General features: G+C 71.6%; 88 protein-coding genes, 2 tRNA genes, 1 other RNA gene and 5 pseudogenes (1 of these 96 running past the window's edge). 57 read left to right on the top strand and 39 right to left on the bottom strand.

All coding sequences use genetic code 11. The features are described 5' to 3' along the window. Nucleotides 1-423: 423 nt before the first annotated feature. The 4 genes from KBZ10_RS29390 to KBZ10_RS13315 all read left to right on the top strand — a co-directional run bounded on the left by KBZ10_RS29390 (nt 424) and on the right by KBZ10_RS13315 (nt 2951). Complete coding sequence (locus KBZ10_RS29390) at nt 424-564, top strand: hypothetical protein (protein WP_247702288.1); 141 nt, start codon at nt 424-426, stop codon at nt 562-564. Between the two features lie 146 nt (nt 565-710). After that, on the top strand, nt 711-878 hold the full coding sequence (locus tag KBZ10_RS13325; protein WP_210987786.1) for a hypothetical protein: 168 nt from the start codon (nt 711-713) through the stop codon (nt 876-878). Between the two features lie 85 nt (nt 879-963). Then, complete coding sequence (locus KBZ10_RS13320) at nt 964-2160, top strand: JmjC domain-containing protein (RefSeq protein WP_210987785.1); 1197 nt, start codon at nt 964-966, stop codon at nt 2158-2160. After that, nucleotides 2094-2951: an aldo/keto reductase gene (locus tag KBZ10_RS13315; protein ID WP_210987784.1), complete on the top strand. Its 858-nt coding sequence runs from the start codon at nt 2094-2096 to the stop codon at nt 2949-2951. The genes KBZ10_RS13320 and KBZ10_RS13315 overlap by 67 nt, the downstream gene beginning before the upstream one ends. On the opposite strand, the gene KBZ10_RS13310 is transcribed toward KBZ10_RS13315, so the two are convergent. The 4 genes and pseudogenes from KBZ10_RS13310 to KBZ10_RS13295 form a co-directional block, all read right to left on the bottom strand. Next, complete coding sequence (locus KBZ10_RS13310; protein ID WP_210987783.1) at nt 2939-3796, bottom strand: hypothetical protein; 858 nt, start codon at nt 3794-3796, stop codon at nt 2939-2941. The two genes, KBZ10_RS13315 and KBZ10_RS13310, sit on opposite strands and share 13 nt — an antisense overlap. 464 nt (nt 3797-4260) lie before the next feature. After that, on the bottom strand, nt 4261-4677 hold the full coding sequence (locus KBZ10_RS30555) for a hypothetical protein (protein WP_374223345.1): 417 nt from the start codon (nt 4675-4677) through the stop codon (nt 4261-4263). A gap of 59 nt (nt 4678-4736) precedes the next feature. Beyond that, a pseudogene (locus tag KBZ10_RS30550) lies at nt 4737-5438 on the bottom strand (IS3 family transposase); the annotation flags it as partial. A 44-nt stretch (nt 5439-5482) separates the two neighbouring features. Next, complete coding sequence (locus tag KBZ10_RS13295; RefSeq protein WP_247702287.1) at nt 5483-6019, bottom strand: transposase; 537 nt, start codon at nt 6017-6019, stop codon at nt 5483-5485. 198 nt (nt 6020-6217) lie between these two features. On the opposite strand from KBZ10_RS13295, the pseudogene KBZ10_RS30545 reads away from it, so the two are divergent. The 3 genes and pseudogenes from KBZ10_RS30545 to KBZ10_RS13280 form a co-directional block, all read left to right on the top strand. Continuing rightward, a pseudogene (locus KBZ10_RS30545) lies at nt 6218-6442 on the top strand (hypothetical protein); the annotation flags it as partial. Beyond that, complete coding sequence (locus KBZ10_RS13285) at nt 6442-6657, top strand: excisionase family DNA-binding protein (protein WP_210987782.1); 216 nt, start codon at nt 6442-6444, stop codon at nt 6655-6657. The pseudogene KBZ10_RS30545 and the gene KBZ10_RS13285, both read left to right, overlap by 1 nt. Nucleotides 6658-6668: 11 nt before the next feature. After that, nucleotides 6669-7919 (top strand): site-specific integrase, encoded by a 1251-nt coding sequence (locus KBZ10_RS13280; protein ID WP_210987781.1) that lies wholly within the window; start codon nt 6669-6671, stop codon nt 7917-7919. A gap of 78 nt (nt 7920-7997) precedes the next feature. Here KBZ10_RS13280 and KBZ10_RS13275 read toward each other — a convergent pair. Further along, a tRNA-Ser gene (locus KBZ10_RS13275) sits at nt 7998-8082 on the bottom strand. A 142-nt stretch (nt 8083-8224) separates the two neighbouring features. Here KBZ10_RS13275 and ffs point away from each other — a divergent pair. The 13 genes from ffs to KBZ10_RS13210 all read left to right on the top strand — a co-directional run bounded on the left by ffs (nt 8225) and on the right by KBZ10_RS13210 (nt 23260). Continuing rightward, nucleotides 8225-8323: signal recognition particle sRNA small type (ffs, locus tag KBZ10_RS13270), an RNA gene on the top strand. Between the two features lie 128 nt (nt 8324-8451). Continuing rightward, complete coding sequence (locus KBZ10_RS13265) at nt 8452-10965, top strand: DNA polymerase III subunit gamma and tau (RefSeq protein ID WP_210987780.1); 2514 nt, start codon at nt 8452-8454, stop codon at nt 10963-10965. Between the two features lie 395 nt (nt 10966-11360). Beyond that, the gene (locus tag KBZ10_RS13260) at nt 11361-11696 is read left to right on the top strand and encodes a YbaB/EbfC family nucleoid-associated protein (RefSeq protein ID WP_210987779.1); all 336 of its coding nucleotides are present in this window, start codon (nt 11361-11363) and stop codon (nt 11694-11696) included. Nucleotides 11697-11947: 251 nt separating this feature from the next. Continuing rightward, nucleotides 11948-12547: a recombination mediator RecR gene (recR, locus tag KBZ10_RS13255; RefSeq protein ID WP_210987778.1), complete on the top strand. Its 600-nt coding sequence runs from the start codon at nt 11948-11950 to the stop codon at nt 12545-12547. Further along, nucleotides 12540-13211: a DUF5063 domain-containing protein gene (locus tag KBZ10_RS13250; protein WP_210987777.1), complete on the top strand. Its 672-nt coding sequence runs from the start codon at nt 12540-12542 to the stop codon at nt 13209-13211. Before recR ends, KBZ10_RS13250 begins: the two co-directional genes overlap by 8 nt. Before the next feature lie 348 nt (nt 13212-13559). After that, nucleotides 13560-14636, top strand: a complete 1077-nt coding sequence (locus tag KBZ10_RS13245; protein WP_210987776.1) for a glutathione S-transferase family protein — start codon at nt 13560-13562, stop codon at nt 14634-14636. 334 nt (nt 14637-14970) lie between these two features. Continuing rightward, entirely contained in the window at nt 14971-16353 is a 1383-nt protein-coding gene (locus tag KBZ10_RS13240; RefSeq protein ID WP_307847385.1) for a TrkH family potassium uptake protein, read from the top strand. Beyond that, nucleotides 16346-17008: a TrkA family potassium uptake protein gene (locus KBZ10_RS13235; RefSeq protein ID WP_247702284.1), complete on the top strand. Its 663-nt coding sequence runs from the start codon at nt 16346-16348 to the stop codon at nt 17006-17008. Before KBZ10_RS13240 ends, KBZ10_RS13235 begins: the two co-directional genes overlap by 8 nt. Before the next feature lie 282 nt (nt 17009-17290). Further along, nucleotides 17291-18562: an aspartate kinase gene (locus KBZ10_RS13230; protein WP_210987774.1), complete on the top strand. Its 1272-nt coding sequence runs from the start codon at nt 17291-17293 to the stop codon at nt 18560-18562. Beyond that, on the top strand, nt 18559-19662 hold the full coding sequence (locus KBZ10_RS13225; protein ID WP_210987773.1) for an aspartate-semialdehyde dehydrogenase: 1104 nt from the start codon (nt 18559-18561) through the stop codon (nt 19660-19662). The genes KBZ10_RS13230 and KBZ10_RS13225 overlap by 4 nt, the downstream gene beginning before the upstream one ends. Nucleotides 19663-20115: 453 nt before the next feature. Continuing rightward, a complete protein-coding gene (locus KBZ10_RS13220; protein WP_210987806.1) occupies nt 20116-20691 on the top strand; it encodes a SigE family RNA polymerase sigma factor in 576 nt (191 codons plus the stop codon). 197 nt (nt 20692-20888) lie between these two features. After that, nucleotides 20889-22031 (top strand): hypothetical protein, encoded by a 1143-nt coding sequence (locus KBZ10_RS13215; RefSeq protein ID WP_210987772.1) that lies wholly within the window; start codon nt 20889-20891, stop codon nt 22029-22031. A gap of 191 nt (nt 22032-22222) precedes the next feature. Then, on the top strand, nt 22223-23260 hold the full coding sequence (locus KBZ10_RS13210; RefSeq protein ID WP_210987771.1) for an SURF1 family protein: 1038 nt from the start codon (nt 22223-22225) through the stop codon (nt 23258-23260). A gap of 79 nt (nt 23261-23339) precedes the next feature. On the opposite strand, the gene KBZ10_RS13205 is transcribed toward KBZ10_RS13210, so the two are convergent. Continuing rightward, nucleotides 23340-25280 (bottom strand): prolyl oligopeptidase family serine peptidase, encoded by a 1941-nt coding sequence (locus KBZ10_RS13205; protein WP_210987770.1) that lies wholly within the window; start codon nt 25278-25280, stop codon nt 23340-23342. A 70-nt stretch (nt 25281-25350) separates the two neighbouring features. Here KBZ10_RS13205 and KBZ10_RS13200 point away from each other — a divergent pair, with 70 nt between their 5' ends. Further along, the gene (locus tag KBZ10_RS13200; RefSeq protein ID WP_210987769.1) at nt 25351-26115 is read left to right on the top strand and encodes a bifunctional 2-polyprenyl-6-hydroxyphenol methylase/3-demethylubiquinol 3-O-methyltransferase UbiG; all 765 of its coding nucleotides are present in this window, start codon (nt 25351-25353) and stop codon (nt 26113-26115) included. Nucleotides 26116-26220: 105 nt separating this feature from the next. Beyond that, on the top strand, nt 26221-26517 hold the full coding sequence (locus KBZ10_RS13195; protein ID WP_210987768.1) for an MTH1187 family thiamine-binding protein: 297 nt from the start codon (nt 26221-26223) through the stop codon (nt 26515-26517). 69 nt (nt 26518-26586) lie between these two features. Here KBZ10_RS13195 and KBZ10_RS13190 read toward each other — a convergent pair whose 3' ends face one another. The 6 genes from KBZ10_RS13190 to KBZ10_RS13165 form a co-directional block, all read right to left on the bottom strand. Next, complete coding sequence (locus tag KBZ10_RS13190; protein WP_210987767.1) at nt 26587-27099, bottom strand: hypothetical protein; 513 nt, start codon at nt 27097-27099, stop codon at nt 26587-26589. Between the two features lie 60 nt (nt 27100-27159). Continuing rightward, on the bottom strand, nt 27160-27657 hold the full coding sequence (locus KBZ10_RS13185) for a hypothetical protein (RefSeq protein WP_210987766.1): 498 nt from the start codon (nt 27655-27657) through the stop codon (nt 27160-27162). A 44-nt stretch (nt 27658-27701) separates the two neighbouring features. Next, a complete protein-coding gene (locus KBZ10_RS13180) occupies nt 27702-28217 on the bottom strand; it encodes a hypothetical protein (RefSeq protein WP_210987765.1) in 516 nt (171 codons plus the stop codon). After that, on the bottom strand, nt 28214-29002 hold the full coding sequence (locus KBZ10_RS13175; RefSeq protein WP_210987764.1) for a hypothetical protein: 789 nt from the start codon (nt 29000-29002) through the stop codon (nt 28214-28216). Before KBZ10_RS13175 ends, KBZ10_RS13180 begins: the two co-directional genes overlap by 4 nt. Before the next feature lie 80 nt (nt 29003-29082). Continuing rightward, the gene (locus tag KBZ10_RS13170; RefSeq protein ID WP_247702282.1) at nt 29083-29529 is read right to left on the bottom strand and encodes a hypothetical protein; all 447 of its coding nucleotides are present in this window, start codon (nt 29527-29529) and stop codon (nt 29083-29085) included. A 183-nt stretch (nt 29530-29712) separates the two neighbouring features. Beyond that, a complete protein-coding gene (locus KBZ10_RS13165; RefSeq protein WP_210987763.1) occupies nt 29713-30066 on the bottom strand; it encodes a DUF4333 domain-containing protein in 354 nt (117 codons plus the stop codon). A 384-nt stretch (nt 30067-30450) separates the two neighbouring features. Here KBZ10_RS13165 and KBZ10_RS29380 point away from each other — a divergent pair. Next, nucleotides 30451-30561: pseudogene (locus tag KBZ10_RS29380) on the top strand (thiamine-binding protein); the annotation flags it as partial. 77 nt (nt 30562-30638) lie between these two features. Here the strand turns inward: KBZ10_RS29380 and KBZ10_RS13155 are convergent. Then, a complete protein-coding gene (locus KBZ10_RS13155; RefSeq protein WP_210987762.1) occupies nt 30639-31763 on the bottom strand; it encodes a winged helix DNA-binding domain-containing protein in 1125 nt (374 codons plus the stop codon). Between the two features lie 242 nt (nt 31764-32005). Between KBZ10_RS13155 and KBZ10_RS13150 the strand changes: the two are divergent. Next, nucleotides 32006-32283, top strand: a pseudogene (locus KBZ10_RS13150) (helix-turn-helix transcriptional regulator); the annotation flags it as partial. 227 nt (nt 32284-32510) lie between these two features. Then, nucleotides 32511-33380, top strand: a complete 870-nt coding sequence (locus tag KBZ10_RS13145; protein ID WP_210987761.1) for a methyltransferase domain-containing protein — start codon at nt 32511-32513, stop codon at nt 33378-33380. A gap of 411 nt (nt 33381-33791) precedes the next feature. Here KBZ10_RS13145 and KBZ10_RS13140 read toward each other — a convergent pair whose 3' ends face one another. The 6 genes from KBZ10_RS13140 to KBZ10_RS13120 all read right to left on the bottom strand — a co-directional run bounded on the left by KBZ10_RS13140 (nt 33792) and on the right by KBZ10_RS13120 (nt 37579). Continuing rightward, complete coding sequence (locus tag KBZ10_RS13140) at nt 33792-34805, bottom strand: hypothetical protein (RefSeq protein ID WP_210987760.1); 1014 nt, start codon at nt 34803-34805, stop codon at nt 33792-33794. Between the two features lie 293 nt (nt 34806-35098). Further along, nucleotides 35099-35575 (bottom strand): hypothetical protein, encoded by a 477-nt coding sequence (locus tag KBZ10_RS13135; RefSeq protein WP_210987759.1) that lies wholly within the window; start codon nt 35573-35575, stop codon nt 35099-35101. A gap of 229 nt (nt 35576-35804) precedes the next feature. Beyond that, nucleotides 35805-36140 carry a hypothetical protein gene (locus KBZ10_RS13130; RefSeq protein ID WP_210987758.1) on the bottom strand — a complete coding sequence of 112 codons (336 nt, stop codon included), beginning with the start codon at nt 36138-36140 and terminating at the stop codon, nt 35805-35807. After that, nucleotides 36067-36360, bottom strand: coding sequence for a hypothetical protein (locus KBZ10_RS30540; RefSeq protein WP_374223344.1), 294 nt, complete (start codon nt 36358-36360; stop codon nt 36067-36069). Before KBZ10_RS30540 ends, KBZ10_RS13130 begins: the two co-directional genes overlap by 74 nt. Nucleotides 36361-36570: 210 nt before the next feature. Continuing rightward, a complete protein-coding gene (locus KBZ10_RS13125) occupies nt 36571-36708 on the bottom strand; it encodes a DUF397 domain-containing protein (RefSeq protein WP_210987757.1) in 138 nt (45 codons plus the stop codon). Continuing rightward, nucleotides 36665-37579, bottom strand: coding sequence for a helix-turn-helix transcriptional regulator (locus tag KBZ10_RS13120; protein ID WP_210987756.1), 915 nt, complete (start codon nt 37577-37579; stop codon nt 36665-36667). Before KBZ10_RS13120 ends, KBZ10_RS13125 begins: the two co-directional genes overlap by 44 nt. A gap of 177 nt (nt 37580-37756) precedes the next feature. On the opposite strand from KBZ10_RS13120, the gene KBZ10_RS13115 reads away from it, so the two are divergent. Beyond that, nucleotides 37757-38308, top strand: a complete 552-nt coding sequence (locus KBZ10_RS13115; protein ID WP_210987755.1) for an ATP-binding protein — start codon at nt 37757-37759, stop codon at nt 38306-38308. 203 nt (nt 38309-38511) lie between these two features. Here the strand turns inward: KBZ10_RS13115 and KBZ10_RS13110 are convergent, their stop codons facing one another. Then, nucleotides 38512-38853, bottom strand: a complete 342-nt coding sequence (locus KBZ10_RS13110; RefSeq protein ID WP_210987754.1) for an SCO4225 family membrane protein — start codon at nt 38851-38853, stop codon at nt 38512-38514. Nucleotides 38854-39211: 358 nt separating this feature from the next. Here KBZ10_RS13110 and KBZ10_RS13105 point away from each other — a divergent pair, with 358 nt between their 5' ends. From KBZ10_RS13105 to KBZ10_RS13095, 3 genes are all read left to right on the top strand, one after another. Continuing rightward, entirely contained in the window at nt 39212-39982 is a 771-nt protein-coding gene (locus KBZ10_RS13105) for a hypothetical protein (RefSeq protein WP_210987753.1), read from the top strand. Between the two features lie 216 nt (nt 39983-40198). Continuing rightward, entirely contained in the window at nt 40199-40930 is a 732-nt protein-coding gene (locus KBZ10_RS13100) for a superoxide dismutase family protein (protein ID WP_210987752.1), read from the top strand. Next, nucleotides 40909-41565 (top strand): copper resistance CopC family protein, encoded by a 657-nt coding sequence (locus KBZ10_RS13095; protein WP_210987751.1) that lies wholly within the window; start codon nt 40909-40911, stop codon nt 41563-41565. The genes KBZ10_RS13100 and KBZ10_RS13095 overlap by 22 nt, the downstream gene beginning before the upstream one ends. A 795-nt stretch (nt 41566-42360) precedes the next feature. Here the strand turns inward: KBZ10_RS13095 and KBZ10_RS13090 are convergent. Beyond that, complete coding sequence (locus tag KBZ10_RS13090) at nt 42361-42804, bottom strand: hypothetical protein (RefSeq protein WP_210987750.1); 444 nt, start codon at nt 42802-42804, stop codon at nt 42361-42363. Between the two features lie 323 nt (nt 42805-43127). Here KBZ10_RS13090 and KBZ10_RS29375 point away from each other — a divergent pair. Then, nucleotides 43128-43321, top strand: a pseudogene (locus tag KBZ10_RS29375) (site-specific integrase); the annotation flags it as partial. Nucleotides 43322-43403: 82 nt separating this feature from the next. Here the strand turns inward: KBZ10_RS29375 and KBZ10_RS13085 are convergent. Both KBZ10_RS13085 and KBZ10_RS13080 read right to left on the bottom strand, forming a co-directional pair. Further along, nucleotides 43404-43477 (bottom strand) — tRNA-Pro (locus tag KBZ10_RS13085). Between the two features lie 218 nt (nt 43478-43695). Beyond that, entirely contained in the window at nt 43696-44628 is a 933-nt protein-coding gene (locus KBZ10_RS13080) for a metallophosphoesterase (RefSeq protein ID WP_210987749.1), read from the bottom strand. Nucleotides 44629-44879: 251 nt separating this feature from the next. On the opposite strand from KBZ10_RS13080, the gene KBZ10_RS13075 reads away from it, so the two are divergent. Further along, nucleotides 44880-45347 (top strand): GatB/YqeY domain-containing protein, encoded by a 468-nt coding sequence (locus KBZ10_RS13075; RefSeq protein ID WP_210987748.1) that lies wholly within the window; start codon nt 44880-44882, stop codon nt 45345-45347. A 170-nt stretch (nt 45348-45517) separates the two neighbouring features. On the opposite strand, the gene KBZ10_RS13070 is transcribed toward KBZ10_RS13075, so the two are convergent. After that, complete coding sequence (locus KBZ10_RS13070; protein ID WP_210987747.1) at nt 45518-47755, bottom strand: transglycosylase domain-containing protein; 2238 nt, start codon at nt 47753-47755, stop codon at nt 45518-45520. A gap of 377 nt (nt 47756-48132) precedes the next feature. Between KBZ10_RS13070 and KBZ10_RS13065 the strand changes: the two genes are divergently transcribed. Then, nucleotides 48133-48468: a WhiB family transcriptional regulator gene (locus tag KBZ10_RS13065; protein WP_210987746.1), complete on the top strand. Its 336-nt coding sequence runs from the start codon at nt 48133-48135 to the stop codon at nt 48466-48468. Here the strand turns inward: KBZ10_RS13065 and KBZ10_RS13060 are convergent. Then, nucleotides 48450-49889 (bottom strand): ArsA family ATPase, encoded by a 1440-nt coding sequence (locus KBZ10_RS13060; RefSeq protein ID WP_210987745.1) that lies wholly within the window; start codon nt 49887-49889, stop codon nt 48450-48452. The two genes, KBZ10_RS13065 and KBZ10_RS13060, sit on opposite strands and share 19 nt — an antisense overlap. Continuing rightward, complete coding sequence (locus KBZ10_RS13055; protein ID WP_210987744.1) at nt 49886-50875, bottom strand: ArsA-related P-loop ATPase; 990 nt, start codon at nt 50873-50875, stop codon at nt 49886-49888. Before KBZ10_RS13055 ends, KBZ10_RS13060 begins: the two co-directional genes overlap by 4 nt. 72 nt (nt 50876-50947) lie before the next feature. Here KBZ10_RS13055 and KBZ10_RS13050 point away from each other — a divergent pair, with 72 nt between their 5' ends. The 4 genes from KBZ10_RS13050 (at nt 50948) to KBZ10_RS13035 (ending at nt 53535) form a co-directional block, all read left to right on the top strand. Then, a complete protein-coding gene (locus KBZ10_RS13050; RefSeq protein WP_019707547.1) occupies nt 50948-51106 on the top strand; it encodes a DUF4177 domain-containing protein in 159 nt (52 codons plus the stop codon). After that, the gene (locus tag KBZ10_RS13045; protein ID WP_210987743.1) at nt 51103-51603 is read left to right on the top strand and encodes a RidA family protein; all 501 of its coding nucleotides are present in this window, start codon (nt 51103-51105) and stop codon (nt 51601-51603) included. Before KBZ10_RS13050 ends, KBZ10_RS13045 begins: the two co-directional genes overlap by 4 nt. Before the next feature lie 172 nt (nt 51604-51775). Continuing rightward, nucleotides 51776-52708 (top strand): NUDIX hydrolase, encoded by a 933-nt coding sequence (locus KBZ10_RS13040; protein ID WP_210987742.1) that lies wholly within the window; start codon nt 51776-51778, stop codon nt 52706-52708. Continuing rightward, the gene (locus KBZ10_RS13035) at nt 52705-53535 is read left to right on the top strand and encodes an MBL fold metallo-hydrolase (protein WP_210987741.1); all 831 of its coding nucleotides are present in this window, start codon (nt 52705-52707) and stop codon (nt 53533-53535) included. The genes KBZ10_RS13040 and KBZ10_RS13035 overlap by 4 nt, the downstream gene beginning before the upstream one ends. A gap of 85 nt (nt 53536-53620) precedes the next feature. On the opposite strand, the gene KBZ10_RS13030 is transcribed toward KBZ10_RS13035, so the two are convergent. Continuing rightward, entirely contained in the window at nt 53621-54295 is a 675-nt protein-coding gene (locus tag KBZ10_RS13030) for a Crp/Fnr family transcriptional regulator (RefSeq protein ID WP_019707551.1), read from the bottom strand. A gap of 249 nt (nt 54296-54544) precedes the next feature. On the opposite strand from KBZ10_RS13030, the gene nth reads away from it, so the two are divergent. From nth to KBZ10_RS13015, 3 genes are read left to right on the top strand one after another with little or no spacing between them, the layout of a single operon-like run. Further along, on the top strand, nt 54545-55435 hold the full coding sequence (gene nth, locus KBZ10_RS13025) for an endonuclease III (protein WP_307847382.1): 891 nt from the start codon (nt 54545-54547) through the stop codon (nt 55433-55435). Next, a complete protein-coding gene (locus KBZ10_RS13020; protein ID WP_307847381.1) occupies nt 55432-56256 on the top strand; it encodes a CoA pyrophosphatase in 825 nt (274 codons plus the stop codon). Before nth ends, KBZ10_RS13020 begins: the two co-directional genes overlap by 4 nt. Nucleotides 56257-56268: 12 nt before the next feature. Beyond that, nucleotides 56269-57468 (top strand): MarP family serine protease, encoded by a 1200-nt coding sequence (locus KBZ10_RS13015; RefSeq protein ID WP_210987739.1) that lies wholly within the window; start codon nt 56269-56271, stop codon nt 57466-57468. Between the two features lie 180 nt (nt 57469-57648). On the opposite strand, the gene KBZ10_RS30535 is transcribed toward KBZ10_RS13015, so the two are convergent. The 6 genes from KBZ10_RS30535 to KBZ10_RS12990 all read right to left on the bottom strand — a co-directional run bounded on the left by KBZ10_RS30535 (nt 57649) and on the right by KBZ10_RS12990 (nt 65552). Next, complete coding sequence (locus KBZ10_RS30535) at nt 57649-57867, bottom strand: hypothetical protein (RefSeq protein ID WP_247702279.1); 219 nt, start codon at nt 57865-57867, stop codon at nt 57649-57651. Nucleotides 57868-58050: 183 nt separating this feature from the next. Continuing rightward, entirely contained in the window at nt 58051-58977 is a 927-nt protein-coding gene (locus KBZ10_RS13010) for an alpha/beta fold hydrolase (protein WP_210987738.1), read from the bottom strand. 25 nt (nt 58978-59002) lie between these two features. Next, nucleotides 59003-59443: a phage holin family protein gene (locus tag KBZ10_RS13005; protein WP_210987737.1), complete on the bottom strand. Its 441-nt coding sequence runs from the start codon at nt 59441-59443 to the stop codon at nt 59003-59005. Nucleotides 59444-59519: 76 nt separating this feature from the next. Then, a complete protein-coding gene (gene nhaA / locus KBZ10_RS13000; protein ID WP_247702316.1) occupies nt 59520-60875 on the bottom strand; it encodes a Na+/H+ antiporter NhaA in 1356 nt (451 codons plus the stop codon). A gap of 255 nt (nt 60876-61130) precedes the next feature. After that, a complete protein-coding gene (gene acs, locus KBZ10_RS12995) occupies nt 61131-63098 on the bottom strand; it encodes an acetate--CoA ligase (RefSeq protein WP_210987735.1) in 1968 nt (655 codons plus the stop codon). Nucleotides 63099-63188: 90 nt separating this feature from the next. After that, nucleotides 63189-65552: a SulP family inorganic anion transporter gene (locus KBZ10_RS12990; RefSeq protein ID WP_210987734.1), complete on the bottom strand. Its 2364-nt coding sequence runs from the start codon at nt 65550-65552 to the stop codon at nt 63189-63191. A 143-nt stretch (nt 65553-65695) separates the two neighbouring features. Between KBZ10_RS12990 and KBZ10_RS12985 the strand changes: the two genes are divergently transcribed. Continuing rightward, nucleotides 65696-67012 carry a hypothetical protein gene (locus tag KBZ10_RS12985; RefSeq protein ID WP_210987733.1) on the top strand — a complete coding sequence of 439 codons (1317 nt, stop codon included), beginning with the start codon at nt 65696-65698 and terminating at the stop codon, nt 67010-67012. On the opposite strand, the gene KBZ10_RS12980 is transcribed toward KBZ10_RS12985, so the two are convergent. After that, entirely contained in the window at nt 66993-67979 is a 987-nt protein-coding gene (locus KBZ10_RS12980; RefSeq protein WP_210987732.1) for an ATP-binding protein, read from the bottom strand. The two genes, KBZ10_RS12985 and KBZ10_RS12980, sit on opposite strands and share 20 nt — an antisense overlap. Nucleotides 67980-68080: 101 nt before the next feature. On the opposite strand from KBZ10_RS12980, the gene KBZ10_RS12975 reads away from it, so the two are divergent. After that, nucleotides 68081-68902 carry an oxidoreductase gene (locus KBZ10_RS12975; RefSeq protein WP_210987731.1) on the top strand — a complete coding sequence of 274 codons (822 nt, stop codon included), beginning with the start codon at nt 68081-68083 and terminating at the stop codon, nt 68900-68902. A gap of 442 nt (nt 68903-69344) precedes the next feature. Here the strand turns inward: KBZ10_RS12975 and KBZ10_RS12970 are convergent, their stop codons facing one another. Continuing rightward, the gene (locus tag KBZ10_RS12970) at nt 69345-70196 is read right to left on the bottom strand and encodes an HAD family phosphatase (protein ID WP_210987730.1); all 852 of its coding nucleotides are present in this window, start codon (nt 70194-70196) and stop codon (nt 69345-69347) included. Nucleotides 70197-70643: 447 nt separating this feature from the next. On the opposite strand from KBZ10_RS12970, the gene ssd reads away from it, so the two are divergent. From ssd to KBZ10_RS12935, 7 genes are all read left to right on the top strand, one after another. Next, a complete protein-coding gene (ssd, locus tag KBZ10_RS12965; protein WP_210987729.1) occupies nt 70644-71750 on the top strand; it encodes a septum site-determining protein Ssd in 1107 nt (368 codons plus the stop codon). Continuing rightward, a complete protein-coding gene (locus tag KBZ10_RS12960) occupies nt 71747-73087 on the top strand; it encodes a TadA family conjugal transfer-associated ATPase (protein WP_210987728.1) in 1341 nt (446 codons plus the stop codon). The genes ssd and KBZ10_RS12960 overlap by 4 nt, the downstream gene beginning before the upstream one ends. Continuing rightward, complete coding sequence (locus KBZ10_RS12955; protein ID WP_307847378.1) at nt 73084-74112, top strand: type II secretion system F family protein; 1029 nt, start codon at nt 73084-73086, stop codon at nt 74110-74112. Before KBZ10_RS12960 ends, KBZ10_RS12955 begins: the two co-directional genes overlap by 4 nt. Then, nucleotides 74109-74945 (top strand): type II secretion system F family protein, encoded by an 837-nt coding sequence (locus KBZ10_RS12950; RefSeq protein WP_210987726.1) that lies wholly within the window; start codon nt 74109-74111, stop codon nt 74943-74945. Before KBZ10_RS12955 ends, KBZ10_RS12950 begins: the two co-directional genes overlap by 4 nt. Before the next feature lie 113 nt (nt 74946-75058). Next, complete coding sequence (locus KBZ10_RS12945; RefSeq protein ID WP_210987725.1) at nt 75059-75256, top strand: DUF4244 domain-containing protein; 198 nt, start codon at nt 75059-75061, stop codon at nt 75254-75256. Beyond that, entirely contained in the window at nt 75243-75689 is a 447-nt protein-coding gene (locus KBZ10_RS12940) for a TadE family type IV pilus minor pilin (protein ID WP_210987724.1), read from the top strand. The genes KBZ10_RS12945 and KBZ10_RS12940 overlap by 14 nt, the downstream gene beginning before the upstream one ends. A gap of 53 nt (nt 75690-75742) precedes the next feature. Further along, complete coding sequence (locus tag KBZ10_RS12935) at nt 75743-76051, top strand: Rv3654c family TadE-like protein (RefSeq protein ID WP_374223342.1); 309 nt, start codon at nt 75743-75745, stop codon at nt 76049-76051. Between the two features lie 66 nt (nt 76052-76117). On the opposite strand, the gene KBZ10_RS12930 is transcribed toward KBZ10_RS12935, so the two are convergent. Continuing rightward, a complete protein-coding gene (locus KBZ10_RS12930) occupies nt 76118-78559 on the bottom strand; it encodes a DEAD/DEAH box helicase (protein ID WP_210987722.1) in 2442 nt (813 codons plus the stop codon). A 54-nt stretch (nt 78560-78613) separates the two neighbouring features. Between KBZ10_RS12930 and bldG the strand changes: the two genes are divergently transcribed. The 6 genes from bldG to KBZ10_RS12900 all read left to right on the top strand — a co-directional run bounded on the left by bldG (nt 78614) and on the right by KBZ10_RS12900 (nt 85496). Then, nucleotides 78614-78955, top strand: a complete 342-nt coding sequence (gene bldG / locus KBZ10_RS12925) for an anti-sigma factor antagonist BldG (RefSeq protein WP_098752640.1) — start codon at nt 78614-78616, stop codon at nt 78953-78955. A gap of 127 nt (nt 78956-79082) precedes the next feature. Next, entirely contained in the window at nt 79083-79532 is a 450-nt protein-coding gene (locus tag KBZ10_RS12920; RefSeq protein ID WP_210987721.1) for an ATP-binding protein, read from the top strand. A gap of 564 nt (nt 79533-80096) precedes the next feature. Continuing rightward, nucleotides 80097-82508, top strand: a complete 2412-nt coding sequence (locus KBZ10_RS12915; RefSeq protein WP_210987720.1) for a sodium-translocating pyrophosphatase — start codon at nt 80097-80099, stop codon at nt 82506-82508. Between the two features lie 224 nt (nt 82509-82732). Continuing rightward, nucleotides 82733-83296 (top strand): small secreted protein, encoded by a 564-nt coding sequence (locus KBZ10_RS12910; protein WP_307847377.1) that lies wholly within the window; start codon nt 82733-82735, stop codon nt 83294-83296. A 312-nt stretch (nt 83297-83608) separates the two neighbouring features. Then, nucleotides 83609-85093, top strand: coding sequence for a methyltransferase (locus KBZ10_RS12905; protein ID WP_210987802.1), 1485 nt, complete (start codon nt 83609-83611; stop codon nt 85091-85093). Between the two features lie 184 nt (nt 85094-85277). Further along, nucleotides 85278-85496 (top strand): hypothetical protein, encoded by a 219-nt coding sequence (locus KBZ10_RS12900; protein ID WP_374223341.1) that lies wholly within the window; start codon nt 85278-85280, stop codon nt 85494-85496. A 142-nt stretch (nt 85497-85638) separates the two neighbouring features. On the opposite strand, the gene KBZ10_RS12895 is transcribed toward KBZ10_RS12900, so the two are convergent. The 3 genes from KBZ10_RS12895 to KBZ10_RS12885 form a co-directional block, all read right to left on the bottom strand. Further along, nucleotides 85639-85896 carry a TM2 domain-containing protein gene (locus tag KBZ10_RS12895; RefSeq protein WP_210987719.1) on the bottom strand — a complete coding sequence of 86 codons (258 nt, stop codon included), beginning with the start codon at nt 85894-85896 and terminating at the stop codon, nt 85639-85641. Between the two features lie 267 nt (nt 85897-86163). Further along, on the bottom strand, nt 86164-86664 hold the full coding sequence (locus KBZ10_RS12890) for a DUF2752 domain-containing protein (protein WP_374223340.1): 501 nt from the start codon (nt 86662-86664) through the stop codon (nt 86164-86166). After that, on the bottom strand, nt 86657-87106 hold the full coding sequence (locus KBZ10_RS12885) for a TM2 domain-containing protein (protein WP_210987718.1): 450 nt from the start codon (nt 87104-87106) through the stop codon (nt 86657-86659). The genes KBZ10_RS12890 and KBZ10_RS12885 overlap by 8 nt, the downstream gene beginning before the upstream one ends. 320 nt (nt 87107-87426) lie before the next feature. Between KBZ10_RS12885 and topA the strand changes: the two genes are divergently transcribed. The 3 genes from topA to KBZ10_RS12865 all read left to right on the top strand — a co-directional run. Then, nucleotides 87427-90327, top strand: coding sequence for a type I DNA topoisomerase (topA, locus tag KBZ10_RS12880; protein ID WP_210987717.1), 2901 nt, complete (start codon nt 87427-87429; stop codon nt 90325-90327). Between the two features lie 128 nt (nt 90328-90455). Then, on the top strand, nt 90456-93890 hold the full coding sequence (gene tmk, locus KBZ10_RS12870) for a dTMP kinase (RefSeq protein ID WP_247702276.1): 3435 nt from the start codon (nt 90456-90458) through the stop codon (nt 93888-93890). Between the two features lie 348 nt (nt 93891-94238). Further along, nucleotides 94239-94906, top strand: partial view of a DNA polymerase III subunit delta' gene (locus tag KBZ10_RS12865; RefSeq protein WP_210987798.1) — the 5' portion only. It continues 643 nt past the right edge of the window; 668 of the gene's 1311 nt are visible here — the first part of the coding sequence; its start codon is at nt 94239-94241; its stop codon lies beyond the right edge, outside the window.

Here is a 94906-nt window from a genome sequence, read left to right as displayed (position 1 = left end):
AACCGCAGTTCACGAACATCGCTGGAGAGCCCGTTGCGGTTAACGCCGCACGACGGGTTCGGGAGGAGGCCGCTGGGAAAAGGACCAGCCCTGCGGGCTGGCACCTCGCCCGGCGGCCCACCTCACGATCGCGCTTCCCAAGGCGGCGCCCGCCACCCGAGCAGCCGTTCTGCGCAGGTTGTTCGTGCTACGGCCGAAGCACGGTGTGGTAGCCGAGCCTGAGTCGCTGAACCTGGCAGTCGTGTGATGGGACGGCACGCATTACGAGCGAATCCGCTTCCTGATCCCGACGTGGTCTTCCGGCCCACCCGCCGCGACATCGACCCAGTCACCAGGGAGCCCACTGATTACGCGCTATGGGATCGCCACGAATGGGAGGCATGCGGCGAGTGCTGGCTGTGGTGCGGACCTGACGACGTCGAGGTGACGTGGATCGGGCCCGTCCGGTCGAGCGGTCTGCACGCGGCGCTCTACGCCTGTCGTGCGTGTCTGTACGAACTGGACCAGCGCGTTCTGGAGATCAATATGCGCGAGGACGCCGACGGTCTGCCGATTCGCCGCTGACCTGCCTTGTCCCTGGCGCCGGGCTGCGGCTCATCGCGCGCCCAATGACCGCCGCCCCACGGAACCCCCTCCTCCCACGGCCGTGGGGCGGCCATCGACCTCCCGTCGGAGTCCCGGCGGGAGAACCGAAAAGGAAGGAGCACGAGGTGACAAAGCCCACGACACCGCCTCCGGCCCGGAGCAGCCTCCTGGTGGCGGTGAAGGAGCTGACCGCCGTCCACGACCGCTACGACAGCCTCCGGTCGGACAACCAGGGCAGTTCCGGCGACGCGCCGTGGCCGGGTGGCGACGGCAACCTGCACGACAGCGAGTAGGCACCAAGCGGCGAGGGCCGGCGCGGTCGGCCACGCCGGCCCTCACCGTGTCCGCATCAGTGGTCGAACCCATGGAGGACGCACGATGGAACACCGGTTGATCAGCGCTATTGAGGCAGCGCTCGGCTGGAGCGGGGCCGAGGAGCTGGGCAAGGACTTCGTACGCGGGAGCATGGACGATCCCGCACTCGTCTCCCGCATCATGACCCCGAACCGCCTGCTCGACGTCGCGATGCGCAGGAGCCTGAACCGCCCGCAGTTCCGGTGTTTCCAGAAGGGCGAGGAGGTCCATCCGGCCATCTACTACACCGACAGCGTCAGCCCCCGCGGCCAGAGCATCTCCATGGTCAACATGCGCAGCCTGGGCAGGCTCCTGGGCGAAGGCGCGACGGTGATCATGGACCAGGCCAATGTCTTCGATCCGACGATGGAGGTCGCGTGCCGCGCCCTGCAGTGGTGGTCCCGTGAGCGGGTCCAGGTCAACGCGTACCTGACGACGAACGACGCCTCCGGTTTTCCCCTGCACTGGGACGACCACGATGTCGTCATCGTCCAGCTGGCGGGTGAGAAGGAGTGGGAGGTGCGCGCGACTTCCCGTGCGGTCCCGATGTACCGGGACGCCGACCCCAACAGCACTCCGAGCGACGAGATCATCTGGTCCGGTCTGATGCGGACCGGCGACGTCATGCACATCCCCCGGGGCCACTGGCATCAGGCGACACGGACCGGCAGCGGCTCCGGCAAGAGCCTTCACGTCACGTTCGGCATCACCAAGCGCACAGGGGCGAGCTGGCTCGCGTGGCTGGCCGACTGGTGCCGCGAACACGAGATCTTCCGCCACGACCTCGACCGCTGGCACGGAACCGGCACCGACGCCCTGGCCGAGGCCGCCGCCCAGCTGATCAGCGAGCGTCCGCCGGCCGACTTCCTTGACGCGTACGAGCAGGCGACGACCTTGCCTCGGCACGTGCCGTTCCTCGACATACTCGGGCCGCTCGACGCCGTGGTGTGCACCACTCATTTCCCGCCCCGGATTCACGCGTACGGAGAGACCGTCGACGTCGTGGCCTCGGGGAAGAAGCTCACTCTCGCGGCCAAGGCACTGCCCGCCCTGCATCTGCTGCTCAGCGGCAGGCCGGTCGAGCTGGAGCAGGCCGCGGCCGTCGCCGGGGCCGAAGTGATGGAGGTCGCCGAGATCTTGGTGGAGGAGGAGCTGTGCGCCGTGCTGACCCCCGAGTTGTCCTCGGGCTACACCGGTCTCGTCACGAACGCCGGCTCCTGACCGGGGCGCTCGACCTCGGCGTCACAGCACTCGACACCAGCAGCAACTACCTCGGCTTCCGTTCGCACCAGGTCCTGGCGCGGACGGCCGGAGACCTGCTGCCGAGGTTCACCGTCTCCACGAAGGTGGGCTACTTTCCGGGACCGGGCGGGGCGGAGCATTCCTTGGACCCCGTACGCCTGCACGCGGCCGTGGAACAGGCGGCTGGAGACCTGGGGCAGGAGCCGGATCTGGTGTTCCTGCACAACCCGGAACACTCGCTCCGCGAGGCCGGCTCGCGTGGCCAGGAGGTGCTGACAGAAGCGTGCGCTGCCCTCGATGACGCTACGCGCAACGGCCTGTGCGCCGCCTGGGGCATCGCGTCCTGGAATCCCTCATCCCTGGTGGGACTGATCGGCCCGGCCGTACCGAGGCCGACGACCCTCATGGTCCGCGCTGGCCTACTCGTCGGAGTCAGAACGCTGGATGCCGCGGACGCCCTCATCAGGGCGTGGGACCTGGACCCTAGCGAGGTATGGGGCATGAGCCCCTTGGGCGGCAGCACCAGCGACCCGGTGTGGGCCAAGATCGACCCCCGTGTCTTCCTCGGTGACAGCCGTCAACTCTCGCGCATGCAGGCGGTGTTCATAGCCGCCTATCACCTGCCGAGGGTCGGCACTGTGGCTGTGGGCACCGATGAGCCCGCCCATCTGGGCGAACTCGTCGGCGCCCTGGTCGGCGAGGTCGACGAACGAACGACCCAGGAGTACCGGAGTCTCCTGCGAGACCGTTCGCGCGATCAGCCGGTCTGAAGCTCCTTGATGACCTGTTCGGCCGTGCGCCGGGCGGGTTCCAGCCGAGGGTCTTCTGGGTGCGCGTACGGCCCGAGGATCTTCGAGCAGGCGAACAACGTCATCAACTTGCCGTCCCGGCTCTCGAAGTCGGACCGCCGCTCGTGCCATACGCGATCGGCCAGAGCCGGGACAGCAAGCGAACTCGCCCACAACGAGGCGGAGTCCAGCCCCAACGGTGCGCTGCCCCAGTCCTCCCAGTCGAAGAGGCTGAATGTCGGCGCGGTCATGTTCGCCCAGTTCAGGTCCGCGTGGGCCGGCACCCACCGCTCCACGGTCGTATCGAAGTCGTCCGAGAAGACACCGCGGATGGACTCGGTGACGAGGGCCTGGGTGATGGCGACGGTGTCCGGTGTGGCGATCCGCCCGGTGTCCTGTGCCGCCAGAGCGTCCAACGATGCGTTCAACGCCTCCCACCAGTCGTCCGACAGCTCCGGAGTCTCACTCAAGATGGCGCTCCCGACAGGAGCCCCTGGCAGGAGTCCGGTTTCGTCGGCCCGCCACATCGTCGGCTCGTCCGTGTCCCGCCAGACCACGCATCCGTGCCACTCAGGCTGGGCGATGCCCTCCAGACGCGCGGCACTTTCGGTGCCGTTCCATCCCTGATCGGGGATTTTTTCGAGCGCGCGCCGCTCGATCCGAACCCAGGTGTCGCGGATCGTCCTGGCTCCAACAGATCGGCGTTTGCGCACCACTGTGTCCGGGAGCAGGCACACCTGCAGAGACCGCTCGACGCGATCAAGAACGTCATCAACCGGCTGCACCCGTAGATCAACAGCCTGACCCGTGGAGACCGAGAGCGTCATGCACGCGACCGTAGCAGTGGTGCGGCGGGAGCGAGGCGGAGGCTAGGAGCGCTGGCAGGTGTCGCTTCGTCTACCGAAAGACCACCTGGTCCACAAAGACGTCGTAGGTTGATCGGTTGTGCTTGCGAGCTGCCACTACCTGCGAGCGGAAGTTGCGCAGTGCCGTGTCGACCGCCTGTCGGTTCCGGAGGGTCGATGTCACGAGGAGGTCTTGCAGCTGGCCTGGGGCGAACGCAAGCAACGACTCCACAATGGGTTCCCAGACCTTGGCTGCCTCAGCCATGGTGAGGTTCTTCTTGAACCGCAAAAGGTAAGCGTCGCTGACGGCTTCTCCGACGAGGGTCTCTCTCGCGGTCCCGATGGCTTCCGCAGCGAGCATGATCGACCCCCGTAGGCCGAACCAATCGAACAGCTCGGTTTCGTCCTCGGTCCGCGCTTCTGCCGCGATGCGGCCGAGCCTCGCCTTATCCATCTCGATGGCGCGCAGCAGGCTCGCAACGAACACGATGTGCTCGGCGGTGATGCGTTCGGGGAAGACCCGGCTGTAGATGGCGTCCTGCTCCCAGATTTTGCTCTTCTCGTGGTAGGCCACACCAGACTCTCCGTGGAAGGCGGCGAGAGCCTGTGCCGCGATTTCGGCGGAGAGATGGTTTTCTCCCGGGCGCCGGATGACGTCCTCGGCACCACCGCGCCGACCGCCGTTGTAGCCGACGACACCCAACTTCTGGAACGCGGACCAGCCGCCTCTGCACGCCGTCGTTGCTGCGGAAATCCGACGCCTGCGTTGGGTTCTGCCGATTGTTGAAGCGGACGATGCTCCTGACAGTCTCGGGGTCGTTGCAGCGAATGAACCGGGTGAGGACATGGCTGTCCTGGCCGATATCACCTGCCGGGACCGAGCCGATTGCTCCGGTCGTCTGGGCACCGTGAGGGCGTTGTCGTACGCGTCACCGACGGATCCGATGCTCGCCGCGATGCCGGCAGCGTCCAAGTGCTCGGCAAGCTTGAACGATGTGTATTGCGACCCGGCGTCCGAGTGATGGATCAACTCGCCCGGCTGGACTGGCTGTTTGTCGCGGTCGCGTTGCCAGACGGCCATCTCCAGGGCGTCCAGCACGAAGACGGTCTCCTTCACGGTGGCCGCGGACCAGCCGACGATCCGGCGGGAGAAGGTGTCCACGACGAACGCGGCATAGACGGTCGCGGACCACGTCTTCACATGGGTGAAGTCCGCCACCCAGCACCGGTTTGGAGCGACGGCGACGAAGTCGCGGTCGACCAGGTCGGGGGCCCGCTGGACCTGTCCGCCAGGGATCGTGGTGATAACGCGTCTGCCGCGCACCGCGCCGGCGATGCCGAGCTCGCGCATCAGGCGCTCGACCGTGCAGCGGGCCACCGCATGCCCCTGGCGGTTCAGCTCGCGCCAGATCTTCCGGGCGCCGTAGACACGGTAGTTGGACGTGTAGACCTCGTGGATCCGCTCCTTGAGTTCTCCGTCGCGCACGGAACGGGCGGAGGGCGTTTCGAGGCGTTTCTTGTGGGCGTAGTACGTGGAAGGGGCGATCTTGCAGTCGTGCTCGGTGAGTGTCCTGCAGATCGGCTCGACCCCGCCGAAGCGGTCCCGGTGCTCGTCGATGAACGCTACGAGCGCGTGTGTGGCCGGTCGAGCTCGGCGATGCTTCTATGTCAAGCCGCCTGCGGCAGATCCGTTATGGGTCCGTGGGAGGCGCGTGCCGCCTCGTCGACCAGCAGGGCCCGAAAGACCCGGTCGGAGATGCGGCGCCGCAGCAGGCGAAGGGCTTCCTTGACAGTCTTGCCTGCGGCGAGTTGCTTGGCGTAGTAGTCGGCGCCGGGCCCGCCGCGGCGGACTTGGGTGACCGCGGCCATGTGCAGGGCGTTGTTGATGGTGCGGTTGCCACCTCGATTGAGCCGGACACGTACGGTGTTGGAGGACCAGACAGGGATCGGCGCGGTGCCGTTGAACCGGGCGAAGGCGTCCTTGGACTTGAAGCGGGTGGCGCCGGCCGTCTCTCCGAGGATCATCGCCGCAGACAAGACCCCGCAGCCGGGCACCTCCAGCAGGCTGGGAGCGAGTTCGCGGACCAGATGGCGCAGCTGGGCCTCCATCGCGTTGATGCGTATGGACAGACGCCGGCAGTCCTGAACCAGATCCAACGCGATCTCCGGCACGACTCCGCTGCGGGCCGCGAGGTCCGCTTCCAAGGCGTCAAGGACGCACAGCCGCCGCAGGCCGCGCGAGGGGACAACCAGCTCGGGGTCGATCTCGTGCAGGAACCAGCGCAGCTTGTTGGTGCGGCAACAGCGTCGTCAACGAGACATCACACACCACCACCCTGCACCACAGCCAACACCACACCAATGACCCGAAAGACCCCCGAACACCCCCACGAAAATCTTGTCAGGACCCACTTCTCCACCAAGACCCGCCGCTACAAATGGCGTCGCGCACAGGCCCTTGCCGCCCTGTCCGACGACCGGCGGCCCGCCGACGACGACGGCCAGGACGAGGAGACCACCCACGTCCTGTCCCACTGGGTCTTCGCCGGTACCGGTCTCACCCCCGGCGAAGAGTGGCTGTCCGCCTCACTCGCACCCGCCCCCGGAACGGAAGGAGAACCGACCTGATGGCCGAACAGACAGCCTCAACCGCTGATCCCACCCTCGTGCTGCTGACCGTCGAGGAAGCCGCGCGACGTCTGCGGATCGGGCGTACGACGTGCTTCAAGCTCGTCCTCTCCGGCGAGATCGAGTCCGTGACGGTCGGGCGGCTCCGGCGGGTTCCGGCCGATGCCGTACCGGCGTACGTGGCCAAGCTGCGCCGCCCGGCCGTGGCCGCGTAGGGGGAGGAGAGATGGCAGAGCAGAAGCGCACACGGCAACCCAACGGGGCGTCTTCGATCTACCTCGGCAAGGACGGCAAGTGGCACGGCCGCGTCACGGTCGGCGTCCGCGACGACGGCAAGCCGGACCGGCGGCACATCGAACGGAAGACGAAAGCCGAAGTCACCAAGGCCGTCCGGGAGATGGAGCGGGCGCGAGACGCCAGGAAGCTCCGGAAGCCGGGCAAGGCCTGGACGGTGCAGAGCTGGCTTGAGCACTGGGTCGAGAACATCGCCAAGCCGTACGTGTCCGAGAACACGTACGACGGCTACGAAGTGGACGTCCGCGTCCACCTGGTGCCGGGCCTCGGCGCGCACCGGCTGGACCGGCTGGAGCCGGAACACCTGGAGCGCTTCTACCGGAGGATGCAGGACAGCGGCAGCTCGGCCGGGACGGCGCATCACCACCGCACAATCCGGGTCGCTCTCGGGGAGGCCGTGCGGCGCGGACACGTGGCGCGGAACGTCGGGGAGATCGCCAAGGCTCCCCGGCTGGAAGAGGAGGACATCGAGCCGTACTCGATCGAGGAGGTTCAGCGTCTGCTGCTCGAAGCCTCCAAGCTCCGCAACAGCGCGCGGTGGGTCGTCGCCCTGGCGCTCGGGCTGCGGCAGGGCGAAGCGCTCGGGTTGCACTGGGAGGACGTCGACCTGGACGCGGGATACGTGCGGATCCGGAAGAACCGGCTGCGGCCCAAGTACCGGCACGGCTGCGGGGCGAATCCCTGCGGCAGGACGGCGGCCGGCTACTGCCCGCAGCGCGAGCAGATCCGGCGCGAGCACAAGTCCACCAAGTCCCGCGCCGGTCGGCGCACGGTCGGTCTGCCCGATCCGCTGATCAAGCTGCTCCGCCACCACCGGGAGGAGCAGGAGCGGGAACGTCTCGCGGCCGGGGCAGACTGGCAGGACAAGGGGTATGTGTTCGCCTCGCCGGCTGGTGGGCCGCTGAGCCCGAACACCGACTATCACGTCTGGAAGCGGCTGCTGCGGTCCGCGGGCGTCCGGGACGGCCGTCTCCACGACGCTCGCCATACGGCGGCCACCGTGCTGCTTCTCCTCGGCGTCCCGGATGTCGTCGTGGACGCGATCATGGGCTGGGAGCCCGGGGGAGCGGCCCGGATGCGGGCCCGCTACATGCACATCACTGGACCGATGCTGCGGAAGGTGGCGCGGCAGGTCGGTGACGCGCTCTGGGAGCTCCCGGCCGGCGGCGAGGGAACCGACTGAGACGGAAACTGAGACGGAGCACGGCGAAGGCCCCGACCAAGATCGGTCGGGGCCTGCCGTCTGCCCTGATGGGCGGTGCGGAGGATACGAGATTCGAACTCGTGAGGGGTTGCCCCCAACACGCTTTCCAAGCGTGCGCCCTAGGCCACTAGGCGAATCCTCCGCCGCAAACAATACAAGACGCGAGGCAGTGCTAGCGAACCCGTACCCGGGACCCTCGGTGGAGGCCGGCCGGAGCCGTGAGAGGGCGGCCCGGCGGGCATCCGCCGGGTTCGAATCGGCGTCCGGGATCCGCTAGGGTGGGGACCAGCCCCTCACGTGGCGCTATCTCACCGAACTCCCCCAGGGCCGGAAGGCAGCAAGGGTAAGTGGGCTCTGGCGGGTGCGTGGGGGGCGTTGACGTTCCCGGGTGGGTCTTCTCTCCGGCCCGTCCGGGCGGCCCCGCGGGGCGGCCGGGAGGCCAGGTGCCCTGTGCGCGGGGTCATCGGCGGGGTGGGTCCGGTTGTCGGTGGCGGCCGATATCGTCGTATGCGTGTCGTCCCTCGCGCTCTACCGCCGCTACCGTCCCGAGACCTTCGCGGAGGTCATCGGGCAGTCGCATGTCACCGACCCGCTGCAGCAGGCGCTGCGGAACAACCGGGTCAATCACGCGTATCTGTTCAGTGGACCGCGCGGCTGCGGCAAGACGACCAGTGCCCGGATCCTCGCCCGCTGCCTGAACTGCGAGCAGGGGCCGACGCCCCAGCCCTGCGGTGAGTGCCCCTCCTGCCGTGATCTCGCCCGCAACGGCCCCGGCTCGATCGACGTCATCGAGATCGACGCCGCCTCGCACGGAGGCGTGGACGACGCCCGCGACCTGCGCGAGAAGGCGTTCTTCGGCCCCGCCTCCAGTCGTTACAAGATCTACATCATCGACGAGGCGCACATGGTCACCCCGGCGGGCTTCAACGCCCTGCTGAAGGTGGTCGAGGAGCCGCCGGAGCATCTCAAGTTCATCTTTGCGACGACGGAGCCCGAGAAGGTCATCGGCACGATCCGGTCGCGGACGCACCACTATCCGTTCCGGCTGGTGCCCCCCGGCACCCTGCGGGACTACCTCGCCGAGGTCTGCGAGCGCGAGGCCATTCCCGTGGAGGACGGCGTGCTGCCGCTGGTCGTACGGGCCGGGGCCGGCTCCGTGCGGGACTCGATGTCGGTGATGGACCAGCTCCTCGCGGGCGCCGCCGAGGACGGGGTGACGTACGCCATGGCCACCGCCCTGCTCGGCTACACCGACAGCTCGCTCCTCGACGCCGTCGTGGACGCCTTCGCGGCGGGTGACGGCAGCGCCGCCTTCGAGGTCACCGACCGCGTCATCGAGGGCGGCAACGACCCGCGCCGCTTCGTCGCCGATCTGCTGGAGCGGCTGCGCGATCTGGTGATCCTGGCCGCCGTGCCGGACGCCGCCGACAAGGGGCTGATCGACGCGCCCGCCGATGTCCTGGAGCGGATGCGGGCGCAGGCCGAGCGCTTCGGCGCGGCCGAGCTGAGCCGGGCCGCGGACCTGGTGAACACCGGGCTCATCGAGATGCGCGGGGCCACCTCCCCGCGGCTCCAGCTCGAACTGATCTGCGCGCGCGTCCTGCTGCCCGCCGCCTTCGACGACGAGCGCTCCTTCCAGGCCCGGCTGGACCGGCTGGAACGGGGTGCCCTCGCGGCAGGGCCGGCCGTGGGGGCAAGCGGAGCGGGCATGGGCCGGGCTCCGGAGTCCGGCCCGGACGCTTACGCGGCCCCGGCCGGCGGCCCGTCCGGTCCGGCGGGGGCCGCCGCGGCCCGGGCCGCGCTGCCGAACCGGGCCGGGCAGCAGCCGCAGGCTCCGGGCCAGGAGCAGTTGGCCCAGGCGGCCCCCGGCCAGGCGGCTCCGGCGCCGGCTTCGGCTTCCTCCGGGGCGGACGGCCGGGCGCAGGGAGTGCCGACCGCTCCGGGCGGTCCCCGGGAGCAGCAGGGCGGAGCGGCCCCGGCCCCGGCCCCTGCTCCGGGTGCGGGACCGGGGGCCGGCGGCGCTGAGGAGCGGCGGCCGGCCGGCGCCTGGCCCGGTCAGGGTGGCGGGGCCCCGTCCGGCCAGGGGGGTGCGGCCGCGGGTGGTGGGCAGCGGCCCGGCGCCTGGCCCGGCTCGGGCCCGGGCGGCCCGGGTGTCGCTGCGGACGGTGCGCGGGGCGTGGCCCCGGGTACGGAGGGAGCGGGCCACCGTCCCGGTGGCTGGCCCGCGGCCGCCACGCCCGGCCAGGGGTCGCGAGGCGGTGCCGCGGGGCCCGGCGGTACCGGAGTTCCCGCGCCGCAGCAGTCCGCACCGGCTCCGGGCCCCGCCGCGTCCGCTCCCGCGCCGGGGGCGGCGCAGGGCGCCGCGCAGGTGCGGCAGATGTGGCCGGACATTCTCGAGGCGGTCAAGAACCGCCGCCGGTTCACCTGGATCCTGCTCAGCCAGAACGCCCATGTCATGGGCTTCGACGGCACGACCCTGCAGATCGGCTTCTCCAACGCGGGCGCCCGCGACAGCTTCGTCGGCGGCGGCAGCGAGGACGTCCTGCGGCAGGCGCTCGCCGAGTCGCTCCATGTGCAGTGGAAGATCGAATCGGTGGTCGACCCCACGGGAGGCGGTGGTGGCGGTTCGGCCCCGCCCGCCTCCGGGCCGGGGTCCGGCTTCGGCGGTGGAAGCGGCTTCGGTGGCGGGAGCGGCTTCGGTGGCGGGAGCGGTGGGGGCGGAGGCGGTTTCGGGGGTGGAGCCCCGTCCGCGCCGCGGCAGTCCGCCCCCGCCCAGCCCTCCGCCGCGCAGGCGCCCGCTCCGGGCCCGGCGTCTTCGCCTGCGCCTCCGGCCCGGCCCCGGCCGGATGCGGCCGCTCCGGTCCCCTCGCAGTCCGCGCCCGAGCCGCGGCGTACCCCGGTGGCTCCGGAGGACGACATGCCGGCCGCCGATGATCCCGACCTCGACGACTCGGCCCTCTCCGGACACGAGTTGATCGTCCGCGAGCTCGGCGCGACGGTCGTGGAGGAGATCGCTCACGAGTAGGGGCCGTGCCGTGATCCCCCGGCGGGCGCGCGGCCACGGCCACGGCACTCCCGCTTCCCCGGCCTCCGCGGCCTGGGGTGCCCCACGCGGCGTGGCCGGGACGTCCGCGAACGTCCTCCGCCGCGGAGTACGGGGCAGCCCCCGCGGCCCGGGTCTCAGCCCCGGTGTTCAAGGGGCCGCGAGTTCCTCCAGGTCTCCGGAGCTCGCGCGGCGGGCCCGCGGTGCACGGGCGGTTGACGGCCGGGCTGCGCGGCGGAGTGGTGGCGGCGGGGCGGCGCGCGGGCCGGTGCCCCGTACCGGTTTCTCCTTCTCGCGGTGTAGAGCGCGGCGCCCTGCGACCACGTAGGCTCGTCACGCGAAGACCGAACCGTTGTCGATGCCAGGAGCGAACGCGCGTGTTTCCCGGTGGTGGCCAGCCCGATATGCAGCAGCTGCTTCAGCAGGCCCAGAAGATGCAGCAGGATCTCGCCGAGGCGCAGCAGGAGCTGGCCGAGTCATCGGTCGAGGGCTCCGCGGGCGGCGGGCTCGTCAAGGTGACGGTGTCCGGATCCGGTGAGCTTCAGGGGCTGGTCATCGACCCCAAGGCGGTGGACCCTGAGGACACGGAGACCCTCGCCGACCTGATCCTCGCTGCGGTGCGCGATGCCAACGCCGCGGCGAGCACGCTGCAGCAGGAGAAGCTGGGCCCGCTGACCCAGGGGCTCGGCGGAATGCCGGGCCTTCCCTTCTGACGGGGATGCCGGGCCTTCCCTTCCGACAGCAGCGGACCGGGCCGGCGGTGGTCCACCGCCGGGTCACCGCCCGGCAACCGCGGCCATCCGGGCGCGGGTTGAGCCCTGCGCGACGGTGAGCCGGGGCAGCGCCCGGGGCCCGGTGCGGCGGGCCGCCGCCGGCCCTCCGGTCCCCGGTCCGGCGAGGCGGCGGCAGGTGGAGAAGCGGTAAGAGAAGCAAGAGCGGCAAGGGAAGAAGGAGAAGGCGGCCCGTGTACGAAGGCGTGGTCCAGGACCTCATCGACGAGTTGGGCAGGCTGCCCGGCGTCGGTCCCAAGAGCGCGCAGCGGATCGCCTTCCACATCCTCCAGGCGGAGCCGGCGGACGTCCGCCGGCTCGCCCAGGCGCTGACCGAGGTGAAGGCCAGGGTCCGGTTCTGCGAGGTGTGCGGCAATGTGGCGCAGGAGGAGCGGTGCCGGGTCTGCCAGGACCCGCGCCGCGATCCGACCGTCATCTGTGTGGTCGAGGAGCCCAAGGATGTCGTCGCCATCGAGCGCACCCGTGAGTTCCGCGGCCGTTATCACGTCCTCGGCGGGGCGATCAGTCCGATCGAGGGTGTAGGGCCCGACGATTTGCGTATACGGGAACTGTTGGCCAGGCTCGCGGACGGCACCGTCACCGAGCTCATTCTGGCCACCGATCCGAACCTCGAGGGAGAGGCCACGGCCACCTACCTCGCGCGCATGATCAAGCCCATGGGCATGAAGGTCACACGACTGGCCAGCGGTCTCCCGGTCGGGGGGGACCTGGAGTACGCCGACGAGGTCACCCTCGGGCGTGCCTTCGAAGGGAGACGACTGCTCGATGTCTGACGCCACGCTGCACGACACCCAGATGAACCCGGACGACTTCTCCGTACAGGTCGCGGACCAGATCGAGAGTTTCCTGGTCGCGGTCACGGAAGTGGCGAAGGGCGACGAACCCGGCAGCGCCATCCCGTTCCTGCTGCTGGAGGTCTCGCAGCTGCTGCTGGCCGGCGGGCGGCTCGGCGCGCACGAGGACTTCGTCCCCGTCGAGCGGTACGAGCCGGACACCGGACCGGAGCCCGACATGGACGAGCTGCGCGAGAGGTTCGCGGTGCTGCTCGAACCGGCGGACGTCTACTCCGAGGTCTTCGACCCGTACGTGCCGCGCAGCGAGCCGGTGCCGCACCGGATCTCCGACGACCTCGCCGACATCATCAGCGATCTGCGGCACGGAATGGTCCACTACAAGGCCGGCCGGATCGCCGAGGCCCTGTGGTGGTGGCAGTTCTCGTACTTCAACACCTGGGGCCCGACGGCCTCGGCCGCGCTCCGCGCGCTGCAGTCGCTGCTCAGCCACATCCGGACCGGCAGCCCGCTGGAGGAGCTGGACGGTCTCGACCTCGACGCGGAGGCCAAGGCGGACGACGGTTCGCTGGAGGAGGAGGCGGGCCGGGTGATGGCCGCCGAGATCGGCATTCCGCTGGGTGTCACCACCGAGTCCGGCCGGTAGCCGGTCCGTCGCGGTCCCGCTGGACGGCTGAGTACCGGAGGCGGGGCCGCGCGGGCACGGAAGCCGCACGGACCCGGGCTCACCGACCGACCCGCGGACGCGGCCACCCGCGCACCGGGGCCCACCGGCTGATCACCGGCCGGGGACCGGCGGGCGGTTCCGGAGAAGGCGCGGCTCCCCGCGTCCCGGGGCCGTCCGGACCGCGTTCCGGACCGCATTCATGGGGCACATCCCGTCCGGAACGGGGCAGAAGCACGGAGACCGGCGCCCACCCACAGCCCGTGAACCGGCACCGCACACGCCGCCGCCGAACGGGTCCGGGCGCGTGCACTGCGGGAGGAGCGACGCATGGACGGCACTGCCGGGACGGACCCGGGCAGCCCCGGACCGGGCAACGGCGGCTCCGAGGGGAACGGCGCCAACAGCAACACCGCCTACGGGCACCGGCCCTTCCGCCGCTCCAAGAGCCATTTCACCGACCGGATCACGGCCGACGCCCGCGACGGCTGGCCCGTCGAGGCCGGCCGCTACCGCCTGGTCGTCAGCCGCGCCTGCCCCTGGGCGAGCCGTGCCCTGGTCTCCCGGCGGCTGCTCGGTCTGGAGGACGCGCTGTCGCTCGCCGTGGCGGACCCGGTCCAGGACGACCGGAGCTGGCGCTTCACGCTGGATGAGGGCGGCCGCGACCCGGTCCTCGGCATCCGCTTCCTGTCCGAGGCGTACGACGCGCGGGAGAAGGACCATCCCGGCGGCGTCAGCGTCCCCGCGATCGTGGACATCCCCTCCGGCCGGCTCGTTGCCAACGACTACCAGCGCCTCACCCTGGATTTCGCCACCGAGTGGACGGCCCTGCACCGCCCCGGCGCCCCCGATCTCTACCCCGAGCCGCTGCGCGCGGAGATCGACGAGGTGATGGAGGGCATCTACCAGGACGTCAACAACGGCGTGTACCGGGCCGGTTTCGCCACGGGGCAGCGCGAGTACGAGGAGGCGTTCCGCGACGTCTTCCGGCGCCTGGAACTGCTCTCCGAGCGTCTGTCCGACCGCCGCTACCTGGTCGGGGACAGCATCACGGAGGCGGACATCCGGCTGTTCACGACTCTGGTGCGCTTCGACGCCGTCTACCACGGCCACTTCAAGTGCAATCTGCGCAAGCTCACCGAGGATCCGGTGCTGTGGGCGTACGCCCGCGACCTCTACCGGACTCCCGGTTTCGGCGACACGGTGGACTTCGACCACATCAAGCGCCACTACCACCGGGTCCACACCGGCATCAACCCGACCGGCATCGTCCCCGCCGGCCCCGACCTCTCCGGCTGGCTCACTCCCCATCACCGCGATCAGCTCGGCGGCCGTCCGTTCGGCGACGGCACCCCGCCGGGCCCGCCCCCGCCGGCCGAGCGGATCCCGCCGGCGGGACGTCCGTAACCCGGTGCGGAGGGCCCGTGGCCGGGCGCTGTGTTCCCCTGATGCCTGACCCCTGTCCCCTGACCGGGCCTGCGGGCCCCCGTGACGGGCCGGGCGGCGGAGGGGGTTCCGCCGGTGGGACTCCCCGGCCCTTCGCACTCCGGGCGGCCACGGTCGTGGCCCCGGTGATGCGGGACGGCGGCAGAGCAGCATGATGGGTGGCGTGTCACGGAAAAAGCGGAGCGGAGCGCGGAGTGCGGGGCAATGACGTGCGGGCCATGACGGCGGTGGGCCGATCGCAGGGAAGCACCGGTACGGCCCGCCCGGCCCGCCCGGCGGCTCCGGCGGTGCCCCGGTGACCGGTGTCGTGGCGAAGCGCTTCGGGCGGGGCGGTTACCGCCCCGGGATGGCGGCCCCGCTGCGCCATCCGGGGCAGGTGCTGGTCGGCGGGTTCGCGGCGGCGGTGGCGGTGGGCACGCTCCTGCTGTCGCTGCCGGCGGCCACGGAGACGGGTGAGCGCACGCATCTGGTCGACGCGGTGTTCACCGCGACGTCCGCGGTGTGTGTGACGGGCCTGGTCACCGTGGACACCGCCGGCCACTGGTCCGCCTTCGGGGAGATCACCATCCTGGTGCTCATCCAGACCGGGGGCCTGGGCATCATGACGCTGTCCACCCTCGTCGCGGTGCTGGTGTCCCGCCGGCTGCGGCTGCGCACGCGGCTCCTGGCGCAGATGGAGACCAAGACGCTCAGCATGCGGGGGATACGCCGTGTCGTGCGCAACATCGTGCTGTTCAGCCTCATCAGCGAGGCGGTGGTGGCGACGGTGCTCGCCGTGGTCTTCCTGACCGTCCACGACCGGCCGTGGGGTGTCTCCCTCTACGACGCCGTGTTCCACGCGGTTTCCGCCTTCAACAACGCCGGTTTCTCCCTCAACTCCGACAGCCTCATGGGGTACGTGGACAACCCGTGGGTGTGCCTGCCGATCGCTGCTGCCGTCGTCGTCGGCGGTCTCGGGTTCCCCGTCGTCTTCGAGCTGGCGAGGGGCTGGCGGCGGCCGCGGTCGTGGTCGGTGCTGACCCGGATCACGGTTGTGCTCACGGCGGTCCTTCTCGTCCTGGGCACCGTCGTGATCACCTCCGCCGAGTACGGCAACCCGCGGACCCTGGGCCCTCTGGAAGCCCCCGGGAAGTGGCTGGCGGGCTTCTTCGCCTCGGTGAATGCCCGCACTGCCGGTTTCAACAGCATCGACACCTCGGCGCAACTGCCGGAGAGTCTGCTGGCGACCGACGTTCTGATGTTTGTCGGCGGGGGCAGCGCGGGCACGGCAGGCGGGATCAAGGTGACCACTTTCGGTCTGCTCGCGTTCGTCCTGTGGGCGGAGATGCGGGGCGAGCCGGGTGTGCAGGTGGGGCGGCGCAGGGTGCCGGAGGGCAACCAGCGGCAGGCGCTCGCCATCGTGCTGCTGAGCGTCGGCGGTGTGGCGCTGGCGACCTTCAACCTGCTGGTCATCACCTCCTACAGCCTGGACCGCGTACTGTTCGAGGCGATCTCGGCTTTCGCCACGGTGGGTCTGTCCACCGGGATCACCGGTGATCTGCCGGTGGCCGGGAAGGTGCTGCTGACCGTTCTGATGTTCGTGGGCAGGCTCGGACCCCTGACCGTGGCGTCCGCCCTCGCCCTGCGCGACCGCGCCCGCCGCTATGAGCTGCCCGAGGAGAGGACCATCGTTGGCTGACCTGAGCAGGGAACCCGTCGTCGTGATCGGCCTGGGCCGCTTCGGAAGCTCCCTGGCGCTGGAGCTCACCCGTCACGGCACCGAGGTCCTGGCCATCGACAACCGGTCCAAAGTGGTGCAGAGCCTGGCAGGGCAGCTCACCCATACCGTCACCGCGGACTGCACGGACCTTGAGGCCCTGCGCCAGCTGGGGGTGCCCGACTTCTCGCGCGCCGTGGTCGCCATCGGCTCGGACATCGAGTCCAGCATCCTGGTCACGTCGCTCCTGACGGAGCTGGAGATCGAGAACATCTGGGCCAAGGCGATCAGCATTCAGCACGGCCGCATCCTGGACCGGATCGGTGCCCACCACGTCGTCTTCCCCGAGCACGACATGGGCGAGCGGGTGGCCCACCTGGTCTCCGGCCGGATGCTCGACTACATCGAACTCGACCCGGCCCACGCGCTGGTCAAGGTCAGTCCGCCCAGGGAACTCGTCGGGGTGCCGCTGCGCGAGGCCCGGGTGCGGAGCCGCCACGACGTCACCGTGGTCGCCGTTCAGCCCTCGGGCGGCGAGTTCACCTACACCACGCCCGAGACCGTCCTGGCCTATGGGGACGTCATCCTCATCCTGGGCAGCATCGACAAGGTCGAACGCTTCGCCGACCTTCCGTGAGGCGGCTTGCGCGCGGCCCCTCCCGGTGCGGGCTCGTGAGCATCCCGTTACGTACCGTCTCGGTACGTGAGCTGCGTCTCGTTCCCGTGTGGGGTGCCGGAAACCGGGCAGGGGTGGTCGCTGGAGCGGGTGGGGACGCCCGCCCGGTGATCATGTATTGAGACGGTGTCTCAGTGGGTGAAACCCGGGCGTCCGTTTTCACCCGCTCGATAAACTGAGCCGACCGCTGGGTTCCGCTTCGCCGCGGGGTCCCCGGAAGACAAGAGTTGCGAGGAGCGCACCGTGGGCCTTGTCGTACAGAAGTACGGCGGCTCCTCCGTCGCCGATGCCGAGGGCATCAAGCGCGTCGCCAAGAGGGTCGTGGAAGCCAAGAAGAACGGCCACCAAGTGGTCGTCGTGGTGTCCGCGATGGGCGATACGACGGACGAGCTGATCGAACTCGCGGAAGAGGTGTCCCCGATGCCCTCGGGGCGCGAGTTCGACATGCTGCTGACCGCCGGAGAGCGGATCTCCATGGCCCTGCTGGCGATGGCGATCAAAAACCTGGGCCACGAGGCGCAGTCCTTCACGGGCAGCCAGGCCGGTGTCATCACCGACTCGGTCCACAACAAGGCCCGGATCATCGATGTCACGCCGGGCCGGATCCGCAGCTCGGTGGACGAGGGCAACGTCGCCATCGTGGCGGGCTTCCAGGGCGTCTCCGCCGACAAGAAGGACATCACCACCCTCGGCCGCGGCGGTTCCGACACCACCGCCGTCGCCCTCGCCGCGGCGCTCGACGCCGAGGTGTGCGAGATCTACACCGATGTCGACGGCGTCTTCACCGCCGACCCGCGGGTCGTGAAGAAGGCCCGGAAGATCGACTGGATCGCGTCCGAGGACATGCTGGAGCTGGCGAGCTCCGGCTCCAAGGTGCTGCTGCACCGCTGCGTCGAGTACGCACGCCGATACGACATCCCGATCCACGTGCGGTCCTCTTTCTCCGGACTGCAGGGAACCTGGGTCAGCAACGAACCGCGAGGGGACCAGCCGATGGAGCAGGCACTCATTTCCGGTGTCGCGCACGACACGTCCGAGGCGAAGGTCACGGTCGTCGGGGTGCCCGACAAGCCGGGCGAGGCCGCCAAGATCTTCCGCGCGATCTCGGACGCCGAGATCAACATCGACATGGTCGTGCAGAACGTGTCGGCCGCCACCACCGGCCTCACCGACATCACGTTCACGCTGCCGATGACCGACGGCAAGAAGGCCATCTCGGCGCTGGAGCGCACCAGGGACGCCGTCGGCTTCGAGTCGCTGCGCTACGACGACCAGGTCGCCAAGGTCTCGCTGGTCGGTGCCGGCATGAAGACCAACCCGGGCGTCACCGCGACCTACTTCGAGGCGCTCTCCAAGGCCGGGGTCAACATCGAGCTGATCTCCACCTCCGAGATCCGTATCTCCGTGGTCATCCGCGCCGACGAGGTCAATGAGGCCGTGCGTGCCGTGCACACCGCCTTCGGCCTGGACAGCGACAGCGACGAGGCCGTCGTCTACGGAGGGACCGGCCGATGAGCACCGCCGGCACAGGTCCCGGCACAGCCACCGGCGGCGGGGCCGGCCGCAAGCCGACCCTCGCCGTCGTCGGGGCGACCGGTGCCGTGGGCACCGTCATGCTGGGCATCCTCTCCGAGCGCAAGGACGTCTGGGGCGAGATCCGGTTGATCGCCTCGCCGCGCTCGGCGGGCAGGAAGCTCACCGTGCGCGGCGAGGAGGTCGAGGTCGTCGCGCTCGGCGAGGAGGCCTTCGAGGGCGTGGACGTCGCGATGTTCGACGTGCCCGACGAGGTGTCCGCGCAGTGGGCGCCCGTCGCCGCAGCCAAGGGCGCGGTCGCCGTGGACAATTCCGGCGCCTTCCGGATGGATCCGGACGTGCCGCTGGTCGTCCCCGAGGTCAATCCGCACGCCGCCCGGATCCGCCCGCGCGGCATCATCTCCAACCCGAACTGCACCACGCTGTCGATGATCGTGGCGATGGGCGCGCTGCACGCCGAGTTCGGCCTCAGCGAGCTGATCGTCTCCTCGTACCAGGCCGTCTCCGGCTCGGGCAAGGAGGGCGTCGACACGCTGCGCGAGCAGATCGGCAAGGTCGCGGGGACGGAGCTGGGCACGCAGCCGGGCGACGTCCGCCGCGTGGTCGGTGACCTCGGCCCGTACCCGGCGCCGATCGCCCTCAACGTGGTGCCGTTCGCCGGCTCGCTGAAGGAGGACGGCTGGACGTCCGAGGAGCTGAAGGTCCGCAACGAGTCCCGGAAGATCCTCGGGCTCCCGGATCTGCGGGTCACCGCGACCTGCGTCCGGGTGCCCGTCGTCACCACGCACTCGCTGACCGTCCACGCGCGGTTCGAGAACGAGGTCACGGTCGCCCAGGCGCACGAGATCCTCGCCGCCGCCCCCGGTGTGGTGCTCTACGACAACCCGGCCGCGGGGGAGTTCCCCACCCCGGCCGACGTCGTGGGCACCGACCCGACCTGGGTCGGCCGGGTGCGCCGCTCCCTGGACGATCCGCACGCGCTGGAGCTCTTCGTCTGCGGGGACAACCTCCGCAAGGGCGCGGCGCTCAACACCGCCCAGATCGCCGAGGTGGTCGCCGCGGAGCTGACGGCCGCGGTGTGACGCGGATCCCTTACGGAACGCTGGGGGATGTGAGGGTGACGTGACGAAGTGCCCGCCCGGCGGACGGAATCCGTTCGACAAGGTTGTCCCAGGCACTAGAATGTGGACGCTTTGCGGGTTCTGTGAAGACTTTGTGACCGTAATGATGATCAAGGGCGCTTGAACTGGATCATCATTCTGTTCGACGATGCGCTCCCCGCCCCGCTGCAACCGCGGCCCGGCGGGGAGCGTCTTTGCAGCAGTCCCTCGAAGTCGCTCAACTCAATGGGGCATTGGGGGATGAACTGTGCACATGAGGGCATTCGATGCATCGGCAAACGTGGTGGCGCGCGCGTACAACCCCGGCGGGGGGTCGCGTGTCCAACAAGCGTGGCAGAGGCATTCGGCATGGCAGCAACCCCTGGGGGCGGAGCGGCGGTTCTGCGCCCGCCCCGTCCGCGCGCACTCGGCGGGATGCCGGTGATCGCCCCGATGCCCGCAGCGCAGCCCGCCCGTATCCCGTCGCAGCGCGAGGGCGCTGACGAGGTGACGGCAGCGGGCACCTCAGTCGACCACCTCACCGAGACCTACCGTGCGCACTACCGCTCACTGCTGGGTCTCGCCGCACTGCTGCTCGACGACACCGCCTCCTGCGAGGACGTCGTCCAGGAAGCCTTCATCCGGGTGCACTCGGCGCGCAGTCGCGTCCGCGAGCCGGAGAAGACCCTCGCGTACCTGCGGCAGACGGTCGTCAACCTCTCGCGCTCCGCTCTGCGCCGCCGCATCCTCGGGCTCAAGCTGCTCTCCAAGCCCATGCCCGACATGGCGAGCGCCGAGGAAGGCGCCTACGAACAACTCGAACGGGACCAGCTCATCCGCGCCATGCGGGGACTGCAGCGCCGGCAGCGCGAGGTCCTCGTCCTGCGCTACTTCGCGGACATGACCGAAGCGCAGGTGGCGGACACGCTCGGCATATCGCTCGGCTCGGTCAAGGCATACGGATCACGGGGGATCGCGGCGCTGCGCGTCGCCATGGAGGCCCCGGCATGACAGATCTGCAGCAGGGAGCGGACGGCCCCGAGGGGCTGGACCGTTCCAGCACCTCGCCACGCCCCGAAAGGCCGGAACCCTCAGGCCGGCCGGAGGGCGCGGCCCGAGGCGACGGACGCGCGGAGGCGCACGGAACCCCCGGAATCCCCGAAATCCCCGGAATCCCCGGAGATTCCGGATCATCCGGAGGCTCCGGCGTGGAGGAGTTGCTGAGAGCCCTGAGAGCCACCGGCGAGCCGGGGGGCGGAAGAGCTCCGGAGTCCCCGGAGGGCAGCGCCGGAGGCCCGGAGGCGGCCGGCACCACCGGCCGCCCCGCACCGGCCGATTCCACCGGTGCGCCCGGACCGGCCATGGACGAGGAGGCGCTGCGGCGGCTGCTGCGCACCGTCGTGGAGGACATCGAGCCGTCCCGCGACTCGCTGGAGCATCTGCGGCACGCCGTTCCGGCCCGCCGCGCGCGCAAGCGGCAGGCGCTGGTCGGTGCCGCCGCGGCCGTGCTCCTCGCCGGCACCGCCGTACCGGGCCTGCTCCGGGTCGCGGACCCGGGCACGGCCGCCGAGGACCAGCGGGCCAACGCGGCCAGCAGCCAGCGGACCCAGGGCGGCGCCGACGGCACCGGCGGCGAATCCGAGGGTGGTGCGGCCGCGGAGCGCAAGCCCGGGAAGGCCGCGGAGAAGGACGGCGGCAAGGCGGCCGGGGAGAACGGGAAGAGCCGAGGCGAACAGCAGCCGGGTGGCGGCACCGCGGGCGCGGGTGCCAGCCCCACCGAGGGCATGGCCGCCAGTTCGCCGAGCTGCGAGCGCACTCAGCTCGGCAACGGAACCGCTCTCTCCGGGGAACCCGACGCGGAGAGCAAGATCTACGGCAGCTTCCGTCTCGTGAACGTCTCGGACACCACCTGCACCGTCTCCGGTCCCGGGCTGGTGACCGCGGTCCCCCAGGGCGCGGCCGACGACGTCCAGGTCGTCGACCACACGCTCGGCGACGCCGCCACCGGCCTGCCGGATCCGGCCGCGAACGTGCAGAAGCTGATCCTCGAACCCGGCAAGGCGTTCGAGATCAGATTCGCCTGGGTGCCGGCCGGGGGCGCGGCCGGCGGCTGCCCGACCCCGGGTACCTCTCCGGAGCCGGAGACCTCCGGCAGCCCGGGCGGCGGGGAGGGGACCACCTCCGATGGCGGCGACCAGACCATGGGGTCGCCGACCGCCGAGGAGCCACCGTCCAGCGGGAGCGTGGTGCTCACCCACACCCCCGAGTCGGGTGAACCGGCCGCTGCCTCGGTGACGATCGCCAATGTCTGCGCGGGGACGGTCTACCGCACCGGCGTCATCGCCGGCTGAACCCCGGCCGGGCCGGGGGTCTCCCGGGGCTCCACGGCCCGGACCTCCCGGTCCGGACGTCCGGAGTTCGCGGGGCTCCCGGGAACCGCGGCCGCGGGTCTCCGCACGGCCGCCGGGGGTTCAGGCCCCGGCGGCGCGGTTCCGCACACCCCGGCATCCGCTCCGCGGCCGTCTCCCCGTACCGTGGGGGTGTGTACCGGTTTCTGCTGACTCCCCGCTGGTGGGGAATCAATGTCTTCGCCGCACTCGCCATTCCTTTCTGCCTTTTCATGGGCAGCTGGCAGCTCGGCCGGTTCGAGGCGCGCGCCGACTCCCACCGCGAGCAGCAGCAGAGCGCCGAGTCCACGGCCCGGCAGACCGCCGAGCCGCTGGCCGGCCTACTGCCGGTGACCCAGCGGACCACCGGGAGGATCGCCGAGGCGAGGGGAACCTACGGCACCCAACTGCTCGTCCCCGACCGCCGGCTGGACGGCCGGGACGGCTTCTACGTCCTGACCCTGCTGCGCACCGCCGGTGGACCGGCCCTGCCGGTCGTCCGGGGCTGGCTGCCCGGCGACGCGAACACGGCGGACGTACCCGCGCCACCGAAGGGCGAGGTCACGGTCACCGGCGCGCTCCAGGCCCCGGAGAACCGGCGGTCCGAGGGAGCGCGCGCCGGCGGTCTGCCCGAGGGGCAGATCGGGATCATCAGCGCCGCCGCACTCGTCAATGTCGTGCCGGACGAGGTGCACAACGCCTGGATCACCCTGACCGAGGGCAGGGACGGGCTGCGCCCGGTGCCCCCCGCCGTCGCCCAGAACACCGGGCTCGACCTCAAGGCCTTCCAGAACCTCGGCTACACCGGTGAGTGGTTCGTCTTCGCCGGCTTCGTGCTCTTCATGTGGTTTCGCCTCTTCCGCCGGGAGGTCGAGACCCAGCGCGATCTGGCCCTGGGCCTCACCCCGGACCCCGCGGGCCCGGCCACCGGCCCGGCACCGTCCGCCGGAGGGGGGACGGCCCCGGCCCCGGCCGGGCCCGCACCGTCCGCCGGCCCGGCAACGGCCGGAGCGTCCGTGCTCTCCGCCGGGACGAGCGAGGCGGCAGAGCCCGCGGAGGCGGAGGCCGCCGCCCCGGACACCTCCGCCCCGGCTGACGAGCCCGTACTTCCGTGCCCGGCGGGGACGCCCACCAGCCGGAGCGACGGGCGTCCCCGGGCGGAAACCGGACCCGCGCGGGAGGCGGAAGCCTGAACCGCACGGCGGAAGCCTGCCGCGCACGCACGCCGCCCGGCGGCCCTCCGCCCCAACTGAGCCCCGGGCCGGGCCGGGGTCACATGCCCAGGTGCCGCCGCACGAAGTCGATCTCCATCCGCAGCTGCTTGATGCGCTCCTCGACCACGAGCGATCCGTGTCCGGCGTCGTACCGGTACACCTCGTGCGGCACGCCGCGCTGCTCCAGGCGGCGGACGTAGTTCTCCACCTGGCGTATCGGGCAGCGCGGGTCGTTCACCCCGGCCGAGATGTAGACCGGGACGCGCACCTTGTCGACGTAGGTCAGCGGCGAGGATGCCTCGAACCGCTCCGGTACCTCCTCGGGCGTCCCGCCGAGGAGCGTCCGGTCCATCGCCTTGAGGGCCTCCATCTCGTCGTGGTACGCCGTGACGTAGTCCGCGACCGGCACCGCCGCCAGCCCCAGCGACCAGGACTCCGGCTGCGTGCCCAGACCGAGCAGCGTCAGATAGCCGCCCCAGGAACCGCCGGACAGCACCAGCCGCTCCGGGTCGGCGAGCCCCGACTCCACGGCCCACTCCCGGACAGCCGCGATGTCCTCCAGCTCGATGAGCCCGACGCGGTGCTTGAGCGCGTCCGTCCACTCCCGGCCGTAGCCCGTGGAGCCCCGGTAGTTGACGCGGACGACGGCGAAGCCGTGGTCGACCCAGGCGGCCGTGCCGGAGGCGAAGGCGTCGCTGTCGTGCCAGGTCGGCCCGCCGTGGATGTCGAAGACACAGGGGAACGGCCCCTCGCCCGCCGGCTTCTGCACCAGCGCGTGAACCCGGCCGCCCGGCCCCTCGACCCAGGCGTCGCTGACCGGCACCGAGCCCGGCGCCTTCGGCCCCGGCGGATCGAGGACGATCCGGCCGGTGGTCGAGCGGATCTCGGGCGGCTGTGCCGCCGAGGACCACAGGAACTCCACGCTGCCGTCCGGCCGCGCCGTCGCGCCCGAGACCGTGCCGGCGGGCGTCTCGATCCGGGACAGGGCGCGGGTGGCGAGGTCGTACCACCACAGCTCGCCGCGGGCCTGGTGGCTGTGCTCGATCAGCAGGGCCGAACCGTCGGGGGACCAGCCGGCGCCGATGTCTCCGGGGAGGTCGATGGCGAGGGCGGTCTCCTCGCCCGTGACCGGATTCCAGATCATCGGCTCCCAGCGGCCGCCGCGCTGGTGCCCGACCAGCAGCCGGGAGTCGCCGGCGACCGGCGCGAAGCCCATCACCATCAGCCCGAGCTCCTCGGCGCCGCCCTTGGTGTCGTCCAGTTCGGCGACCGTCGCCCCGTCGAGCGTGACGACGCGGACCGCCGAGTGCATGGCGTCGCCGTGCTCGGTGTGCTCAAGGGCGATCAGGGAGCTGTCGTACGACAGCGCGCCGACGCCCGCCGACTCCGGATGCCGGTAGATCTCCACCGGCTCGCCGCCGGGCCGCACCACATGGACGGATGAGCCGCCCTCCCGCCCGCCGTCGCCCCGCGCCACCTCGCGGCCGGCGCCGTCACCGTCACTGTCATCGTCACCGTGGGCGCCGTCCGGGGATTCGTCCACCGACCGGCCGACGACCGCCGTGCCGTCCCGCCCCAGGGCCAGCCCGGCCGGGTAGGAGGGGGCGAGGCCGGGCACGGCCGGTTCGTCCTCCCCGCCGCCGAAGGGCTGCCGCATCCAGACGCCGAACTCGTCCCCGTCCGTGTCGCGGAACCACCAGATCCACTGGCCGTCCGGGCTGAGCACGCCGTCCGTCGTGCCGTTCGGCCGGTCCGTCACCTGGCGCTGCGCGCCCGTGGCACGGTCCCAGGCGTACAGCTCGAAGACGCCGGTGGCGTTCGAGACGAACAGCGAGCGGTCCGGGGCGTCCTCCGCCCACTCCGGCAGCCCGGCCCGCGGAGCGCGGAACCGCAGCTCCCAGTCGGGCACACCACCGGCCCCGGCCGGCACGGCGGCCCCGGTGGTGGCGGACGCGGACGCGGGCAGGGCGGAGGAACGGGCAGAGGTCTCGTCGGTCATGCCCCCATTCTGCGGGAGACGTGGGACAACCCGCTGGTGCGGTCCTCAGCCTGTGGATAACGTGCCCGGCATGCATGCGAGACGCGCCGCCTCCGACGACCGGCCCGAGCCGGAGGATTCCCAGGACCTCGACGCCTTCCGCCACGGGCAGGACACGATCCGCGAGATCGAGGCGTCCGGAGTGGGGGACGTGACCGGCAGAACCCTGCTCCACCTGCGCTGCCGCAGTGGTCTGGACACCCTCTCCTGGGTGCGGCGGGGCGCCCGGCACGTCGTCGGCCTCGACAGCTCCGAGGCCGCCGTGGAGGCCGCCCGGGAACTCGCCGCGGACCTGGGCCTCGGCCCGGACCGCGCCGCCTTCGTCGCCGCCCCCGTCTACGACGCCGCGCAGGCCGTACCCGACCCCGCGTACGACATCGTGCACACCGGCGCCGGAACCCTCTCCCACCTCCCCGACCTGCGGCGCTGGGCCGAGACGGCGGCGGCCCTGGTCGCCCCGGGCGGCTTTCTGCACCTCACCGAGTTCCACCCGCTCACCGGCGTCCTCGACGACGAGATCGGCGCCCGGATAGTACGCGACCACTTCAGCCGCGACCCGTTCGACGAATCACCGGAAGGCCAACCGGACTTCGACAGCCAGGCCGTCCGCCACCCGATGGGCGAGGTCGTCACCGCCATCGCCGGGACCGGCCTGCGCATCGACTTCCTGCACGAGCACGACATCACCCGCTTCCAGCGCTTCGGCTCTCTCGAACCCCGCCGGCCCGGCCCCCGCCACCCGGCGGACCGCCCCCGCGTCCCCCTGCTCTACTCGCTCCGCGCCACCCGGCTCTGAGGGCGGGCCACCACCGGGCATGATCGGACGAGCAGGACGAGCGAGCAGGACCGGCGGGGCCGGCAGCAGCCCAGCGGTCAACCGAACCCGAGGGAGTGACCAAGGATGATCGTCGCGTTCTCCGTGACACCGATCGGATCCGGCGAGGACGTCGGCGAAGACGTGGCCGAGGCGGTGCGCGTCGTACGGGAGAGCGGCCTGCCGAACCGTACCGACGCGATGTTCACCAGCGTCGAGGGCGAGTGGGACGAAGTGATGGACGTCGTCAAGCGCGCCGTCCAGGCGGTCGAGGCCCGCACGGGCCGGGTCAGCCTCGTCCTCAAGGCCGACATCCGCCAGGGCGTCACGAACGGCCTCACCACCAAGGTGGAAACGGTGGAACGGCTCCTCGGCGACGGTTGATCCGCACGCGTGGCCCGCTGCGCGCGCCGATGCTCATGGGCACCGTCGACCGAGGGCGTTCCGTCGGCCTCACAGCTTGCCGAAGAGCACTCCGCGCCAGGTCCAGCCGGACTTCAGCACGGCGTCCCGCAGGGGGTCCCGCAGTCCGGTGCCGTCGAAGCGGAAAGTCTCCGTGGCTTCAAGGCGTCCGCTGTCCCCGCGGCCGAGCGTCCAGCGGCGGGTGACGGTCCTGTTCGGTCCGCGCGAGTACTCCGACGAGATCGCAAGCCGCGGCGGATTCCCGACCCGGGTGACCGCCCACTGCTCCTCAAGGGCCCGCACCTCGCGGTCCTCCGGCACCAGGCGCATCCGGATCCGCACGGCGTGCGTCAACTGGGATCGGAGGAAGAAGGGTTGCCAGGTGGGCTCCTCGATACGCCACTCCGCCACCAGGTCGGCGCGGTCCTCGGCACCGTTGCGGACGACGTAGGGCACGTCGGGCCGGCTGAGGCCGAGCAGGGCCGTCCGTACCTCCTCGGCCGAGCCGTGATCGGCCCCCTCGGGAGGATGCTTGGTTCCGGCCAGCTTGTCGAGGAGTCCCATGGCGACAACCTATGAGGGACACCTCATCGGTACAAGATCCGCAAGTCTCTGTCGGGCGCGCTACGAGACGGCGCCGGTGTCCGGATGAACTGTGCGCAGGAACTCCTGGAAGTCGGGCAGGACGGCGCTGTGTTGGGAGGCGGTGGCGGTCAGCACCAGGCGGACGACCGCCCGCTTCCGTAGATCACCGGGGTCGAGCATGGACAGGTACACCTGCACCTGGATCAGTTCGAGCCGCGCGCCGGCGGCGACGGTCGAGATGGCCACGCTCTGGGTGAGGCCCGGGGCATCTGCCGAGCCGATCTCGCGGCGTTCGACAACGTCGACCGATGAAGAGGCCTGGCGCAAGCGCTCCACGGACTCGTGAGCGATCTCCTGCAGCGTCGCCGTGTCCGGGCGATACTCGCCATCGATCGTGATGTTTGCGGTGAACCCCGCATCCGGATGTGGATGGAGCGCAACGAACGCCGCACCCGGTACGCCCAATTCATCTGGAGGCGCAGCGCGCCAACCTTCTGGCAACTGGAACTTGATCGGTACAGGCAGAGGTTCTGGCATCTCATATCCTGGTCAATTACGGCAGCGGACCTGTGGAGCTTGCGCTAAAAGACGCCGTCGAACATGTCCCCCACAGCGTCGGCAGCATCCCTCGCGGTGTCGGCGACTTTCCCCGGGTCAACGGTGAACTCAAAGCCCAGAGCGCCACCAACGATGGGAGATACGCCCGCCTTGGCGGAGAACTCCCACACGCCGTTGTCGTCCCTTTCATAGTTCACGTTCGCTTCAGCACCAGCGCCGGCCCAGCCCTCGGCCGTGACGCCCACCCCGATTCCTCCGAGGTCCGCACCGGCGGCAGCGGACCCCTTAGCACCTGCAAACGCTTCGGCACTCGCTCCCAAATCGTCGAGTGAGGCCCCGGAATTGACACCAGCCTCAGCCCCCGCTGTGGTTCCGGTTCGCCCGTAGACGCCGACCGGGCCGACATCGGCACGGGCTGAGGCCGTGGCCTCGCCGCCTGCAAAGATCCCTGCGCTGCCCTTGATCCCTTCGTTGGTGACGCCGCCGCTAGCGGAAGCTTTGGCGCCTGCGAAGGCTTCAGCCGTTCCGGCGAGCCTCACCGGCCCGTTGGTGAGAGAGCCCTCCGCACCTGCGCGACCGAGATCGGCATGCGCCCCGATCTCCTGCATCTTGCCGGATCCGGGTCGGGGCCACTGGCCGACGTACCAACACCAGGGCCGGAACTCGACGCCCCGCCCTCGGCAACCCACCCGTTGGCCTTCGTCCGGGCATCTTTGGTCGCTGCGGCCTCGTACTTCTCAATGTCGCCCAGCGCCTGGCCGTTGAAGCCGGTGAAAGAGCCGTCGCGCCCCTCGGAATCGATCACTACCGCATGGAGAGCGATCTCGACGCCGCGGTCGGCATCTCCCACGTCCTTCACGATCTTGTCAATGCGGGCCTGCCAGGATTCGACAGCGGTGCGCACAGACTGCTGATAGCCGGGGTCGTGGTTTAGTGTGGTGCGCTGGCGATCGCTGAGCCCGTCTGTATCGAAGGCCACTACGCCCTCTTCCGAGACCGTCATGTCAGCCGCGAGAGCATCCGCTCGAGCGGACTCGAGCTTCTTGCGTAGATCCGTGAACTGTGTATGCGCGTCGCGCAGCAGCGAAGCCACCGCCCTGGCTTGGACCTGCGCGTTCCGCAATTCCTTGAGGGTTGCCGCAAAACGCTGGTTAGCGGCTTCCGCGCTCAATCCGGTCCATGTGTTGCCCATCGAAATGCCGTACACATCCCGCTTGTAGGCGATCTCTTGCCTGCGGAACTCCTTCGCCATCCCATCCCAGCGGCTGGCGGCCGTGGTGAGTAAGGACAGGTTTGTGGTCCTGATCTCGCGATAAGTTGGCATGAACTCCCCCGCTCCGCTTCCTTACTCGACGGCCCATAGGTGGTGCAGCCGCACACCACCGGGTTCTTCGCGCAGCCCTTTTAGTATCCTCGGAGCACCGATACAGAGCGCGTACTTGCCCCGGTTTCGATATCCGTGCTCGTCAGCACCGTGTTGGCGTTCCGTAGCGCCGCCTTCTCCGATGCGAGCCGATTCATGAGATTTCGGACCTGATCGCCCCATGTCTCGTGGGCCTTCTTCAAAGCCTCTGAGGTGAGCCATCCGTCACGAAAGCCTTTGACGGCCTTGCCGGTGTCGACGTCCGCCCAGTCGCCGGCCTTGCGGGTGCCGGGCTCGATGTGGTTCTCGATGGCCTTCGCCGCTGCCTTCTTCGCGGCCGGTGAGGACGTGAGATCTCTCCCTCCTGCGGCGGAGCCTGAGGAACTGGTGAACCATCTGCGGTCGTCAGGCAGCTCGTTCAGCTGCATCGTCCCGGTGGGATGTCCCAATCCGTTACTGCCCGTCTTTTCTTCTCCCGGATCTGCCATGGCTCCATATCTCCCCCCGTGGGGCTGCAGAAATTGCCCGATACGCAAGAGATTCGTTGAACAGGCTTCTTGCCTCGCCGCCGGGTGGACAGTACCTCTACCCGGAGCGCTGCGATCAACGTAGTCGAATCCGTTAGGGCCCGCAGACTCTCCGCTGGGACCCGGCGTGAAGCGGCAGGGTAGTCAGTTCTTAGCCGGGGATGCCTTTTCATCGGCTTTGATGTCGAAGTTGATCTGGTCGCCCTCCACCGAGGTCACCTTGACCGACACACCCAGTGTGCTGCCGTCGTCCGCAGTGAGCTTGCACCGAGTGGTGTTGCCAACTTGACCGGCGAGGTCCTCGGGACAGTCAATGCGTGGCTCCGGTTGACCGGTTGTGGCGGCGAGCTTCTCGGAGACGGTGGTCGCCAGCTTGTCAGCAGACAATTTGGGCGTGGACTTGTCGGCGTCCACCGAGGCTGAGCAACTGGAGAGCAGCAAGCTGGCAGCCACGGCCGAGAGGATCGTGGTTGCTGCGGACAACCGGGTTACGGTCATGGTGGACTCCGGCCTGGGCTATCGCGGTAGGAGGACGCGGGAAGCATACTGGCCAGAGGTGCCCAGGTCATGCTTGAGTGCTTCTCAACACAGTTGCTGCAGGCCCTCAACTCGCCCGGAACATATGCCTGTTGCGTGGTCGCTGTCGCTTCAGGCCAATCTCGGTTATGCCCCTTGGCTGCCCCACACTGGCGCCGCCATTGGCACGCCCGGCACCCATCCATGGCCTGTGGTGTGGAGGCCGGCAGGGGGCAAGACCCTGATCGGCGGAGGACGCGCCAGGGCGGGTGTGGGCTACGGTTCCGCTCGGTACAGCCGTGTACTCACATCCGGAAGCCGGTCGGGGCAGCCTCCGTTGCCCACGCCAAGGCTGAGCGGCCTGCGAACGGCACCGACGCGATGTTCACCAGTGTGGAAGGCGAGTGGGATGACGTCATGGACGTCGTCAAGCGCGCTGTTCAGGCGGCGGTCGACGCTCGCCCGGGCGGGGTTGCCTGGTCCTCAAGACAACTGGCTGTGACGGACCCTGGTGGGTTACTCGTGCGCCGAACCCGTCGCGCCCCGCGAGCGGATCAGGGGTCCTCGGTGATCTCGATGCGGTCGGTGTCCTGGTCGGAGAGGAACGAGGCCAGTGCCCGGCCCTGTTCGGCGATGTCGGAGCGTTCCGTGCGCGAGAGGCGGCGCAGCGGGGTGACGGTGACGGTGCCGTCCCGGCCGGTGGTCCAGGTCGCGCCGACCCGGCCGTCGACCAGGACGACGCGCTCGCCGGCGACCGACAGGCCGCGGTGGGCGTCGTCGATGATCCTGCCGCGGTACCGGTACCCGAGGATCGCGTTGTCGAAGGCGGGCAGGAACCGGACCGGGGCGGGAGTGCCGGGATCGGGACGGGGCGCGCCGGGCAGGTCGAGGAGTTCCCGGCCGCGCTCGTCGCGGAAGGCGACCAGCTCTTCCCGTAGCGCGGCGATGGCCGCGGGCAGCCCGGCGAGGCCGCACCAGGCGCGCACGTCGGCCGAGGTGGCGGGCCCGTACGCGGCCAGGTAGCGCCGTACGAGGGCTTGGCCGACGGGGTCGGTGCCGGGCGGAGCGGGCGGGACGATCTCACGGCCCAGCCAGGCGGACAGCAGGACGTTGCGCACACCGGCCCTGGTGCGCCACAGTCCACGCGGCGGGATCTGCGCGACGGGCACCAGGGCGGGGATCAGCATCTCGCCCAGTGCGCGCCGCTGCCGGCCCGCCGCCGGCCACCGCTCCGGCGCCGGCCACCGCTCTCCGACGGCCCGCAGCAACTCGCTCATGGTGCGGGGCTCTGCGTCGGCCATCACGGCCCGCCCCACCGCGGCGAGTCCGCCGAGATCGACCCCGGCGAGTTCGCTGCGGTAGACGCCCAGGACCCGTTGGCGCAGCATGCTGTCGTGGCGGGAGCGCCAGGCCAGGGCGTCGTCGGCGGTGACGAGGTGGATGGTGCAGCGCATGAGGTGCGTGCGCACCACGCGCCGTTCCGTCAGCAGGCCGGACAGGTGCGACGGCTTGAAGGCACGCAGCCGAGACCAGAGCCCGGTGAACGGTTCCTGGGGTTCCTGGGTCTGGAGACCGCCGAGATGGGCGACGGCGGCTTCGGCCGTCAAGCCGGCCGGTTCGAGCAGCAGTTGCCGGGCGAGGGTCGCGCGGTTCAGTGCCCTGTCGTCCAGAACGGTCATACGGTTCTGCCTTCCTCCCGGGGTCCGCCCCAGCGGTTCCCCGAGTGGTGGTACCCGGAGAGCGGGGCGCGGGGTGCGGGTTTCCCGCGGTTGCCGGCGTGGCTTCCGGACCGCCCCGGCACGCGTCTTCACGAGTGTTTTCCTTGCCGTCGTCCGTCGTCCGTCGTCCGTCCTGCTTCGAGGACCACCGTCGCAGCAGTAGCGGACAGCTCGTGTCCTCTTCCCGGGGCAGCGTGGAGAACGTGCAGAAGGCTTCCGCGCGGCTGCTGTCGTTGCTCTCCCTGCTCCCGACCCGCCGTGACCGGCCGGGGGCGCTGCCGGCCGAACGGCTGGACGTCGGCCCGCGCACCGTACGCCGCGGCGTCGACCGCCTGCGCGGACTCGGCTACCCCGTCGAGGCCGCCAAGGGCCCCGGGGCGGACACCGGCTCGGCGCCGGCACGCGGCTGCCACCGTTGCTGTTCGACGACGAGCAGGCAGTCGCCCCGGGCAGCGCGCTGAAGACCGCCACCACCGGCGGGCATGAAGAGACTTCGCCGTGCTCATACACTCGGGTTGTGGCATTCATGATCTGAGCGGCAGGCGTTGCGGGCGGGGCCGGGCCAGTAGGCGTCGCCCCCCTTGGCGTGTGCGCCTGCTGCCGAACTGCCTTCCCCGCCCTGTCCGTTGCCCCTTGAAGCGGTGACGTGGGGATGGTGCGTTGCATCGGGCGCGGCTCTCTTCCCTTCGTTCCTGCCAGGAGTCTCCCGTGCCCGCGTTACTTCCCCCTGCCCTGGAGCTGTCCCTCGATCTGCTGTGCTGCCCCACGTGCCGCACACGCCCCCTGCGTCCCGGCCACGGCGCACTGCGCTGCCCGGCCGGTCACAGCTTCGACATCGCGCGCCACGGCTACGCCGGTCTGCTGACGGGCACCCGTGCCACCAGCGGCGACGACGCGGCCATGGCCCGGGCCCGGGACCGCTTCCTGTCCACCGGCAGCTACGCGCCCGTCCGGGACGCCGTGGCCGGCCTGGCAGCCGAGGCCGGGCCCGAGGCCGGGCCCGGGCCCGGGCGGGCCACGGTTCTGGACGTGGGGTGCGGCACGGGCTACTACCTGGCCGGCGTCCTCGACGAACTGCCCGGCGCCCGTGGCCTGGGCTTGGACACGTCGGCGCACGCGCTGCGCTCGGCGGCTCGCGCGCATGCACGAGCCGCCGCGGCGGCCTGGGACGTCTTCCGTCCCTTTCCGCTGGCCGACGGGGTGGCCGATGTCGTGCTGGACGTCTTCGCCCCGCGCAACCCGGGCGAGTTCCACCGCGTGCTCAAACCGGCCGGCCGGTTGATCGTGGTCCGTCCGACCGGGCGGCACCTGGCAGAGTTGCGCGGCCGGCTGCCCGCGATGGTCGCGGTCGACCCGGCCAAGGAGGAGCGCCTGCACCGGACGCTGGACCCTTTCTTCGGGGCCGCTGCCACCGAACGGCTCGAGTACGCCGCGCCTCTGGCGGGGCTGGATGCCCTGGACTTGGTGGCGATGACGCCGAGCGCGCGCCACGTGAGCCGCGCGGACCTGACCGGTGGCGGCCCCCTGCCCGATCAGGTCACGGTCTCCGTGCTGGCCACGGCCTACCGGCCCCGGTGACCCGAGCGGCGAACCGCTCCAAGGTCTGGCAGAGGCTCGCGAAACCCCGCCGTACGACCGGTGACCGATGCCCGCCGGGATCCTGCCCCAGGGAAGCACTTCGGCCCCGCTCAGCGTCTCCAGCGCATTGACCTCATGCGGAGAAGCACATCGCTCGGTGGCCACCGGCCGGGCCCCGCGCGGTGCTGTCGCCGGCAGCCGGCTTCACGTCCGACTGAACCGCACTGCCGAAACGTGCGTCGTGCTGAGCGCGTCGACTGCGGGATCTCAAGGTAGGAGGACGTTTCCGTGGGCGTCAGGAGTCCGTCCGTGAACCGGTCGACCATGATCCAGCTCCTTCCCGTGCCGAGGCTCGCATGGCCGCACACCAAGCCTTCCACCTGCGGGCCGAGCGCACATCGGTTCACTGTCTCAACCAGCTGCACGCCGCCGCTCCTCAAAACGGCAGTCCCGGCAACGTCCGGGGCGCGGGGCGCGGAAGGCCCGTTCGCAACCGTCGCAGGTCTGGAAGGGCAGGACGGCGGGGCGGTCGACGGGCAGCGCCGATGAGGGCGGAGGCGGCGAGGGCAGAGGCGTCTCGCGGAGGCGGAAGGCGAGGATGCCCGCCGGACGGGCATGGAAGCGGTCGGGCAGTCCGGCCGTCAGCAGCTCGACGATCTGCGGTGCCGCGATGCCTGCCGCGAGCCACTCGGCGACGGTCGGTGCGAGGCGCGCGGCCTCCCGCGCGGAGAGGACCAGGCGCGGATCGGCCCGGCGCAGGGCCGCGAGTACGGCGATGGCCTCCGGGTCGGCAACGGCCTCCGGGCCGGCGGTTGCCGGGGGTCCGGTGACGAGCCGCGGCTCGGTGAGGGGCAGCGGGGTGACGCCGGGCTGCGGGGTGGTGTCGCCCAGCGGGACCGGCGCCTCCGCCTCGGCCTGCGCGGGCGCGGGTGCGGGCACCGCTTCCCGTACGGGCACGGGCGGGGGCGTTGGTACGGGCACGGGTGGGGCCGCCGCCATCGGGACGGACCGCTCCCGGGGCCCGGTCCGGCGCGGCCCCGGCGGCCCGGCACGGGGCCCGTCCGGATCGGGACCGGAGCCCGGCACGTCGCGGAAGTACGTCCGGGTGCGGATCCGCCCGGACGGCAGCCGTTCGCGGCGGCGCTCCAAGTACCCGGCCCGCTCAAGCTCTTTGAGCGCCCGGGAGATCAGGATCTCGCCCTCGGTGAAGTGCTCGCAGAGCGCGGCGATGCTGACGGGGGAGCCGTCGGGCAGGGAGAGGATGTAGGCCGCGACGCCGATCGTGACCGCGCTGCCGCGCCGCTGGGCGAGGGCGTTGGAGATCACGGTGAAGTCGGCCGTGAGGCGGGTGCGAAGGTGGATCACGCCGGAGGTCGGAGCTCCGGCGGCGGCGCGCAGGCGCGCGTTAGACTGCGGGTCAGCCATCGGGAAGGTACTGCTTCCTGATCGGTCAGGCCCTCGATCGGGATTGCCGTCCCGGCCGGGGGCCGTATCTGTTTGCGGTTGTCCCGGTGAACGTAACGGCCCAAATCCCGCCCCGGCAAGCCGGTCACCCGGACGGGTGACACGGGCCGGGAGGGTGGGTGGGCGGGTGGTTCTGTTCCCGGTTCTTTGGGAGTCCGGTGGTCCGCCGGACCCCGGCCGACCAGGACCCGGAAGACCCGGGAGACGGCTCCTGACCGGGGCCCGGCCGGCTCGGAGGCGGTGCCGCCCGGCCTTCACTCCGGCTGTGAACGCCGTCCGGGCGGGGGTCTTCGACGAGCGGTCTCTCCGTACGCGCGGCGGTTGATGAGGAGCAGCGCGGCACAGACGGCGGAGCAGGCCAGCCCTGCGTACAGCAAGGGGGAAACCCAGAACCACACCCTTTCGGTGCTGTGGCCGCTGCTCCAGTGGCAGGTGACGGACGGAGGGAAACTCTCCACGTTCACCGACGTCAGGCCGTAGTCCCGTCCGGCGTCCATGTACACGCCATCGCCGGTCTGGTCCCCGCATATGTCGAGCGGGTTCGTGAAGGCGAGCCCGTAGACGGTACCGGCCCCGTAGGCGGCGATCGCCGCCACAACCCCCAGCACAAGCCAGCGGGCCGGCCGCGAGGGCCTTCTCCTGGTCGCCCACCACGCGTACGGGAGTGCCCCGGCGGAAAGAAGAAGGAGCGTGATCGTCGGCGGACCGAAGAACGCGAACAGGGACACCATGCGCCCTGACGCTACTTCGGCCCGAGGGACCGTTGCCGGTTCGCCCGCAAGTACCTGTCTGGCGCCCCCCTTGCCGCAGCAGCCGGGACACAACAAGCGGCTGCTCGCGGCATTGCCGTCGGCAAATGGAACAGCCGCGAGCCGGTCGCGGGCACGGCTGCCGCGGTCCTCGCTCAAGCGGGAGCACCCCGGCCGGGCGAATCTGCCTGAAGTCCGTCCGCCGGCTCACTCATGGCATCCGGTCGTTGACCATGTCGGAAGCGGCTGTGTCACCTTCTCGGGGCCAGCGGCCTTCCACATGCAGTTGGATGAGCGCGGCGTGGGAGAGCGGGCTGGTGGGATCGGTGACGTCCCCGTTGGTGGTGTAGTCCAGGAGGACGACATCCTTCTTGTCGCGGAGCCGCTCGACCAGATCGGCGACGCGGTGTTCGAGGACCCATCGATAGGCAGGCAGGTAGATCCGGCGCCGGGCCATCTCATAGGGCAATAGCTCACTGCCGTAGAGACCGGTGCGGTGACCTCGGACGGGGCCGAATCGACGCACCGTCCGCTTCAGTCTCTTCATCGTGGTGATCCTGAGTTTCGCGGGGTCGACATCGGATTCCGAAAAAGACCTTGAGGGCCTGCCAGATCCCCTCGACGGACTCGCTGGTCACGTCGTCACAGTAGGGGACCGGGATGCCGCCGTGCGGATAGAACGGACTCAGCCGCACCCACGGTTCCGGTGCCCTGGAGGTCACATCGATGACCTCCGCGCCAGGGAACGCGGCGGTCAAGGACGCCATCGCACGGCGACGGCCGGCAACACGGATCGACATCTGAAGGTTCCCCGCCTCGGTGACACGAGCCACCAAGCATCCCCGATGCCACTGACATCTCTTCCCTGGCAAGGTGAGTCCGAGTTGCCGGAGCTGATCGTCGGCAGAACAGCCAAAGGCCCGGAGAGCATCGACGGACGAAAACAACCCAACGCGCGTGAAGGCTGGATTTCCGGCTCAGATGCGGTGCCGTCCGGCCTTCACCTCGGCTATGAACGCTGCCCAGGAGCGGGCCGTGAAGGTCAGCTCGGGGCCCTGCGCGTTCTTGCTGTCACGGACGGGGACGAGGCCGGGGAAGCCGTCGGCCACTTCCACGCAGTCGCCCCCGGCCTGATTGCTGTAGCTGCTCTTGCGCCAGGCGGCGCCGTTCGGATCGGGACGGGACTCTTGCTCCACGGTGGTTGTCCTCCATCACGGATCGGATCATGTCGAGCGACATGAGCGGTGGCAGGGCTGCCGCCCGGAGCCGATCGTAAATGACCCTGTAGCGGTCGACCTCGGCGGTTTCCTCGATGAGTTGGCCGTAATCCGAGCCCTCGGTGTACGCCGCCTCTGAGCCGTCCGAAAGTGTCAGGATCGTCAGTGATCCGCCCATCGCAGCATGCCCGCCCTGGTCGAACGGCAGTACCTGCACGGTGATGTGGCGTTGTTCCGCCGCATCGAGCAACCGTTCCAACTGCTTCCGCATCACGGCACTGCCGCCGATAGGACGTCTCAATACCGCCTCGTCCAGAATCCCCCACAGTTCTGGCCGGTCCGGCAGCCGCAGTCGTTCCTGTCGCCCCATCCGGGCTGTGACCCGCTCCTCCAACTGGTCTTCGCTATCGAGCAGCGCGTCCAGGCTGAGAACCGCCCGCGCATAGTCCTCCGTCTGCAGCAAGCCCGGGACCACGTGGGACGCGTACTGCCGGATGGCCACAGCCCGCTCCGCGTACGCCATGAACTTCCGCGACCAGTCCGGAAACGCCTCCCGGTACACATACGGCCACAGGTCGACCAGCAGGTTGTCCGCACCGAGGACGGCGTCGAGCGCCCGCGCCAGCTCCAGTGTCGGTTTCGCCCCGGAAGCCCGTTCGATCTGCGTGATCCGGGTGCTCACCACGTGCGTTCTCCGGCCGAGTTCCGCCTGGGTCAGACCGGCCGCCGTGCGGAGTCTGCGTACCCGTGCGCCGAACAGCGCCGCCATGGACGTACTGGGGTCAATTCCGTTGGCCAAGGCGTTACTTCCGTTCCTTACGAACCACAAGATAAGGCTGAGCCGTCTTCCGAGCGTAGAGCCGCCGGACGACTCTTGAGTACGGAACGTGACGCATCGCGTACACCACGAGACGTCCGACGGCTCAACGGCAAGGACGGAACCACTGTGCTGACAGGAACGACCACCTCGGGCGAAGGATCACGGAGGGGCGCCGGGGCCCCGGTGGCGGAGGCCGTGGCGCCCACCGGCGAGGCCCGCGAACGCCCCGCACCCGTACGGCAGTTCTCAGCGCGGTTCGCCTCCTCGCCCCGGGGCGCGCGGCTCGCCCGGCGGCTCGCCGTACGGCGCATGGAGGACTGGGGGTATCCGCCCGACTCGGACACGTCCTGCGCGATCGCCGTCGTCGTCGGCGAGCTCGCCGCCAACGCCGTACGTCACGGCCGCGTACCGGGGCGCGACTTCGGCCTCCGGCTCCGTCTGGACGAGGTGGCGGGCCTGGTCCGGATCGAGGTGGCCGACGCGGCGGGCGGGAAGCGGCCACCCGCCGGCCCGGTCCCGCCGTGCCCGGAGCACGAGTCGGGACGCGGCCTGCTCCTGGTGGATGTCCTGGCCGTCCGCTGGGGCTGGGCGCCCCGTCAACCGGTGGGCAAGACGGTCTGGGCCGAGGTGCCGGCGGAGGTGCCTGCGGAGGCCTCGGCTGCTCCGCTGAGCGGATGAGTTGTGCCCGCCTGCCCGGCCGCCCTCACACGAGGACCGGCGGAAACCCTGCGGGCACCCTCAGCCGCGCAGCCCGCGATCGCACGGAGTGCGGTTTCGCCCAGCTCGCTCTCGTCCTGCCGCAGGCCGCCCGTCGGAACGGAGACGTCTTGCGCACGCGCCGGACGGGACCTCCGGGGCACCGGACGGAGGGCGGGAGTCGGTCAGGCGCCCGGGGCGGGGCGCAGTGACGACGTCCGGTGTCCGCGCAGCGCGCGCACGGCCGCGCCCAGGAGGGCGGCGTTCACGGCCGCGCCGACGGCGATGCCCAGGTAGAACGGGGCGTCGGTGGGGATCCAGCCGAGCGCCACCATGAACAGCATGTTCAGCGGGGCGGTCAGCAGCATGGGGGCGACGTAGGCCATGGAGGCGTCGGCCTGGCTCACGAACAGGTCTTCGTAGAGCGCGAATCCGGCGGTGACGGCCACGGCCGCCAGGTAGCAGCGGGACACCCAGTTGTCGACGGCCGGGGCGAGTACGGCGCGGAGGCGGCGAGAGGAAGTCATGTGTTCTCCGGTCGGGTTGCCGAGGTCTGGGCGCCTTCCGCGCGGTGTGCCGGAGGGCGGGCCTGTCATCACCATGCCGTGGGACGCGGTGGGCGCGGTATGCGTTGCGCTGCTCGGGTACGTCCCGGGGAGAACTGCCCTTTGGGGCAGGGTGATCGGGAGCGGGAGGGCGGGGCGCGACGGCTGTCGGGGACCGGCACGGTGCGGCAGGGCCGGGATCGGGTCCGCCCGACGCGCGCCCGGTGTCCGTTCGGCACGGCCAGTCGGTCGGCCGGTGCTTGAACGTCCCCGGCCGGCGGTCCGTATGGAGCGGCGAGCAGTCCGTCCCCAGCCGTTCCCGAGGCCCCGGAGGTGCCGTATGGGAGGCGTCGCCCCGGACGCCGTCGGCGCCCTGCGCCTCGCGCGTGCCGCTGTGTTCGCGGCCGTCTGCGTGGTGACGACGGCCCTGGGCCATGCCCTGAGCTCCGGCGGCCCGCTGCTCTGGTGGGCGGTGGGCCTCGCGTTCACCGTGACGGCGCCGGGCGCCTGGTGGCTGACCGGCCGGGAGCGCGGCGCCGCGGCGGTCGTCGGCGCGACCGTGGGCGTCCAGGCGCTGCTGCACCTGCTGTTCAGCCTCGCCGGACACGGCTTCGGCGCGCACCACGGCGCGGCGTCCACCCACTCCGGTACGGCGGTGCAGCACCACGGGACGCACCCCCTGGCCGCGACAGAGGCCGCCGTGCCGGGAACCGGAGCGGTCACAGGGGCGGGGATGCCCGCGGACCACCCGTCGCTGCTGTCCGCCGTGACCCACGGGAACTCCGCCGGGATGCTCCTGGCCCACCTGCTGGCCGCCGTCGTGTGCGGCCTGTGGCTGTGGCGCGGTGAGGCGGCGGCCCACCGGCTCGGCCGGGCACTGGCCGCTCTCCTCGCCGCACCACTGCGCCGGCTCCGCGACGTGCTCTTCTCCCCGGCGGACGCACGGGACGCCGCGCGCCGCCCGTGCCGTTCGGCCGCCGCCGGCTGGGAGCGCCCCCAGCCGGCGCCCGTCTCGCTGCGGCACGCCGTCGTCCGCCGAGGACCACCGCGCGGCCGGCCGGTGCTCACCCGCCCGTCCTCTCCTGCCGCCCTGCTCGCCGTACGACCCTGAATCCGGTCGGCTCCCGGCGTTCCAGTGGCCGGCGTGACGGGCGGACGGCCGGTGCCCGTACGCGCACCGGCCCGTCCTTTCCGGCCCGGGCCACGACCGTCAACGGCCGCGTGCCGCGTGCCGCATACCGCACGCCGCAAGCCGCGCGCCCACGCGCTGCCGCCGTTGCCTCGCCCGGACCCGGTCCGCCCCAGCCATCGATCGGGAGTACGACCCATGAACCACCACACCTCCGGCCACCCGGCCCTGCGTGACGACACGCATGCGGCCCCTTCACCGCTCCCCGGACGGGACAGAACGGCGGCCGCCGCGCCCCGCCGCCGCCCGGGCTTCCGTCTCGCCGCCGCCTGCGCCGCCGCCGCGGCGACGGCCGTTCTGCTGTCCGGCTGCGGCGGCGGCTCCTCCGAACACGCGTCCGCCGAGACCTCCGCCGCCTCCTCCAAGGACGCCAAGGACAAGGCGGGCATGGACGGCATGGATGCCACGGACGAGATGGAGGGCATGGACGACAAGGCGATGGGGGACCCCTCGGCCACCCCCGCCGACAAGATCGCCGACGCGGAGATCACGCGTGGCGCCTTCCGGCTGCTCGACACCCGGCCGCCGGGCATGGACGATGTCACGGGCACGGCCTGGCTGGCGCAGCACAAGGACGGCACCACCGTGACGGTGTCGCTGACCGGCCTGAAGCCGGGCGCCGCCTACATGGCGCACCTGCACGCCCAGCAGTGCTCCGACGACAACGGAGGCGAGCACTTCCAGTTCGAGAAGGGCGGTGCCACGACACCGCCGAACGAGGTGCATCTGATGTTCAAGGCCGGCAAGTCCGGCAAGGCCACGACGACGGTCAGCAACACCCGGAAGACCGGCGAGGACGCGGTCGCCCTCGTCGTCCACCCCCGCGAAGCGATGGACAACCGGATCGCATGCGCCGACTTCGAGTTCTGAGAGGCCCGGCCGCCCTGTCGGCAGCGACGGTTCTGTGCCCGCTGCTGCTCCTCGGCGGCACACCCGCGTACGCCCACAGCGCGCTGAAGGACGCGACACCGGCACCCGGCGCCACGGTCGGGACCGGAACTCGCGTGGTCGCCCTGAGCTTCGGCGGCCTGCGCCCCGGTGCACCGGCGAAAGTCGCCCTGACCGGCCCCGACGGCACCGAAGTACCCGTAGGGCGGCCGGTCGTGGCGGACGACTCCGTGGTCTGCGCCGCCGTCAGGCCGCTGCGCGCGGGCATCACCACCCTGACGTACACCATCACCGCCGCGGACGGCGACGCGCAGACCAGCGCCTACCAGTTCGAGGTGGCGGACGGTGCGGAGCCCGCCGCAACGCCGCCGCCCTGCCGGGGCCTGGACCTGGCGGCACCGGACGCCCGGGAACCGGCACGGAAGCCGAGACCGAAACCGGAAGCGGCAACGGGCGAGGACGAGACGATCCCGGGCCTCGGCCGCACCACGGCGTTGGCCGTCCTCGCGTTGGCCGCCGTCGCGGCCGCGGGAGCAGGGGTCCTGGCCGTGCTGCGCATGCTGCGGGAGAAACGGAGCCCGGAACGGCGCACAGAACACCGGGGAGGCGCCATGTGACATCGGGGCGCCCATGCGCACCACCCCCATCACGACGCCACCCTGTTCGTGTCGCACTTGCGGCGGCCGCGACCCCTGGTACCGGCATATGGGCGAAGGCGCCGGCAGCGGTCCGGGGGCTCGGCACAGCCCGACGTCCCCGGCGCGCGCCGTCTCGTCGCCGGGGACGGTTACGGCGTACCAGCCCGGAAGGGGCGCTCGGCGGTGCCGAGGATGTGGGTGGCCGCCGGGGAGGAAACGCGCGTCTCGGGAAAAGTCGAACGTCTTCAGTGAGGTGACTGTGAACCCGGCGGCGACGATCGCGGCCCGGATGTCCCGGCCGGTGTGGCAACCGCCCATGGCCCGGGGCCAGATGGTGGCGTCCAGAACCCGCTGCTCACGGCGCATCGCGGGCGAACCGGCGCGGCAAGCGGTGGCCCGGGAACTGCCCGTGAACCGCCCGGGGACCGGCTCGGGCTCGGACTCGGCTCCCAGGCGGCCCCGGAAACCACTCAGGGGCCCGACCCGCGATGCGGAGCAGGCCCCTGAGTGGTGTTTCCTCAGTCGGGGTGGCGGGGTCGAGCCCCGCGACCTCCTCGCCCCGAGCACCTTGAGTGGGCGCTCCACCTTGGCCGACCGTGTCTCTCACCTGCGGCGATGGTTTCGCAGACGTCCGCGCTCATTCGCTGCTGTGCGTCGGCGTTGTCACGAGGTCAGACACTCACGGGTGTCCTGGAAGATGCGCGTGCCGCTTGTCGGAGCACCTTTTCGGTGCGGCGACTGCTGACCCGAGTTGATTCTCATGGAGAGAAAGAATCAGGTGTTGAGGCAAGGGGTCGTGATGTGCTTGGACCGGTTCACATCTGCAGGGTCGGGAAATACGAGGAGCAGACGGGCTTTGTAGCACTGGGTTCCCGACTTGTCCGACGTGGTGACGTTGTAGCCGAAACCCTTGTTCTCGTTGATTATGCGCGGACCGAGGCTGTGGTTCGACGGGAGAATTCGCTTGCCGTCCCGATAGAAGGTAATGGAGGGCGTGACGATGAGGTCGCCCTTCGTGCAGGATGCGTGGGCCTGAGCCCGGACCTTGCCGCTGTAGGTGTGGTCGTCGATGTACAGCTTGGCCGTGCAATTCGGGTTGTACAGCATGCTTACGGGGCCGACCGACTTGGATGCTGCCTGAGCGTTCGGCGTGGCAAGCGCAAGGGTGCCGAGTGTCAATGCTCCCGCTACAGCAAGGCTCTTCGTCTTGATGCGCAAAAGATCCCCCTCTTTTCGAGGCTCTCTGGTCGAGGCCTTCTGGTCGTTTTTGATCTTTGCAGGGGCGGGTGGCTGAGGCAAGCGGTATTTGATCTTCTGAGCTTTCCTTGAGCTTGTAAATTTCCGCTCGGTGGACTTGTCGGTTCATGGGTGGTTCCTTCGCTGTTGAAGCACTTGTGAATGCCTGCGTGGTGCCCAATGGCATCTCGCCCCAGGTGCTGGAGTCGCTCGGTGTGCCAGGCCGACGCGGTCGGAGTGGGGACTTCGGTCGGGAACCGCTTCGGCGCGAGTGCACGGCTCGGTATGTCGACACCGACGAGTGAACGCCGCGTGGGCTGCGGCACGGCTTCGAGTCCCTGCTCTCCGATCGCGGCATGCCGCTGCAGGGGACCTCCCAGCCGGTCGGTCACTCCGGGACGGCCGTGGGACCGAAGAGGTGTACCGGAAGCAGATCCGGCCCGGGACCCAGACCGGTGCCGTGGTCATGGCAGGCATCTACACGCGGGCGCCGGAGCGTCGGTCACACCGTTGGATGCGCAGCAACGCCAGAGAGCACTTACCAGTCTTGGTAAGTGCCCTCTGGGCTGGTGCTTCTTCAGTCGGGGTGGCGGGATTTGAACCCACGACCTCTTCGTCCCGAACGAAGCGCGCTGCCAAGCTGCGCTACACCCCGAAGCAACGAGCTCTACTTTAGCGGACCCGGAGCCGCAGGAGAAATCCGATACCGGGGGCGGGCCGGCGGCCGCCCAGGAGAGGGCCCGGGCGGCACGGCCGTCTGCTCGGACCTGCCCCGGCGGCGCCCGGCGGACCGGAGGCCTGGTCCCCGGACCGGCTGCTCCGCGGAGCCCGGCCCGGCCCGCTCTGGGGCGCGCCCCCAACCCGGCGGAACGCTCAGTCCCGCCGCTCCACCAGCGTCAGCAGCGTCGCCTCCGGAGGGCAGGCGAAGCGGACCGGGGTGTAGCGGTTGGTGCCGCAGCCGGCCGAGACGTGGAGGTGCGCGGTGTTGCCCGCCGCCCGGTGGGTGGAGAGGCCCTTCACGCGCTCGGTGTCCAGGTCGCAGTTGGTGACCAGGGCCCCGTAGAAGGGGACGCAGAGCTGCCCGCCGTGCGTGTGACCGGCCAGGATCAGCGGGTAGCCGTCCTCCGTGAAGGCGTCGAGGCTGCGCAGATACGGGGCGTGGACCAGGGCGAGGGAGAAGTCCGCCTCCTGCTCCGGGCCGCCGGCGACCTCCTCGTAGCGGTCCCGCTTGATGTGCGGGTCGTCGAGGCCGGTGAGGGCGATCTCGATGCCGTCCAGCTTCAGCCGCCCGCGCGAGTTCGACAGGCCGACCCAGCCGGCGGCGTCGAAGGCGTCCCGCATGCCCTCCCACGGGTTGCGGCGGACGCCGATCGCCGGGTCGTTCCTGCCGTTCAGGCCGTGCTGGCCGCGGACTTTCTCCAGCAGGTAGCGGGCGGGGTTGCGCAGCTGCGGCGCGTAGTAGTCGTTGGAGCCGAAGACGTAGGTGCCGGGGAACTCCATCAGCGGCCCGAGGGCGTCGAGCACCTCCGGCACGGCCTCCGGGTCCGAGAGGTTGTCGCCGGTGTTGACGACGAAGTCGGGCCGCAGTCCGGCCAGTTCGCGCAGCCAGCGCTGCTTCTTCCGCTGCCCGCCGACCATGTGGATGTCGGAGACCTGCAGCACGCGCAACGGCCGCATCCCGCGCGGCAGGACGGGCACCGTCACCCGGCGCAGCCGGAACGAGCGGACTTCGAAGCCGGCGGCGTAGGCGATTCCCGCCGCGCCGACTGCCGTGATTCCCAGGGGTACTGCGTATCGCGCGCGCATCCCTCCATGGTCGCAGAGCCGGAGCGGTGCGGTGCGGTGAGGCGGCCGACGCGAGCCGGCGGCCGGTGTGACGAGGCGGCCGGTGTGACGGGACGGCCGCGCTCCGTGGCCGCGGGCGGTGGCGGACGGGGCGGGACGGCGGCGCTGGGGCAAGGGTGGTGAAGCGAGAGTGGTGAAGCGAGAGTGGTGAAGCGAGGGTCACGGGGGTAATGAGCTGGGCGGATCGGCGTCCCTCCTGGCAGACTCGCGGCATGACCACGCTCAAGAACCGCCTGCAGGAGGACCTCACCGCGGCCATCAGGTCCCGCGATGAGCTGCGCTCCTCCACGCTCCGGCTGACCCTCACCGCGATCACCAAGGAGGAGGTCTCGGGCACCTCCGCCCGCGAGCTCTCCGACGACGAGGTGCAGAAGGTGATCGCCCGCGAGGCGAAGAAGCGCCGCGAGTCCGCGGACGCCTTCGAGCAGGGTGGCCGGGCCGAGTCGGCCGCGCGGGAGCGGGCCGAGGGCGAGGTGCTGGCCGAGTACCTGCCGCAGCAGCTGTCCGACGAGGAACTGGCCGTCATCGTCGAGGAGGCCGTGCGGGAGGCTGTGGCGGGCGGCGCCGAGGGCCCGCGGGCGATGGGCGCCGTCATGAAGATCGTGAACCCGAAGGTCGCGGGCCGGGCCGAGGGCGGCCGGGTGGCGGCCGAGGTCAAGAAGCGGCTCGCCGCCGGCTGAGAGCCTGGAGAAGCCCCGCTCGTCCCTCCCGAAGGAGGAGGAGCGGGGCTTCTTCCATGGGCCGCCCCCTGTCTCCGGTCGCGGCCCCGCGGAGCCGGTGCGCGGGATGCGAGGGAGCCGGTGCGCGGGAGGCGAGGGAGCCGGTGCGCGGGAGGCGAGCCGCTCCGGCCTCAGCGGCGTCCGCCCGCGCCGTTCCCCGGGCCCTGGATGAAGCCCTCCGGGATGGAGAACGTCGGATTCGGCTCGGCGCCTCCGTTGCCGCCGCCGCCGATGAGGCCGCCGTTGTCGCCGCCGCCGGGGAAGCCCTCACCGGGCTTCCGGTCGTCCTCGTCCTTCTCCTTGTCCTTCTTCGGCGGGTCGGCGATCGGCACCTCGACGAAGCCCGGCGCTTCCCTGCCCTCCAGCGCCCCGCTCATCGCGTCACGCCAGATCGGGCCGGGGACACTGCCACCGAAGACCTTGTCGTGGGGCCGGCCGCCGATGGTGATGTTGATCATCTTGCGCTGGTGCTGCGGGTCGCCCACCCAGACGGCGCCGGACAGGTTCGGGGTGTACCCCACGAACCAGGCCGCGTACCGGTTGTCAGTGGTACCGGTCTTGCCCGCGCTGGCCCGTCCGCTGAGACCGGCCTGGGTGCCCGTGCCGTCCTCGACGACGCCCTTCAGCAGGGTGTTGATCGTGTCGGCGGTCCGCTCGCTCATCGCGCGAGTGCACTTGGACTTGGGGACGTCCAGGGACTTGCCGTTGGCGTCCTTGATCGACTCGATGGCGACCGGAGTGCAGTACGTGCCCCTGCTCGCGAAGGCGGCGTAGCCCGCGGCCATGGTCAGCGGGGACATCTCCTGGACGCCCAGGGTGATCGACGGCACCTGCCGGAGCTCGCCACCGCCGGCCGGCTCGATGCCCATCTTCTCCGACATCTCGACCACCGGGCAGATGCCGATGTCGCTGATCAGCTGCACGTAGTAGGTGTTCACCGACTTCGCGGTGGCCTCCCGCATCCCGTACGGGCCGACCTCGGACTCGTTTTCGTTCGCGACCTTGACCGGCTTCTGCGACGACCACTGGCCCTCGCACTTCGGCACCGGGCTGGGGTAGGTCATCTCGTACGGCGACGGGTACGACCGCGACGGGCTGACGCCCCGCTCCAGTGCGGCCGCCGCGACGATCGGCTTGTACGTCGAGCCGGGCTGGTAGCCCATGCCGCCGCCCATGTTCTCGTTCACGGAGAGGTTCACCGCGATCTCGTTCTTCCCGAAACCGTACGGCCGTGACTGGCCCATGCCGAGGATCTTGCCGGTGCCCGGCTCGACCAGCGACACCGCGGCGGCCACCTCGTCGCTCTTGTAGACGTGCTTCTTGACCGACGCCTGCACGGACTTCTGTGCCTTGGGGTCGAGGGTGGTGCGGATGGTCATCCCGCCCTCGTTCCAGCGCTTGTTCCGCTCCTCGCGGGTCTCGCCGAACTCCTCGCTGGCGAGGAAGACCTTGCGGACGTAGTCGCAGAAGAAACCGGCGCCGTTCACGGCGGTGATGCAGCCGTTCTGCGGCTTGGTGATGTCGAGGCCCAGGTCCTTCTTCTTGGCCTCGGCGGCCTCGTCCTTGCTGACGTGCCCCTGCTCGGCCATCCGGTCGAGGACCACGTTGCGTCGCTTGAGCGCCTGGTCGCCGTTGGCCACCGGGTCCCAGCGGCTGGGCGACTGCACGATGCCGGCCAGCAGCGCGGCCTCCTGCAGCTCCAGGTCCTTGGCGGACTTGCTGAAGTAACGCTTCGCCGCCGCCTCGACGCCGTAGGCCTGCTGGCTGAAGTAGGTGATGTTGAGGTAGTTCTCCAGGATCTTCTTCTTGCCGAGCTCTTCCTCGATCTGGATCGCGTACTTCAGTTCCTTGATCTTGCGCCCGACGGTCTGCTGGGTGGCGGCCTGGAACTTCTCCGCGTTGTCCCCCGCCTCCTCGACGAAGACGTTCTTCACGTACTGCTGCGTCAGCGTCGAGGCGCCCTCGGAGACCTCGCCCGCCTGGGCGTTGTTGTTGAGGGCGCGGAGGATGCCCTTGAGGTCGATCGCGCCGTGCTCGTAGAAGCGCTCGTCCTCGATCGCGACGATCGCCTTCCGCATGTACGGCGAGATGTCCTTGAGCGGCACCACCGTGCGGTCCCGCGAGTAGACGGTGGCGATCAGACCGCCCTCGGAGTCGAGGATGCTGGTCTTCTGGCTCAGCGGTGGGCGCTTGAGGTTGGCGGGGATCTCGTCGAATCCCTCGACCGACCCCTTGGCCACCAGTCCGAGCGCGCCGGCGGCCGGAAGCGCGATGCCGGCCAGCACGGCTCCGGAGAGCACACTGACACCGAGGAACTTGGCGGCCTGTCGCGTGGTCGAGCGGCCATCACCGGGGCGCTTGTTAGCCATGGAAGCAGCCTACGTTCTCATTCGCCGGACAGGTACGCATCCCTTGGCCTAAGCTCATCTTCAGAGTAACGACGCTGTCATCACGTACCCTTTTCGACTCCCCTCGGTACGACATCTGCCACCAATACGGACACAATCCCCCTGTCTCCCGTCGGTGCGCGCCTGAACCACCCCGCTTCGACCGCGATTTCCGCGATGTCCCCACCTCACTCCGTTGGGTGATCTGCCGCGTACGCATAGTCCGTTCGGGCCATTCAAGATTGGGCCCGCTGGGGGTGTTGCGCTCTGTCCACCTTCCGTAACGTCCTCAACTGGCAACGGTGAATATGCCGCTGCCGCCGTGGGGGAGCCTCGATTCGGGAGAGGACGGCGCCAGCATGGGCTGGGTAACCGACTGGAGTGCGCAGGCAGCCTGCCGCACTACCGATCCGGATGAACTGTTCGTTCAAGGAGCGGCCCAGAACAGGGCCAAGGCCGTCTGCACCGGCTGCCCGGTGCGCACGGAGTGCCTTGCCGACGCTCTGGACAATCGCGTCGAATTCGGCGTCTGGGGGGGAATGACGGAACGGGAGCGCAGGGCGCTGCTGCGCCGGCGGCCGACGGTCACGTCGTGGCGCAGGCTGCTGGAGACCGCACGCGCGGAGTACGAGCAGAGCTCCGGCCTGCTGTCCGTGGAGCTGGAGGAGGCCGGGAACTACGCCGCCGCCGGCTGACCCGCCAGCTGCTCCCCGATCGCCCGCAGTCCCGCCAGGTCGTGCACGTCGCCGGGCAGGGCGGCCACCTCCGTCACCGGCACGTCCGGGTGGACGGCGGTGAAACGTTCCCGGGTGCGCTGCTCCCGGGCGAGCGTCCGCATCCGCTCGGCGTGCAGCCGCAACAGCCTCGCGGCGAGCTGTTCCACCGTGGGCTCCCGCATCGGGTGCGTCTCCATCGAGTGCGTCTGCGGCGTGTGCGCCGCGTCCGCCGAGGGCTGTGCCGTCGCCGGCGGCCGGCCGGGGCCGCTGTCCTCGGCGGTGTCCTGGGCGGCGGGGGAGTGCGCGCGGGGGGCATCGCCGGGGACCGTCCCGGCCCGGTCCGTCTGCGCGCCGCGACCGTCGCTGACGCCGCCGTTCTCCGGGTAGTCCGCTTCGAGCTCCTCCGCGGCGGCCAAGGCCCGCTCGGCGCTGATCCGGTCGGCCCCGCTGCCGTGCACCCGGTTCAGGACCAGCCCGGCCAGCGGCATCCGCTCGGCGGCGAGCCGCTCCACGAAGTACGCGGCCTCCCGCAGCGCGTCCTGCTCCGGTGCCGCCACCACCAGGAACGCCGTACCGGGCGCCTGCAGCAGCCGGTACGTGGCATCGGCCCGGGTGCGGAAGCCGCCGAACATGGTGTCCATCGCGGCGACGAACGTCTGCACGTCCCGCAGCAGTTGGCCGCCCACCAGCTTGCTGAGCGTGCCCGTCATCACCGACATGCCGGCGTTGAGGAACCTCATCCCGGCCCGGCCGCCGACCTTCGCCGGAGCCGTCAGCACCCTGATGAATCTGCCGTCCAGGAAGGAGCCGAGCCGCTTGGGCGCGTCGAGGAAGTCCAGCGCGGACCGGCTCGGCGGGGTGTCCACGATGATCAGGTCCCACTCGTCGCGCGCCCGGAGCTGGCCCAGCTTCTCCATGGCCATGTATTCCTGCGTGCCTGCGAAGCCGGCGGACAGCGACTGGTAGAAGGGGTTCGCCAGGATCGCCCGCGCGCGTTCCGGGTCGGCGTGCGCCTCGACGATCTCGTCGAACGTGCGCTTCATGTCGAGCATCATGGCGTGGAGCTCCCCGGAGTCCCCGGCCTCTCCGGTGCCTCCGGTGCGTCCGGCGGAGATGCCCTCCACCCGGCGCGGGATGTTGTCGAGCGAGGCGATGCCCATCGACTGGGCCAGCCGCCGGGCCGGGTCGATGGTCAGCACCACGACCCTGCGCCCGCGTTCCGCGGCCCGTACCCCCAGAGCGGCCGCCGTCGTCGTCTTGCCCACGCCGCCCGAGCCGCAGCACACGATGATGCGCGTCTCCGGATCGCCCAGGAGGGCGTCCGTGTCCAGCCGGGGCACCGGCCCGTCGAGGACCGAGTGCCCGGTGCCGCCCTCCGGCCGCTGACGCCCGCCGCTCATCCGGCCACCCCCGGCACTCCCTGCTTCCGTATGTCCTTGGCCAGCCGGTAGAGACCGGCGATGTCCGCGCCCTCGTCCAGGAACTCCAGCTCGGGGGCGGGCAGTCCCAGGCCGGCTATCTCCTTGCGCTGCGCCTGCTCCAGCCGGACCCGCGCGACATGCTCCCGGGCCTGCTCCAGCAGCGGGTCGACCAGCCGCTCGGCCAGCCCGCCGCGGCGGGCGCCGCCGAGACCGGCCCGCGACAGCGCCTTGGCGACCGCCGGCCGCTCACCGTCCGCCGCACGGCGCAGCTCCTCCTCGCCGAGCAGCGGCGGCCGGACCATGTTGACGAAGACGCCGCCCACCGGCAGCGAGGCGGCGCGCAGCTCCGCCACCCCGTCCACCGTCTCCTGGACGGGCATCTCCTCCAGCAGCGTCACCAGATGGACAGCCGTCTCCGGGGACTTCAGCACCCGCATCACGGCCTGCGCCTGGTGGTGTATCGGGCCGACCCGGGCCAGCCCGGCGACCTCGTCGTTGACGTTCAGGAAGCGCGTGATGCGGCCGGTCGGCGGGGCATCCATGATCACGTGGTCGTAGACGGGGCGGCCGTTCTTCCGCTTGCGGCGGACCGCCTCGCAGACCTTGCCGGTCAGCAGGACGTCCCGCAGCCCCGGGGCGATGGTCGTCGCGAAGTCGATGGCGCCGAGCTTCTTCAGCGCCCGGCCGGCGCCGCCGAGCTTGTAGAACATCTGCAGATAGTCGAGCAGGGCCCGCTCGGCGTCCACGGCCAGGGCGAACACCTCGCCGCCGCCCGGACCGACAGCGATCTTGCGCTCCTCGTAGGGGAGGGCCTCCGTCTCGAAGAGCTGCGCGATGCCCTGCCGGCCCTCCACCTCGACGAGCAGGGTGCGCCGCCCCTCCTCGGCCAGGGCGAGCGCGAGGGCGGCGGCGACCGTGGTCTTCCCGGTACCGCCCTTGCCGCTGACGACGTGGAGCCTGCTCATGCAAGGGAGCCTAACCAGTCGGGGCACGGGCTACGCACGAGCCCGGGTGTCGCAGGCATTACAGTCACCACCATGACCAAGTGGGAATACGCGACCGTGCCGCTGCTCGTCCATGCCACCAAGCAGATCCTCGACACCTGGGGCGAGGACGGCTGGGAACTCGTCCAGGTCGTACCGGGCCCCAACACGGAGCAGCTCGTGGCCTATCTGAAGCGCGAGAAGACCGCATGAGCGCGGCCGAGGACAGGCTGGCGGAACTCGGTCTGACGCTGCCCGGCGTGGCCGCGCCGGTCGCCGCGTACATCCCGGCCGTGCGCACCGGCCGCTACGTCCACACCTCCGGGCAGCTGCCGCTCGTCGAGGGCAAGCTGCCGCTGACCGGGAAGGTCGGCGCGGAGGTCACCGCCGAGGAGGCCAAGGAGCTGGCCCGCACCTGCGCGCTGAACGCGCTGGCGGCGGTCAAGTCCGTGATCGGTGACCTCGACCGCGTCGTCCGTGTCGTCAAGGTCACCGGCTTCGTCGCCTCCGCCCCGGACTTCACCGGCCAGCCGGGTGTCGTCAACGGCACCAGCGAACTGCTGGGCGAGGTGCTCGGGGAGAAGGGCGTGCACGCGCGGAGCGCGGTCGGTGTGGCGGTACTGCCGCTGGACGCCCCCGTCGAGGTCGAGATCCAGGTCGAGGTCGAGGACGGGGCCGGGGACGCGGGCACCGGGTCCGCCGGGAGCTGACGCCGGCTTTAACGGCCCGGACCGGCCGGGGCGGCCGGTCCGGCCAGGTGCCGGCCAGATGCCGGCAGGGGCCCGGCTGTGCGGCGGGGCTGTGTCCCGTCCGGCCGCCGCACAGCCCTGCCGTACCTGGTCAGGCCTCGAACATCAGGGCGGAAACACATAGCATCCGGCCATGTCCGCAACGAATGGCCAGTGGTATCCGCCGGAGTGGCCCGAACGCATCAGGGCCCTCGCCGCCGGCGAGCTCACCGCCGTGACCCCGCGCCGCGCCGCGACCGTCCTGCTGCTGCGGGACGGCAGCGCCGGACCGGAGGTCCACATGCTCCGCCGCCGTACCTCCATGGCCTTCGCCGGAGGTGTGTACGCCTACCCCGGGGGCGGCGTGGACCCCCGTGACGAGAGCCCCGTCGGCTGGGCCGGCCCGTCCCGGGCGGACTGGGCGCGGTGGCTCGGCACCGACGAGGCCGCGGCCCAGGCCATCGTCTGCGCCGCCGTCCGCGAGACCTTCGAGGAGGCCGGTGTGCTCCTTGCGGGGTCGAGCCCCGGCACGGTCGTCGAGGACACCACGGGCGAGGACTGGGAGGCCGACCGCGCCGCACTCGTCGCCCGCGACCTCTCCTTCGCGGACTTCCTCTCCCGGCGCGGGCTGCTGCTCCGCAGCGACCTGCTGGCGCCCTGGGACCGCTGGATCACCCCGGAGTTCGAGCCCCGGCGCTACGACACCTGGTTCTTCGCCGCCGCTCTGCCCCCCGGCCAGCGCACCCGCGACGTCTCCACCGAGGCGGACAGCACGGTCTGGGTCCGCCCCGCCGAGGCCGCCGCCGGACACGACCGGGGAGAGCTGACGATGATGCCGCCGACCATCGCCACGCTCCGCCGCCTCCAGCCGTACACGTCGGCCGCCGAGGTGCTCGCCGCGGGCGCGGGCCGCGAGCTGACGCCCGTCCTGGCGGTGGCGGAGCTGACGGACGACGGCATCGTGCTGAGCTGGCCGGGCAACGACGAGTTCACCACCCACATCCCGGGCGGACCCGGAGCCCCGTCGTCCCCCGACGCTCCGTCCCCCGACGCTCCGTCCGCCCCGGCCGAGGGAGCGGGCGCATGACGGACGCGGCAGCGCTCCCCGGGCAGCCGCGCGGCCGGGTCGTCTCCGGGCCCGCCACGGAGCGGGCCGTCTGCGTCCTGGCCCCCAACCCCTCGCCGATGACGCTGGACGGCACCAACACCTGGATCGTCTCCGAACCGGACTCGGACCTCGCCGTGGTCATCGACCCGGGGCCGCTGGACGACTCCCATCTCGCCGAGATCGTGGCGACGGCCGAGCGCGCCGGCAAGCGCGTCGCGCTGACCCTCCTCACCCACGGGCACGCCGACCACGCGGAGGGCGCGGCGCGCTTCGCCGCGCTGACCGGGACGGCGGTGCGGGCCCTCGACCCGGCCCTGCGCCTCGGGGACGAAGGGCTCGGCGCGGGGGACGTCGTCACCACAGGCGGTCTGGAACTGCGGGTCGTCCCGACCCCGGGGCACACCTCCGATTCGCTCTCGTTCCACCTGCCGGCCGACGCCGCGGTCCTCACCGGCGACACGGTGCTCGGCCGGGGCACCACGATGGTCGCCCACCCGGACGGGCGGCTGGGCGAGTACCTGGACTCCCTGCGGCGGCTGCGGTCACTGACCGTCGACGACGGGGTGGACACCGTGCTGCCCGGCCACGGCCCGGTGCTCGACGACGCCCGGGGCGCCCTGGAGTTCTATCTCGCCCACCGGGCGAGCCGGCTGGCGCAGGTCGAGACCGCGGTCGAGGCCGGCCACAGCTCGGCACCCGACGTCGTGGCCCATGTGTACGCCGACGTCGACCGCACGCTGTGGCCGGCCGCCGAGCTGTCCGTCCGCGCGCAGCTCGACTATCTGCGGGAACACGGGCTGATCTGAGACGACGCCACGGGCTCCGCCCGGATCACCGGAGATCTCCGGTGATCCGGGCGGAGCCCGTGGGTACGGCAGGCGCCGCCGGGTGTCAGCGGGAGCGCTTCGCGAGCCGCTCGACGTCCAGCAGGATCACCGCGCGCGCCTCCAGCCGCAGCCAGCCGCGGCCGGCGAAGTCGGCGAGCGCCTTGTTGACCGTCTCACGGGAGGCACCGACCAGCTGGGCCAGCTCTTCCTGAGTCAGGTCGTGCACCACGTGGATGCCTTCCTCCGACTGCACGCCGAAGCGGCGGGAGAGATCCAGCAGTGCCTTGGCGACACGGCCCGGGACATCGGAGAAGACCAGGTCCGACATGGTGTCGTTGGTCCGGCGCAGGCGCCGCGCGATGGCGCGCAGCAGCGCCGTCGACACCTCGGGCCGGGCGTTCAGCCAGGGCTGCAGGTCGCCGTGGCCCAGGCCGAGCAGCTTGACCTCGGTGAGCGCGGTGGCCGTGGCCGTCCGCGGGCCCGGGTCGAACAGCGACAGCTCGCCGATGAGCTCACCGGGGCCGAGCACGGCGAGCATGTTCTCGCGGCCGTCGGGAGAGGTGCGGTGCAGCTTCACCTTGCCCTCGGTCACCACGTACAGGCGGTCGCCCGGGTCGCCCTCGTGGAACAGGGCCTCGCCTCTCGCGAGGGTGGCCTCGGCCATCGAGGCGCGCAGCTCAGCGGCCTGCTCGTCATCGAGCGCCGCGAAAAGCGGGGCGCGCCGCAGAACGTCGTCCACGAGATCTCTCCTTGTCGACATGCCCAGAGGACCTTGGTCCCCATGATGCCGGACGGCAAAACTGTGTGATCAAACACAAGTGTGGCGCATCGCTGCCGCAAGCCATACGGCAGGGGGCCGATTGGGGGGTGATTCTTTGCGGCCGGGGCGGATGGCGGTGCCTGGCCTTAGGCTGGCCGGGTATCCAATACGCCTTTGAGAGCACAGGATAAGGGGGCCGGACGGGTGACTGAGGGGCCTGATTCCGCTGTGGGCGAACGCGGGCCCGCGGCAGCACGGAAAGCCGCCAAGGGTGCCGAGGCGGGCAAGCCGGCACGCCCGGGCGCCTCCGCTCCGGGCACGCCCGCCGCGGGCGCGTCCCGCGGGTCGGCGAAGCCCGAATCGCGGCTCGCGCTGGTCCGCCGGGCCCGGCGGATCAACCGCGAGCTGGCGGAGATCTACCCCTACGCCCACCCCGAGCTGGACTTCCGCAACCCGTTCGAGCTGCTGGTCGCCACGGTCCTCTCCGCCCAGACCACGGACCTGCGGGTCAACCAGACCACTCCCGGCCTCTTCGCCGCGTACCCCACCCCGGAGGAGATGGCGGCCGCCCACCCCGAGGAGCTGGAGCAGATCATCCGGCCCACCGGCTTCTTCCGGGCCAAGGCCAGGTCGCTGCTGGGGCTCTCCGCCGCGCTGCGCGACCGCTTCGGCGGCGAAGTGCCCGGCCGGCTGGAGGATCTGGTCACCCTCCCCGGCGTCGGCCGCAAGACGGCCAACGTGGTGCTGGGCAATGCCTTCGGGGTGCCGGGGATCACGGTCGACACCCACTTCGGGCGGCTGGTGCGCCGCTGGAGGTGGACGGAGCAGGAGGATCCGGAGAAGGTCGAGGCCGAGATCGCCGCCCTCTTCCCGAAGAGCGAATGGACGATGCTCTCGCACCGGATCATCTTCCACGGCCGCCGCATCTGCCACGCCCGCAAACCGGCCTGCGGAGCCTGCCCCATCGCCCCGCTCTGCCCGGCGTACGGCGAGGGCGAGACGGACCCGGAAAAGGCGAAGAAGCTGCTCAAGTACGAGATGGGCGGGCAGCCGGGACAGCGTCTGAGCCCACCCGCCGGATACCCGGGCAAGCCCGCGCCCCCGCTGGGGGCCCAGTGACGGGCACCGCCGGCGCCCGGCCCGTCCGCGACGGTGACATCACCGTCACCGCCGATGGGCTGCCCCGCTGGCTGGATCCGGTGGCGCACGCGGCCCGCACCGTCCAGCCCCGCCAGCTCAGCCGGTTCCTGCCGCCGGAGTCCGGCGGCAGGCAGTCCGCCGTGCTGATCCTGTTCGGCGACGGCGACGGCGACGGCGACGGCGACGGCGACGGCGACGGCGACGGCGACGACCACGGCGACGGTGACGGCGTCGCAGGCCGAGGCGAGCCGGAGGGCGGCGGGGAGAGCCGTGGCCCCGGCGACGGTCCGGGCGGGCCGGAACTGCTGCTCATCGAGCGCTCCAGCACCTTGCGCTCCCACGCCGGCCAGCCGTCCTTCCCCGGCGGGGCGCTCGACCCGGAGGACGGCGATCCGCAGACCGACGGCCCCCTGCGCGCCGCGCTGCGGGAGGCGGAGGAGGAGACGGGCCTCGACCCGGCCGGGGTACAGCTCTTCGGCGTCCTCCCCCGGCTCTACATTCCGGTGAGCGGCTTCGTGGTGACTCCCGTGCTCGGCTGGTGGCGGGAGCCGACGCCCGTGGCGCCCGTCGATCCGGGGGAGACGGCACGGGTCTTCACCGTGCCCGTGGCGCATCTCACCGACCCCGGCAACCGCGCGACCACCGTCCACCCCAGCGGCTACCGCGGCCCCGCGTTCCTGGTCGGAGACGCACTGGTGTGGGGGTTCACGGCCGGTGTGATCGACCGGATCCTGCACCACGCGGGCTGGGAGCGGCCCTGGGACCGCGGCAGGCACGTGCCGCTCGACTGGCGCGCGTGAGACGGTGTCCCGGTGAATGTGCTGGACGTTCTGCTGCTGCTCGCCGCCGTGTGGTTCGCGGTCGTGGGCTACCGCCAAGGCTTCGTGGTCGGCATCCTCTCGGTGATCGGCTTTCTCGGCGGCGGACTCATCGCCGTCTATCTGCTGCCGGTGATCTGGGACCGGCTCACCGACCGCTCCCCGCCGGGCACCGCGGCGGTGGTCGCCGCCGTCGTCATCGTGATCGTCTGCGCCTCGGTCGGACAGGCCTTCACGACGCACCTCGGCAACAAGCTGCGCCGGCACATCACCTGGTCGCCGGCGCGTGCTCTGGACGCGACGGGCGGCGCGCTGGTCAACGTCGTCGCGATGCTGCTGGTCGCGTGGCTGATCGGCTCGGCGCTGGCCGGGATAGCGCTCCCGCCCGTGGGCAAGGAGGTGCGCAACTCCAAGGTGCTGCTGGGCGTCGAGCAGGTGATCCCGGACGCGGCCGACAACTGGTTCTCGGAGTTCGGTTCCGTCCTGGCGCAGAACGGCTTCCCCCAGGTCTTCAGCCCGTTCGCCAACGAACCCATCACCTCCGTGGAGCCGCCCGACCCGAAGCTGGTGAACAGCCCCGTCGTCGCCCGCGCGCAGCGCAGCATCGTCAAGGTGCTGGGCACCGCCGACAGTTGCAGCAAGGTCCTGGAGGGCACCGGATTCGTCTTCGCGCCCAACCGCGTCATGACGAACGCCCATGTCGTCGGTGGTGTGGACGAGCCGACCGTGCAGATCGGGGGCGAGGGCCGGCTGTACGACGCCACGGTCGTGCTCTACGACTGGGAGCGCGACATAGCCGTGCTCAACGTCCCCGGGCTCGGCGCGCCCGCACTGGAGTTCGCCGAGCAGGACGCCGAGCGCGGGGACGACGCGATCGTCGCGGGTTTCCCGGAGAACGGCGGCTTCGACGTCCGGGCGGCGCGGGTCCGCAGCCGCATACAGGCGGACGGACCGGACATATACCACCGGGGTACCGTCAGCCGCGACGTCTACTCCCTGTACACGCTCGTCCGCCAGGGCAACTCCGGCGGGCCGCTGCTGACCGCCGACGGCCGGGTCTACGGCGTCATCTTCGCCAAGTCCCTCGACGACGAGGACACCGGCTACGCGCTGACGGTCGACGAGGTGCGCGAGGACGTCCGGCGCGGACGCACCGCCGAGCAGACCGTGGACAGCCAGGGCTGTGCCCTGTAGCGGCGGCACCCGCGGAGATCCGGAGCCGAACGCATGAGGGCCGCCCCGGTCCCGTGGGGCCGGGGCGGCGTCGGATGGCGTGCGGGGGAGTGGTGCCGTGGCGCCCGGCAGCGGATCCGCCGTGGGCGTGTGGGTGCCCGGGCGGTCGGCGGCCGGGCAGCCGCGGTCAGCGGTCGGTGATCAGTCGCGCGGGTGGCGCAGGCGCGCCGACACCCAGCGGGCGCGGCGGCGGAGAATGTTCGGGATACCGAGACCCGGAGGCTCCAGATGGAAAGCCACAGACGGGTTTTGAGCCCGTTTCCCGGAGGAACCGGAGGAGACCACCCCCTGGGGGGCGTTCCGCACGATGGCGGCGTGGTGATCACGAGATACGTCACGGTAGTCGTGCGTCCAACCCATACCGGGGGCCTTCCCGGGAGCAGTGGTCGGTAACCGCCCGGGAGTGGGCCATTTGGCCTATGCACCGGGCACGTGGCCGCCTGCGGCCCTCCCCCTGTGCCGCTGCCGGCCGCGGGCGGTGAGCTGTGGGGCGTCTTCCGCCATCCGCTGCCCGGACCTGCCCGGATTGGTGCGGTACCCGGCCTACCGGTCCGGTTCCGGGTCCTTGAGCCAGCTGATCAGCTCATGGGAGAAGGCCGCCGGGTCCTCCTCGTGCGGGAAGTGCCCCAGGCCGTCGAACAGCCGCCAGCGGTAGGGCGCTTCGACGTACTCGCCGGAACCGGCGGCGCTCCGGGTCCGCATCACGGGGTCGAGCGATCCGTGCAGATGCAGCGTCGGCACCCGCACCGGGCGCTTCATCCGGCGGTTGAACTGGATGCCGTCGGGACGGGCCATCGAGCGCACCAGCCACCGGTACGGCTCGATCGAGCAGTGCGCGGTCGAGGGGATCGACATGGCCCGGCGGTAGGTGTCCACCGCCTCGTCCTCCGGCAGCCGCGGACCGGACCATTCGCGCATCAGCCGGCCCACGAGGGCGGCGTCGTCGGCCACCAGCTGCCGCTCCGGCAGCCAGGGGCGCTGGAAGCCCCAGACGTATGAACCGGCCCGGGTCTGCCGCACGTCCGTGAGCATCGCCGAGCGCCAGCGGCGCGGATGGGGCATGGAGGTGACCGCCAGCCGGCGCACCAGCTTGGGGCGCATCACCGCCGCCGTCCAGGCCAGGTAGCCACCGATGCCGTGGCCGACGAGGGCCGCGTCCGGCTCGCCGAGGGAGCGGATCACCCCGGTGACGTCGAGGGCGAGGTTCGCCGGGTCGTAGCCCCGCGGGGTGCGGTCACTGCCGCCGACGCCGCGCAGGTCCATGGCGACGGCCCGGAAGCCCGCGTCGGCGAGGGCGGTCAGTTGGTGCCGCCAGGCCCACCAGAACTCCGGGAATCCGTGGAGCAGCAGGACCAGCGGCCCGTCACCGGCCTCGGCGATGTGGAAGCGGGCGCCGTTGGCGGCGACGTCCCGGTGGGTCCAGGGACCGTCGATCCTGACGGCCGTGGCGGGGGTCTCGGGCGAGGTCATGCGGAGAGCGTGCCACACACTCCCGCTACGGCGCCGGTTCGGCCGGCACGGCCGCCCGGGAGCGCGGGTGGGGTTTGGCGTTGCCGAGCACGGCCGCCGTCTCCCGGGCGGAGGCCATGCTCTTCTCCGGCTTCTTGACCTTCTTGAACTTGGCGACGGCGAAGAGGCCCAGGAGCGCGGCCAGCAGCAGATAGGCACTGCCCACGATGAGGAAGGACCAGGCCAGGCCGAGCCCGAGGTTGTGGATGCCGTACGCGGCGGCGAAGCTCAGCACGGGCAGGGAGAAGAGGGCCAGCACGCCGGCGGTGGTGACGGCGAAGCCGCCGATGCCCGCCCGCTTCGCGTCCTGCCGCAGCTCGGCCTTGGCCAGGGCGATCTCGTCGTGCACGAGTGCGGACAGCTCTGTGGTCGCCGTGGCCATCAGCTGTCCGAGGCTGCGGTCGCCATCCTGTTCGACTGGGCTCATCGCTTCATCCTTCACTTCGGGTCTGCTGGCACTCCCTGGGCGGGATCTACCGGGCGGTTGCCCCGATCATGCCGGATCATCGCTGGTCGCGCGTTCCGTTGTGTTCCGTCGCGGCGACTTCCGCCTGCCTTCGGTGCGCGGCGGCTTTTTTTTCGTGGATCGCCGCCATCCGGAGGTGGTAGGCGGGGTCGTTCCGCTCGTAGACATCCGGGATGCCGGACTCGTCCTCGTCGAGGTTCTCCTCCTCGTACAGCCGCCGGTACTTGTTGTTGCGCAGCTTGAGGAGGATGCCCGCGGCGACGGCGGAGATCAGGGAACCGACGAGGACGGCGGCCTTCACCTCGTCCGCGAGCGCGGGGTCCTCGGTGAAGGCCAGCTCGCCGATGAGCAGGGACACGGTGAAGCCGATGCCCGCGAGGGAGGAGACCGCGAAGATGTCCGCCCAGGCCAGTTCGTCGTTGAGTTCGGCCTGGGTGAAGCGGACCGCCAGCCAGGAACCGCCGAAGATGCCGATGACCTTGCCGAGGAAGAGACCGAGGACGACACCGAGCGGCTCCGGCGTGGTGAAGACGTCACCGAGCGCCCCGCCGGACACGGAGACACCGGCCGCGAACAGGGCGAACAGCGGCACGGCGACCCCGGCGGACAGGGGACGGACCAGATGTTCGATGTGCTCCGCGGGCGAGTGGCCCTCGTCGTCGCGGACGGTGCAGCGCAGCAGCAGGCCCATCGCGACACCCGCGACCGTGGCGTGCACGCCGCTGGCGTGCATCAGCGCCCAGATCACCACGGCCAGTGGGACGTAGACGTACCAGCCGCGCACGCCCTTGCGGTGCAGGAACCAGAAGAGGGCCAGCCCGGCCAGGGAGAGGCCCAGGGCGGGGAGGCTGATGTCAGTGGTGAAGAAGATGGCGATGATGAGAATCGCGCCGAGGTCGTCGACGACCGCCAGGGTCAGCAGAAAGGCCCGCATCGAGGCGGGGAGCGAGGTGCCGAGCACCGCGAGGACGGCAAGGGCGAAGGCGATGTCGGTGGCGGTGGGCACCGCCCAGCCGTCGAGGCTGCCGCCCAGGAAGGAGTTGGTGGCGACATAGACGAGCGCGGGGGCGATCATGCCGCAGAGCGCCGCCACGACGGGCAGGGCCGCCGCTCTCGGGTCCCGGAGTTCGCCGGCGACCAGTTCCCGCTTGAGCTCGATGCCGGCCACGAAGAAGAAGACGGTGAGGAGGCCGTCCTTGGCCCAGTCACCGATCGACAGGTCCAGATGGAGGGACTCGGGCCCGACGGTGAAGTCCCGGACGTTCTGGTAGAAGTCGCTCAGCGGGGTGTTCGCCATGACCAGGGCGACGATCGCGGCCGCGAGCAGCAGTACACCGCCGACGGTCTCGGTCCGCAGGGCGTCCGCGACGAAGTTGCGCTCCGGCAGGGACATGCGGCCGAGGAACTTGGGACGCTGGGGCGTGGCCACGGGAAAGGAACCCTCCGGTCGGTTACGTGGATACCGGCCGAAGCCATGCTTCCGGGCATGGCTTCGGCGATTGCCGACCAGACTTCCCGGCACACCTTGAGGACTATCCGACGACTGCTGTTGTGTTCTTCACCCTACCCGGGAGAGCCGGGAGAAACCGTCCTGGTCGACGGCCTCTCCCGGCTCTTCACCGGTCACTCGGGACGGACGCCGGGGCGGTCAGTCCTCGCTGGAGGCGGCGCCGGGCAGCCTGCTCTGGATGAGGTCCATCACCGAGGAGTCGGTGAGGGTGGTGACATCTCCCAGGGCACGGTTCTCGGCCACGTCACGCAGCAGCCGTCGCATGATCTTGCCGGAACGGGTCTTGGGCAGCTCCGCGACCGGCAGGATGCGCTTGGGCTTGGCGATCGGGCCGAGATGCTTGGCGACATGGGCGCGGAGCTCCTCGACCAGCCCCTCCTCCTCGCTGTCCACGTTGCCGCGCACGATGACGAAGGCGACGATGGCCTGCGTCGTCTGCGGGTCCGTGGCGCCGACGACGGCAGCTTCGGCGATCTTGGGGTGCGACACGAGTGCCGACTCCACCTCGGTGGTCGAGATGTTGTGGCCGGAGACCAGCATGACGTCGTCGACCCGGCCGAGCAGCCAGATGTCCCCGTCGTCGTCCTTCTTGGCACCGTCGCCCGCGAAGTAACGATTCTCGAAACGGGACCAGTAGGTGTCGAGGTAGCGCTGGTCGTCACCCCAGATCGTGCGGAGCATCGACGGCCACGGCTCGGTCAGGACGAGGTAGCCGCCCCCACCGTTCGGAACCTCCCTGGCCTCGTCGTCGACGACGGTCGCGGAGATGCCCGGCAGCGGAATCTGGGCCGAGCCCGGCTTGGTGGCCGTGACACCCGGGAGCGGGCTGATCATGATGGCGCCGGTCTCGGTCTGCCACCAGGTGTCCACGACCGGGGTGCGGTCGCCGCCGATATTCTTGCGGTACCAGATCCAGGCCTCGGGGTTGATGGGCTCGCCCACGGAGCCCAGGATGCGCAGCGACGACAGGTCGAACTTGGCCGGGATGTCGTCACCCCACTTCATGCAGGCGCGGATCGCGGTCGGCGCGGTGTAGAGGATCGTGACGCCGTACTTCTGGACGATCTCCCACCAGCGGCCCTGGTGCGGGGTGTCCGGGGTGCCCTCGTAGAGGACCTCGGTGGCGCCGTTGGCCAGCGGGCCGTAGACGATGTACGAGTGACCCGTCACCCAGCCGACATCGGCGGTGCACCAGTAGACATCCGTCTCCGGCTTGAGGTCGAAGACGGCCCGGTGGGTGTAGGCGACCTGGGTGAGGTAGCCGCCGGTGGTGTGCAGGATGCCCTTCGGCTTACCCGTCGTGCCCGAGGTGTAGAGAATGAACAGCGGGTGCTCGGCGTCGAACGCCTCGGGGGTGTGCTGGTCGGACTGGCGGTCCACCAGTTCGTGCCACCACACGTCGCGGCCGTCGGTCCAGGCGGTGTCCTCACCGGTGCGCCGGACGACGAGAACGTTGCGGACGTTCTCCGTACCGGGGCGGGTCAGGGCCTCGTCCACGGCCGGCTTGAGGGCGGAGGGCTTGCCCCTGCGGTAGCCGCCGTCGGAGGTGATGACCACCCGTGCGTCGGCGTCCTCGATGCGGGTGGCCAGGGCGTCCGCGGAGAAGCCTCCGAAGACCAGGGAGTGCGGGGCACCGATGCGGGCGCAGGCCAGCATCGCGAAGACCGCCTCCGGGATCATCGGCAGGTAGATCGCGACCCGGTCACCGGCCTGGACGCCCAGCTCGATCAGGGCGTTGGCGGCCTTGGAGACCTCACGCTGCAGCTCGGCGTAGGTGATGGCGCGGGTGTCGCCCGGCTCCCCCTCGAAGTGGATGGCGACACGGTCACCGTTGCCGGCCTCCACATGCCGGTCCACGCAGTTGTAGGCAACGTTGATCTTGCCGTCGGCGAACCACTTCGCGAACGGCGGGTTGCTCCAGTCGAGGGTCTGGGTCGGCTCATTCGCCCAGGTCAGCTGACGGGCCTGCTCAGCCCAGAAGCCCAGCCGGTCAGCCTTGGCTTGTTCGTATGCCTCGGCGGTGACATTGGCGGCCGCTGCCAAGTCGGCCGGCGGTTCGAACCGCCGCTCCTCTTTCAGCAGGTTGGCCAGGCTTTCATTGCTCACGACTACTCCCATTCCATGGGTGTCCGCTGTGGTCCCGGCGACAGCACATCAGGCCAATACCGGGCCTGACAAGAGCTTGCCACAAGAGGTCTAGACCTGTAGAGGTGGAGATTCCGCCGACTCTCCGGCCCCGGTGGACCGGGCCTCTGGCTGTACCGGTGCGAAGGTTTTGCCCTGGTTGCTGAGCAAGTACGCCTGTGCTTCGGCCACATGGAAGTACATTCCGTGCAGTGTGAGCGTGCCCGCCGTCACCCGCCGGGCCACCGAGGGGTGGGCCGACAGATGCTCCAGTTGCTGCATCACATTTGTGATACAGAGCCGCTCAACTGAGTCGCTGACGGGTCTGCCCGAGATCACCGGCTCCGGGTCCCCGCCGCGCAGACGCTCCAGACTCGGGAGTCCGTGGCGCAGCCAGCGGCCCAGTGGAGTGCCGAGTGCACTCGGTGGCGATTCAAGCAGCGCCTGCATGGCCCCGCATCCCGAGTGGCCGCAGACCGTGATGCTGCTCACCCCCAGGATGTCGACCGCGTACTGGATGGCTGCCGCCACGGAGTCGTCGGCCGAGTCGGCGCCCGGCGGGGGTACGAGATTGCCGATGTTGCGGACGGTGAAGAGGTCGCCGGGGCCGCTGGAAGTGATCATGCTCGTGACGAGCCGTGAGTCGGCGCAGGTCAGGAAGAGCTGGGACGGCCGCTGGCCTTCCCGGGCCAGACGCGCCAGTTCCTCGCGGACCAGTGGTGCGGTGTTCCGCTGGAAGGCCCGCAGGCCGCCCGCGAGCTGGACGCTGCCGGCTGTCGGATGCCGCTCCCCGGGCGGTACGGGCTCCCCGGGCCCGCCCTGTACGCACTGGTGATTGCGCCAGGGGGTCCAGGGCCTGCAGCCGTGCCCGGGCGACGGTTCGCAGATGTCCTGCCCCGCCCGGCCCGTCACGGCGACCCGTCCGCCCTCCGCGACATGGGTCTCGCGCCAGTGGTGGAGCGTTTCGTAGGCCGCGTGGTCCATGAAGGAGCCGTCCAGTTCGACCAGCGCGGTGGCCCCCGGTGGCACCTGGCCGAGGGCGCGGCTCAGCCGGGGCACCGCCAGGAACGTCAACTGGCCGTGCGCCCGGACCTGGTGGACACCCCGGGACTCGCTCACGGAGATGCGGGTCCGGGCCAGCCGGTGCAGGGAGACGGCCAGGGCTGCGGCGATCCCCAGCAGGACCCCCTCCAGCACGCCGGCCAGCACCACACCCGCGACCGTGGCCGCGTAGACCGGGAACTCGCGGTGCCGGTGGACGTTGCGGATGTGGGCGTAGCTCACCATCTGGACGCCCACCATGGCCACCAGCGCACCGAGGGCGGCCAGCGGGATCTGCTCCAGTGCCGAGGCCAGTAGTCCGGCGGCGAGCAGCACCCAGATCCCGTGGAGGACGGTGGACCAGCGGCCGGTGGCGCCGGCGCGGACGTTGGCCGAGCCCCGCATCGCGCCACCGGAGACCGGCAGTCCGCCGAGCAGCCCGGAGACGGCGTTGGCCGCGCCTTGTCCGCGCAGTTCGCGGTTCAGGTCGGCCTGGGGCGGTGCGGCGGCCGCGGGCCGGTCACGGGCCAGCCGGTCGACAGCGACAGCGGAGAGCAGTGACTCCAGGGCGCCGACGAGTGCGACCGTGAGCACCGCGGCGAGCAGACCCAGTACCGGGCCGTCCGGCGCCTCCGGCATGATGTGGGCCCGCCAGGAGGGCAGATCGACGCGGTCCAGCTCCGGTGCGGCCACCACGGTCACGAGTGTGGCGACGGCGACCGAGGCCAGCGCGGCGGGCAGCCGGCACAGGACCCGCCCCGCGCGGCCCGGCAGCCGCGGCCAGCCGACGAGGACGGTCACGGTGAGCACCCCGACGGCGAGCGCCGCGGTCGGGGCGTCGGCCAGCTCGCCGGGGAGGGCCCGGAGGTTGCCGAGGACCGTGCTGTGCGGCTCGCTGCCGAAGACCACGTGCAGCTGGCCGAGGGCGATGGTGACACCGATCCCGGCAAGGGTGCCGTGCACGATGGCGGGGCTGACGGCGAGCGCCGCGCGGGCCACCCGGAGCCAGCCGAGGGCGAGCTGGAGCAGACCGGCGAGAACGGTGATGCCGCAGGTGGCCGGCCAGCCGTAGACCTGGATCAACTCGGCCGTGACGACGGTGAGTCCGGTGGAGGCGCCGGTGACCTGGAGGGATGACCCGCCGAGAAGCCCGCCGAGGATGCCGCCGACGGCGGTGGCGATCAGCCCCGCCTGCAGTGGCGACCCCATGGCCACGGCGAGGCCGAGCGACATCGGGACAGCGATCAGGAAGACGGTTGCGGAAGCGGCGAGATCGCCGGCGCGGGGCGGGGTGCAGGGGGACACGGGAGACGGCCTCCTGGGCTCTGCCGGTACGCGGTATGCCAACTCTTGGTAAACGAACCGTAATGCAGAGTAAAGACCCTGAGGGGTCATTCGGGACAAATCATCCGCCGAATGACTCAATGGAGTGAATATGTGTGTTTATCGGCTTGTCGGACTGAACCGTTTCTCCTCCCATGCGACCTTGGGCCGCGCTGTGTCGGCAGTGCACGAGGCGGAGGAAAGAAGGTGGGCCGATGGCCGCCCCGCGGAGAGTGACCACAGGGACCGTCGCCGCAGTTCTGGCGCTGTCGGTCGCCGGCTGCTCCAGCACCGGGGAGCGGAAATCGGATGACGCCCGGCAGGGGTCCGCGGGGCAGGGGACGGCCTCCGGCCGGGTCCGGCTGATCGGCGACGGATCGACGGCCTTCACCGGCCGCCAGCCGAACCAGCCCGTCCCGAGAAGGCTGGCAGCCGGCAGCCGGCCGCCCCAGTTCGTGGTCTTCTCCTGGGACGGCGCCGGTGAGGACGGCCAGAAGCTCTTCTCCCACTTCCGCCGGATCGGCCGGGAGTACGACGCGCAGATGACGTACTTCCTGAGCGGCGTCTACGTCCTTCCGCACGCCCGGCGCGAGGTCTACAAGCCGCCGCGGCACGCCCCCGGCTCCTCGGACATCGGCTTCAACGACATCGGGGGGATCAAGGCCACCCTTGAGCAGATCCGCGGGGCCTGGCAGGAGGGCAACGAGATCGGCACCCACTTCAACGGGCACTTCTGCGGTTCGAACGGCGGCGTGGGAACCTGGACGACGGACGAGTGGCGCAGCGAGATCGAGCAGGCCGAGGCCCTCGTCAAGAACTGGAAGACGCACACCGGTCTCGACGGCGCCCCGCCGCTGCCCTTCGACTACGAGCGGGAACTCGTCGGCGGCCGCGCCCCCTGCCTGGAGGGACAGCGGAGCCTGCTGCCGGCGGCGAAGGCCAAGGGCTTCCGCTACGACGCCAGTTCACCCGGGGGCCTGCAGGTCTGGCCGTCGAAGAAGAGCGGCCTCTGGGACTTCCCGCTCCAGCAGATCCCCATCCCCGGGCGCGGATTCGAGACGCTCTCGATGGACTACAACTTTCTCGCCAACCAGTCGGGAACGGTCCGGGGCGACCCCGCGCAGCACGCCGTCTGGAGCCGTCAGATGCGCGACGGGCTCCTGCAGGGCTTCCAGCGCGCCTACGACGGCAACCGGGCACCCTTCTTCATCGGCAACCACTTCGAGTCCTGGAACGGCGGCGCCTATATGCGGGCCGTCGAGGAGGCCATCAAGGAGATCTGCCCGAAGGAGGACGTGCACTGCGTGACGTTCAAACAACTGGCGGACTGGCTGGACGTCCAGGACCCCGAAGTCCTCGCGAAGTTGCGCACCCTCGGGGTCGGGCAGCGGCCGCGGGACGGCTGGACGGCCTTTCTCGGCGGCCCGTCCGCCGGAACCGGCCGGTCCGCGGAGCCCCGTCGCCCCGCGGAACCGGCCGGAAGGGCGCGGTCGGCGGGCGGCCCCGGCCGGGTCAGGCAGGCTGCGGAGTGACCGTCCGCTCGTCGAGGACGAAGCCGGGGTCCACCTGGGCCGCCAGGTCGGTTCCCGTGCGCGCGTTGCCCCAGCTCTCCGCGTTCCGCAGGTGGAAGTGGACCATCTGGCGGGTGTACCTGCGCCAGTCGCGGCGCTCGTAGGAGCGGTCCGCGGCCTCGTGCAGCGTCCGCAGGGCCGCCAGGTTGGACTCCTCCAGCATGCTGAAGCGGGGCGGGCGGCCCTTCTCCATGGCGCGGACCCAGTCCGAGTGGCCGAAGACGGTCAGCAGGTCCTCCCCAGCCTCCTCGCGGAGAAAGGCCAGGTCATCCGGGCCCTGCACCTTGTTTCCGATCACGCGCAGCGTGACGCCGAAGTCGTGGGCGTACTCCTTGTACTGGCGGTAGACGGCGATGCCCTTGCGGGTCGGCTCGGCCACCAGGAACGTCATGTCGAAACGGGTGAACATCCCGGAGGCGAAGGAGTCGGAGCCGGCCGTCATGTCGGCGACCACGTATTCCTGCCGGCCGTCCACGAGGTGGTTGAGGCAGAGTTCGACCGCCCCGGTCTTCGAGTGGTAGCAGGCCACTCCCAGGTCGGCCTCGGTGAACGGGCCCGTGACCATCAGCCGGACCTCGCCCTCGTCGAGCGCGACGCGCCGGGCACAGGCGGCGAACACGGGGTTGTCCTCGGAGAGCCGCAGCAGCCGGGAGCCCGTGCCCGGCGGGGTGGTCTTGATCATGGTGTCGGCCGAGGCGATGCGCGGATTGGCGCCTCGCAGCCAGTCCTTGATCAGCGGCAGCCGGGCGCCCATGGCCGGCAGGGCCGCCGCCTCCTCGTCGCCGAGGCCCAGGGCCGGACCCAAGTGCTGGTTGATGTCGGCGTCCACGGCAAGCACCGGAATTCGGGCGGCGGCCAGTCGGCGGATGAAGAGCGAGGACAGCGTGGTCTTGCCGCTGCCGCCCTTCCCAACGAAAGCGATCTTCATGTTCATCAAGCGTAGCCGCTTCGGCACGCTGTGTGAGGGATGTCAGTGAACAAGACCACTCCATCGGGAGGGCGGGCCTCGCAGTGCGTAGGGTCGTGCTCATGCGTACGAATGCCGATCCGCTCACCGCTCTCGGCGCCCTCCCGGGCGTGGCCGCATCCGTGGACTCCGTACGGAAGGCCGTGGACCGGGTCTACGGCCACCGGGTGATGCGCCGCCGGAGTACCGAGATCACTTCCGAGGCCGCTCTGCGCGGTGCGCGCGGCTCCGCGGCGCTCGCCGGCGCCGACTGGGCGCTGGAAGAAGTCCGCAGGCGCACGGACTTCAGCGGCGAAGGAGAGCCGCGGGTGGTGGGCGCTGCTCTGCGGCTGACCGCGGAGGCGGGGCAGTTGCTGGCCGTATGGCGGCAGTCGCCGCTGCGCGTCCTGGCCCGGCTCCATCTGGTGGCCGCCTCGGGAGCGGCGCCGGACGAAGCGGTGGGTCGGCCGCGGCTGGCGGACGAGCCGGTCGACGAGCCGCTGGTGACCCTGCCACTGCCGGAGGCGGGCGAGATGGCGGGACGGCTGGAAGGGCTCGCCGGGCTGTTGCCGGCCGGGAGCGGCGCGCCGGCGCTGGTGACCGCTGCGGTCGTGCACGGCGAGCTGCTCGCTCTGCGCCCGTTCGGCTCGCACAACGGGCTCGTGGCACGGACGGCGGAACGGATCGTCCTCATCGGCAGCGGGCTGGACCCCAAAGCGGTGTGCCCGTCCGAGGTCGGCCACGCGGAGCTGGGAGCCGGGGCCTACGCCGAGGCGCTCGCGGGTTACACCTCCGGTACGCCCGAGGGGGTGGCCGCGTGGATCGCGCACTGCGGACGGGCGGTCGAACTGGGGGCCCGGGAGAGCACCGCGGTCTGCGAGGCCCTGCAGCGAGGCGCTGCCTGACCGGGCTGCCCGGCCGGGAAACGGCCTGACCGGGGATGGCCCGAACTGCGAACGATCAAGAGGGGATCCGGCGGATCCGGAATGCCTCGGAGGGATTTCCCGGCAGGCCGGGAGACCGGGCCGGAGGACGCTTCCCGCAGTCTCGGCCGGACATTGATGCGGCGGTACCTCGCGGTACCGCCGCTGGCACGTCCGCCGGGATACCAGTGCGTGCACGAGATGCGCATCAGGTCGGACCTGGGCCCGTGACCTGGTGCGACTGGCCCGTATTCGACGGGTCGGCGTCGCGTGGGTGCCCGGCTTTCGTGCTGCGGTCCGTGGGGCCGTGGACAATTGCGGAAGACCTCTTGGAAAGGTCCCCCCGGTCTCACGGGCCGGTCATTCCTTTGTACTCCTCCGGCCCGGCAAGCGGAAGCCCGGGCCGGGATTCACTGCCCGGTTCTCATGCCCGTGCGTACGCCGCACGGCGCCGGCCGGCGTACCAGACGAGTCCGGCGGCCGCGACCGCCGCCGTCACCGCGGCCGCGGCGACGACCAGGGGGCGGTTCGGGGAGGTCCAGGCCGGCCCCCAGGCGGGAAGGGAGAGCGACGGCGAGCGCTGCTTCAGCCGGACCGGCCGGTCGAAGGAAAGAACTGGCCAGCCCCGGGCCACGGCCTCGCGGCGCAGCCCGCGGTCGGGATTGACGGCATGCGGATGGCCGACCGCCTCCAGCATGGGTATGTCGGTGATGGAGTCGCTGTAGGCGTAGCAGCGCGTCAGGTCGTACCCCTCGCTCTCGGACAGCCGGGCGATGGCCTCGGCCTTCGCGGGTCCGTAGGCGTAGTACTCCACCTCGCCGGTGTAGCAGCCGTTCTCGACGACCATGCGGGTGGCGACAGCACGGTCCGCGCCGAGGAGCCGGCTGATCGGCTCGACCACCTCGGCGCCGGAGGTGCTGACGATCACGACGTCGTGGCCTGCGGTGTGATGCCGTTCGATCAGCGAGGCGGCCTCGTCGTAGATGATCGGGTCGATGAGGTCGTGCAGGGTCTCGGCGACGATCTCCCGCACCTGCTGGACGTTCCAGCCGCGGCACAGCGCGGAGAGGTACTCCCGCATCCGTTCCGTCTGGTCGTGATCGGCGCCGCCGAGGAGATAGACGAACTGGGCATAAGCGGTGCGCAGGACGGCCCGGCGGTTGATGAGGCCGCCTTGGTAGAAGGACTTGCTGAAGGCCAGTGCGCTGGACTTGGCAATCACGGTCTTGTCGAGGTCGAAGAAGGCGGCTGTGCGCGGCAAGGAGTGGTTTTCCACGGGTTGAGCATAAGGCCCTCCATTCGGCGTAAGCTGAGGCGCGTGGGTTTGCCTGAGAAGGCCCTCGGGTACACCATGGAAGTCACGGATCGTTCGCGACCGTGCTAACCCGGCCCGACTCCTCCCCCCCCGAGTCGGCCGTGGGGACGACCCCCGCTCTCCCCCCCGGCGGGGGTCGTCGCATGTCCGGACGCATTTTCGCGGCTCCCGCCCGGTGGACGGCGCGTCGGCAGCTCTCTCCGTGGGGCCGCTTCCCCCAGCCTCTGCTGTTACTCAGAGTTACTGCAATGCTGCGCTTGGAAGTCACCGGTTTAGGTGGTCCGGATATTCACAACTGCTGAGTTGTCCACAGATTTGGACCAAGATCCACGGGATTTCCCGGATCGCCGCACGCTGATTCCCACGAGGTTCGCGGAGTGAGAGTGCCGAAGCGAGAGGGGATCCGCCATGAACGGACTGAACACTTCCGATCGGCTGGAAAGCGCCTTACCGGGAGCGGGGCCGCCCCTGGTCGTCACGGAGGACGCGGAACTGCTGGACGAGCTGCTGCGGCTGTGCGCCGCGGCGGGCGCCGAGCCGGAGGTCTGCCACGGCGTACCGGAGCGCGGCAACTGGGAGCGCGCACCACTGGTCATCGTGGGAGATGACGCCGTGCCCCGGCTGCGCAACGCCGTGCGGAGAGCGGGAGTCCTGCTGATCAGCCGGGACTCCGAGGACCACGGCGTATGGCAGCGGGCCGTCGGTGTCGGCGCCGATCACGTCGTCCCGCTCCCCGGCTGTGAGGCCTGGCTGGTGGACCGGATTGCCGACGCCCTGGAGGGCCCCGGAGCACCGGCGCTGGCCGTCGGTGTGATCGGCGGCCGGGGTGGTGCCGGGGCCAGCACACTGGCGTGCGCGCTCGCGGTCACCGCCGCCGGCGACGGGCAGCGCACGATGCTCGTGGACGGCGATCCGCTCGGTGGCGGGCTGGATGTGCTCCTCGGCGGGGAGAGCGTCCAGGGGTTGCGCTGGCCGGCGTTCGCTCAGTCACGCGGCCGGGTGGCCGCCGGCGCGCTGGAGGAGTCCCTTCCGCGACTGCGCTCCCTGCGGCTGCTCAGCTGGGACCGGGGCGACACGGTGGGCGTTCCCCCGGAGGCCATGCGCTCAGTGCTTTCCGCGGCGCGGCGGCGGGGCGGTGTCGTGGTCGTCGACCTTCCCCGGCGGCTGGACGAGACGGTCGTCGAGGCGCTCGCCCAGCTCGATCTGGGCTTGCTGGTGGTGCCGGCCGGGCTGCGATCGGTCGCCGCGGCGCATCGGGTGGCGTCGGCCGTCCGCCCGCTGCTTCCCGATCTCCGGGTCGTGGTCCGCGGGCCCTGCGGGGCAGGACTGGACGACGAGGAGATCGCCGGACTGCTCGGGCTCCCGCTGGCCGGGGAGATCCCCCCGGAACCCGGGCTCCCCGGGGAGGCCCCCGGTGATTCCGTCCCCGGCGACAACCCCCGCGGGCCGCTGGCCCGGTTCTGCTCGGCCTTCTGGGGCCGGGCCCTGACGAGCGGTGGGGGTGCGGTCGGATGAACGGCACAGAGACGAGCCGGCTGCCCGCCCGGCCCGGCTGGGCGGGACAGTCCGCGGAAGGCGGCGCGGCGCCGCCCCCGGGGCCCGGGCGCGCCGGCCGGGTGGCCGCCCCGGAGCCGGAAACGGCGGAGCACCCATGGCAGCGGCAGCCGGTGCCGCCGTCCCTCGTCGCGGCGGTCCGGTTGCGGCTCGCCGAGACGGGGGCGGAGCCGACACCGGCGCGGGTGGCCGCCGCGCTGCGGTCCGAGGGCCGGCTGCTGGGGGACGCCGGAGTGCTCGCCGTGGTGACGGCGCTGCGCTCGGAGCTGGTCGGAGCCGGTCCCCTGGAGCCGCTCCTCGCCGATCCCGGGGTCACCGACGTCCTGGTCACGGCCCCCGACCGGGTGTGGGTGGATCGCGGCCGCGGGCTCGAACTGACGGATGTGGGCTTCGCTGACGCCGCTGCCGTGCGGGCACTGGCCCAGCGGCTGGCGGCCGTGGCAGGGCGGCGGCTGGACGACGCTCGGCCGTGGGTCGACGCCCGGCTGCCAGGGGGCACCCGGCTGCACGCGGTGCTGCCGCCGGTGGCTGTCGGATCCACCTGCCTGTCGCTGCGGGTCGTGCGGCACAAGGCCTTCGGCCTGGCACAACTGGTCACTGCGGGGACGGTGCCGCCCGGCGCCGAACGGCTGCTGCGGGCGCTGCTGGAGGCCCGGCTGTCCTTTCTGGTCAGCGGGGGCGCCGGGGTGGGGAAGACCACGCTGCTGTCCAGTCTGCTGAGTCTGGCGGGTACCGCCGAGCGCATCGTGCTCGCCGAGGACTCGGCGGAGTTGCGCCCCGAACATCCGCACGTGGTGCGCCTGGAGACCCGGCCACCGAACCAGGAGGGGACCGGCCGGGTCACTCTGCGGGATCTGGTGCGGCAGGCCCTGCGGATGCGGCCCGACCGGCTGGTTGTCGGCGAAGTTCGCGGTCCGGAGGTGACCGATCTGCTCGCCGCGCTGAACACCGGTCACAGCGGCTGCGGCACGGTGCACGCCAATGCCGCGGCCGACGTCCCCGCACGGCTGGAGGCTCTCGGCTCCACCGCGGGGCTCGACCGGGCAGCGCTGCACAGCCAGTTGGCGGCCGCCCTGTCGGTGCTCATCCATCTGGTGCGGGACCGCGGGACGGGCCTGCGCCGGATCGCGGAGGTCCATGTCCTGGAGCGGGACGGCACCGGCATCGTCACCACGGTCCCGGCAGCGGTCTGGGACGCGGCACGGGCCGAGCCCGTACTCGGCCCCGGATGGCCGCGGCTGAACCGGCTGCTGGCGACGCCCGGTGGCGCGAGCCCGGCTCCGGGAGGCACGTGGTGACCGGGGTGGTGGACCACGCCGCCCCGGGAGCGGCCTGGGCGGCACTGCTGTGCGCGGGCCTGGCGGCGTGGCTGTCGGCCGCGGGCCAGGGCCGACGGCGCCGGGCAAGGGCGCTGCTGCCCGGCGCGGTGCCGGTTGTGCACAGCCCGCGGGTCCTCCGTCCGTACGTGCGGGGGTGGGCTGCCGCCCGGGCGCAATGGGAGCGAACCAGGCGTCGGCTCGGGCAGGAGTGGCTGTGCCTGCCGGCCGGGTGCCTGGTCGGCTGGCTCGGTGATTCCCCGCTGCCACCGCTCGCGGCTCTGGCGGCCGTACCGCTGGTGCGGCGCCGGCTGCTGAGGCGGGACGAGCGGCGGGCGGGGGAACGGCGCGCCGCGGAGGTCATCGAGTTCTGCGCGGTGATGGCCGGGGAGCTGCGGGCCGGCCGGCAGCCGGCGGAGGCGCTGCTGGCCTCGCCGGCCCGGCCGGGACCCTGCCAGGCGTCGGTGGCGGCCGCGGCCCGGTACGGCGGTGACGTCGCCGGAGCACTGCGGCAGGCGGCCCGGTGGCCGGGCGCGGAAGGTCTGGCCGGAGTCGCGGCCTGCTGGCAGGCGGCGGCCGACACCGGAGCCGGGCTCGCCGGCGGGCTCGACCGGGTGGCGGCCGCCCTGCGGACCGAACGGGAGCAGCGGGAGGACCTCCGCGCGCAGCTCGAGGGGACCAGATCCACCGCCGCTCTGCTGGCCCTGCTGCCGGCCTTCGGGCTGCTGATGGGCACCGCGCTCGGCGCGGACCCGCTCCGGGTCCTGCTGCACACCCCGGCGGGCCTGGCTTGTCTGGTGACCGGAGCGGCACTGGAGTTCACGGGCCTGGCCTGGACCGGGCGCATCGTGCGGGCGGCGGAGAGGGCCGGTGGCAGCCCGTCGGCCGCGGGGGAGCGCCCGCGCCCTTCCCGCCCCGGGCGCGCGGAGCGAGCCGAGCACAGCGAGTACACCGACGGGCCGGGAATCGGCCGCGTTCCCGCGGCCGGACGGAGGAGGACGACATGAACACGGAGTTCGTCCACAGCCTGTGGGCGGCGGTGCTGGCGGGCGGAGCGGTGTTCGCCGCAGCGGTGCTGCGGAACGCTCGGTCCCGGGCTTCCCGGCGGCGGCTGGCGCTGCTGCTGACCCCGGTACGGGATCCGCACCGCGACGGCACCGTGCTGCACCGTCGTCCGGGGCGTGACGCGTCACGGCCGGGCCGCCGGTGCTCCGGCCGGGTCCGTCGTGCGCGCTGGGCCGGGGCGGTCCGGGAATGGTGGCCGGCAGTCGGTGCGGCACTGGCCGCCGTGGCCGTCATCGGCGGAGCGGCCGGCTGCGCGGTGGGGCCGGCGGCGGGATACGCCGTACGCAGATGGGTGCGAGGAAGGCCGGGCCGGAGGAGCCGGCAGAGTACGGACACGGCCGGGCTGCCGCAGGCGGCGGACCTGCTGGCGGCCTGCCTGGCCGCCGGTGCGGGACCGCGCGAGGCAGCCCTGGCGGTGGGCCAATCCCTCACCGGGCCGGTCGGTGAGCGGTTGGTCCGGGTGGCCGCGGAACTGCGCCTGGGCGGTGATCCGGAGGACGCGTGGGGGCGGCTGGCCGAGTTGCCGGGGACGGCCGGGCTGGCCCGCTGCCTGGCGCGGGCGCAGCTCACCGGCGTGTCGGCGGTGGAGCCGGTCACTCGGGTGGCGGCCGAGTGCAGGGCCGGAAGGGCACGGGCGGCGGCGGCCTCCGCGCGGCGGGCCGCGGTGCTCGCCACGGCGCCGCTGGGCCTGTGCTTTCTCCCGGCCTTCTTGACCGTCGGGGTGGCTCCGGTGCTCATCGGCCTGGCGAACCAACTGCTGAGCGGCGCCCGGTGAGCCGTCAGCCACTGCCCAGGGCCCCTCCCGGCCGGAATGTGCTCACGTGATTTCGGCAGGAGACGGCTCACGAACGAACGCCCCACGAGCGGGGCAGAACAAGGGGTTCGGGGATGGACATCTGGATGCGAAACCGCCGGCGTGTGCTGCGCGGAATGGACCCGCAGGCCGGAATGACGACCGCCGAGTACGCGGTTGGCACGATCGCCGCGGCCGGATTCGGCGCTGTGCTCTACAAGGTGGTGACCAGCGATGCGGTGTCCGGCGCCCTGCAGTCCGTGATCGCGAAGGCGCTCGATGCACAGTTCTGACCGCGGATATGTGACCGCGGAAGCGGCTGTGGCGCTGCCGGTACTGGCTCTGTTCACCGTGATGCTCATCTGGGGGCAGATGGTCGCGTCCGCACACCTTCAGTGTGTGGACGCGGCCCGGGCGGGGGCGCGGGCCGCCGCCCGGGCCGAACCGCGGGAAGCCGCGCTGGCCGCGGCCCGCTCGGCCGCCCCGCGGGGTGCGGAGATCGGACTGCGCCACGCGGGCGGACTGGTCCGGGTCACGGTCGCGGTCCGGGCTCCGGGACCGGGGCCGCTGGGCCTCCGGTTACGGTCGGAGGCCGTCGCGGCGGATGAGTCCGCGGCCGGGCCCCCAGGGGATACGGCGCCCGGCCGGCCCGGCACCGGCCCTCCGGCACCGGCCGAACCGGCTGCACCGGCAGGCCCGTCGGAGGAGAAGGGGGCCGGGTGGTGAGCGCGAGGAGACCAACGAAAGCCGACCGGGGTTCGGCCACGGTCTGGACGGCTGTGGCGGCCACGGCTCTGTGCGCCGTGTTCGCCGCTGTGCTGGCCATGGGGCAGGCAGTGGTCACCCGCCATCGCGCGGGCGGCGGTGCGGACCTCGCGGCGCTCGCGGCGGCCGATCACGCGCTGTCGGGCCGGGATACCGCGTGTGGACTGGCCCGGCGGGTCGCCGAGGCGCAGGGCGTCCGGCTGGTTCGCTGTGTGGTGCACGGCGAGGTCTCGGATCTGACCGCCGAGGCCGCATTCGGACCGTTCGTATCGCGGGTCCGGGCGCGTGCGGGCCCGGCGGGGGACGGGCCCGGCGGTGGGTGACCAGGACGGCGGAAGCGGTCGGGGGCCAGGGCTGGGGCGGAGGCGCCGCTGGTCCCCGCTGCCGCGTCACTCCGCCGGGGCGCCGGCCAGGAGAACGGACAGCAGCCGTACGGCGGCCTTCTTGTCCAGGGGGTCGTTTCCGCTGCCGCACTTCGGTGACTGGACGCAGGACGGGCAGCCCGTCTCGCACTCGCAGGCGGCGATCGCCTCCCGAGTGGCCGTCAGCCAGCTCCGGGCGGTGTGGAAGGCGCGTTCGGCGAACCCCGCGCCGCCGTGGTGGCCGTCATAGACGAAGACGGTCGGCAGCAGGGTGTCCGGGTGCAGGGGCACGGAGACACCGCCGATGTCCCACCGGTCGCAGGTGGCGAAGAGCGGCAGCATGCCGATGGAAGCGTGTTCGGCGGCATGCAGCGCTCCGGGAAGCTGTTCCGGGGCGATCCGGGCGGCATCGAGCTGATCCTCGGTGACGGTCCACCAGACACCGCGAGTCCGCAGCGTACGGGGCGGCAGGTCGAGCCGGGACTCGCCGAGCACTTCACCGGTGATGAGTTTGCGGCGGAGGAAGGAGACGACCTGATGTGTCACCTCGACGGATCCGAAGCGCAGCCGGGAGTCTCCCCAGGGCACCTCGGTGGTGGTGTCGAGGACGGTCACGGCCGTGGTGTCGCGCGCAGTGGTCGAGTAGGGCGGGTCCGCCTCCTCGACCAGGGCCACGGAGTCCTCGAGGTCGAGCCGCTTGACGAGATAGCTGCGGCCCTGGTGGAGGTGGACGGCGCCGTCATGAACCGCGGTGTGGGCGGAGGAGGCGTCCACGGTGCCCAGCAGACGTCCCGTCGCGGCCTCCACGACCTGCACGGGAGTACCGCCCTCACCGCGGATGTCCGCGAGATCGGCCGCCCGCTCGCGGCGGGTCCAGTGCCATGCGGTGGCCCGGCGGCGCAGCAGCTTGCGGCGTTCCAGTTGCGGCACCAGATCGGGTGCGGCGGGACCGAACAGCTCCATGTCCGCCTCGGTGAGCGGAAGTTCGGCCGCCGCGGCACAGAGGTGGGGAGCGAGGACATACGGGTTGTCCGGATCGAGGACGGTGGACTCCACCGGTTGCCGGAAGAGCGCCTCGGGGTGGTGCACGAGAAAGGTATCGAGCGGATCGTCCCGGGCGACGAGGACCGCGAGGGCGCCCTGCCCGGCGCGCCCTGCCCGGCCCGCCTGCTGCCACAGCGAGGCGCGGGTACCGGGATAGCCGGCGATCACGACGGCGTCGAGGCCGGCGATGTCCACACCGAGCTCCAGGGCAGTGGTGGCCGACAGCCCCAGCAGGTCCCCCCGGTGGAGGGCAGCTTCCAGGGCCCGGCGTTCCTGGGGCAGATAACCGCCGCGGTAGGCCGCGACACGCCCGGGAAGCGAACGGTCCACGGCGGCCAGCCGCTCCTGCGCGATCACGGAGATCAGCTCAGCGCCGCGCCGCGACCGCACGAAGGCGACGGTACGCACCCCGCGGGCGACCAGGTCGGTCAACAGGTCGGCGGTCTCCGCTGTGGCGGTGCGCCGGACCGGTGCGCCCTGTTCGCCGCGCAGTTCTGTCAGCGGGGGTTCCCAGAGCGCGAAGACGAGTTCGCCCCGGGGCGAACTGTCCTCGGTGACCTGGGAGACGGGCAGGCCGGTCAGCCGGCCGGCGGCCGACGCTGGTTCGGCGGAGGTGGCGGAAGCGAGCAGGAACACGGGGTCGGAGCCGTAGCGGGCGCAGACGCGGCGGAGCCGGCGCAGCACCTGCGCCACATGCGAGCCGAAGACCCCGCGATAGGTGTGGCACTCGTCGACGACGACATAGCGCAGCGCCCGCAGAAAGGAGGCCCAGCGCGGATGGGCCGGCAGGATGCCCCGGTGCAGCATGTCGGGGTTCGTCAGCACGTAGTTGGCGTACTGGCGCACCCATTCGCGCTCTTCCACCGGGGTGTCGCCGTCGTACACCGCGGGACGCACGGCCCTGCCCAGTGCGCCGGCGAGTTCTCCCACGGCCCGGCGCTGGTCCGCGGCGAGTGCCTTGGTCGGCGACAGGTACAGCGCCGTCGTGCCCCGGCCGTTCGGCGCTTCCGAACCGTCCAGGAGGGAGCTGAGGACCGGTGCCAGATAGGACAGGGACTTCCCCGAGGCGGTACCGGTGGCGACGATCACCGACTCCCCGCGCAGGGCGTGCCCGGCGACCCGCGCCTGGTGCTCCCACGGCCGCTCCACGCCGGCACCCCGGAGGGCCTCCACGACTTCTTCCCGGATCTCCCGTGGCCAGTCCGCATGGCGGCCCACGCGCGGGGGCAAGTGCTCCGTATGAGTGACGCGTGCAGCCCGGTCCGCCGTGCCGGCGAGCAGGCCGAGTACCGCCCCTGGGGTGGGGCGCGTGCCCGCAGACTGCGGGAGTTGGTCGTCGGCCATCGGCACCGAGTGTGTCACTGGCCTGATGAAGAATGGGCTCAAGGCGTCGTGCGCGCCTGCCGGTAAGTGATTGAATGCCATCGCGGCTGCCGATCCATGGGGGGCGACCGCTCGTTGCAAGGTGCTGGAGGATCCGTGGACCTGTCTCTGTCGACGCGTACCGTTGGCGACCGCACGGTCGTCGAGGTCGGTGGCGAGATCGATGTATACACCGCGCCCAAGCTGCGGGAGCAGCTGGTCGAGCTTGTCAATGACGGCAGCTACCACTTGGTGGTCGACATGGAGGGTGTCGACTTCCTCGACTCCACCGGTCTCGGCGTCCTCGTGGGTGGTCTCAAGCGCGTCCGCGCGCACGAGGGCTCGCTTCGCCTGGTCTGCAACCAGGAGCGCATTCTGAAGATTTTCCGCATCACCGGTCTGACCAAGGTGTTCCCGATTCACACCTCGGTCGACGACGCCGTCTCGGCCACCGACTGACCGCTGCCGCCCCGGGTCGCGTGCCGTTCACCGGTCGCGCGACCCGGGGAGGGAGCGATGGGGGTCAGCGGAGGGCCGCTCCGGTCCGCCCTCCATGACGTAAGCCCGTATGACCGAGGGGGATGGCATGGCCACCGTGGAGCTCTTGTTCAGTGCTCTGCCCAATCATGTCCGCACAGCGCGTCTGGTGGCGGCTGCGGTGGCGCGCCGGGCCGGGGTCGACGAGGCGGTCATGGACGAGGTGCGGCTCGCTGTCGGGGAGGCCTGCAGCCGCGCTGTCGGCCTGCATCTCAGCAACAACGTTTCGGCACCCGTGCGCGTCGTCCTGGTCGAGGATGAGAAGAAGCTCTCCATCGAGGTGACCGATGAGGTCCCCCACCGTCCCACCGGCCCCCGGCGGGACGAGCACGGCAGTGGATCCGGCGCCGCGGTCCCGGGCGAGGCGGTGGCCGAGGAGGAAGACGATATGGGTCTCGCGGTCATCAGCGGCCTTGTCGATGATGTCGAGGTGTCCGCGGACGAGACCGGAGGCAGCATCAGGATGAGCTGGCCGACGACCCCGGACGCTGTGCTGTAGTCCCCGCCCGGTAACTCCCGCGGTCCCGCTGTGTCCCCCGGGGCCCCGTGGCCGCCGGCCCCCTGCCGGTCTTCTCACCGCCCCTGGCGCATCCTTCCCCGGGCCTTCCCTTCCCGCTTCCCTTTTCACGGGTCTGCGGCCGCCCACAGCGGCCCTGCGACCGGGCGTTGACGTCCGCCGCGGTACCCACGCCTCTCTGGCCGCGGCCGTGCTCCGGAGCGGGGGCGGTGGCGTCCGAGCTCCCCGTTGGCGGCGGCAGGACCTGCCGGAGTGTGATCCACGTCTCCTGCGTACCGCCGCTGAGCTGCCTTTTCGTAGGATTTGAAGATCCCCGAAAGGGCAATATTCGATCGTCAGCGAATGGATCAATTTCCTTCGTCCGGGCGAATTAATCGGCGGCTCTTCGGCTCATCTCCCCCGGTGGGAGTCAATTGCCCCTCATGGCCCCTGTCTTGATCCCGGTCCGGCTCCCTAGAATCCGTTCACAATCGTTGCTCAGGACGCCTGAGTGCCGCGGCAGTTCCCTGTGCTGCGCGCCCATGTGCCAAACGTCAAGGAGGACGAATGGCGGGGCTCTTCTCCCCTCTTCAGCAAGACCTCTCCCCATCCCTGCCCCTCGCGGCCGCCGAACTGACCACCGACAACCGGCTGATCGTCGTGGTCGTCGCGCTCATCGCGCTGACCGCGCTGGGTGTCGCCGTGATGCTGGTGCGCCAGGTGCTGGCGGCGGGCGAGGGAACCGACAGTATGAAGAAGATCGCGGCCGCTGTGCAGGAAGGGGCGAATGCCTATCTCGCACGGCAGTTGCGCACCCTCAGCGTATTCGCCGCCGTGGTGTTCTTCCTGCTCATGCTGTTGCCGGCCGATGACTGGTCGCAGCGCATCGGGCGGTCCGTGTTCTTCTTGATCGGTGCGTTGTTCTCGGCGGCGACCGGCTATATCGGAATGTGGCTGGCCGTGCGGAGCAACGTGCGGGTGGCCGCCGCGGCGCGCGAGGCCACTCCGGGTGAGGGCGAGCCGGCCAAGGACCTCACGGACGTCTCGCACAAGGCCATGAAGATCGCATTCCGCACCGGCGGAGTGGTCGGCATGTTCACCGTCGGCCTCGGCCTGCTGGGCGCCTGCTGTGTGGTGCTCGTCTACGCGGCCGACGCGCCGAAGGTGCTGGAGGGATTCGGCCTCGGTGCCGCACTGATCGCCATGTTCATGCGCGTGGGCGGCGGCATCTTCACCAAGGCCGCGGACGTCGGTGCCGACCTCGTCGGAAAGGTCGAGCAGGGCATCCCCGAGGACGACCCGCGCAACGCCGCCACCATCGCGGACAACGTGGGCGACAACGTCGGCGACTGCGCCGGTATGGCCGCCGACCTGTTCGAGTCCTACGCGGTGACGCTGGTCGCCGCGCTGATCCTCGGCAAGGTGGCCTTCGGCGACGCCGGTCTGGCCTTCCCGCTGATCGTCCCCGCGATCGGCGTGCTCACAGCCATGATCGGCATCTTCGCGGTGGCGCCGCGCCGCACCGACCGCAGCGGCATGACCGCCATCAACCGCGGCTTCTTCATCTCCGCGGTGGTCTCGCTGGTGCTGGTGGCCGTCGCCGTCTTCAGCTACCTGCCGTCCTCCTACGCGGACCTCGACGGCGTGGACATCGCCATCGCCGGGCACGAGGGCAACCCGCGGGTTCTCGCGCTTGTGGCGGTCGCGATCGGCATCCTGCTGGCCGCGGTCATCCAGCAGCTCACGGGGTACTTCACCGAGACCACCCGGCGTCCGGTCCGGGACATCGGAAAGTCCTCGCTGACGGGGTCGGCGACGGTTGTCCTGGCCGGGATCTCGGTGGGTCTGGAGTCCGCCGTGTACACGGCGCTGCTGATCGGCCTGGGCGTCTACGGAGCGTTCCTGCTCGGCGGTACCTCGATCATGCTGGCGCTGTTCGCGGTCGCCCTCGCCGGGACCGGGCTGCTGACCACGGTCGGCGTCATCGTCGCCATGGACACCTTCGGGCCGGTATCCGACAACGCCCAGGGCATCGCCGAGATGTCCGGTGACGTGGAGGGCTCGGGCGCCCAGGTGCTCACCGACCTCGATGCCGTCGGCAACACCACCAAGGCGATCACCAAGGGCATCGCGATCGCCACGGCCGTGCTGGCCGCCGCGGCGCTGTTCGGCTCCTACCGGGACGCGATCGCCACGGCGGTGGCGGACGTCAACGCCCGGGCGGGTGAGATGAACCTCAGCCTGGACATCTCGCAGCCGAACAACCTGGTCGGACTGGTCCTCGGGGCCGCGGTCGTCTTCCTCTTCTCGGGGCTGGCGATCAACGCGGTCTCACGCTCGGCGGGCGCGGTGGTCTACGAGGTGCGGCGGCAGTTCCGCGAACATCCCGGGATCATGGACTACACGGAGAAGCCGCAGTACGGCCGGGTCGTGGACATCTGCACCAAGGACGCGCTGCGCGAACTCGCCACACCGGGTCTGCTCGCCGTGCTGGCGCCGATCGCCGTCGGCTTCAGCCTCGGTGTCGGCGCTCTGGGGTCGTTCCTCGCCGGGGCCATCGGCGCGGGCACCCTGATGGCCGTCTTCCTGGCCAACTCCGGTGGGGCCTGGGACAACGCCAAGAAGCTGGTCGAGGACGGCCACCACGGCGGCAAGGGCAGCGAGGCGCACGCCGCGACGGTGATCGGCGACACGGTCGGCGACCCGTTCAAGGACACGGCGGGACCGGCCATCAACCCGCTGCTGAAGGTGATGAACCTGGTGGCCCTGCTGATCGCGCCGGCCGTGGTGCAGTTCAGCTACGGCGACGACACCAGCCCGGCCGTCCGCGCGCTGGTGGCGCTGCTGGCGATCGGGATCATCATCGGCGCCGTCTACGTCTCCAAGCGGCGGGGAATCGCCGTGGGTGACGAAGACAACAGCGCCGAGCCGGTCTCGGAGCGGTCCGGGCCCTCCTCGGGCGCCGCGGTGGTGTCCTGAGCGCCGGGCCGGGTCGGGCCGCACCGGGCCAGGTCAGGCGGTACACGGGCGGTGTGCTCCGGCGCACCGCCCGTCCGTCTGCCCGGCCCGGGGAGCATCGGATGACGGCCCGTCAAAGCTTGGTGCAAAAGCCGCAAAAACCCCTTCATGGAAATCGGGCTCGCGATCCCGGGCCTTTGGCCGTGTATGTTCCGGGGCCGAGAGTCATGGAAGGGGCCCATCCGGTGAACAAGAAGCTCGCGGCCGCGCTGTCCGGTGGTGCGGCACTCGTACTCGCGCTGTCGGGCTGTGGCGACGACAGCGACGAGAAGGTCGACGCTTACGCCAAGAAGGTGTGCGACCAGGTCCAGCCGCAGCTGGAGAAGATCGCGCAGGCGAACCAGTCGATCACCTCCACGGCGGCGGACGGAAAGCCCGAGGAGATCAAGAAGGCCGACTCCGCCGCGTTCCAGCAGATCTCCGATGCGTACGCCGCCATGTCGGACTCGGTTCAGAAGGCGGGCGTACCGCCCGTCGAGGACGGCGAGAAGACGCAGAAGGAGGCCGTCAAGGAACTCGACGACACCGCGGGGGCGTACGCGGGCCTGAAGACCGCCGTCGACAAGCTGAACACCAAGGACCAGGCCAAGTTCGCCGAGGGGCTCAAGGGCGTCGCCGAGGACCTCGACAAGGTCAACAAGGTCGGCGGTGACGCCATCAGGAAGCTGCAGTCCGGGGACATCGGCGCCGCCATGAGCGAACAGCCCGGTTGCCGGCGCCCGTCCGGCTCGCCCGGCGCCGGCGCCTGACCGCACCCGGCGGCGCCTGACCGCACCCGGCCGCGTCCGGCTCGCCGGGGCACGGGCCCGCGCCTCAGCGCCCCCGCGTCGCCGTTCCTCCGTGGCAGCACGGAGCCAGAGGGACGTCCGGAGGGCTCCGGGCCGTCGCCGTTCCGGGCCCGGAGCCCCGACAATGGGCCGGTGAGCACGCACGAGCATCCCCAGCCCGACCAAGTCGACCAAGCCGACACCGCCGCCCGGCCCGGCGCCGACGGGGCCGCCGCCGCACCGCACGTACCTCCCGCGACGCCGCCCCGCGCCGGCACCGCGCTCCCCGCCCGGATCCGCGAGGCGTTCCTGGCCGCGGCCTTCACCGCGGACGGGCTCCTCGGGCTGCTCGGCGCACCGGCTTACGCCGCCCTCGCCCGCGGCGAGACCGTGCCCGCCCTGCGCGCGACCCGCGGTCGGTCACCGCTGGAGACGCTGGTCCGGCTGTTCCTGCTGCAGCGCCCGGTCCCGTACGGGCGGGCGTCCGCGGCGCTGCCCGTGGACGACTGCCTGGCCGAGGGGTGGCTGCTCCGGGACGGCGAGGAGGTACGGGCCTGCGTGGACGTCCGCCCGTACGGCGGGCCGGGCGGTGAGGACTGGTGGATCGTCTCCGACCTCGGCTGCGCCGTCGGCGGAGCGGGAGGCGCGGGTGGCGCCGCCACCGGGCGGCTCGCCGAGGAGGACCGCGCATCGCTCGTCCTCGGGGTGGGCGGAGCGTCCACCACACTGGCGGGGCTCACCGTCCGGACCCCCGCGGGGCGGGCGCTGGATCTCGGCACCGGCTCCGGCCTGCAGGCGCTGCACGCGGCTCAGCACGCCACCCGCGTCACCGCCACCGACGTCAATCCGCGGGCCCTGGGCTTCACCCGGCTCACGCTGGCCCTCTCCGGCGCGCATGAGGCCGATCTCCGCCAGGGGTCGCTGTACGAGCCGGTGGCCGGCGAGGAACCGTTCGACCTGATCGTCTCCAATCCGCCCTTCGTCATCTCCCCGGGCGCACGACTCACCTACCGGGATGGCGGCATGGCGGGTGACGACCTCTGCCGGACCCTGGTCCGGCAGTCCGCGGAGCACCTCGCCGACGGCGGTTACTGCCAGCTCCTCGCCAACTGGGAGCACCGGGAGGGCGAGGACTGGCGGGCCAGGATCCGCGCGTGGGTGCCGCCCGGGTGCGATGCCTGGATCGTGCAGCGGGAGGTGCAGGACGTCTCGCAGTACGCGGAACTCTGGCTGCGCGACGCGGGCGACCACCGGGCCGGCCCGGAAGCGTACGCCGCTCGCTACGAGGCCTGGCTGGAGGAGTTCGAGGCGCGCGGGACCACGGCCGTCGGCTTCGGCTGGATCAGCGTGCGCAAGTCCGGCTCCGTCCGGCCCTCGGTCATCGCGGAGGAGTGGCCGCACCCGGTCGAACAGCCGCTGGGGGATACGGTCCTGGACCACTTCGCACGGCAGGACTTCCTGCGGCGCACGGATGACGCGGCGCTGCTCGCGGGACGTTTCCGGCTGGCGGACGGCGTGGTGCAGGAACAGGTCGGACCGCCCGGGGCGGAGGACCCGGAGCACGTGCTGCTCCGTCAGAACCGCGGCATGCGCCGGGCGACGAAGGTGGACACGGTCGGCGCCGGCTTCGCGGGGGCGTGCGACGGCACGCTCGAGGCCGGCCGCATCCTCGATGCCATCGCGCAGCTCGTCGGTGAGGATCCGGTGCTGCTGCGGGACCGGACGCCGGAAGCCGTACGGCTGCTCGTCGCCCAGGGGTTTCTGATCCCGGTGCGGTGACCGGGGCCCCGCCGGAGACGAAGCGTCCGGACCCGGCCGGCGGGGGCGCGCCACCGGCGCTGAAGAGCTGGGAAGGGGCGTGCGGGGGTGGAGGGGTGTGCGGGGTGAACGGAGACGACTGCCGTTCACCGGGCGTTCGCTCCCACGCCGTACGGACGTGCGACGCTCCGGTACGTCATGCCCGGTGTCTAGGGGGTACGCGACGATGGAGAGCGGGCCGGCCGTATTCGCCGGGACGGTGTTCGTGCTGTTCGGAGCGGCACTGCTGGTGTGGGCGGGAACGCGCCTGCGCAGCGGCGCGCCGGTGGTCGAGGGCGTGAGGTCTCCGCTGCCGGTCCCGCTGGTCCTGCTCTTCGGTCCGGCCGCGCTCGTCACGGGCGGCTGGCTCCTGCTGTCCGCCTGACGAGGGAACCACCGCGGACGCGCACACGGCGGGCCCCGGCGGACGGTGGTCCGGCGGGACCCCGCCGGCAGGCACGCGGCCCGCGGCCGGACGGTCGTCCGGAGCGCGGGCCGCGGCAGAGGGCCGACGAGCCGGCGGGGCGTCAGCCGCGCAGGATGCGCCCCTCGCTGTCCGTACGGTCGTTGCTGGTCAGGAAGAGGATGCCGTCGATCAGTGCCCAGATGCCGCAGCCGCCGAGGGTGAACAGCTGGCCGAGGGCCATTCCGGTGTGACCCGTGTAGAACCGGCCGATGCCGAGGGTTCCGATGAAGAGCTGGAGGATGCCGGCGACGATCTTCGACTTGTCGGAGTACGGCTGCCCGTTGGGGGCGACGGCCGGCGGCTGAGCGGGGTACGACATGAGGTGGGACTCTTCTCTCACGAGCGGATGTTCCTGGCGCGGGACCTGGGGACGTCCGCGGTGATCACTTGACCCGGGAGGGAACCGGTCAGTTGCGCGAACTTGGCGATTGTGATCGTTCGGTGATGCAACTCCGGAGAGGACGGGGACGATCCGGTCGGCCGGGGAGGCCGCCGTGGAAGGCCCGGTGGGGCCTCGTGCGGCTGACGCCGCCCGGAGGCCCGGAGGCTCACCCCTCCGCGCCGCGGGCTCCCGGTCCTCGCCGGGTCAGCCCACCAGGTTGCGGCCGATGCCCCAGAGGGCGGTGAGCGTCAGCGCCGCCGCGGTGAGCGCCCGGCCGGGCGAGGGGCGGTAGCGTCGCCCGCGCAGTCCGTCGCGCAGCCAGCGCCAGCCGAGGAACAGGCCGGCGGGAAGGCCGAGCACCAGGAGCGCCGCGTTGTCGTGGAAGGCCGCGACCACGTCGCCGTGCATCAGGTCGTACACCATGCGGGTCGCGCCGCACGTCGGGCAGTCCAGGCCGGTCAGCCAGTTGAAGGGGCAGCGCAGCAGCCACTGCCCCGCCTCGTGGGGGTTCGTGCCGTAGAGGTGGACGGCTCCGGCCGCCCCGGCCGCAAGCACCGACAGAGGTGCCGCGGCCGGGTGCGAGGCCGCTCCGCGGAGCACTGTCCGCACGCCGCCGCCACCGGCGGCCCGGCCGCGGGCCGTCCCGGCACCGGCCGCGCCGCTGCCGGCCCTGCCGCCATTGCCGCCGCTGCCGCCGTCAGCCACGCAGCGGACGGCCCTGGGCGTCGGTGGGCTGGCCGGTGAGGAGCATGATGCCGTCGATCAGCGCCCAGATGCCGCAGCCGCCGAGGGTGAACAGCTGGCCGAGCGCCATGCCGGTGTGCCCGGTGTAGAACCGGCCGATGCCGAGGGTTCCGATGAAGAGCTGGAGAACACCGGCGACGATCTTCGACTTGTCCGAGTACGGCCGGCCGTAGGGGTCGTAGCCGTACGGGGCGCTGGGGTCGCCGGTGTACTGGCCGGGGGCCATCTGCTGCTGCGGGTATCCGTAGCCGGGCTGCTGGCCGTACGGCTGCTGACCCTGCTGCGGGTATCCGTAACCGGGCTGCTGGCCGTACGGCTGCTGGCCGCCGGGCTGCTGGCCCTGCTGCGGGTATCCGTAGCCGCCGTTGGGGTCCTGCGGCGGCGGGCCGTAGGGACTGGACATGGGCTTCCCCCCGTGAGTGCGAATGACTGAACGCGCGGCGCGCGCCGCCGGGACGCCCCGGCATCCGTCATCCTGCCAGCCGGGCTCCGGGCGCTGGCAAGCACCTGTGAGCCCCGGTCCCGGGGATGTGAGGTTTGACGGGGTCCTCGCGGTACGGCGGCACGCACGCCCCTTGTCGGGTTACCGTTCGAGTGGCGTTGTGGGCTTTTTCCGCTTGACAGCGGGACGGGAGGTACCGTCACACTCCGCATCGTCATGACAACGCCGTCACAGAAGTGGCAGTGATATTCACCGAGCGCCGACCGGAGAGAAGAGCGAAGTTGTCCCCGACCAGCGAGACCGCGAAGGGCGGCCGCCGACTCGTCATCGTCGAGTCGCCTGCCAAGGCGAAGACGATCAAGGGCTATCTCGGCCCGGGTTATGTCGTCGAGGCGAGCGTCGGGCACATCCGCGATCTGCCCAAAGTCGCCGCAGAGATCCCCGCCAAGTACAAGGGCGAGCCCTGGGCCCGGCTCGGCGTCAACGTCGACGAGGACTTCCAGCCGATCTACGTCGTCAACGCGGACAAGAAGAGCCAGGTCAACAAGCTCAAGGAGCTGCTGGCGGAGTCCGACGAACTCCTCCTGGCCACCGATGAGGACCGCGAGGGCGAGGCCATCGCCTGGCATCTGCAGGAAGTCCTCAAGCCCCGGGTCCCCGTCCGCCGGATGGTCTTCCACGAGATCACCAAGGACGCCATCCAGGCCGCCGTGCGCAGTCCGCGCGAGCTGAACAAGCGGCTCGTCGACGCCCAGGAGACCCGCCGGATCCTCGACCGCCTGTACGGCTACGAGGTCTCCCCGGTGCTGTGGAAGAAGGTCATGCCGCGGCTGTCGGCCGGCCGTGTGCAGTCCGTCGCCACTCGGCTCGTCGTCGAACGCGAGCGCGAGCGCATCGCCTTCCGCTCGGCCGAGTACTGGGACCTCACCGGCACCTTCGCCACCGGCCGCACCGGTGACGCCACCGACCCCGGTACCTTCGGCGCCCGCCTCACCACCGTCGACGGCCGCCGCGTCGCCACCGGCCGCGACTTCGGTTCGACCGGCACGCTCAAGGAGGGCTCGCAGGTCCTCCACCTGGACGAGGCCGCCGCGCGCGAGCTGGCCGCCGCCCTGGAGGGCGCCGCCTTCGCCGTCCGCTCGGTCGAGTCCAAGCCGTACCGGCGCTCGCCCTACGCACCGTTCCGCACCACCACCCTTCAGCAGGAGGCCTCGCGCAAGCTGGGCTTCGGCGCCAAGTCGACGATGCAGGTCGCGCAGAAGCTGTACGAGAACGGCTTCATCACGTACATGCGTACGGACTCCACGACGCTCTCCGAGACCGCCGTGGCGGCCGCCCGCGCTCAGGTCACCCAGCTCTACGGCGCCGACTACCTGCCGGAGAAGCCGCGGATGTACGCGGGCAAGGTCAAGAACGCGCAGGAGGCGCACGAGGCGATCCGCCCCTCCGGCGACCGCTTCCGCACCCCCGCCGAGACGGGCCTCACCGGCGACCAGTTCCGGCTGTACGAGCTCATCTGGAAGCGGACCGTCGCCTCGCAGATGAAGGACGCCGTCGGCCAGTCCGTCACCGTCAAGGTGGGCGGGCGCGCGAGCGACGGCCGGGACGCCGAGTTCTCCGCCTCCGGCAAGATCATCACCTTCCACGGCTTCCTGAAGGCTTATGTCGAGGGCGCCGACGACCCCAACGCCGAACTCGACGACCGCGAGCGCCGCCTCCCGCAGGTCTCCGAGGGCGACCCGCTCTCCGCACGGGAGATCACCGCGGACGGCCACGCCACCAAGCCCCCGGCTCGCTACACCGAGGCGTCCCTGGTCAAGGAGCTGGAAGAGCGCGAGATCGGCCGCCCGTCGACCTACGCCTCGATCATCGGCACCATCCTCGACCGCGGCTACGTCTTCAAGAAGGGCACGGCCCTGGTGCCGTCCTTCCTCTCCTTCGCCGTCGTCGGCCTGCTGGAGAAGCACTTCGGCCGGCTCGTCGACTACGACTTCACCGCCCGGATGGAGGACGACCTCGACCGCATCGCCGCGGGCGAGGCCCAGTCCGTGCCGTGGCTGCGCCGCTTCTACTTCGGCTCCGACGAGGCCGGCAGCGGCGCGGCGGCCGAAGCGGGCAACGGGGACGGCGACCACCTCGGCGGCCTCAAGGAACTGGTCACCGACCTCGGCGCCATCGACGCCCGCGAGGTCTCCTCGTTCCCCGTCGGCAACGGCATCGTGCTGCGTGTCGGCCGCTACGGGCCCTACGTGGAGCGCCCCGTGCCGCCCGCCGAGGAGGGCGGGAAGCCCGAGCCCGGCCAGCGCGCCGACGTCCCCGACGACCTGCCGCCGGACGAGCTGACCGTCGAGTACGCCGAGGAGCTGCTGGCCAAGCCGAGCGGTGACTTCGAACTCGGCACCGACCCGGAGACGGGCCGGAAGATCGTGGCCAAGGACGGCCGCTACGGCCCGTACGTCACGGAGATCCTCCCCGAGGACACGCCCAAGACGGGCAAGAACGCCGTCAAGCCGCGCACCGCGTCGCTCTTCAAATCGATGTCCCTGGACACGGTGACGCTGGAGGACGCCCTCCGGCTGATGTCGCTGCCCCGCGTCGTCGGCACCGACCCGGCCTCGGGCGATGAGATCACCGCGCAGAACGGCCGCTACGGCCCGTACCTCAAGAAGGGCACCGACTCCCGCTCCCTGGAGAGCGAGGAGCAGCTCTTCACCCTGACGCTGGAAGAGGCGCTGGAGATCTACTCCAAGCCCAAGCAGCGCGGCCGGGGCGCGGCCAAGCCGCCGCTGAAGGAACTCGGCACCGACCCGGTGAGCGAACGGCCCGTGGTCGTCAAGGACGGCCGGTTCGGCCCGTACGTCACGGACGGCGAGACCAACGCGACGCTGCGCCGGGACGACGACATCGAAACGCTCACCCCGGAGCGGGGATACGAACTCCTGGCCGAGAAGCGGGCCAAGGGTCCCGTGAAGAAGACGGCCAAGAAGACAGCCAAGAAGACGGCGAAGAAGGCGCCCGCGAAGAAGACCGCGGCCACCGCCAAGAAGGCCCCGGCGAAGAAGACCGCGGCCAAGAAGACGGCCGCCAAGAAGACCACGGCGGCCAAGAAGACGGCCGCGAAGAAGACCACGGCCGAGAAGACGGCAGCCGGCCGCGGTTCCGCGGCCGACGGACCGGAGTAGTCGCGGGGGCGAGCCGGGGGAGCCGCGGCTGCCCCGGCGCCGGCCGCGAACGGACCGTATCCGGAAAGTACGGCCGCATGTTCGGACGGGGGCGGCATGGATTCGGCCAGTCCGGATAGGCTGGCCGGATGACGCGAGCCGAGCAGCCAACGGTCGTGAGTTCCCCCTCGGACCACCTTGCCGCAGACTCCCGCGAACGCGCCGTGCGAGCCCTGCTGCGGTTCCCGCCGCTGAGGCGGCTGTGGAGCGCCCAGCTCGTCGGCGGCGTCGGAGACGCACTGGCTTTGCTGGTCCTGCTGGTGCTGACCTATCAGGCCGCAGTGGCGGCGGGGACCTTCGGCGGCGGGTACCGGGGTGCGGCCCTCGCGGTCGCGGCGGTGTTCGGTGCCCGTGTCCTCGCCACGCTGCTCTTCGGGGCGGTGCTTCTGGGACCGCTCACCTCCCTGATCGCGACCGGGGAGACGGCGCCGGAACGGGAACCGGAGCCGGGGCCCGGGCGGGAGTCCCGGCGGGACCCGGAGGAGGGGGCCACCCCGGAGAACTCCGGGGACCCCGGGGCACCGGAGCCGCCGGGGAAGAGCGCCAAGGGAAGCGGAGCGCCGAAGCCGGAGAAGAGCGGCAGCGGCGGCGGACCGCTCGACCGGCGCTGGACCATGATGGCCGCCGACGGTCTGCGCGTGGCACTCCTGGTCGTCGCCCCGCTGTGGATCGACTGGACGCCCGGCGACGCCACGGCCGTTCTGCTCGTCACCGTCTTCGTCACCGGGTTCGCCGAACGCCTGTGGACCATCTGCCGGGAGAGCGCCGCGCCCGCCCTGCTGCCGTCCGTGCCGGCCGGGGACGCCGCCGTACGGCCGCTTCCGGACAATCTCGACGCGCTGCGCCGCCTCTCGCTGCGCACCGGCTTCGTGGCGCTGCCGCTGGCCGCCGCCGCATTCGTCGTCATCACCCTCTTCAGCAACCTGCTGGGTGCCGTCGTCGAGTGGTTCCATCTGCACCAGGCCGCGCTCGGCTCGTATGTCGCGGCCGGCCTCTTCGCCGCCTGCGTCTCGATCCTCTACTTCATCGAACTCCCCGGCGGGCGCACCCCGCGCGTGCGCTCCCCGCTGGAGGGACTGCGCCCGCCCAGGAGCGGCGGCACGGCCGACAAGGGACGCACGGGCGCCGTCCCGCTGCTGGTGGCCGCCTCGGCGACCGTCGCCGCCGCGATCGCCGCGGCCGTCGCGGTGTCCCTGCTCCACATCGATGACCTGGGCGGCGGCCCGGTCGGCTTCGCCCTGCTCGTCCTGGCCCTGACCGGCGGCACCGTCCTCGGTATCCGCAGCGCGCCCAAGGTGCTGCCCGCGCTCTCGCGGCGGCGGATGCTGGCCCTGTCCATCGCCCTCACCGGCCTGTCGCTGCTCGCCGTCGGCCTCACGCCGGATCCGGCGACCGTGCTCTTCCTGGCCCTCGTGGCCGGCACCTCCGCCGGTATCGCCGCCAACACCGGTCACACACTGCTCGACCAGGAGACCGAGGAGAGCCGGCGCGCCCGCGGCACCGAGCATCTCCAGGCCGTCGTACGGGTGTTCGTCGCCGTCGGGGCGCTGGCGGCACCGCTGCTCGCCGGGGTGATCGGGGAACACCGGCTGGAGAGCGGCTCGTTCGTCTTCGCGCACGGCGGCGCGGGCTTCACGCTGATGCTGGCCGGCGCGCTGCTGTTGCCCGTCGCCGCGCTGGTCCTGATCCGGACCGACGACCGGTCCGGCGTGCCACTGCGCCGCGATCTGCGCGACGCGCTGCGCGGCGGCGACCCGGACCGGCGCGCACCGGCGGGCAACGGCTTCTTCATCGCTCTGGAGGGCGGTGACGGCGCGGGCAAGTCCACCCAGGTCGAGGCGCTCGCCGACTGGATCCGCGCCAAGGGCCACGAGGTCGTCGTCACCAGGGAACCGGGCGCCACGGCGATCGGCAAGCGGCTCCGCTCGATCCTGCTGGACGTCTCCTCGTCCGGGATCTCGCCCCGTTCGGAGGCCCTGCTGTACGCGGCCGACCGCGCCGAGCACGTCGACAGCGTCGTGCGGCCCGCGCTCGACCGCGGCGCCGTCGTCATCAGCGACCGCTACATCGACTCGTCCGTCGCCTACCAGGGCGCGGGCCGCGACCTGTCACCGACCGAGATCGCCCGGATCAGCCGGTGGGCCACCGACGGTCTCGTGCCGCATCTGACCGTGCTGCTCGACGTCTCCCCCGAGACCGCCCGCGAGCGCTTCACCGAGGCGCCCGACCGGCTGGAGTCCGAGCCGCCCGAGTTCCACCAGCGGGTACGGGCGGGCTTCCTGGCGCTGGCCGCCGCCGATCCCGCGCGCTATCTGGTCGTGGACGCCGGACAGGAGCCCGAGGCCGTCACCACGGCGGTACGGCACCGGCTCGACCAGGTGCTGCCGCTCTCCGAGGCCGAGATCCAGGCCCGCGAGGAGGCCCGCCGGGCCGCCGAGGAGGAGGCCCGCCGCCGCGCCGAGGAGGAGGCCGCGCGCAAGGCCGAGGAGGAGCGGCTGGAACGGGAACGGCAGGAGCAGCTCGCCCGGCTGCGCGCCGAGGAGGAGGAACGCCGGCGCCGCGAGGCCGAGGAGGCCCGGGTCGCGGAGGCCCGCCGTCAGGCGGAGGAGGCCCGCCGGCTCGCCGAGGAGGCGCAGCGCCGGGCCGAGGAGGAACGCGCCCGGCGCGAGGCCGAGGAGGCGGAGCGCCGCGCGGAGCAGGAGCGGGTGCGCCGTCAGCAGGCCGAGGAGGAGCGGCTGCGCAGGCAGGCCGAGGAGCGCCGGCTGGAGAAGCAGCGGAAGGCCGAGGAGGCACTGCTGCGGGCGGAGCGGGAACGGCAGGCGGCCGAAGCCGCGTCCGCCGCCGGCGCCACGGGCGGGGACGCGGGCGCCGTGCCGGACGAGGCGCCGACGGTGCAGACGCCGGCGCCCGCCACGGGCGAGCCGCCCCGGGAGCCGGACGCGCCGCGGGCCCCGGAGACGGAGGCCACGCAGCCGGTGCCCACACCCCGGGCCGGCCGGCCGGGACCGGACGCCGAGGAGACCACGGTCCTGCCGCGCGCCTCCGAGACCGACGAGACGGCCGTGCTGCCGCAGGTACCGGAGGACGGCCCGGACCGGGGCGGCAACGACGCCGGCGAGACGGCCGTACTGCCGCCCGTGCGCCCCGCCGGCGGCGAGCCGCGCGCCGACGGGCGCGGGGCGCACCCGGCGCCCCCGGCCGGTCAGGACCGGCCGAGTGACGCGGCGGGCCGCGTACCGCCGTGGCTGTTCCGCGAGGAGGACGGGGGCGGCCGTACGGCCGGCCCGGACCCGGATGCCGAGCGGACCCGGGAACTCCCGCAGATCGGCCCGGACGAGGACACCGCCCGGGGCACCGGCGGAGGACGCACCGGACGGAAGCCGGGACGCCGCCGCGGCGGCCGGCCCCGTCCGGACTGGGCCGAGGAGACCCCGCTCGACGATCTGCCGACCCTCGCCGACGAGCTCCTGGGCCCGCAGGACGACGAGGACGACGGCCGGCGGCGCGGAGGCCGCAGGGGCTGATGCGCCCCGGCGGGCGCCGGCCCGGCCCGGCCCGGTACGCCGGGGCACCGGCTCACCGGCTCACCGGCTCACGGTCCACCGATCCACCGGGCGCCCGGCGGACGACCACGTGCCGCCGGGCGCCGCCGCGTCGGGGACCGCCCGGCCCGTGGCCGTCCGGGCCGTGGCCGTCCGGGCCGGGCCGGAGCGGCCGACGGCCTTGCCGGTCCGTGCGGGTGCTGCACCGGCGCGGCCTCACGAGCCGGCCGACAACCGGCACCGCCCGGCGCCGGTTGTCGGTGCGGTGCACCACAATGGGGAGTCGCGAGGGCGCGCGGACGGGAACCGGCGGAGAAAGGGGTGGCGGTCATGGCGGTGTGGGACGACCTGGTCGGCCAGGACCGGGTGACGGAGACGCTCACCGCGGCCGCCCGGGACGCGGACGCGTACGTCACGGCGGCGGAGTCCGAGGACGCCGCGGAGCGCGCGGACCACCGCTTCGGGACGACCGGCCCGGCCGGGGCCGCGGCGGACGGGGAGGCGCCGCCGGCCCCGGACACCGAGCCCTCGGACGGCGTCCCTCCGGCCTCCCGGATGACCCACGCCTGGCTGTTCACCGGCCCCCCCGGTGCCGGGCGCTCCACCGCCGCCCGCGCCTTCGCCGCCGCGCTGCAGTGCGTCAGCCCCGACCGGGCGTTGGGCGCGGCCCCCGGCTGCGGCTTCTGCGACGGCTGCCACACCGCCCTCATCGGGACCCACGCCGATGTGGAGATCGTCCGCACGGATCTGCTCTCCATCGGGGTGAAGGAGACCCGCGAGCTGGTGCGGCGCGCCCAGCTCTCCCCGTCCGGCGGCCGCTGGCAGGTGATCGTCCTGGAGGACGCCGACCGGCTCACCGAGGGCTCGGGCAACGTCCTGCTGAAAGCCGTCGAGGAGCCCGCGCCCCGGACGGTCTGGCTGCTGTGCGCGCCGTCGGTGGAGGACGTCCTGCCGACGATCCGCTCGCGCTGTCGCCATCTCACCCTGCGCACCCCACC

Source organism: Streptomyces sp. F63 (genome assembly GCF_018070345.1).
Classification (GTDB): domain Bacteria; phylum Actinomycetota; class Actinomycetes; order Streptomycetales; family Streptomycetaceae; genus Streptomyces.
This window is presented reverse-complemented; position numbering and strand designations above follow the sequence as displayed.

What these genes read in the sequence shown, in the direction of transcription:
- KBZ10_RS13320 (WP_210987785.1), top strand. Translation starts at nt 964, where the DNA reads ATGGAACACCGGTTGATCAGCGCTATTGAGGCAGCGCTCGGCTGGAGC.
- KBZ10_RS13310 (WP_210987783.1), bottom strand. Translation starts at nt 3,796, where the DNA reads ATGACGCTCTCGGTCTCCACGGGTCAGGCTGTTGATCTACGGGTGCAG.
- KBZ10_RS13285 (WP_210987782.1), top strand. Translation starts at nt 6,442, where the DNA reads ATGGCCGAACAGACAGCCTCAACCGCTGATCCCACCCTCGTGCTGCTG.
- KBZ10_RS13280 (WP_210987781.1), top strand. Translation starts at nt 6,669, where the DNA reads ATGGCAGAGCAGAAGCGCACACGGCAACCCAACGGGGCGTCTTCGATC.
- KBZ10_RS13250 (WP_210987777.1), top strand. Translation starts at nt 12,540, where the DNA reads ATGTCTGACGCCACGCTGCACGACACCCAGATGAACCCGGACGACTTC.
- KBZ10_RS13245 (WP_210987776.1), top strand. Translation starts at nt 13,560, where the DNA reads ATGGACGGCACTGCCGGGACGGACCCGGGCAGCCCCGGACCGGGCAAC.
- KBZ10_RS13225 (WP_210987773.1), top strand. Translation starts at nt 18,559, where the DNA reads ATGAGCACCGCCGGCACAGGTCCCGGCACAGCCACCGGCGGCGGGGCC.
- KBZ10_RS13220 (WP_210987806.1), top strand. Translation starts at nt 20,116, where the DNA reads ATGCCGGTGATCGCCCCGATGCCCGCAGCGCAGCCCGCCCGTATCCCG.
- KBZ10_RS13205 (WP_210987770.1), bottom strand. Translation starts at nt 25,280, where the DNA reads ATGACCGACGAGACCTCTGCCCGTTCCTCCGCCCTGCCCGCGTCCGCG.
- KBZ10_RS13200 (WP_210987769.1), top strand. Translation starts at nt 25,351, where the DNA reads ATGCATGCGAGACGCGCCGCCTCCGACGACCGGCCCGAGCCGGAGGAT.
- KBZ10_RS13195 (WP_210987768.1), top strand. Translation starts at nt 26,221, where the DNA reads ATGATCGTCGCGTTCTCCGTGACACCGATCGGATCCGGCGAGGACGTC.
- KBZ10_RS13190 (WP_210987767.1), bottom strand. Translation starts at nt 27,099, where the DNA reads ATGGGACTCCTCGACAAGCTGGCCGGAACCAAGCATCCTCCCGAGGGG.
- KBZ10_RS13185 (WP_210987766.1), bottom strand. Translation starts at nt 27,657, where the DNA reads ATGCCAGAACCTCTGCCTGTACCGATCAAGTTCCAGTTGCCAGAAGGT.
- KBZ10_RS13175 (WP_210987764.1), bottom strand. Translation starts at nt 29,002, where the DNA reads ATGCCAACTTATCGCGAGATCAGGACCACAAACCTGTCCTTACTCACC.
- KBZ10_RS13170 (WP_247702282.1), bottom strand. Translation starts at nt 29,529, where the DNA reads ATGGCAGATCCGGGAGAAGAAAAGACGGGCAGTAACGGATTGGGACAT.
- KBZ10_RS13165 (WP_210987763.1), bottom strand. Translation starts at nt 30,066, where the DNA reads ATGACCGTAACCCGGTTGTCCGCAGCAACCACGATCCTCTCGGCCGTG.
- KBZ10_RS13155 (WP_210987762.1), bottom strand. Translation starts at nt 31,763, where the DNA reads ATGACCGTTCTGGACGACAGGGCACTGAACCGCGCGACCCTCGCCCGG.
- KBZ10_RS13140 (WP_210987760.1), bottom strand. Translation starts at nt 34,805, where the DNA reads ATGGCTGACCCGCAGTCTAACGCGCGCCTGCGCGCCGCCGCCGGAGCT.
- KBZ10_RS13135 (WP_210987759.1), bottom strand. Translation starts at nt 35,575, where the DNA reads ATGGTGTCCCTGTTCGCGTTCTTCGGTCCGCCGACGATCACGCTCCTT.
- KBZ10_RS13130 (WP_210987758.1), bottom strand. Translation starts at nt 36,140, where the DNA reads ATGAAGAGACTGAAGCGGACGGTGCGTCGATTCGGCCCCGTCCGAGGT.
- KBZ10_RS30540 (WP_374223344.1), bottom strand. Translation starts at nt 36,360, where the DNA reads ATGGCGTCCTTGACCGCCGCGTTCCCTGGCGCGGAGGTCATCGATGTG.
- KBZ10_RS13120 (WP_210987756.1), bottom strand. Translation starts at nt 37,579, where the DNA reads ATGGCGGCGCTGTTCGGCGCACGGGTACGCAGACTCCGCACGGCGGCC.
- KBZ10_RS13110 (WP_210987754.1), bottom strand. Translation starts at nt 38,853, where the DNA reads ATGACTTCCTCTCGCCGCCTCCGCGCCGTACTCGCCCCGGCCGTCGAC.
- KBZ10_RS13105 (WP_210987753.1), top strand. Translation starts at nt 39,212, where the DNA reads ATGGGAGGCGTCGCCCCGGACGCCGTCGGCGCCCTGCGCCTCGCGCGT.
- KBZ10_RS13100 (WP_210987752.1), top strand. Translation starts at nt 40,199, where the DNA reads ATGAACCACCACACCTCCGGCCACCCGGCCCTGCGTGACGACACGCAT.
- KBZ10_RS13095 (WP_210987751.1), top strand. Translation starts at nt 40,909, where the DNA reads ATGCGCCGACTTCGAGTTCTGAGAGGCCCGGCCGCCCTGTCGGCAGCG.
- KBZ10_RS13080 (WP_210987749.1), bottom strand. Translation starts at nt 44,628, where the DNA reads ATGCGCGCGCGATACGCAGTACCCCTGGGAATCACGGCAGTCGGCGCG.
- KBZ10_RS13075 (WP_210987748.1), top strand. Translation starts at nt 44,880, where the DNA reads ATGACCACGCTCAAGAACCGCCTGCAGGAGGACCTCACCGCGGCCATC.
- KBZ10_RS13070 (WP_210987747.1), bottom strand. Translation starts at nt 47,755, where the DNA reads ATGGCTAACAAGCGCCCCGGTGATGGCCGCTCGACCACGCGACAGGCC.
- KBZ10_RS13065 (WP_210987746.1), top strand. Translation starts at nt 48,133, where the DNA reads ATGGGCTGGGTAACCGACTGGAGTGCGCAGGCAGCCTGCCGCACTACC.
- KBZ10_RS13060 (WP_210987745.1), bottom strand. Translation starts at nt 49,889, where the DNA reads ATGAGCGGCGGGCGTCAGCGGCCGGAGGGCGGCACCGGGCACTCGGTC.
- KBZ10_RS13055 (WP_210987744.1), bottom strand. Translation starts at nt 50,875, where the DNA reads ATGAGCAGGCTCCACGTCGTCAGCGGCAAGGGCGGTACCGGGAAGACC.
- KBZ10_RS13050 (WP_019707547.1), top strand. Translation starts at nt 50,948, where the DNA reads ATGACCAAGTGGGAATACGCGACCGTGCCGCTGCTCGTCCATGCCACC.
- KBZ10_RS13045 (WP_210987743.1), top strand. Translation starts at nt 51,103, where the DNA reads ATGAGCGCGGCCGAGGACAGGCTGGCGGAACTCGGTCTGACGCTGCCC.
- KBZ10_RS13040 (WP_210987742.1), top strand. Translation starts at nt 51,776, where the DNA reads ATGTCCGCAACGAATGGCCAGTGGTATCCGCCGGAGTGGCCCGAACGC.
- KBZ10_RS13035 (WP_210987741.1), top strand. Translation starts at nt 52,705, where the DNA reads ATGACGGACGCGGCAGCGCTCCCCGGGCAGCCGCGCGGCCGGGTCGTC.
- KBZ10_RS30535 (WP_247702279.1), bottom strand. Translation starts at nt 57,867, where the DNA reads ATGGGTTGGACGCACGACTACCGTGACGTATCTCGTGATCACCACGCC.
- KBZ10_RS13010 (WP_210987738.1), bottom strand. Translation starts at nt 58,977, where the DNA reads ATGACCTCGCCCGAGACCCCCGCCACGGCCGTCAGGATCGACGGTCCC.
- KBZ10_RS13005 (WP_210987737.1), bottom strand. Translation starts at nt 59,443, where the DNA reads ATGAGCCCAGTCGAACAGGATGGCGACCGCAGCCTCGGACAGCTGATG.
- nhaA (WP_247702316.1), bottom strand. Translation starts at nt 60,875, where the DNA reads ATGTCCCTGCCGGAGCGCAACTTCGTCGCGGACGCCCTGCGGACCGAG.
- KBZ10_RS12990 (WP_210987734.1), bottom strand. Translation starts at nt 65,552, where the DNA reads ATGACCCCTCAGGGTCTTTACTCTGCATTACGGTTCGTTTACCAAGAG.
- KBZ10_RS12985 (WP_210987733.1), top strand. Translation starts at nt 65,696, where the DNA reads ATGGCCGCCCCGCGGAGAGTGACCACAGGGACCGTCGCCGCAGTTCTG.
- KBZ10_RS12980 (WP_210987732.1), bottom strand. Translation starts at nt 67,979, where the DNA reads ATGAAGATCGCTTTCGTTGGGAAGGGCGGCAGCGGCAAGACCACGCTG.
- KBZ10_RS12975 (WP_210987731.1), top strand. Translation starts at nt 68,081, where the DNA reads ATGCGTACGAATGCCGATCCGCTCACCGCTCTCGGCGCCCTCCCGGGC.
- ssd (WP_210987729.1), top strand. Translation starts at nt 70,644, where the DNA reads ATGAACGGACTGAACACTTCCGATCGGCTGGAAAGCGCCTTACCGGGA.
- KBZ10_RS12960 (WP_210987728.1), top strand. Translation starts at nt 71,747, where the DNA reads ATGAACGGCACAGAGACGAGCCGGCTGCCCGCCCGGCCCGGCTGGGCG.
- KBZ10_RS12950 (WP_210987726.1), top strand. Translation starts at nt 74,109, where the DNA reads ATGAACACGGAGTTCGTCCACAGCCTGTGGGCGGCGGTGCTGGCGGGC.
- KBZ10_RS12945 (WP_210987725.1), top strand. Translation starts at nt 75,059, where the DNA reads ATGGACATCTGGATGCGAAACCGCCGGCGTGTGCTGCGCGGAATGGAC.
- KBZ10_RS12940 (WP_210987724.1), top strand. Translation starts at nt 75,243, where the DNA reads ATGCACAGTTCTGACCGCGGATATGTGACCGCGGAAGCGGCTGTGGCG.
- KBZ10_RS12930 (WP_210987722.1), bottom strand. Translation starts at nt 78,559, where the DNA reads ATGGCATTCAATCACTTACCGGCAGGCGCGCACGACGCCTTGAGCCCA.
- KBZ10_RS12920 (WP_210987721.1), top strand. Translation starts at nt 79,083, where the DNA reads ATGGCCACCGTGGAGCTCTTGTTCAGTGCTCTGCCCAATCATGTCCGC.
- KBZ10_RS12915 (WP_210987720.1), top strand. Translation starts at nt 80,097, where the DNA reads ATGGCGGGGCTCTTCTCCCCTCTTCAGCAAGACCTCTCCCCATCCCTG.
- KBZ10_RS12895 (WP_210987719.1), bottom strand. Translation starts at nt 85,896, where the DNA reads ATGTCGTACCCCGCTCAGCCGCCGGCCGTCGCCCCCAACGGGCAGCCG.
- KBZ10_RS12885 (WP_210987718.1), bottom strand. Translation starts at nt 87,106, where the DNA reads ATGTCCAGTCCCTACGGCCCGCCGCCGCAGGACCCCAACGGCGGCTAC.
- tmk (WP_247702276.1), top strand. Translation starts at nt 90,456, where the DNA reads ATGACGCGAGCCGAGCAGCCAACGGTCGTGAGTTCCCCCTCGGACCAC.